This is a genomic window from Nocardioides sp. Root122 (assembly GCF_001425025.1).
In the GTDB taxonomy this organism is placed as follows: Bacteria; Actinomycetota; Actinomycetes; order Propionibacteriales; family Nocardioidaceae; genus Nocardioides.
The window spans coordinates 303,176-417,386 of the sequence record NZ_LMDE01000010.1 but is presented as its reverse complement, the minus strand read 5'-3'; the positions used below and the strand labels follow the sequence as shown (position 1 = coordinate 417,386).

Annotated in this window: 102 protein-coding genes, 3 tRNA genes, 3 pseudogenes and 1 riboswitch (2 of these 109 cut by a window edge); of the genes and pseudogenes, 49 read left to right on the top strand and 59 right to left on the bottom strand. The window is 71.6% G+C overall.

Features of this window, described 5'->3' with window-relative positions; translation table 11 throughout:
- The 10 genes from gltB to ASC64_RS11040 form a co-directional block, all read right to left on the bottom strand.
- Window positions 1–4,233, bottom strand: partial view of a glutamate synthase large subunit gene (gene gltB / locus ASC64_RS11085; protein WP_056907588.1) — the 5' portion only. Its footprint begins 330 nt before the window's first position; the window shows 4,233 of its 4,563 coding nt (coding positions 1–4,233); the start codon lies at window positions 4,231–4,233; its stop codon lies beyond the left edge, outside the window.
- A gap of 149 nt (window positions 4,234–4,382) precedes the next feature.
- Entirely contained in the window at window positions 4,383–5,348 is a 966-nt protein-coding gene (gene lgt / locus ASC64_RS11080) for a prolipoprotein diacylglyceryl transferase (RefSeq protein WP_056907892.1), read from the bottom strand.
- Between the two features lie 8 nt (window positions 5,349–5,356).
- Window positions 5,357–5,956 carry an SCO family protein gene (locus ASC64_RS11075; RefSeq protein WP_082550382.1) on the bottom strand — a complete coding sequence of 200 codons (600 nt, stop codon included), beginning with the start codon at window positions 5,954–5,956 and terminating at the stop codon, window positions 5,357–5,359.
- A complete protein-coding gene (trpA, locus tag ASC64_RS11070) occupies window positions 5,949–6,749 on the bottom strand; it encodes a tryptophan synthase subunit alpha (RefSeq protein WP_056907586.1) in 801 nt (266 codons plus the stop codon). Before trpA ends, ASC64_RS11075 begins: the two co-directional genes overlap by 8 nt.
- Entirely contained in the window at window positions 6,746–8,005 is a 1,260-nt protein-coding gene (trpB, locus tag ASC64_RS11065) for a tryptophan synthase subunit beta (protein WP_200937714.1), read from the bottom strand. The genes trpA and trpB overlap by 4 nt, the downstream gene beginning before the upstream one ends.
- Before the next feature lie 47 nt (window positions 8,006–8,052).
- Window positions 8,053–8,844, bottom strand: coding sequence for an indole-3-glycerol phosphate synthase TrpC (gene trpC / locus ASC64_RS11060; RefSeq protein WP_056907584.1), 792 nt, complete (start codon window positions 8,842–8,844; stop codon window positions 8,053–8,055).
- A gap of 126 nt (window positions 8,845–8,970) precedes the next feature.
- Complete coding sequence (locus tag ASC64_RS11055; RefSeq protein WP_056907583.1) at window positions 8,971–9,171, bottom strand: HGxxPAAW family protein; 201 nt, start codon at window positions 9,169–9,171, stop codon at window positions 8,971–8,973.
- Window positions 9,172–9,213: 42 nt separating this feature from the next.
- On the bottom strand, window positions 9,214–9,879 hold the full coding sequence (locus tag ASC64_RS11050; RefSeq protein ID WP_082550381.1) for a Trp biosynthesis-associated membrane protein: 666 nt from the start codon (window positions 9,877–9,879) through the stop codon (window positions 9,214–9,216).
- The gene (gene hisI, locus ASC64_RS11045; RefSeq protein WP_056907581.1) at window positions 9,872–10,225 is read right to left on the bottom strand and encodes a phosphoribosyl-AMP cyclohydrolase; all 354 of its coding nucleotides are present in this window, start codon (window positions 10,223–10,225) and stop codon (window positions 9,872–9,874) included. Before hisI ends, ASC64_RS11050 begins: the two co-directional genes overlap by 8 nt.
- Window positions 10,222–11,052: an aminotransferase class IV gene (locus ASC64_RS11040; RefSeq protein ID WP_056907580.1), complete on the bottom strand. Its 831-nt coding sequence runs from the start codon at window positions 11,050–11,052 to the stop codon at window positions 10,222–10,224. Before ASC64_RS11040 ends, hisI begins: the two co-directional genes overlap by 4 nt.
- 126 nt (window positions 11,053–11,178) lie before the next feature.
- On the opposite strand from ASC64_RS11040, the gene ASC64_RS11035 reads away from it, so the two are divergent.
- The 4 genes from ASC64_RS11035 (at window position 11,179) to ASC64_RS11020 (ending at window position 12,147) form a co-directional block, all read left to right on the top strand.
- Window positions 11,179–11,251, top strand: a tRNA-Gly gene (locus tag ASC64_RS11035).
- Window positions 11,252–11,284: 33 nt separating this feature from the next.
- Window positions 11,285–11,355 (top strand) — tRNA-Cys (locus tag ASC64_RS11030).
- 22 nt (window positions 11,356–11,377) lie between these two features.
- A tRNA-Val gene (locus ASC64_RS11025) sits at window positions 11,378–11,452 on the top strand.
- Between the two features lie 293 nt (window positions 11,453–11,745).
- Complete coding sequence (locus tag ASC64_RS11020) at window positions 11,746–12,147, top strand: hypothetical protein (RefSeq protein WP_056907579.1); 402 nt, start codon at window positions 11,746–11,748, stop codon at window positions 12,145–12,147.
- Window positions 12,148–12,308: 161 nt separating this feature from the next.
- Here the strand turns inward: ASC64_RS11020 and ASC64_RS11015 are convergent, their stop codons facing one another.
- From ASC64_RS11015 to ASC64_RS11000, 4 genes are all read right to left on the bottom strand, one after another.
- Window positions 12,309–14,000 carry a CHAP domain-containing protein gene (locus ASC64_RS11015; protein ID WP_156385135.1) on the bottom strand — a complete coding sequence of 564 codons (1,692 nt, stop codon included), beginning with the start codon at window positions 13,998–14,000 and terminating at the stop codon, window positions 12,309–12,311.
- 91 nt (window positions 14,001–14,091) lie between these two features.
- On the bottom strand, window positions 14,092–14,715 hold the full coding sequence (locus tag ASC64_RS11010) for a hypothetical protein (protein WP_056907577.1): 624 nt from the start codon (window positions 14,713–14,715) through the stop codon (window positions 14,092–14,094).
- A 14-nt stretch (window positions 14,716–14,729) separates the two neighbouring features.
- Window positions 14,730–15,818, bottom strand: coding sequence for a potassium channel family protein (locus ASC64_RS11005; protein ID WP_235563672.1), 1,089 nt, complete (start codon window positions 15,816–15,818; stop codon window positions 14,730–14,732).
- A gap of 2 nt (window positions 15,819–15,820) precedes the next feature.
- Window positions 15,821–16,786: a YihY/virulence factor BrkB family protein gene (locus ASC64_RS11000; protein ID WP_056907576.1), complete on the bottom strand. Its 966-nt coding sequence runs from the start codon at window positions 16,784–16,786 to the stop codon at window positions 15,821–15,823.
- Window positions 16,787–16,871: 85 nt separating this feature from the next.
- On the opposite strand from ASC64_RS11000, the gene ASC64_RS10995 reads away from it, so the two are divergent.
- The 3 genes from ASC64_RS10995 (at window position 16,872) to ASC64_RS10985 (ending at window position 20,071) form a co-directional block, all read left to right on the top strand.
- Window positions 16,872–17,936: a matrixin family metalloprotease gene (locus ASC64_RS10995; protein WP_056907575.1), complete on the top strand. Its 1,065-nt coding sequence runs from the start codon at window positions 16,872–16,874 to the stop codon at window positions 17,934–17,936.
- A gap of 49 nt (window positions 17,937–17,985) precedes the next feature.
- A complete protein-coding gene (locus tag ASC64_RS10990; RefSeq protein ID WP_056907574.1) occupies window positions 17,986–19,632 on the top strand; it encodes an acyl-CoA dehydrogenase family protein in 1,647 nt (548 codons plus the stop codon).
- 124 nt (window positions 19,633–19,756) lie between these two features.
- Complete coding sequence (locus ASC64_RS10985; RefSeq protein ID WP_056907573.1) at window positions 19,757–20,071, top strand: hypothetical protein; 315 nt, start codon at window positions 19,757–19,759, stop codon at window positions 20,069–20,071.
- A 14-nt stretch (window positions 20,072–20,085) separates the two neighbouring features.
- On the opposite strand, the gene pgm is transcribed toward ASC64_RS10985, so the two are convergent.
- Window positions 20,086–21,729, bottom strand: coding sequence for a phosphoglucomutase (alpha-D-glucose-1,6-bisphosphate-dependent) (pgm, locus tag ASC64_RS10980; protein WP_056907572.1), 1,644 nt, complete (start codon window positions 21,727–21,729; stop codon window positions 20,086–20,088).
- 134 nt (window positions 21,730–21,863) lie between these two features.
- On the opposite strand from pgm, the gene ASC64_RS10975 reads away from it, so the two are divergent.
- Genes ASC64_RS10975 through ASC64_RS10960 form a run of 4 tightly spaced genes read left to right on the top strand, consistent with a single transcriptional unit; the run spans window position 21,864 to window position 24,182 of the window.
- Entirely contained in the window at window positions 21,864–22,214 is a 351-nt protein-coding gene (locus ASC64_RS10975; protein WP_056907571.1) for a YciI family protein, read from the top strand.
- Window positions 22,215–22,228: 14 nt separating this feature from the next.
- Window positions 22,229–22,591: a YciI family protein gene (locus ASC64_RS10970; protein ID WP_056907570.1), complete on the top strand. Its 363-nt coding sequence runs from the start codon at window positions 22,229–22,231 to the stop codon at window positions 22,589–22,591.
- On the top strand, window positions 22,588–22,947 hold the full coding sequence (locus ASC64_RS10965; protein ID WP_056907569.1) for a YciI family protein: 360 nt from the start codon (window positions 22,588–22,590) through the stop codon (window positions 22,945–22,947). The genes ASC64_RS10970 and ASC64_RS10965 overlap by 4 nt, the downstream gene beginning before the upstream one ends.
- Window positions 22,948–22,955: 8 nt before the next feature.
- Entirely contained in the window at window positions 22,956–24,182 is a 1,227-nt protein-coding gene (locus ASC64_RS10960; RefSeq protein WP_056907568.1) for an RNA polymerase sigma factor, read from the top strand.
- On the opposite strand, the gene glgC is transcribed toward ASC64_RS10960, so the two are convergent.
- Window positions 24,179–25,426, bottom strand: a complete 1,248-nt coding sequence (gene glgC / locus ASC64_RS10955; protein ID WP_439956812.1) for a glucose-1-phosphate adenylyltransferase — start codon at window positions 25,424–25,426, stop codon at window positions 24,179–24,181. The two genes, ASC64_RS10960 and glgC, sit on opposite strands and share 4 nt — an antisense overlap.
- A 78-nt stretch (window positions 25,427–25,504) precedes the next feature.
- Between glgC and glgA the strand changes: the two genes are divergently transcribed.
- Entirely contained in the window at window positions 25,505–26,692 is a 1,188-nt protein-coding gene (glgA, locus tag ASC64_RS10950; protein ID WP_056907566.1) for a glycogen synthase, read from the top strand.
- A gap of 138 nt (window positions 26,693–26,830) precedes the next feature.
- On the opposite strand, the gene ASC64_RS10945 is transcribed toward glgA, so the two are convergent.
- Window positions 26,831–28,201 (bottom strand): cation:dicarboxylate symporter family transporter, encoded by a 1,371-nt coding sequence (locus ASC64_RS10945; protein ID WP_056907565.1) that lies wholly within the window; start codon window positions 28,199–28,201, stop codon window positions 26,831–26,833.
- A gap of 136 nt (window positions 28,202–28,337) precedes the next feature.
- On the opposite strand from ASC64_RS10945, the gene ASC64_RS10940 reads away from it, so the two are divergent.
- Entirely contained in the window at window positions 28,338–29,936 is a 1,599-nt protein-coding gene (locus ASC64_RS10940) for a sensor histidine kinase (protein WP_056907890.1), read from the top strand.
- On the top strand, window positions 29,933–30,625 hold the full coding sequence (locus tag ASC64_RS10935; protein WP_056907564.1) for a response regulator: 693 nt from the start codon (window positions 29,933–29,935) through the stop codon (window positions 30,623–30,625). Before ASC64_RS10940 ends, ASC64_RS10935 begins: the two co-directional genes overlap by 4 nt.
- A gap of 9 nt (window positions 30,626–30,634) precedes the next feature.
- On the opposite strand, the gene ASC64_RS10930 is transcribed toward ASC64_RS10935, so the two are convergent.
- A complete protein-coding gene (locus ASC64_RS10930) occupies window positions 30,635–32,071 on the bottom strand; it encodes a glycine hydroxymethyltransferase (protein WP_056907563.1) in 1,437 nt (478 codons plus the stop codon).
- Window positions 32,072–32,155: 84 nt separating this feature from the next.
- Here ASC64_RS10930 and ASC64_RS10925 point away from each other — a divergent pair, with 84 nt between their 5' ends.
- From ASC64_RS10925 to ASC64_RS10910, 5 genes are all read left to right on the top strand, one after another.
- Entirely contained in the window at window positions 32,156–34,309 is a 2,154-nt protein-coding gene (locus ASC64_RS10925) for an arylsulfotransferase family protein (protein WP_156385134.1), read from the top strand.
- 287 nt (window positions 34,310–34,596) lie between these two features.
- On the top strand, window positions 34,597–36,315 hold the full coding sequence (locus tag ASC64_RS10920) for a nitrite/sulfite reductase (RefSeq protein ID WP_056907561.1): 1,719 nt from the start codon (window positions 34,597–34,599) through the stop codon (window positions 36,313–36,315).
- Window positions 36,316–36,471 (top strand): Insertion element protein, encoded by a 156-nt coding sequence (locus tag ASC64_RS21685; protein ID WP_082550379.1) that lies wholly within the window; start codon window positions 36,316–36,318, stop codon window positions 36,469–36,471.
- Window positions 36,468–37,211, top strand: coding sequence for a phosphoadenylyl-sulfate reductase (locus tag ASC64_RS10915; RefSeq protein ID WP_056907560.1), 744 nt, complete (start codon window positions 36,468–36,470; stop codon window positions 37,209–37,211). Before ASC64_RS21685 ends, ASC64_RS10915 begins: the two co-directional genes overlap by 4 nt.
- 96 nt (window positions 37,212–37,307) lie before the next feature.
- Window positions 37,308–38,051, top strand: coding sequence for a sirohydrochlorin chelatase (locus ASC64_RS10910; protein ID WP_056907559.1), 744 nt, complete (start codon window positions 37,308–37,310; stop codon window positions 38,049–38,051).
- Between the two features lie 110 nt (window positions 38,052–38,161).
- Here the strand turns inward: ASC64_RS10910 and ASC64_RS10905 are convergent, their stop codons facing one another.
- Entirely contained in the window at window positions 38,162–39,268 is a 1,107-nt protein-coding gene (locus tag ASC64_RS10905; RefSeq protein ID WP_200937681.1) for a class I SAM-dependent methyltransferase, read from the bottom strand.
- A gap of 134 nt (window positions 39,269–39,402) precedes the next feature.
- Here ASC64_RS10905 and ASC64_RS10900 point away from each other — a divergent pair, with 134 nt between their 5' ends.
- Window positions 39,403–41,517 (top strand): alpha/beta hydrolase, encoded by a 2,115-nt coding sequence (locus tag ASC64_RS10900; RefSeq protein ID WP_056907888.1) that lies wholly within the window; start codon window positions 39,403–39,405, stop codon window positions 41,515–41,517.
- Here the strand turns inward: ASC64_RS10900 and ASC64_RS23000 are convergent.
- The 12 genes from ASC64_RS23000 to ASC64_RS10840 all read right to left on the bottom strand — a co-directional run bounded on the left by ASC64_RS23000 (window position 41,454) and on the right by ASC64_RS10840 (window position 52,772).
- Window positions 41,454–44,654, bottom strand: coding sequence for an ATP-binding protein (locus tag ASC64_RS23000; protein ID WP_056907558.1), 3,201 nt, complete (start codon window positions 44,652–44,654; stop codon window positions 41,454–41,456). The two genes, ASC64_RS10900 and ASC64_RS23000, sit on opposite strands and share 64 nt — an antisense overlap.
- Before the next feature lie 39 nt (window positions 44,655–44,693).
- On the bottom strand, window positions 44,694–45,131 hold the full coding sequence (locus ASC64_RS10890; RefSeq protein ID WP_235563669.1) for a DUF3037 domain-containing protein: 438 nt from the start codon (window positions 45,129–45,131) through the stop codon (window positions 44,694–44,696).
- Window positions 45,128–45,916 (bottom strand): HipA family kinase, encoded by a 789-nt coding sequence (locus ASC64_RS10885; protein WP_056907556.1) that lies wholly within the window; start codon window positions 45,914–45,916, stop codon window positions 45,128–45,130. The genes ASC64_RS10890 and ASC64_RS10885 overlap by 4 nt, the downstream gene beginning before the upstream one ends.
- A complete protein-coding gene (locus ASC64_RS10880; RefSeq protein ID WP_056907555.1) occupies window positions 45,916–46,767 on the bottom strand; it encodes a PPK2 family polyphosphate kinase in 852 nt (283 codons plus the stop codon). Before ASC64_RS10880 ends, ASC64_RS10885 begins: the two co-directional genes overlap by 1 nt.
- 7 nt (window positions 46,768–46,774) lie before the next feature.
- The gene (locus ASC64_RS10875; RefSeq protein ID WP_056907554.1) at window positions 46,775–47,524 is read right to left on the bottom strand and encodes a GNAT family N-acetyltransferase; all 750 of its coding nucleotides are present in this window, start codon (window positions 47,522–47,524) and stop codon (window positions 46,775–46,777) included.
- Between the two features lies 1 nt (window position 47,525).
- A complete protein-coding gene (locus ASC64_RS10870; RefSeq protein ID WP_056907553.1) occupies window positions 47,526–48,017 on the bottom strand; it encodes a phosphoribosyltransferase in 492 nt (163 codons plus the stop codon).
- Window positions 48,018–48,172: 155 nt separating this feature from the next.
- Window positions 48,173–48,913, bottom strand: a complete 741-nt coding sequence (locus ASC64_RS10865) for a regulatory protein RecX (RefSeq protein WP_056907552.1) — start codon at window positions 48,911–48,913, stop codon at window positions 48,173–48,175.
- A complete protein-coding gene (gene recA, locus ASC64_RS10860; RefSeq protein ID WP_056907551.1) occupies window positions 48,903–49,955 on the bottom strand; it encodes a recombinase RecA in 1,053 nt (350 codons plus the stop codon). Before recA ends, ASC64_RS10865 begins: the two co-directional genes overlap by 11 nt.
- A 207-nt stretch (window positions 49,956–50,162) precedes the next feature.
- Window positions 50,163–51,428 carry an MFS transporter gene (locus tag ASC64_RS10855; protein ID WP_056907550.1) on the bottom strand — a complete coding sequence of 422 codons (1,266 nt, stop codon included), beginning with the start codon at window positions 51,426–51,428 and terminating at the stop codon, window positions 50,163–50,165.
- The gene (locus ASC64_RS10850) at window positions 51,425–51,619 is read right to left on the bottom strand and encodes a DUF3046 domain-containing protein (protein WP_056907549.1); all 195 of its coding nucleotides are present in this window, start codon (window positions 51,617–51,619) and stop codon (window positions 51,425–51,427) included. The genes ASC64_RS10855 and ASC64_RS10850 overlap by 4 nt, the downstream gene beginning before the upstream one ends.
- A complete protein-coding gene (locus ASC64_RS10845) occupies window positions 51,616–52,233 on the bottom strand; it encodes a class I SAM-dependent methyltransferase (RefSeq protein WP_056907548.1) in 618 nt (205 codons plus the stop codon). The genes ASC64_RS10850 and ASC64_RS10845 overlap by 4 nt, the downstream gene beginning before the upstream one ends.
- The gene (locus ASC64_RS10840; protein WP_056907887.1) at window positions 52,230–52,772 is read right to left on the bottom strand and encodes a DinB family protein; all 543 of its coding nucleotides are present in this window, start codon (window positions 52,770–52,772) and stop codon (window positions 52,230–52,232) included. Before ASC64_RS10840 ends, ASC64_RS10845 begins: the two co-directional genes overlap by 4 nt.
- A 114-nt stretch (window positions 52,773–52,886) precedes the next feature.
- Between ASC64_RS10840 and ASC64_RS10835 the strand changes: the two genes are divergently transcribed.
- From ASC64_RS10835 to ASC64_RS10805, 7 genes are read left to right on the top strand one after another with little or no spacing between them, the layout of a single operon-like run.
- A complete protein-coding gene (locus ASC64_RS10835) occupies window positions 52,887–53,453 on the top strand; it encodes an RNA polymerase sigma factor (protein WP_056907547.1) in 567 nt (188 codons plus the stop codon).
- Entirely contained in the window at window positions 53,450–54,247 is a 798-nt protein-coding gene (locus ASC64_RS10830; RefSeq protein WP_056907546.1) for a hypothetical protein, read from the top strand. Before ASC64_RS10835 ends, ASC64_RS10830 begins: the two co-directional genes overlap by 4 nt.
- Window positions 54,244–55,131 (top strand): ABC transporter ATP-binding protein, encoded by an 888-nt coding sequence (locus ASC64_RS10825; RefSeq protein WP_056907545.1) that lies wholly within the window; start codon window positions 54,244–54,246, stop codon window positions 55,129–55,131. The genes ASC64_RS10830 and ASC64_RS10825 overlap by 4 nt, the downstream gene beginning before the upstream one ends.
- Complete coding sequence (locus ASC64_RS10820) at window positions 55,128–55,694, top strand: hypothetical protein (protein WP_056907544.1); 567 nt, start codon at window positions 55,128–55,130, stop codon at window positions 55,692–55,694. Before ASC64_RS10825 ends, ASC64_RS10820 begins: the two co-directional genes overlap by 4 nt.
- Window positions 55,691–56,596, top strand: coding sequence for a hypothetical protein (locus ASC64_RS10815; RefSeq protein WP_156385133.1), 906 nt, complete (start codon window positions 55,691–55,693; stop codon window positions 56,594–56,596). The genes ASC64_RS10820 and ASC64_RS10815 overlap by 4 nt, the downstream gene beginning before the upstream one ends.
- A complete protein-coding gene (locus tag ASC64_RS10810; RefSeq protein WP_056907542.1) occupies window positions 56,593–57,570 on the top strand; it encodes a nucleoside hydrolase in 978 nt (325 codons plus the stop codon). The genes ASC64_RS10815 and ASC64_RS10810 overlap by 4 nt, the downstream gene beginning before the upstream one ends.
- A gap of 20 nt (window positions 57,571–57,590) precedes the next feature.
- Entirely contained in the window at window positions 57,591–58,073 is a 483-nt protein-coding gene (locus tag ASC64_RS10805; protein ID WP_056907541.1) for a GNAT family N-acetyltransferase, read from the top strand.
- Here ASC64_RS10805 and ASC64_RS10800 read toward each other — a convergent pair.
- The 4 genes from ASC64_RS10800 to ASC64_RS10785 are packed head-to-tail and all read right to left on the bottom strand — an operon-like array spanning window position 58,070 to window position 62,246.
- Complete coding sequence (locus ASC64_RS10800) at window positions 58,070–59,686, bottom strand: AMP-binding protein (RefSeq protein ID WP_056907540.1); 1,617 nt, start codon at window positions 59,684–59,686, stop codon at window positions 58,070–58,072. The genes ASC64_RS10805 and ASC64_RS10800 overlap by 4 nt on opposite strands.
- A 27-nt stretch (window positions 59,687–59,713) precedes the next feature.
- Window positions 59,714–60,493 carry an ABC transporter permease gene (locus ASC64_RS10795; protein WP_056907539.1) on the bottom strand — a complete coding sequence of 260 codons (780 nt, stop codon included), beginning with the start codon at window positions 60,491–60,493 and terminating at the stop codon, window positions 59,714–59,716.
- The gene (locus ASC64_RS10790) at window positions 60,493–61,311 is read right to left on the bottom strand and encodes an ABC transporter permease (protein ID WP_056907538.1); all 819 of its coding nucleotides are present in this window, start codon (window positions 61,309–61,311) and stop codon (window positions 60,493–60,495) included. The genes ASC64_RS10795 and ASC64_RS10790 overlap by 1 nt, the downstream gene beginning before the upstream one ends.
- A complete protein-coding gene (locus ASC64_RS10785; RefSeq protein ID WP_439956820.1) occupies window positions 61,311–62,246 on the bottom strand; it encodes an ABC transporter ATP-binding protein in 936 nt (311 codons plus the stop codon). Before ASC64_RS10785 ends, ASC64_RS10790 begins: the two co-directional genes overlap by 1 nt.
- A gap of 117 nt (window positions 62,247–62,363) precedes the next feature.
- On the opposite strand from ASC64_RS10785, the gene ASC64_RS10780 reads away from it, so the two are divergent.
- The 7 genes from ASC64_RS10780 (at window position 62,364) to ASC64_RS10750 (ending at window position 69,842) form a co-directional block, all read left to right on the top strand.
- Window positions 62,364–63,038: a hypothetical protein gene (locus ASC64_RS10780; RefSeq protein WP_056907536.1), complete on the top strand. Its 675-nt coding sequence runs from the start codon at window positions 62,364–62,366 to the stop codon at window positions 63,036–63,038.
- A gap of 119 nt (window positions 63,039–63,157) precedes the next feature.
- Window positions 63,158–63,520 (top strand): YciI family protein, encoded by a 363-nt coding sequence (locus tag ASC64_RS10775; protein ID WP_235563666.1) that lies wholly within the window; start codon window positions 63,158–63,160, stop codon window positions 63,518–63,520.
- A 35-nt stretch (window positions 63,521–63,555) separates the two neighbouring features.
- On the top strand, window positions 63,556–64,845 hold the full coding sequence (locus ASC64_RS10770) for an RNA polymerase sigma factor (RefSeq protein ID WP_056907534.1): 1,290 nt from the start codon (window positions 63,556–63,558) through the stop codon (window positions 64,843–64,845).
- Window positions 64,842–67,889: an FtsX-like permease family protein gene (locus ASC64_RS10765; RefSeq protein ID WP_156385132.1), complete on the top strand. Its 3,048-nt coding sequence runs from the start codon at window positions 64,842–64,844 to the stop codon at window positions 67,887–67,889. Before ASC64_RS10770 ends, ASC64_RS10765 begins: the two co-directional genes overlap by 4 nt.
- The gene (locus ASC64_RS10760; protein ID WP_056907532.1) at window positions 67,889–68,719 is read left to right on the top strand and encodes an ABC transporter ATP-binding protein; all 831 of its coding nucleotides are present in this window, start codon (window positions 67,889–67,891) and stop codon (window positions 68,717–68,719) included. The genes ASC64_RS10765 and ASC64_RS10760 overlap by 1 nt, the downstream gene beginning before the upstream one ends.
- Window positions 68,716–69,381, top strand: a complete 666-nt coding sequence (locus ASC64_RS10755; RefSeq protein ID WP_056907531.1) for an ABC transporter ATP-binding protein — start codon at window positions 68,716–68,718, stop codon at window positions 69,379–69,381. The genes ASC64_RS10760 and ASC64_RS10755 overlap by 4 nt, the downstream gene beginning before the upstream one ends.
- Window positions 69,382–69,638: 257 nt before the next feature.
- Window positions 69,639–69,842 (top strand): cold-shock protein, encoded by a 204-nt coding sequence (locus ASC64_RS10750; RefSeq protein ID WP_056907530.1) that lies wholly within the window; start codon window positions 69,639–69,641, stop codon window positions 69,840–69,842.
- A 61-nt stretch (window positions 69,843–69,903) separates the two neighbouring features.
- Here ASC64_RS10750 and ASC64_RS10745 read toward each other — a convergent pair whose 3' ends face one another.
- A complete protein-coding gene (locus ASC64_RS10745; RefSeq protein WP_200937677.1) occupies window positions 69,904–70,782 on the bottom strand; it encodes a LysR family transcriptional regulator in 879 nt (292 codons plus the stop codon).
- Window positions 70,783–70,852: 70 nt separating this feature from the next.
- Between ASC64_RS10745 and ASC64_RS10740 the strand changes: the two genes are divergently transcribed.
- The 3 genes from ASC64_RS10740 to arr are packed head-to-tail and all read left to right on the top strand — an operon-like array spanning window position 70,853 to window position 72,991.
- On the top strand, window positions 70,853–71,581 hold the full coding sequence (locus tag ASC64_RS10740; RefSeq protein ID WP_056907529.1) for an SDR family oxidoreductase: 729 nt from the start codon (window positions 70,853–70,855) through the stop codon (window positions 71,579–71,581).
- Window positions 71,582–71,634: 53 nt separating this feature from the next.
- Window positions 71,635–72,531, top strand: coding sequence for an NAD-dependent epimerase/dehydratase family protein (locus ASC64_RS10735; RefSeq protein WP_056907528.1), 897 nt, complete (start codon window positions 71,635–71,637; stop codon window positions 72,529–72,531).
- 10 nt (window positions 72,532–72,541) lie between these two features.
- Window positions 72,542–72,991 carry an NAD(+)--rifampin ADP-ribosyltransferase gene (gene arr, locus ASC64_RS10730; RefSeq protein ID WP_056907885.1) on the top strand — a complete coding sequence of 150 codons (450 nt, stop codon included), beginning with the start codon at window positions 72,542–72,544 and terminating at the stop codon, window positions 72,989–72,991.
- 53 nt (window positions 72,992–73,044) lie between these two features.
- On the opposite strand, the gene ASC64_RS22505 is transcribed toward arr, so the two are convergent.
- The gene (locus ASC64_RS22505) at window positions 73,045–73,599 is read right to left on the bottom strand and encodes a CGNR zinc finger domain-containing protein (protein WP_056907527.1); all 555 of its coding nucleotides are present in this window, start codon (window positions 73,597–73,599) and stop codon (window positions 73,045–73,047) included.
- A 79-nt stretch (window positions 73,600–73,678) separates the two neighbouring features.
- Between ASC64_RS22505 and ASC64_RS10720 the strand changes: the two genes are divergently transcribed.
- Both ASC64_RS10720 and ASC64_RS10715 read left to right on the top strand, forming a co-directional pair.
- On the top strand, window positions 73,679–74,707 hold the full coding sequence (locus ASC64_RS10720; RefSeq protein WP_056907526.1) for an AfsR/SARP family transcriptional regulator: 1,029 nt from the start codon (window positions 73,679–73,681) through the stop codon (window positions 74,705–74,707).
- A gap of 54 nt (window positions 74,708–74,761) precedes the next feature.
- Window positions 74,762–76,534, top strand: coding sequence for an ABC transporter substrate-binding protein (locus ASC64_RS10715; protein WP_056907525.1), 1,773 nt, complete (start codon window positions 74,762–74,764; stop codon window positions 76,532–76,534).
- 52 nt (window positions 76,535–76,586) lie between these two features.
- Here the strand turns inward: ASC64_RS10715 and ASC64_RS10710 are convergent, their stop codons facing one another.
- Window positions 76,587–77,348 carry an aspartate/glutamate racemase family protein gene (locus tag ASC64_RS10710; RefSeq protein WP_056907524.1) on the bottom strand — a complete coding sequence of 254 codons (762 nt, stop codon included), beginning with the start codon at window positions 77,346–77,348 and terminating at the stop codon, window positions 76,587–76,589.
- 92 nt (window positions 77,349–77,440) lie between these two features.
- On the opposite strand from ASC64_RS10710, the gene ASC64_RS10705 reads away from it, so the two are divergent.
- On the top strand, window positions 77,441–78,334 hold the full coding sequence (locus tag ASC64_RS10705) for an SCO6745 family protein (RefSeq protein ID WP_200937675.1): 894 nt from the start codon (window positions 77,441–77,443) through the stop codon (window positions 78,332–78,334).
- Window positions 78,331–79,467: a CDP-glycerol glycerophosphotransferase family protein gene (locus ASC64_RS10700; protein ID WP_056907523.1), complete on the top strand. Its 1,137-nt coding sequence runs from the start codon at window positions 78,331–78,333 to the stop codon at window positions 79,465–79,467. The genes ASC64_RS10705 and ASC64_RS10700 overlap by 4 nt, the downstream gene beginning before the upstream one ends.
- A 15-nt stretch (window positions 79,468–79,482) precedes the next feature.
- Here ASC64_RS10700 and thiC read toward each other — a convergent pair whose 3' ends face one another.
- The 7 genes from thiC to ASC64_RS10665 all read right to left on the bottom strand — a co-directional run bounded on the left by thiC (window position 79,483) and on the right by ASC64_RS10665 (window position 85,176).
- Window positions 79,483–81,156 (bottom strand): phosphomethylpyrimidine synthase ThiC, encoded by a 1,674-nt coding sequence (gene thiC, locus ASC64_RS10695; protein ID WP_056907522.1) that lies wholly within the window; start codon window positions 81,154–81,156, stop codon window positions 79,483–79,485.
- Complete coding sequence (gene thiD, locus ASC64_RS10690; protein WP_056907521.1) at window positions 81,153–81,977, bottom strand: bifunctional hydroxymethylpyrimidine kinase/phosphomethylpyrimidine kinase; 825 nt, start codon at window positions 81,975–81,977, stop codon at window positions 81,153–81,155. Before thiD ends, thiC begins: the two co-directional genes overlap by 4 nt.
- Window positions 81,974–82,534 (bottom strand): thiamine phosphate synthase, encoded by a 561-nt coding sequence (locus tag ASC64_RS10685; protein WP_056907520.1) that lies wholly within the window; start codon window positions 82,532–82,534, stop codon window positions 81,974–81,976. The genes thiD and ASC64_RS10685 overlap by 4 nt, the downstream gene beginning before the upstream one ends.
- On the bottom strand, window positions 82,531–83,307 hold the full coding sequence (locus ASC64_RS10680; RefSeq protein WP_056907519.1) for a thiazole synthase: 777 nt from the start codon (window positions 83,305–83,307) through the stop codon (window positions 82,531–82,533). Before ASC64_RS10680 ends, ASC64_RS10685 begins: the two co-directional genes overlap by 4 nt.
- A 62-nt stretch (window positions 83,308–83,369) precedes the next feature.
- The gene (gene thiS / locus ASC64_RS10675) at window positions 83,370–83,558 is read right to left on the bottom strand and encodes a sulfur carrier protein ThiS (RefSeq protein ID WP_056907518.1); all 189 of its coding nucleotides are present in this window, start codon (window positions 83,556–83,558) and stop codon (window positions 83,370–83,372) included.
- Window positions 83,549–84,583, bottom strand: a complete 1,035-nt coding sequence (locus tag ASC64_RS10670) for an FAD-dependent oxidoreductase (protein ID WP_056907517.1) — start codon at window positions 84,581–84,583, stop codon at window positions 83,549–83,551. Before ASC64_RS10670 ends, thiS begins: the two co-directional genes overlap by 10 nt.
- Entirely contained in the window at window positions 84,583–85,176 is a 594-nt protein-coding gene (locus ASC64_RS10665) for a thiamine phosphate synthase (RefSeq protein ID WP_200937674.1), read from the bottom strand. The genes ASC64_RS10670 and ASC64_RS10665 overlap by 1 nt, the downstream gene beginning before the upstream one ends.
- Window positions 85,170–85,279, bottom strand: a riboswitch (TPP riboswitch). Its footprint overlaps the gene before it by 7 nt.
- A gap of 86 nt (window positions 85,280–85,365) precedes the next feature.
- Here ASC64_RS10665 and ASC64_RS10660 point away from each other — a divergent pair.
- Window positions 85,366–86,625, top strand: a complete 1,260-nt coding sequence (locus ASC64_RS10660; RefSeq protein WP_056907516.1) for a sulfatase family protein — start codon at window positions 85,366–85,368, stop codon at window positions 86,623–86,625.
- 147 nt (window positions 86,626–86,772) lie between these two features.
- On the opposite strand, the pseudogene ASC64_RS23165 reads toward ASC64_RS10660, so the two are convergent.
- Window positions 86,773–87,175: pseudogene (locus ASC64_RS23165) on the bottom strand (DUF222 domain-containing protein); the annotation flags it as partial.
- A gap of 267 nt (window positions 87,176–87,442) precedes the next feature.
- Window positions 87,443–87,988 (bottom strand): annotated as a pseudogene (locus ASC64_RS22765) (DUF222 domain-containing protein); the annotation flags it as partial.
- Window positions 87,989–88,629: 641 nt separating this feature from the next.
- Between ASC64_RS22765 and ASC64_RS10650 the strand changes: the two are divergent.
- From ASC64_RS10650 to ASC64_RS10640, 3 genes are all read left to right on the top strand, one after another.
- Complete coding sequence (locus tag ASC64_RS10650; RefSeq protein ID WP_056907514.1) at window positions 88,630–89,205, top strand: GIY-YIG nuclease family protein; 576 nt, start codon at window positions 88,630–88,632, stop codon at window positions 89,203–89,205.
- Window positions 89,206–89,319: 114 nt separating this feature from the next.
- On the top strand, window positions 89,320–89,808 hold the full coding sequence (locus ASC64_RS22030) for a hypothetical protein (RefSeq protein ID WP_156385131.1): 489 nt from the start codon (window positions 89,320–89,322) through the stop codon (window positions 89,806–89,808).
- A 78-nt stretch (window positions 89,809–89,886) separates the two neighbouring features.
- Complete coding sequence (locus tag ASC64_RS10640; RefSeq protein WP_056907512.1) at window positions 89,887–90,570, top strand: hypothetical protein; 684 nt, start codon at window positions 89,887–89,889, stop codon at window positions 90,568–90,570.
- 247 nt (window positions 90,571–90,817) lie between these two features.
- Here the strand turns inward: ASC64_RS10640 and ASC64_RS22025 are convergent, their stop codons facing one another.
- The 4 genes and pseudogenes from ASC64_RS22025 to ASC64_RS23160 form a co-directional block, all read right to left on the bottom strand.
- A complete protein-coding gene (locus ASC64_RS22025) occupies window positions 90,818–91,345 on the bottom strand; it encodes a hypothetical protein (RefSeq protein WP_156385130.1) in 528 nt (175 codons plus the stop codon).
- Window positions 91,346–91,617: 272 nt separating this feature from the next.
- The gene (locus ASC64_RS21680; RefSeq protein WP_082550376.1) at window positions 91,618–93,597 is read right to left on the bottom strand and encodes an AAA family ATPase; all 1,980 of its coding nucleotides are present in this window, start codon (window positions 93,595–93,597) and stop codon (window positions 91,618–91,620) included.
- Window positions 93,598–93,773: 176 nt separating this feature from the next.
- The gene (locus ASC64_RS10635; RefSeq protein ID WP_056907511.1) at window positions 93,774–94,679 is read right to left on the bottom strand and encodes a tyrosine-type recombinase/integrase; all 906 of its coding nucleotides are present in this window, start codon (window positions 94,677–94,679) and stop codon (window positions 93,774–93,776) included.
- Between the two features lie 165 nt (window positions 94,680–94,844).
- Window positions 94,845–95,018, bottom strand: a pseudogene (locus ASC64_RS23160) (HNH endonuclease); the annotation flags it as partial.
- 624 nt (window positions 95,019–95,642) lie between these two features.
- On the opposite strand from ASC64_RS23160, the gene ASC64_RS10630 reads away from it, so the two are divergent.
- Window positions 95,643–96,158, top strand: coding sequence for a hypothetical protein (locus ASC64_RS10630; protein ID WP_056907883.1), 516 nt, complete (start codon window positions 95,643–95,645; stop codon window positions 96,156–96,158).
- A gap of 182 nt (window positions 96,159–96,340) precedes the next feature.
- Here ASC64_RS10630 and ASC64_RS22020 read toward each other — a convergent pair whose 3' ends face one another.
- Window positions 96,341–98,662 carry a hypothetical protein gene (locus ASC64_RS22020; RefSeq protein ID WP_156385129.1) on the bottom strand — a complete coding sequence of 774 codons (2,322 nt, stop codon included), beginning with the start codon at window positions 98,660–98,662 and terminating at the stop codon, window positions 96,341–96,343.
- Between the two features lie 431 nt (window positions 98,663–99,093).
- On the bottom strand, window positions 99,094–100,368 hold the full coding sequence (locus tag ASC64_RS10620; RefSeq protein WP_162245793.1) for a calcium-binding protein: 1,275 nt from the start codon (window positions 100,366–100,368) through the stop codon (window positions 99,094–99,096).
- A 149-nt stretch (window positions 100,369–100,517) separates the two neighbouring features.
- Between ASC64_RS10620 and ASC64_RS10615 the strand changes: the two genes are divergently transcribed.
- Both ASC64_RS10615 and ASC64_RS10610 read left to right on the top strand, forming a co-directional pair.
- Entirely contained in the window at window positions 100,518–105,056 is a 4,539-nt protein-coding gene (locus tag ASC64_RS10615; RefSeq protein WP_056907508.1) for an ATP-dependent helicase, read from the top strand.
- Window positions 105,049–105,843 carry a DNA-formamidopyrimidine glycosylase family protein gene (locus ASC64_RS10610; RefSeq protein ID WP_056907507.1) on the top strand — a complete coding sequence of 265 codons (795 nt, stop codon included), beginning with the start codon at window positions 105,049–105,051 and terminating at the stop codon, window positions 105,841–105,843. The genes ASC64_RS10615 and ASC64_RS10610 overlap by 8 nt, the downstream gene beginning before the upstream one ends.
- 167 nt (window positions 105,844–106,010) lie before the next feature.
- On the opposite strand, the gene ASC64_RS10605 is transcribed toward ASC64_RS10610, so the two are convergent.
- The gene (locus ASC64_RS10605) at window positions 106,011–106,319 is read right to left on the bottom strand and encodes a helix-turn-helix domain-containing protein (protein WP_056907506.1); all 309 of its coding nucleotides are present in this window, start codon (window positions 106,317–106,319) and stop codon (window positions 106,011–106,013) included.
- A gap of 44 nt (window positions 106,320–106,363) precedes the next feature.
- Window positions 106,364–106,894, bottom strand: coding sequence for a CinA family protein (locus ASC64_RS10600; RefSeq protein WP_056907505.1), 531 nt, complete (start codon window positions 106,892–106,894; stop codon window positions 106,364–106,366).
- A gap of 18 nt (window positions 106,895–106,912) precedes the next feature.
- On the opposite strand from ASC64_RS10600, the gene ASC64_RS10595 reads away from it, so the two are divergent.
- The gene (locus tag ASC64_RS10595; protein ID WP_056907504.1) at window positions 106,913–108,688 is read left to right on the top strand and encodes a glycoside hydrolase family 15 protein; all 1,776 of its coding nucleotides are present in this window, start codon (window positions 106,913–106,915) and stop codon (window positions 108,686–108,688) included.
- Between the two features lie 93 nt (window positions 108,689–108,781).
- Here the strand turns inward: ASC64_RS10595 and ASC64_RS10590 are convergent, their stop codons facing one another.
- The 4 genes from ASC64_RS10590 to ASC64_RS10575 form a co-directional block, all read right to left on the bottom strand.
- Window positions 108,782–111,073, bottom strand: coding sequence for a bifunctional metallophosphatase/5'-nucleotidase (locus ASC64_RS10590; protein ID WP_200937672.1), 2,292 nt, complete (start codon window positions 111,071–111,073; stop codon window positions 108,782–108,784).
- Window positions 111,074–111,244: 171 nt separating this feature from the next.
- The gene (gene pgsA, locus ASC64_RS10585) at window positions 111,245–111,880 is read right to left on the bottom strand and encodes a CDP-diacylglycerol--glycerol-3-phosphate 3-phosphatidyltransferase (protein WP_056907502.1); all 636 of its coding nucleotides are present in this window, start codon (window positions 111,878–111,880) and stop codon (window positions 111,245–111,247) included.
- On the bottom strand, window positions 111,877–113,343 hold the full coding sequence (gene rimO / locus ASC64_RS10580) for a 30S ribosomal protein S12 methylthiotransferase RimO (protein ID WP_200937713.1): 1,467 nt from the start codon (window positions 113,341–113,343) through the stop codon (window positions 111,877–111,879). The genes pgsA and rimO overlap by 4 nt, the downstream gene beginning before the upstream one ends.
- A gap of 114 nt (window positions 113,344–113,457) precedes the next feature.
- Window positions 113,458–114,211, bottom strand: partial view of a helix-turn-helix domain-containing protein gene (locus tag ASC64_RS10575; RefSeq protein ID WP_056907500.1) — the 3' portion only. The gene runs 941 nt beyond the window's last position; 754 of the gene's 1,695 nt are visible here — the last part of the coding sequence; its start codon lies beyond the right edge, outside the window; the stop codon is at window positions 113,458–113,460.

Below are 114,211 nucleotides of genomic sequence, written 5' to 3'. Positions count from 1 at the left end.
GGTCGGGCCGAGCACGACGACGATGCCGCCGGTCATGTACTCGCAGCCGTGGTCGCCCACACCCTCGACGACGGCGCTCGCGCCGGAGTTGCGGACGCAGAACCGCTCCCCCACACGACCGCTGAGGAAGATCTGCCCCGAGGTGGCGCCGTAGCCGATGGTGTTGCCGGCGATGATCTGCTCGCCCGCCTCGAAAGCGGCGGCCCGGTCGGGGCGCACCACCAGGCGGCCGCCGGACAGGCCCTTGCCGACGTAGTCGTTGGCGTCACCTTCCAGCCGCAGGGTGATCCCGCGCGGCACGAAGGCTCCGAACGACTGGCCCGCAGACCCGGTCAGGGTGATGTCGATCGTGCCGTCGGGCAGGCCGTCACCGCGGTAGCGCTTGGTGACCTCGTGGCCCAGCATCGTGCCGACCGTACGGTTCACGTTGCGGACCGCGACCTGGGCACGGACCGGCTCGCCGGACTCCAGCGCCGGGGCGGCGATGGCGATCAGCTCGTTGTCGAGCGCCTTGTCGAGGCCGTGGTCCTGCGTCCTGGTGTTGCGCAGGTCCTGGTCCGCGAACTGGCCGAACTCACCGTGGGCCGACGCCTGGTGCAGGATCGGCCGCAGGTCGAGCCCGGAGGCCTTCCAGTGGTCGACCGCCTGCGCGACGTCGAGCGTGCCGACCTGGCCGATGGCCTCGTCGAGGCTGCGGAAGCCGAGCTCGGCGAGCAGCTCGCGCACCTCCTGGGCGATGAACTCGAAGAAGTTCACGACATAGTCGGCCTTGCCGCTGAAGCGCTCGCGCAGCACCGGGTTCTGGGTCGCGACGCCCACCGGGCAGGTGTCGAGGTGGCAGACCCGCATCATGATGCAGCCGCTGACGACCAGCGGCGCGGTCGCGAAGCCGAACTCCTCGGCGCCCAGGAGCGCCGCGATGACCACGTCGCGCCCGGTCTTGAGCTGGCCGTCGGCCTGCACCACGATCCGGTCGCGCAGCCCGTTGAGCAGCAGGGTCTGCTGGGTCTCGGCGAGGCCGAGCTCCCACGGGCCGCCCGCGTGCTTGAGCGAGGTGAGGGGCGAGGCGCCGGTGCCGCCGTCGTGGCCGGAGACCAGCACGACGTCGGCGTGCGCCTTCGACACCCCGGCTGCGACCGTCCCGATGCCGACCTCCGAGACGAGCTTCACGTGGATGCGCGCCGCCGGGTTGGCGTTCTTGAGGTCGTGGATCAGCTGCGCCAGGTCCTCGATCGAGTAGATGTCGTGGTGCGGCGGGGGGCTGATCAGGCCGACGCCGGGCGTGGAGTGCCGGGTCTTGGCCACCCACGGGTAGACCTTGTGACCGGGCAGCTGGCCGCCCTCGCCGGGCTTGGCGCCCTGCGCCATCTTGATCTGGATGTCGTCGGCGTTGGTGAGGTACTCGGACGTGACGCCGAACCGTCCCGAGGCGACCTGCTTGATCGACGAGCGTCGCTCGGGGTCGTAGAGCCGGTCGGGGTCCTCACCGCCCTCACCGGTGTTGGACTTGCCACCGAGCCGGTTCATGGCGATCGCCAGCGTCTCGTGGGCCTCCTTGCTGATCGACCCGTAGGACATCGCCCCGGTGGAGAAGCGCTTGACGATCGCCGAGACCGGCTCGACCTCGTCGATGTCGATCGGCTCCCGGCCCGACCCGCTGGCGTCCTTGAAGGTGAACAGCCCGCGCAGCGTCATGAGTCGCTGCGACTGCTCGTTCACCCGGTCGGTGTACTGCTTGAAGATGTCGTAGCTGCCGGTGCGGGTGGAGTGCTGCAGCCGGAACACCGTCTCGGGGTCGAACAGGTGCGGCTCGCCCTCACGACGCCACTGGTACTCGCCGCCGATGGCGAGCTCGCGGTGCGCCGGCGCGATGCCTCCCCGCGGGTACGCCGTCGCGTGCCGGCGCGCGACCTCCTCGGCGATCGTGTCGAGCTCGATGCCGCCGAGCTTGGACGTCGTACCGGTGAAGTAGCGGTCGACGACCGACTGGGACAGGCCGACGGACTCGAAGATCTTGGCGCCGGTGTAGGAGGCGACGGTGGAGACGCCCATCTTGGACATCACCTTGAGCACGCCCTTGCCGAGCGCCTTGATCAGGTTGGCGACGGCCTTCTCGGGGTCGACCTTCACGTAGTAGGCCTCGCGGGCGAGGTCCTCCACGGACTCCATGGCGAGGTAGGGGTTGACCGCCGCCGCGCCGTAGCCGACGAGCAGGGCCACGTGGTGGACCTCGCGCACGTCACCGGCCTCGACGAGCAGGCCCACCTGGGTGCGGGTCTTCTCGCGGACGAGGTGGTGGTGGATCGCGCCGGTGAGCAGCAGCGACGGGATCGGCGCCAGGTCGGCGGTGGCGTGACGGTCGGAGAGCACGATGATCCGGGCACCGTCGGCGATCGCGGCGGACACCTCGGCGCTCAGCTCGTCGAGCCGCGCGGCCAGGGCCTCCCCTCCCCCGGCGACCTCGTAGAGGCCGCGGACGATGTGGACCTGGAAGCCCGGCATGTCGCCGTTGCGGTTGATGTGGCGGATCTTGGCCAGGTCGTCGTTGGAGAAGACCGGGAACGGCAGCACGACCTGCCGGCACGACGCCGGCGTCGGGTGCAGCAGGTTGGCCTCGGGACCGATGGAGCCGCTCAGCGAGGTGACGAGCTCCTCGCGGATGGCGTCGAGCGGCGGGTTGGTGACCTGCGCGAACAGCTGGGAGAAGTAGTCGAACAGCAGTCGCGGCTTGTCGCTCAGTGCTGCGATCGGGGTGTCGGTGCCCATCGAGCCGAGCGCCTCACCGCCGGTGTTGGCCATCGGGCTCAGCAGGACGCGCAGCTCCTCCTCGGTGTAGCCGAAGATCTGCTGGCGCCGCGTCACCGAGGCGTGCGTGTGGACGATGTGCTCGAGGTCGTCGAGGTCGTCGAGGTGGATCAGCCCGGCGTGCAGCCACTCGTCGTAGGGGTGCTCGGCCGCGAGCTGGCTCTTGACCTCCTCGTCCTCGATGATCCGGTGCTCCTCGGTGTCCACGAGGAACATCCGGCCCGGCTGCAGGCGGCCCTTGCGCACGACCGTGGCGGGGTCGAGGTCGAGCACGCCGACCTCGGAGGCGAGGACCACGAGGCCGTCGTCGGTCACCCAGTAGCGCGAGGGGCGCAGTCCGTTGCGGTCCAGCACGGCGCCGACCTGGGTGCCGTCGGTGAAGACCACGCAGGCGGGCCCGTCCCAGGGCTCCATCAGCGTGGAGTGGAACTCGTAGAACGCGCGACGCTTGGGGTCGAGGTCGCGGTGGTTCTCCCACGCCTCCGGGATCATCATCAGCACCGCGTGCGGCAGGGACCGCCCGCCGAGGTGCAGCAGCTCGAGCACCTCGTCGAAGGACGCCGAGTCCGACGCACCCGGCGTGCAGATCGGGAACAGCCGCTCCAGGTCGCCGGGGATCAGGTCGCTCTCGAGGAGCGCCTCGCGGGCGCGCATCCAGTTGCGGTTGCCCATCACGGTGTTGATCTCGCCGTTGTGCGCGATGAACCGGAACGGGTGGGCCAGCGGCCAGCTCGGGAACGTGTTGGTCGAGAAGCGCGAGTGCACGACCGCCATCGCCGAGGCGACCCGCTCGTCGGTCAGGTCGGGGAAGACCCGGTCGAGCTGGTCGGTGGTGAGCATGCCCTTGTAGGCCAGCGTGCGCGAGGACAGCGACGGGAAGTAGACGTCCGTCTCGGACTCGGCGCGCTTGCGCAGGCAGAACGCCAGGCGCTCGAGGCCCATGCCGGTGACCCGCGCGCCCCGGCCGGCCACGAACAGCTGGGCGAAGGACGGCATCACGCTGCGGGCGGTCGCGCCGAGGGTGGAGTCGTCGACCGGAACCTCGCGCCAGCCGAGGACCGCGAGGCCCTCCTCATCGGCGATCTCCTCGATGCGCTGGCGCGTCTTGGCCACCGTGTCGGCGTCGCCGGGCAGGAACGCGGTGCCGACGGCGTACGCGCGGGCCGGCGGCAGGTCGAAGTCGACGACCTCGCGCAGGAAGGCGTCGGGGACCTGGAGCAGGATCCCGGCGCCGTCGCCGGAGTTCACCTCGGCGCCCGCGGCGCCCCGGTGGTCGAGGTTGCGCAGGGCGGTGAGCGCCTTGGCCACGATGTCGTGGCTGGCCTCACCCGTCAGGGTCGCCACCATGGCGACGCCACAGGCGTCCTTCTCGTGGCGCGGGTCGTAGAGACCCTGCGCAGGAGGGAAGCTCGGCGGGAATGCGTGCATGGAGGCATTCTCCCGTCGTCGTCTCGGGTGCCGGCGGATCCGGTGGTGCGATCCCAGGCGTGCCGAGGGGTGGGCGTTACCGCTGGGGACGACGTTGGCCCGAGCGAGACGGAATGTATCACCGCTGTCAGGCCGCGGCGGTCGCCGTTTCAGGCCGTGGGACCGGCGGTCTCCCGCTCCCCGGTCCCGTCGGTCCCGTCGGCGTCGTCGGGGTGGTCGCCGTCGGCCCCGTCCGGCTCGCGGGTCACGGGCTCGCGGGCGCGCACCACGTCCTCGCGCCCGGGGTGGCGACGGGCCGACCAGAGGAAGAACGCGGTGGCGAGGACGAACAGGACGATCGAAGTCCACACGTTGAGGCGCAGGCCGAAGACGTCGTCCATCTGCACGTCGTCGATGCGCAGGTTCTCGATCCAGCCGCGACCGGCGGTGTAGAGCATCACGTAGAGCGCGACCACGCGACCGTGGCCGAGCCGGAAGCGCCGGTCCAGCCAGATCAGCAGCGCGAAGGCGGCCAGGTTCCACAGGCACTCGTAGAGGAAGGTCGGGTGGTACGTCGCCACGTCGAGGTACTGCGCGGGGCGGTGGGCGGCGTCGATCTCCAGGCCCCACGGCAGGTCGGTCGGTCGGCCGTAGAGCTCCTGGTTGAACCAGTTGCCCCAGCGACCCATCGCCTGCGCCACCAGCACGCCCGGGGCGAGCGCGTCGAGCAACGGCAGCAGCTTGATGCCGCGCAGCCGCGCGCCGATCCACACGCCGAGCGCCCCGAGGGCGATGGCACCCCAGATGCCGAGGCCGCCGCGCCAGACGTAGAGCGCCGTGACGGGGTTCTTGTCCTCGCCGAAGTAGAGCTCCCAGTCGGTGATGACGTGGTAGAGCCGGCCGCCGACGAGACCGAACGGCACCGCCCAGATGGCGAGGTCGCTGACCTCGCCCGGCTCGCCGCCACGCGCGATCCAGCGCCGCTCGCCCAGCCAGATGGCGAAGACGATGCCGGCGATGATGCACAGCGCATAGGCACGGATCGGCACGGGGCCGAGGTGCCACACGCCCTCGGACGGGCTGGGGATGGAGAGCAGGGTCACCAGGGGGGACGCGAACGGCAGGGCGAACGGCATGGGGAGCATCATCCTCGGTCGAGCAACAACGTGACGTCGTGGGCCAGCTGCGCCTGGGAGACGTCGTAGTCCCAGAACACCGGGGTCTCGTCGTCGGCGTCGATGGCCATCACCTGCGTGCCGTGCGTGACGTCGTAGCCGCCGCTGGGCAGCTTGTCGCCCTGCTCGATGCCGATCTTGAGGCTGAGGCCGATCTCGATGATGTCGTCGAGGTCGCCGGTGAGACCGATGATGCTGGGGTCGAAGGCGTCGACGTAGTCCTCGACGACCTGCTCGGTGTCGCGCTTGGGGTCGGTGGTCACGAAGACCACGTCGAGCCGGTCCTTCTGCGCCTCGTCGAGGCGGGTGAGCGTGCCCGCCAGGGTGGCCATCACCTGTCCGCAGATGTCGGGGCAGTTGGTGTAGCCGAAGAACACCAGCGTGAGGTCCTTGTCGGTGTCCTCCGTGAGGCTGTAGGCCTCCCCCTCGGTGTCGACCAGCGGGGTCGAGGAGACCTCGAAGGGAGGGTCCAGCTCGGTGCCGGTGAGCTCGGCCGGCTCCTGGGTGCCACCGCAGGCGGCGACCACGCCCAGCAGCGACACCGCCAGCAGGGTGCGGGCTCTACCCACGGCGTACGCCCTCGGCGAGGTCGGCGGTGAGTGCGCGCAGCGCCTCGAGCCCGGCAGCCTCGTCGCCGGGGTGGTCGAGCAGGGCACGGACGAAGGCCGAGCCGACGATCACGCCGTCGGCGAAGCGGGCGACCTCGGCGGCCTGGTCACCGTTGCTCACGCCGATGCCGACCGCGACGGGGATGTCGCCGGCGGCGCGCACCCGGCGCACCAGCGGTCCGGCCAGGTCGGAGGTCGCCTCGCGGGCACCGGTGACGCCCATGACGGCGGCGGCGTAGACGAAGCCCCGGCTCTCGGCCACGGTCATCGCGACGCGTTCGTCGGTCGAGCTCGGCGCGACGAGGAACACCTTGTCGAGGTCGTGCTCATCCGCCGCGGCGATCCACGCCGAGCCGTGGTCGGGGGTGATGTCGGGCGTGATCAGCCCGGCTCCCCCGGCCTCAGCCAGGTCGCTCGCCCAGCGCTCGACGCCGTAGCGCTCGACGGGGTTCCAGTAGGTCATCACGAGCGTGGGCACACCGGTCTCGGCAACCGCGCGCACCACCTCGATCACGTCGCGGGTGCGGACGCCGGCGTCGAGGGCCTGCTGGGCGGCGTCCTGGATGGTGGGGCCGTCCATGACCGGGTCGCTGTAGGGCAGGCCGACCTCGATCGCGTCGCAGCCGGCCTCGACCATCGTGCGCATCGCCCTGATCGAGCCCTCGACGCTGGGGAACCCGGCCGGGAGGTAGCCGATGAGGGCCGCGCGGTCCTCCGCGCGTGCCTTCTCGAACGCGGTGCTCGTCGAGGTCACTGTGCCGCCTCGTCCGCGACCTGCTCCAGGTCGGCGTCGGGGCCCAGGTCGGCGTCACCGAGGCCGAACCACTCGATGGCCGTGCCCATGTCCTTGTCGCCGCGCCCGCTCAGGTTCACGATGATCGTCGCGTCAGGGCCCTTCTCCTGCCCCAGCCGCTTGGCGACCTCGAGGGCGCCGGCGATCGCGTGGGCGGACTCGATGGCGGGGATGATCCCCTCGGTGCGGCTCAGCAGCGCCATCGCCTCCATCGCCTCCGCGTCGGTCACCGGCGTGTACGACGCCCTCCCGGACGCGGCCAGCCACGAGTGCTGCGGTCCGACCCCGGGGTAGTCGAGGCCCGCCGAGATCGAGTGCGACTCGACGGTCTGGCCGTCCTCGTCCTGCAGGACGTAGGTGCGGGCGCCGTGGAGCACGCCCGCCTCGCCGGCGTGGATGGTGGCCGCGTGGCGGCCGGTCTCGACACCGTCTCCCCCGGGCTCGAAGCCGTGGATCTCCACGCCGTCGTCCTCGAGGAACGCCGTGAACAGGCCGATGGCGTTGGACCCGCCGCCGACGCAGGCCGCGACGGCGTCCGGGAGGACGCCGTACTGGTCGAGGCACTGGGCGCGGGCCTCGTCGCCGATGCCGCGGCAGAAGTCGCGCACCATGCTCGGGAACGGGTGGGGCCCGGCGGCGGTGCCGAAGAGGTAGGCGGTGTGGTCGACGCTGGCGACCCAGTCGCGCAGCGCCTCGTTGATGGCGTCCTTGAGCGTCGCGCTGCCCGACTCGACCGGGACGACCTTGGCGCCGAGCAGCTGCATGCGGGCGACGTTGAGCGCCTGGCGCCGGGTGTCGACGGCGCCCATGTAGACGGTGCAGTCGAGGTCGAACCATGCCGCCGCGGTGGCGCTGGCCACGCCATGCTGGCCGGCACCGGTCTCGGCGATCACGCGGGACTTGCCCATCCGCTTGGTGAGCAGGGCCTGCCCCATCACGTTGCGGATCTTGTGGGCGCCGGTGTGGTTGAGGTCCTCGCGCTTGAGCAGCACGCGGGCGCCGACCTTCTCCGAGAGCCGCTCGGCGTGGTAGAGCCGGCTCGGGACACCGGCGTAGTCGCGCAGGACCCGCTCGAAGTCGGCGACGAAGGACGCGTCGGCCATCGCGTCCTGCCACGCCACGGTCAGCTCGTCGAGCGCCGCGACGAGGGCCTCGGGCATGAACCGGCCGCCCCAGGTCCCGCCGAAGTAGCCGCGCTCGTCCGCCTCGTAGCGCATCGGACCGCCGGGCAGTGCCTGGCTCTGGGTCTGGCTCTGGGTCTGGCTCATCGGGCCGTCACTCCTGTCATCGCACGTACGGCGGCCTCCGGGTCGCCGTCCTTGACCAGCGCCTCGCCGACCAGCACCGCTCCCGCGCCCTCGGAGACGAAGCGCTGGACGTCGGCCACGCTGGTGATGCCGCTCTCCGCCACCCGGACCACGTCACTGTGGATCTGGGGAGCGAGGCGGCCGAACACGTCGGGATCGACCTCGAGGGTCTTGAGGTTGCGGCTGTTGACTCCGATCAGCTCCGCGTCCAGGGCGAGGGCTCGCTCGACCTCGGCCTCGTCGTGGACCTCGACCAGGACGGTGAGGCCGAGCTCGCCTGCCTCCTCGTGGAGGCGGCGCAGGGTGTCGTCGTCCAGGGCCGCGACGATCAGCAGGGCCAGGTCGGCACCCGCGGCCCGCGCCTCCACGAGCTGGTAGGTGTCGACGATGAAGTCCTTGCGCAGGATCGGCGTCTCCACCGCCGCCCGCACCGCACGCAGGTCGGCGAGGCTGCCGCCGAAGCGACGCTCCTCGGTCAGCACCGAGATCGCGGCCGCACCACCGCGGGCATACGCCTGCGCGAGCTCGGCCGGGTCGGGGATGTCCGCGAGCGCACCCTTGCTGGGGCTGCGGCGCTTGACCTCCGCGATGACGCTCGACCCGCGGGCACGGAAGTGCGGCATCGGGTCGCGCGGCGCAGGTGCGTCGCCGAGGTGGGCGAGGAGGTCGGACAGCGGGAGGGCGGACTCGCGGCGCGCGAGGTCCTCCCGCACCCCGGCGACGATGTCGTCGAGAACGGTCGCTGGCATGGGCTCAGCCTCTCACCCGGGCCCAGCCCGGGCGGGGCCGGTGCCCAGAGGTCGGACGGTGCCGGACCGAGGACGTCCGCAGCCGGTCAGCGGCCGCGGATCAGCGGTCCGGGCTCGGTGATCGGCTCAGTGGTCGGAGGCGTCGAAGCCGAGCCGGGCGAGCACGAGGAACAGCGGGAACGCCACGACCGCGACGATGATGCCGATCCAGAGCAGCGTCATGTTGGCCGGCGTCTGGAGCAGGGCGACGCTGCCGACGACGAAGCCGAGCATCGCGACCGCCACCGCGGTCCAAGCAGCGGGGGTGTTGCCGTGGCCTGACGCCATCGTGGGTGCTCCTTCGTCGTACCGGATCGTTGCGCGCCGAGTCTAGGCGGTCGGGTCCCGGCCCTCGTCGAGGGCCTTCCAGATGTCGATGTTCTCGACCGGTGCCTCGTCGGCTCCGGCGACGCCCACGGTGCCGACGGTGGTCCCGCCGGCCGCCGCACCCGACGTGTCCCGCCCGGCCGCCGGCGCGTCGTACTTCGTGCCCATCTCCGGCCACGACGGCACCAGGCGGACCGCGGCCAGCGTCGTCACGACGCACAACGCCGCCGCGACGAGCGCGGCGTAGTACCAGGCGGTGAAGCTCGTGCTGACCGTGTCGGCGCCGGAGAGCTGCTGCAGCGCGTCGCCGAGCTTGGTGGGCAGGCTCCACCACGCCTCCACCGTGGCGGCGACCAGGCCGAGCGCGGCGACGAGCGCGAGCACGGCGACGGCACGGCGGAACCGGCCGCGCGTGACCAGCAGCACGCCCCAGCAGGCGAGGACCACGAGGGCGAGCGCCAGTGCGAGGGGTGACTCCCCCGCCCCGTTGGCCGAGAGCGTCGAGACCATGGCCTGGTTGTCGTCGGCGCTCGTGTCGAAGGCGCCGGAGCGACCCGCGACCCAGGGCTTGCCGCCGGCGATCGCCCCGAGGGTCGCGACGACGAGCCCGACCAGCACGACGGGCCCGAAGGAGCTCCGGCGGCGATCGCTCCGGGCCGGCTCAGTCATCGAAGCGGTGCACGAGGTCGGCGTCGAAGCAGGTGCGGTCACCGGTGTGGCAGGCCCCGCCCACCTGCTCCACGACGAACAGCAGGGTGTCGCCGTCGCAGTCGAGGCGGATCTCCTTGACCCACTGCACGTGCCCGGAGGTGTCGCCCTTGACCCAGTACTCGCGACGCGAGCGCGACCAGTACGTCGCCCGGCCGGTGTCGATCGTGCGGGCGAGTGCCTCGTGGTCGACCCAGGCGAGCATCAGCACCTCGCCCGAGCCCTGCTGCTGCACCACGACGGGGACCAGGCCCTCGGCAGTGGGGTGGAGTCGGGCGACGAGGTCGGGGTCGAGTGTGAAGTTCACGGCTCCATCGTCTCAGCCTCGCGGGCGGCCCACGTCTCCGCACACGTGCGCGTGACCGGTCCCGGCGTCGGCAGGTCGCGGTCGTCCCACCGCGAGACGGCCTGGACGTCGCGGGTAGTCGAGACCAGGAAGACCTCGCTGGCCGTCGTGACGACCTCAGTGAGCGGCTCGTCGACCTCGCGGGCCCCGCACCAGGCGATGACCAGGTCGCGGGTGACCCCGGCCAGGCAGCCCGAGTCGAGGGTGGGGGTGCGGAGCTCGCCGTCGACGACGTAGAAGACGTTGGAGCCGGTGCCCTCGCACAGGTTGCCGGCGGTGTTCGCGAAGACCGCCTCGGTGCCGCCACGCTCGGCGGCGTACGCCAGCGCGATCACGTTCTCGGCGTACGACGTCGTCTTGAGCCCCGCCGTCGCGCCGTGCTCGTTGCGGGTCCACGGCACGGTGACGACGGTCGTCGCCGGGGCAGGGTGAGAGATGGCGCTGTAGGCCACGGCGAGCGTCGGGGGGCCACCGCCGCGGCCCGAGCCCATCGGGTGCGGCCCAGCCGTCCAGGTGATCCGCAGCCGGCCCATCCGGTCGTCCGCAGCCCCGTCGGCCAGCACCGCGTCCACCCCACGTCGTACGACGTCGAGGTCGGGGGCGGGCAGCCCGAGGCCGGCGGCGGAGCGCTCGAGGCGGTCGAGGTGGCGGCCCAGCGCGAACGGCACCCCGTCGACGGTCTTCACCGCCTCGAACACCCCGTCGCCCACCGTGAAGCCGTGGTCGGTGACCGCGATCGCTCCCTGGGTCGGGTCGGTCAGCAGGTCACCGTTGAGCCACGCACGCATGGCGTCACCCTATGCGGCGCGAAGTGCCGGGCGGACACGCTAACCCGGGACCCGATTTTGGACCCGCGCAACCCATGTACTACTGTTCCACTCGCGCTCAGGACGGGAAACCGGCCGGGGTAGCAAGCGGACATAGCTCAGTTGGTAGAGCGCAACTTTGCCAAGGTTGAGGTCGCGAGTTCGAGTCTCGTTGTCCGCTCGGAGAGGTCTCCCCCAGGTCGTGGGCCTCCACGGTGGGTTGGCCGAGAGGCGAGGCAACGGACTGCAAATCCGTCTACACGGGTTCAAATCCCGTACCCACCTCGCATCATTCACAACTCCACACGGGCGATTGGCGCAGCGGTAGCGCGCTTCCTTGACACGGAAGAGGTCACTGGTTCAAACCCAGTATCGCCCACCACCCCGAAGGCCCCGCAGAGATGCGGGGCCTTCTGCTGTCTCAGCGGCTGGCTTCTCCCCCGGGCTTTTCCCTCGCGGGCCACTCCTGGACTCAGGTCGCCCTGGTGCTCGGGGCGACGAGGCACGCGCGGGGCGACAGTTCCCGCTCGCTCAGGACCCGTCAACATCCTGTTGACGCGGCGTCGAACCGAGGATCACGCTGACGAACAGGAGTCGGCCATCGGGGCTGGCGCGCCACCAGAGGAACCTCATGCGCGGTCGCCAGGCACGTCGAAGTGGAGGAAGGGTGTCCACATGCGTGGCCTGAGCGATTGGACCACCCGTGAACGCTGGGTGGTCGCAGTGATCGTCCTCGTGGCGGTGGCGGTTGCGTTGGCACAGGTCAACGGGGATGACTCGATCGGGTCGGCGCTGGTCTACGTCGCCTTCACGCTCGGCATGGTCGGGCTGGTCGTAGGGGCTGCCGCACTGTCCCGGGGGTCGGGTCGACGGCAGGTCGCCTCAGGGCTCAGCACCGCTCAGAGCGTGATGCTCTCGGCAGGCGTCATCGTCGTGATCTGGGCGGTGGTGAGTTCTGCCCGGATGGACGGCGGGTTCGTGCTGGCAGCGTTCGTTGCGGAGGTGGCGATCGGGCTCGCGTACGTGACCGCAGTCGCCTTGGCGGCGATGGCGATCATCCGCGTTCGGAACCGCTGACCGCGCAGTGGGGCCCGAACGCCCCGTCCCGCCGGTGAAGCCTCGATCGCGGCGGTGAGGACGACCTGGCGTCGCGCACGTGTCCGAGATGTCGCCCTCGATCCGCTCGCCGTAGGGTGAGAAGTCGGACACGTGTCCTTTGCTGTCGGCTGGGGCCGTTCCTACTGGCGGCCACGCTCCACCGTCACCGTCGACCGGGAGACCGCCGCCTGGACGAGGTCGGTGCCCGCGTAGCGCACGACCAGCGGCCTGGTGCCCGCGCGGAGGTCGCGCACGACGAGGTGTGCACGGCCGTCCACGACCTGGCCCTCGACGACCTTCTTGCCGACGCTGACGGTGATGGCGCCGGCGGGCTTGCGCGCTCCGACCGCCTTGACGCGCACGTCGATCACGGCCCGGCCTCGCTTGGCCTCGCTGCGGACCCGCAGCTTCGGGACCGTGGTGACCGGGGCCACGGCGATGGTCTGGGTGGTGGCCCGGAAGTTGCGCCGGTCGAGGGTGACCTCGACGGACATGCTGTGCCCGAGGTCCCCGCGCCGGACGGTGTAGACCGGGTGGGTGGCCTTGGCGACGGGTCGACCGTCGCGCAGCCACCGGTAGGTCGCCGTGGCGTCACCGGGGCGAGCGGTGCCTGCCTGTGCGGTCAGGCGGCCGCCCACCTCTGCGCTGCCCTTCACCCGGGCGGGCGTGACCACGGACACCGGCTTGGCCAGGACGGGTCCGGTCTCGGGCGCCGTGGTCCGTGACTTCCGGTAGGCCTTGGCGCTCGCCGTGACGCGGGCGCTGATGCGGGCACCGATCTGGTCGCGGGTGAGCACGAGGGTCGACCCGGTGGCGTCCGCCAGCGGTTCCCCGTCGGCGTACCACTGAGTGGTGACCTTCGCCGGCTGCGGAGACCACGACGGCACAGTGAGGGTCAGGGTCTGGCCGGCCTCCGGCACGCCCTGGATGGACGGTTGTGCCGAGGGCTGGAACGCGCCCGGCGCGACCGGGGACGTGGCCACCGCCGCCTCCCCCGGCGTGTAGCCGTCCAGCTGCGCCGTCACCTCGGCCGTCAGCGTCTTGCCCTTCACGTCCGGGGTCGGCACGTAGCCCGCTCCGGTCGCGCCGGGGATGGCCGCGCCGTCGGCCAGCCACTGCACGGTGACGCTGGACGGCGTCGGCGTCCAGGCACCGACGGCGACCTCGAGGGGCGCGCCGACCTTCGGCTCACCCGTGACCGTCGGAGGAGCCGTGGGCTCGACCACGCGGTCGTTGAAGTGGATGAACCCGCTGGGCCAGCCTCCACCGGTCTTGGTGATCCGGCGCCAGTGGAAGTCGCCTCCCCAGTAGTCCTCCGAGACGATGATCTCGGTGTCGGAGATGACCTGCTCCACGTAGGCCACGTGACCTGCCGACCCGGCGGGGGTCACGTGGGGCGGATACCACGCGACGGCGCCGACGCGAGGCGACTGGTCCGTGATGCCGGCCATCGCCACGCCCCAGTTCGACGCGTTGCCGTTGCCCTCCCACGGCCGCGTGTTCGGCATCCCGGACTGGATGAGCCGGTAGGCCACGTAGTTCGTGCAGTTGTGCCCGGTGAACATGCGCCAGTACGACGTGCCGGCCGCCTGCCGGTAGCCGCCGTCGCCGTACCCGGCGGCCGCGCATCCCTGGTAGCCGGTGCAGAGGTAGCTCGAGGACGCGAGGCTGATCGGAGCGGTGGTGCTCGGCATGCCCACGAGCAGGACCAGCAGCGCCCCGGCCACCAGCGTCGCGGTGTCACGGGCCCGACGTACGGCGTCGCGCAGCCCGCTCGCGAGTCCGGAGGAGGGCGGCTGTGACGTGTGTGGCGCTTGTGACTGTTGGTGCACGAGAGGCGATGCTATGAGTCATATGTCAAGCGCGCCACGCCGATGAGTGAAGAACAATTGTGTAATTCGTTTTCGGACGCGTGGCTGAGCGTCAGAACTCGTAGCCGAACTCGCGGATCGTCCTCCGGAAGCGCTCGGCGACGATGTCGGCGTCGCCGGGTCCGTAGAGCTCGCGGTAGTGCGGCCCGCTCCCCTGCTTGGCGTGCGGGAGGTCGAGGGCGATGCCGAGGCGGCCCGAGATGTCCGCGACCGCGGCCGGGAGGTCCTCGTAGCGGTAGACCCGGTCGACGACCACGCGGCCGCCGAGGCGGTAGAGCCGCTCGTTGAGGGCGAGCCGGTCGAGGCGACGGGGGGTCCGCACGAACTCGGCGAAGGTCTTGGTGAAGGTCGGCTTGCGCACGCTGTAGCGGTAGGAGGAGGCCACCACGTCGTAGGGGTTCCGCTCGACCGCGAAGGTGAAGTAGGCGTCCCACGTCTCGCGACCGATCACCTCGATGACGCGGCGGGCGCCCATGTGGGCGTACGAGCTGGGGTCGGTGTCGTCGTTCTGGGGCCCGACTCCCCCGGCGGCGGCCCGCAGCTCCTCGTCCTCGGGGCTGATCCGGGTGACGATGTCGTCGGGTCCGCAGTGACGCGAGAGGGCGATCTCGAGGCTGGTGCCCGCGGTCTTGCGGGTCTTGACGAAGACGAACCGGTGGGCGTGCGACGCGATCACGACTGGACGTCCACTCAGTCGTCGTCCTCGGCGAGGTCCTCGCCGTGGGTGCCCGGGCGGGGCGCCCACGGGAGCTCCTTGGCCGGGCGTACGACGATGAGCCGGTCGCCGCGTGCGAGCAGCGAGACCACCGGGTCGAAGTAGCGGTAGACCTTCTCGTCGCGGATGACCGCGATGACCTGGTCGGGCAGCCGCTGCGGCTGCTTGCCGACCTCGGCGACGAGCAGGTCGCGCTCGGCGACCTCGAGGCCCTCGCCGTAGGTCATCAGGTCCTCCATGACCGAGCCGAGCATCGGCGACATCGACGACAGGCCGAGCAGGCGGCCGACCGCGTCGGAGGAGGTGATGACGGAGTTCGCTCCCGACTGCCGCATCAGCGGGACGTTCTCCTGCTCACGCACCGACGCCACGATCCACGCGTCGGGGTTGATCTGGCGCACCGTCAAGGTGACGAGAACGTTGGAGTCGTCGCGGTCGGTGGTGATGATGACGTGGGTCGCCTTCTCGACGCCCGCCTGGCGCAGCACCCCGCGTCGGGTCGCGTCGCCCACGATGCCGACGAGCTGGTCGCGGTTGGCCTCCTCCATCGCCACGAGCCCGGGGTCGACCACGACGATCGCCGAGCGGTCGTACCCGTTGCTCAGGAGCGTCTCGATCGCGCTGCGGCCCTTCGTGCCGTAGCCGACGACGACGACGTGCTCGTCCATCTTCTTCCTCCACCGGGCGACCCGGAACATCTCGCGGCCCTGGGAGGCGAGGACCTCCAGGGTGGTGCCGATCAGCAGGACCAGGAACGCGATGCGTGCCGGCGTGATGACCAGCGCGTTGACCAGCCGCGCCTGCTCCGACTCCGGCGCGATGTCGCCGTAGCCGGTCGTGCTGAGCGTGACGGTCGTGTAGTAGAACGCGTCCAGCATCGACAGGTCGCGCCCCGGATGGGCGTTGTCGCGGTAGCCGGCGCGGTCGAAGTAGACCAGCAGGACCGTGCCGACCAGGATCCCCACGGCCATCAGCACCCGGCGTCCGAGCTCCCACCACGGCGACCGCACCCGCTCGGGCAGGGACACCCGACCCACGCTGGGGTGGCTGCTGGCGGGGTGCACGGTCAGGAGTCTCGCACGATGATCCGGTCGCGCAGGCGTTGCACCAGCTCCAGGCGGGCCCGCGTCGTGTACTTCTGTGGAAAGACCGTGTCGAAGGCCGCGTTGACGGCGGCCCCGATCAGCACGGCGAGCGCCAGCAGGTAGAGCCACAGCAGCACCGCGATGGGTGCGGCAAGGGGGCCGTAGATCGACCGCGACTCGGCCGCCGTCACCGTCAGCACCCAGCGCAGGACGTAGGACCCCGCGATCCAGCAGAACAGCGCGAAGGCCGCTCCGGGGAGGTTGAAGCTCCAGTTCGTCCGGACCGGGACGGACACGTGGTAGAGCGTGGCGAGGAAGCAGATGCAGATCGCGAGCACGACCGGCCAGTAGAGGCTGTTGACGAAGTCGAGGCGGTCCGGGAGCACGCGATCGACCAGCGTGGGGCCGGCGACCACCAGCGGCAGGCTCACGGCGCCGGTGACCATCGCGAGGACGTAGAGGACGAACGACAGCGCGCGGGTGCGCACGATGCCCCGGTGCCCACCGAGGCCGTGCATGATCGTGATGGTGTCGACGAAGACGTTGAGCGCACGCGAGCCCGACCACAGGGCGAGGACGAAGCCGATCGAGATCACGTCGTAGCGTCCGCCGCGCAGCACCTCGTTGATCGTCGGCTCGATGATCCGGTCCACCGCGCGGTCGGTCAGCGCCTGGCGCGAGATCTCGAGGACCGCGTTGCTGATGTCCTCGATCTGGGTGGCGGTGAACCGCTCGCTGACGAACCCGATGGCGCCGGCGAGGGCGAAGACCAGGGGCGGCACCGAGAGCACCGCGAAGAACGCCGCCTCCGCCGCCAGTCCGGTCACCCGGTGCCGCAGGCACGACCCGACGGTGGTCACGATGATGCGCCACAGGTGCTCGCGCCACCGGCGCGCGAGGGCCTCGACCCGGCGCCGGGCAGGGTGCTCCTCTCGCGCCTCGACCATGGGCGCCACGCTATCGACTGGTCCGCCGTCCGGGCCGAACCGCCGCGGCGGGTTTCCCACCCACCTCCGTGGGTAGCGTCACTCCATGCGCCGACTCTCCCGCACACCCGTCCTGGCCGCCGTCGCGATGCTCGGCACGGGCGCCCTCACCGTCTCGCTGCTGGCGTCGCCGGCCGAGGCCGGTCCCCGCAGGACGCGCGTCTCCGCCACGCTCAGCGCGACGGCCACCAACCCCGGCGGGGCCGTGACGCTCTCCGGGTGGGTCAAGGACAAGGGCAAGCAGAAGAGGCGGGTCGTGCTGGAGCAGAAGATCGCCTCCGGCTGGCGCACCGTCGGCAAGGACCGGTCGGCCAAGGGCGGCGCCTACGCCTTCACCGTTCCGACCGACTGGTTCTACTCCACCAGGCTGCGTGCCCGCGTGAAGCCGACACGCAAGCACCGCGGCAGCGTCTCGAAGGCGCACCGCCTCAGCGTCGTGCCGGCGTACACCCCCTTGGGCTCCCCCGACTCGTGGGAGACCCTCGGCCGTTCGCGCGACCGCTGGAACCCGTGCCGGACCCTGACCTACGGCATCAACACCTCGCGCGCGACGCCCGACGCCGGCACCGTCTCGACCGGCATCCACAACACGATGGCCCTGGTGTCGCAGGCGACCGGCGTGCGGTTCAGGTTCGCGGGCGAGACCAGCTCGAACCCGCTGGACCGCACCTGGAAGCGCAAGGACCCCGACATCATCTTCGGGTGGACCACCGACGCCGAGACCAAGCTCGACCTCGGCCCCACCACGGCGGCCCGCGGCGGCTACGACCGCACCCGCCGCGCCCGCGACGCTCGCGGCAAGGCGATCTGGGAGGCCCTCGACGGCGGCGTGGTCTACGACCTCACCGACACCGCGACGATGAACGCCACCGAGTTCCAGCAGCTCACGCTCCACGAGGTCGGCCACGTCATGGGACTCGGCCACGTCTCGGCGCCGGACCAGTTCATGACACCCGGCGTGGAGCTCTACTCGCTGCCGCTGGTCTACCAGGCCGGTGACCTCAACGGCTTCAGCAAGCTCGGTCTGCAGGCCGGCTGCACCCGGCCGGTGCGCTTCCACCGCAGGGCGAGCCTCCAGCGGGTCGCGCCGCTGGCCACCAGCCTGGACTGAGGACCCGATCGGCACCTCCGCCGGGCCCCCACCCTCTACGGTGGGCGCCATGAACGACCAGCAGGACCCCCGCACCGCCACCAACCAGGCACCTCCCCTCGTCGGCCACAACGTGGTGACCGCCGACCACGTGCTCACCGAGGCGCTGGTCCGCCACGGGTCGGCCGACCTGGTCGACGACCTGGCCCCGCTCGGCGCCGAGGCGGGCACCGCGGAGGCCCGCGAGCAGGGTCGGCTCGCCAACCGGCACCACCCCGAGCTGACGACGTACGACCGGTGGGGCACCCGGATCGACGAGGTCGAGTTCCACCCCTCCTGGCACTGGTTGATGGAGCGGGCGGTCGGCCACGGCCTGCAGGCCGCGCCGTGGGAGCAGCAGGAGGCCGGCGACCCTCACGCGCACCTGCGGCGTGCTGCCGGGTTCTTCGCGTGGTCGCAGACCGAGCCGGGGCACGGCTGCCCGATCTCGATGACGTACGCCGCCGTGCCCGCGCTGCGGGCCGACGACGCGATCGCCAAGGAGTGGACGCCGCTGCTCGCCGCCCGCTCCTACGACCCGGGCGTGCGCCCGCGGGCCGACAAGACCGGCGCGCTCGCCGGCATGGGCATGACGGAGAAGCAGGGCGGCTCCGACGTGCGGGCCAACCAGACGCGAGCGGTGCCGACGTCCGAGGACGGCTGGTACACCCTGCACGGGCACAAGTGGTTCACCTCGGCGCCGATGAACGACGTCTTCCTGGTGCTCGGGCAGGCCGCCGGCGGCGTGACGTGCTTCGTCGTGCCGCGCGTGCTGGCCGACGGCACCCGCAACCGGATCGACGTGGTCCGGCTCAAGGACAAGCTCGGCAACCGGTCCAACGCGTCCAGCGAGCTGGAGCTCGAGGGCACCCTCGCCCAGCGGCTGGGCGACGAGGGGCGCGGCGTGCGCACGATCATCGAGATGGTCGCCGCCACCCGGCTCGACTGCGTCCTCGGATCGGCCGCCCTCATGCGTCACGCCCTCGCCGAGGCGTCGTGGCACGTCGCGCACCGGTCGGCGTTCGGCGGCCTGCTCGTCGACAAACCGCTGATGCAGAACGTCGTGGCGGACCTCGCGGTCGAGTCGGAGGCTGCGACGGCTCTGGCGATGCGGCTCGCCGCGGCCGTGGACCGGGCCGACGACCCGCACGAGGCCGCGTTGCGGCGCATCGCTCTGCCGCTCGCCAAGTTCTGGGTGTGCAAGCGCACGCCGGCGATGGTGGCCGAGGCACTCGAGTGCCTGGGTGGCAACGGCTACGTCGAGGACTCCGGACTGCCGCTGATGTTCCGCGAGTCCCCGCTCAACTCGATCTGGGAGGGCTCGGGCAACGTCAACGCCCTCGACGTGCTGCGCGCCCTGGGCCGCGAGCCGGAGGTGCTCCAGGCGTGGATCACCGAGGTGGGCGCGGCCCGTGGCGGCGACAGCCGGCTCGACCGGGCCGTCGACGACACGCTGGCGCTGCTCGGCGACACGTCCGGGATGGAAGCCGGTGCGCGCCGGCTGGCCGGCCAGATGGCGGCCTGCCTCCAGGGCTCGCTGCTGGTGCGCTTCGCCCCCGCCGAGGTGGCGGATGCCTTCTGCGGAAGCCGCCTCGGGACGTCGTACGCCGGGACGTTCGGGATGCTCACCAGCGGCGGACTGCGGTCCGTCGTCGAGCGCGCGACCCCGACGACCTGACCGGCCTGAACCGGCATGGCCCATCCGGGCCATCCGGGGAGACCGATCAGTCAGGGAATCCCGAACGGCCGCGGACCGCGCCCGCCGACACGTATGGTCTGGACCAGGTCAACGAGGGGGGCACATGGTCCAGGGAAGCACGCTGTTCACGGTCGGCACCTTGCTGCGCCATGCCCAGGACGCAGCCGCGCCGGTGCGCGTGCTGGTCTCCGGCACGTGGCTCGACGGCGTGATCGTCGGCGCTGACGGGCTCGGCGTGATCCTCGACGACGGCAACGGCCACCAGGTGCTCGTGCGCCTCGACTCGATCGTGGCGGTGAGCTTCTCGCGCTCCGCCATCGACGGCGAGGACGACGCCCCTGCCGATCAGGACAGCGAGGCGCGCGCCCACTGGGGCGCGGCCCGGCAGCCCATCGAGGCCGGCCCCGTCGGGGGCTGACCCGCTCTGACCGGTCAGGCCAGCGCGCTGCTGACGACCTCCCGCGCCTCGGCCTGCACCTCGGCGAGGTGCTCGGGACCGCGGAACGACTCGGCGTAGATCTTGTAGACGTCCTCGGTGCCGCTCGGGCGCGCCGCGAACCAGGCCGACTCGGTGGTGACCTTGAGCCCGCCGATCCTGGCCCCGTTGCCGGGCGCCTCGGTGAGCTTGCCCGTGATCTGCTCGCCCGCCAGCGACGTCGCGCGGACGTCGTCGGGCGAGAGCGCGCCGAGCTTGGCCTTCTCCTCACGGCTGGCCGGGGCGTCGATGCGGGCGTAGGCGGGGTCGCCGTGCTGCGCGACCAGGTCGGCGTAGTGCTCGCTCGGCGTCCGGCCCGTCGCACCGAGGATCTCGCTGGCGAGCAGCGCGAGCAGGAGTCCGTCCTTGTCGGTGGTCCAGGTCGATCCGTCGCGGCGCAGGAAGGAGGCGCCGGCCGACTCCTCGCCGCCGAACCCGAACGAGCCGTCCATCAGGCCGGGCACGAACCACTTGAAGCCGACGGGCACCTCGACCAGCGGCTTGCCGATCGACTCGGCGACGCGGTCGATCATCGAGCTCGACACGAGGGTCTTGCCGATCCGCGCGGTGTCGGGCCAGCCCGGTCGTGCGCCCCCGAAGAGGTAGCCGATGGCGACGGCGAGGAAGTGGTTGGGGTTCATCAGGCCGGCATCGGGCGTGACGATGCCGTGCCGGTCGGCGTCGGCGTCGTTTCCCGTGGCGATGGCGTAGTCGTCCTTGCGGCCGACCAGCGAGGCCATGGCGTAGGGCGAGGAGCAGTCCATGCGGATCTTGCCGTCCCAGTCGAGCGTCATGAAGCGCCACGTCGGGTCGACGAGCGGGTTGACCACGGACAGGTCCAGGCGGTGGCGCTCGGCGATCTCGCCCCAGTAGGCCACGCTCGCGCCGCCGAGGGGGTCGGCGCCGATCCGGACGCCGGCGTCGCGGATCGCGTCGAGGTCGAGGACCTGCGGCAGGTCGTCGACGTAGGTGCCGAGGAAGTCGTAGCTGCCGACGGCGGCGCGCGCCTTGGCGAACGCCACCCGCTGCACGCCCTCGATGTTGCCGCGGATCAGCTCGTTGGCCCGCGCGGCGATGACCGAGGTGGCGTCGGTGTCGGCGGGGCCGCCGTGCGGCGGGTTGTACTTGAAGCCGCCGTCCTGGGGCGGGTTGTGCGACGGGGTGACCACGATGCCGTCGGCGAGGCCCGCACCCGTCGTACGCCCCTGGTTGGCGCGCAGGATCGCGTGGCTGACCGCAGGGGTCGGCGTGAACCCGTCGCGGTCGTCGACCAGCACGGTCACGTCGTTGGCGACCAGCACCTCGAGCGCCGTCGCCCAGGCGGGCTCGGACAGGGCGTGGGTGTCGCGACCGATGAACAGCGGGCCGTCGTAGCCCTGCTCCTTGCGGTAGTCGCAGATCGCCTGCGTGGTCGCGGCGATGTGGACCTCGTTGAAGGACGTGTTCAGCGAGGTGCCGCGGTGACCGCTCGTGCCGAAGGCGACCTGCTGGGTGACGTCGTCGGGGTCGGGCTCGAGGTCGAAGTAGGCCGTGACGAGGTGGGACACGTCCACGAGGTCCTCGGTGCGGGCGGGCTGTCCTGCTCTCTCGTGGTTGGCCATGCCCCCATCTTGGTGGTCGGAGCGGTCCCCGTCGAGAAAGGCACACCCTTGCTGTCGATTCCTCTCGGGTCCGTCCGTCACAGTGGTGAGGCCGCAGACCGGCGGCCCACCACACCCGAGGAGTTCACCGCGCGATGAGCCGCTACCTGATCCTGCTGCCCGCACCCGAGGCCGAGTGGGCAGACCTGCCACCGGAGGAGCACGAGAAGGGGATGCGCTCGCACGCGCAGTTCCAGGAAGACCTGAGGAGCGGGGGCCACGAGCTGCTGGTCGCCGGTCCGCTCGAGCCGTCGGCGGACGCGACCTCGATGCGACCCGACGGGGCCGGCGGCACGCTCGTGACGGACGGCCCGTTCACCGAGTCGGTGGAGCAGGTCGTGGGCTTCTACCTCGTCCGGTCGGACGACGAGGCCGACCTGCGTGCCGCCTGCGAACGGTGGTCCAGCCGCGGTGAGCTCCTCGAGTTCCGTCGCATGGCCGAGTGAGAGGACGAGCAGACATGGCTGAGTACACCGTGCTGATCATCGGGGACGCCGATCGTTGGTGGACGTCGATGACCTTGACGGAGCGCGAGGAGGGCTACGCCCAGTACGCGAGGTTCAACGAGGCGCTCGCCGCCGGCGGGCACACGATCGTCGGCGGCGCCGAGCTGACCCGCACGTCGGAGGCCCGCTCGATCCCTGCGGGCGGCGGGCCCGCGACCGAGGGCCCGTACGCCGAGGCCGTGGAGGCCGTCGGCGGCTACTACCAGATCCGCACCGACGACCTCGACGGGCTGGTGGAGTGCTGCCAGATCATCGCCGCGACCGGAGACGGCATCGAGGTGCGGCCCAACGTCGACGCCGCGGAGCGGCCCTCATGAAGTACCTGGTGCTGCTGATCGGCGATGGCGCGGAGAAGCCCTGGCCCGAGCAGACGGAGGCGGAGCAGACAGCCGCGATGGCCAAGTTCGGGGCGTTCGACGCGGCGTGCCGGGCGCGCGACGGCATCGAGCTGCTCGCCGGTGAGGCACTGTCCGACTCGCGCGACGCCACGGTGATGCGGACGTCGGTCGACGGCCGGGTCGCGCTCACCGACGGTCCCTACACCGAGGTCATCGAGGGCATGGGCGGGTTCTACCTGCTGGAGGCGCCCGACCTCGACGTGGTCGTGGACCTGCTGCGGGTGCTGCCGGCGTACGACATCCAGATCCACCCGACCATCGACGTCTCCGGCTGAGGAGCCGCATGGACCAGCTCGAGGAGGTCGTGCGGGAGGAGTGGGGCCGGCTGGTGGCGCTGCTCCTCTCGCAGTTCCGCCGGCTCGACCTCGTCGAGGACGCGCTCGGCGACGCGGTCGAGGCCGCCAGCCGCACGTGGCCGGTCGACGGCACGCCCGGCAACCCCGCGGCGTGGCTGATGACGGCTGCCCGGCGTCGGGTGCTCGACCGGCTGCGCAGCGAGGACGTGGCCCGGCGCAAGGAGCCCCTGCTGCGCATCGACGCCGAACGCCACGAGGAGGGAGCACGCACCATGGCCGACGCCGGCAGCCTGGTCGAGGACGACGTGCTGCGGCTGGTGCTGATGTGCGCGCACCCCGCGCTCGTACCCGAGGCGGCGAGCGCGCTGTCGCTGCGCCTCGTGCTCGGCGTGCCGACGCCCGACATCGCCCGGCTGTTCCTGGTCCCGGAGCCGACCATGGCCGCCCGCCTCACGAGGGCGAAGAAGCGCATCGTCGGCGCGGGCATCCCGTTCGCCGTGCCCGACGCGAGCGCGTTGCCCGAGCGCCTCGACGTCGTCGCGCAGACGTCCTACCTGGCCTTCACCGCCGGCTACTCCCCCGGCACCGGCCCCGACCTGCTCCGGGCCGCGGCGTCCGGCGAGGCGATCCGGCTGGTTCGGGTCGTGCTGGGGCTGCGGCCCGACGAGCCCAGCCTGGTCGCGCTGCTCGCACTGATGCTGCTGCAGCACTCCCGCCGCGATGCGCGGGTCCGCGACGGACGACTGGTGCTGCTCACCGACCAGGACCGGACCCGCTGGCATCATGACGAGGTCGCCGAGGCGATCCGGCTGCTGGCCCGCCCGTGCCTGGCCGGGCCGCTGTCGCCCCTCGCGGCGTCGTACGTCCTGCAGGCGCGGATCGCCGCGGAGCACGCCACTGCGACCGCAGCGGAGGACACCCGGTGGGACCGCATCGTGCGGTGGTACGACCTGCTGCTGCAGGTGGCACCGTCGCCGTCGGCTCGCCTGGCCCGCGCGGTCGCCGTCGCCGAGGACAGCGGCACGGCCGCCGGCCTGACTGCGCTTGAGGGGATCGAGATCGCCGACAGCCACCGGCCCGCAGCGGTGCGGGCCGAGCTGCTCGCGCGCGCCGGCGACGTGGACGCGGCGCGCGCGGCGTACGACCAGGCGGTGGCGGCGTGCCGCAACGACGTGGAGCGCGAGTTCCTCGTCGGGAAGCGCGACGCGCTCTAGTCCTCCGGGACGTGCTGCTGCTTGGCCAGCACGGTCAGGCCCTCGTCGACGACGAATCCTCGCGCGAGGTCGGCCTCCTGGTCGACGCCGATCTGGACACCGGCCGGGATGACGACGCCCTTGTCGATGATCGCGTTGCGTACGACGGCGCCCTCGCCGACGCGCACACCGTCCATCAGCACGGAGTCGGAGACCTCGGCGCCGTCCTTGACCCAGACCGCCGGCGAGAGCACCGACTTGTTGACCGTGCCGCCGCTGACGACGACGCCCGGGGACAGGATCGAGTTGAAGGTGGCCACCCCGGCACCGCTGGCACCCTCGACCAGCTTGGCCGGCGGGTGCGGGCCGTAGCTGGTGTAGATCGGCCAGGCGGTGTTGTAGAGGTTGAAGACCGGCAGCGGCGAGACGAGGTCCATGTGCGCGTCGTAGTAGGAGCGCATGGTCCCGACGTCGCGCCAGTAGCCCCGGTCGCGGTCCGTGGAGCCCGGGACCTCGTTGTCCTTGTAGTCGTAGACCGCCGACTCCGACTTGTCGACGAACCACGGCACGATGTCACCGCCCATGTCGTGCTTGGACTGCTCGCGCTCGGCGTCGCGGGTGACGGCGTCGCGCAGCGCGTCGGCGTCGAAGACGTAGTTGCCCATGCTGGCGAGCACCTCGTCGGGGGCGTCGGGCAGGCCGACCGGGTCGGTCGGCTTCTCGAGGAACGCCCGGATCCGCTGCGGGTTGCCCGGGTCGACGTCGATCACGCCGAACTGGTCGGCGAGACCGATCGGCTGGCGGATCGCGGCGACCGTGCACCCGGCGCCGGACTCGACGTGGTCGGCGACCATCTGGGCGAAGTCCATCCGGTAGACGTGGTCGGCGCCCACCACGACGACGATGTCGGGCCGCTCGTCGGTCAGCAGGTTGAGTGACTGGAAGATCGCGTCGGCGCTGCCGAGGTACCAGCGCTTGCCGACGCGCTGCTGGGCAGGCACCGGCGTGACGTAGTTGCCGAGGAGGTTGGACATCCGCCACGTCGTGGTGACGTGGCGGTCGAGGCTGTGCGACTTGTACTGCGTGAGCACGACGACCTTGAGGTAGCCGGAGTTCACGACGTTGGACAGCGCGAAGTCGATCAGCCGGTAGATGCCGCCGAACGGCACCGCCGGCTTGGCGCGGTCGGCGGTCAGCGGCATCAGCCGTTTGCCCTCCCCACCGGCGAGGACGACGGCGAGGACCTTCTTGCGCGGGGGCGTGATGGCCATGCGTCGAAACTAGCCGTCCGCGGGGGCGCGGTCGACCTCCCTCGCGTGCTCGTTTCGGTCTAGGTTCGATTCATGCGGATCGACGTCCTCAGCAAGGAGTACCCGCCCGAGGTCTACGGCGGTGCCGGCGTCCACGTGGCCGAGCTGGTGCGGGCGCTGCGGGTGCTGCCCGACGTGGACGCCCGCGTGCGGTGCTTCGGGGCCCCGCGCTCCGAGCCCGGCACGACGGCGTACGCCGAGCCGGAGTCGCTCGCGGGCGCCAACGCGGCCATCCGGACGCTGGGCGTCGACCTCGCGATGGTCGACGACTGCGCCGGCGCCGACCTGGTCCACTCGCACACCTGGTACGCCAACATGGCCGGCCACCTCGCCGGCCTGATGCACGGCATCCCGCACGTCGTCAGCGCCCACTCCCTCGAGCCGATGCGGCCGTGGAAGGCCGAGCAGCTCGGCGGCGGTTATGCCCTCTCCAGCTGGGCCGAGCGGACGGCATACGAAGGGGCGGCGGGGATCGTCGCGGTGAGTGCGGCGATGCGCGACGACGTGCTGCGCAGCTATCCCGCGGTCGACCCGGCGCGGGTGCACGTCGTGCACAACGGGATCGACACCACCTTGTGGTCGCCGGTGCCCAACGCCGACCGGGTCCGCGAGCTCGGCCTCGACCCCGACCGGCCGAGCGTGATCTTCGTCGGCCGGATCACCCGCCAGAAGGGTCTCCCGCTGTTCCTCCGCGCCGCGGCGGCGCTGCCTCCCGAGGTCCAGCTCGTGCTGTGTGCCGGCGCACCGGACACCCCCGAGATCGAGGCGGAGGTGCGCGGGCTGGTCGACGACCTCGCCGCCGCCCGCTCGGGCGTCGTGTGGATCGCCGAGATGCTTCCCCGCGCCGACGTGGTCGCACTGCTCACTGCGGCGACCGTCTTCGCCTGCCCCTCGATCTACGAGCCGCTGGGCATCGTCAACCTCGAGGCTATGGCCTGCGAGACCGCGGTCGTCGCGACCGCGACCGGCGGCATCCCCGAGGTCGTCGTCCACGGCGAGACCGGCTGGCTGGTGCCGATCGAGCAGGCGACCGACGGCACCGGCACCCCGCTCGAGCCGGAGAAGTACGTCGCCGACCTCGCCGCCGCCCTCACCGAGGCGGTCAGCGACCCCGACCGCGCCCGCGCCTACGGAGTCGCCGGTCGTCGCCGGGCCGAGGAGTCCTTCAGCTGGGGCTCGATCGCCACCCGCACCCTCGACCTCTACTCCTCGCTGACCTGACGCCCGACCGAGGGTGGCGGCACTTCGCAGCCAGGACCGCCTCTCGGACGCGATCTGCCGCCACCCCCTGCCCAGCCGGCACCGGCGGATGCCGCGACGCCCCGGACCGAGGACGGTCCGGGGCGTCGCGGTGGTGGGTCAGCGACCGGCGGGGACCACTTCCTCGGCCAGCGAGGCGGGCGCCGGCGAGGTGTCGTGGTCGTCGACCATCGTGGCCTCGTCGAACTCGTCCTCACCGGCGAGCACCCGGTCGAGCTGGGCGCGGTCGAGGGTGCCGGTCCAGTGACCGATGAGAACGGTGGCCACCGAGTTGCCGGCGAAGTTGGTGACCGCGCGGGCCTCGGACATGAAGCGGTCGATGCCGACGATCAGGCCGACGCCGTCGAGCAGCTCCGGACGGTGCGAGGACAGCCCGCCGGCCAGGGTGGCGAGGCCGGCTCCGGTGACACCGGCAGCACCCTTCGACGCGATGACCATGAACAGCAGCAGGGAGACCTGCTCGCCGATCGAGAGCGGCTTGTCGAGCGCGTCGGCGATGAAGATCGACGCCATCGTCAGGTAGATCGCGGTGCCGTCGAGGTTGAAGGAGTAGCCCGTCGGCACGACGACGCCGACCGTCGTCTTCTCGACGCCGGCGTGGTTCATCTTCGCGATCAGGCGGGGCAGGGCCGACTCGGAGGAGGAGGTCGAGACGATCAGGAGGAACTCGCGGCCGAGGTACTTCAGCAGGCTGAAGATGTTGACCCCGGTCGCCATCTTGAGGATCGCTCCGAGCACGCCGAAGACGAAGACGAAGCAGGTGAGGTAGAAGGCGACCATGATCGTCGCGAGGCTCTTGAGGGCGTCGACGCCGGTCTCGCCCACCACCGCCGCGATCGCCGCGAAGGCGCCGACGGGTGCGGCCCACATGATCATCGCGAGCACCCGGAAGACCAGGCGCTGGAGGTGGCCGATGCCGGTGAGGATCGGCTCGCCAGAGCGGCCCATCGCCTGCAGCGCGAAGCCGACGAGCAGTGCGACCAGGAGCGTCTGGAGCACCTCACCGGAGGTCAGCGAGGAGAGCAGCGAGTCGGGCACGATGCCGGTGATGAAGTCGGTCGTCGACCCGTGGGCCTCCGCGGCCTGCTCCTTGCCGATGCCGGCGACGTCGTCGGACAGGTTGAGGCCCTTGCCCGGGTCGAGCAGGTTGCCGACCACCATGCCGATGGCCAGCGCGACCGTCGACATCGTCAGGAAGTACGCCAGTGCGAGCCCGCCGACCTTGCCGACCGCAGCCGCGCTGCGCACCGACCCCACGCCGAGCACCAGGGTGCAGAAGATGACCGGCTGGATCATCATCTTGATCAGGGCGACGAACGTGGTGCCGATCCACTTCAGCCCGACGGCGAAGTCCGGGAGGACGAGGCCGGTCACGGCCCCGAGGATCACCGCGATGATGACCGCGATGTAGAGGTAGTGGGTGCGGTCGCGCCGCCGCTCGGGCGTGGTCACCGGTTGCGTGGTGCTCATCTGGTCCTCCTGGGCTCCGGGTCCCGGCGATCGCCGGCCCGACCGCAAGAGTCGTCGAGCCTGTGAGTCCCGTCACCGTTCTGTTCGTTGTGTTCGCCGTCACAGGTGCCCACGGACGTGCGGCACAATGCGCGACATGACGCGTCGCGCCCAGGGCGAGAGCCCGGTGGCCCGCCAGATCCTGCTGCTGCAGGTCGGTGTCGTCGTCGTCCTCGTGGTCACCGCCGTCGCGCTGGCGGCCCTCGACGCGCGCCGCGACTCCCGCAAGGCGGCCCGCGAGCAGGCCACGGTCGTGGCCCGGTCGGTCGCCGACTCCCCCTTCGTACGCCGGGAGGTGGTGACAGCCGACCCGACCACGGCGCTGCAGCCGTTCGCCGAGGAGGTCCGCCGCGACACGGGCACCGACTTCGTGGTCATCATGAGCACCGACCGGGTCCGCTGGACCCACCCGGACACCAGCCGGATCGGCGGCACCTTCGTCGGGGGCACCGGCGGCGCGCTGGACGGGAAGGTCTTCACCGAGGAGAAGACCGGAACGCTGGGGCCCTCGGTCCGGGCCGTCGTGCCGGTGAGCGACGGCGACCAGGTCGTCGCGATGGTCGCGGTGGGCATCACCGTCGACCGGCTCGACCGGCAGCTGCTCGGCGACCTGCCCGGCATCGCCCTCGCGGCCGGGGTGACGCTGCTCGCCGGCCTCCTCGGCGCGTGGCTGATCGCACGACGCCTCCGCCGCCAGACCCACGGCCTCGGCGAGCGCGAGATCACCCGGATGTACGAGTACTACCGCGCCGTCCTCGGCGCGGTGCGCGAAGGACTGCTCCTGGTCGACTCCGACATGCGCGTGCAGCTGGTCAACGACGAGGCCGTCCGCCTGCTCGCGCTGCCCGACGAGGTCGAGGGGCGTCCGCTCGCCGAGCTCGGGCTGCCGCCCGGACTCGTCGCTGCGGTCGAGCAACGCACGGCGGTCGCCGACCAGACGTACGTCCTGGGCCACCAGGTGCTCGTGCTCAGCACGTCCCCCGCCTACTGGCACCAGGACGAGGTGGGCGCCGTCGTCACGGTCCGTGACCGCACCGAGCTGCAGGCGGTGACCGGCGAGCTCGACCTGGTGCGCGGTCTGACCGAGTCGCTGCGCTCGCAGAACCACGAGTCGGCCAACCGCCTCCACACCATCGTCTCGCTGGTGGAGATGGGCCGGCCGGAGCAGGCGATCGAGTTCGCCACCCAGGAGCTGCAGGTCGCCCAGGGGCTGGCCGACGTCGTCGTGTCGGCGGTCGAGGAGCCCGTGCTGGCCGCACTGCTGCTCGGCAAGACGGCACAGGCGGCCGAGCGCGGCATCGACCTCGACATCGAGGGCGAGCTGCCCTCCGAGCTGCCGGTCGCGCCGCGCGACCTGGTGGCCCTGGTCGGCAACCTGGTCGACAACGCCTTCGACGCGGTGGCCGAGACCCGCGCCGAGCGCGCGCAGCGGGTGCGCGTCGGCCTGGCGGGCGACGCACGCTCGCTCCGGATCGAGGTCGACGACTCCGGTCCCGGCATCCCGCCGGAGGACCGGGCGCAGGTCCTCGACCGCGGCTGGTCCAGCAAGGCCGCCGAGGGGCGCGGCCTGGGTCTCGCGATCGTCTCGCAGGTCGTCTCCCGCCACGGTGGGCGGCTCGAGGTCACCGACTCCTCGCTCGGCGGCGCGCGGTTCGCCCTCACTGTCGAGACGGCCGACGGAGGCGACCTCCGATGAGCGTGCGGGTGCTGGTCGTGGAGGACGAGGTCGTCGCCGCCGAGGCCCACGCGACGTACGTCGGGCGCGTCCCGGGGTTCGAGCTCGCCGGGGTCGCCCGCTCCGCCGGCGAGGCGATGCGCCTGCTGGCCCGCGACGACGCCGTCGACCTGGTGCTCCTCGACATGCACCTCCCCGACGGCCACGGCCTGGGCCTGCTGCAGCGGCTGCGCGCCGAGGGCCGCACCGTCGACGTGATCGCGGTGACCTCGGCCCGCGACACCGAGGTGGTGCGCCGCGCGGTGTCGCAGGGCGTGGTGCTCTACCTGCTCAAGCCCTTCACCTTCGCCGCCTTCCGCAGCAAGCTCGAGCAGTACGCCGAGTTCCGCGCGCGGCTGGAGAGCGCTCCCGGCGACGTGGTGCAGGACGACGTCGACCAGCTCTTCGGGGCGCTGCGCAGCCGACCGACCGGCGACACGCTGCCCAAGGGGATGAGCCTGGACTCGCTGCGCGCGATCGTGCTGGCGCTGCGCCAGCGGCCCGACGGCCTGTCCGCGGCCGAGGCCGGGGCGGAGATCGGCGTCTCCCGGGTGACCGCCAGGCGCTACCTCGAGCACCTCGCGGACGAGGGCCGCGTCACCCGTCAGCCCCGCTACGGAGGCGCCGGCCGTCCCGAGGTCGGCTACGTCTGGACCGGCGCCGACGGGTGAGCCCGGACCTCAGCCCAGGACCAGTCCGGGGTAGAGCGGGTGCTTGTCGAGCATCTCCGCCGACTGGGCGGTGACACGGTCCGCGACGCCGTCGCCCAGGACGTACGACGCCCTGCTGGGCTCGCCCGCCTTGGTCGTCCCGGCCTCGGTGTTGCTCAGCACGTCGACGATCAGCTCGGCGACCTTGTCGAACTCGTCGTGGCCGAACCCACGCGTGGTGAGCGCGGGCGTGCCGAGCCGGACGCCGGAGGTGTACCAGGCGCCGTTGGGGTCGGCAGGCACCGAGTTGCGGTTGGTGACGACACCGGCGTCGAGCAGCGCCGACTCGGCCTGGCGGCCGGTCAGCCCGAAGGACGACACGTCGAGCAGCACGATGTGGTTGTCGGTGCCACCGGTGACCAGCGTGGCGTCGCGGCTCAGGAAGCCCTCGGCGAGCGACTTGGCGTTGTCGGCGACCTTCTGGGCGTAGGACTGGAACTCCGTCGTGCGGGCCTCGGCGAACGCGACGGCCTTGGCGGCCATCACGTGCGACAGGGGGCCGCCGAGCACCATCGGGCAGCCGCGGTCGACGTCCGCGGCGAACTCCTCCTGCGCCAGCACCATGCCGCCGCGCGGCCCGCGCAGCGACTTGTGGGTCGTCGTGGTGGTGATGTGGGCGTAGGGCACCGGGTTCTCCTCCCCGGTGAAGACCTTGCCGGCGACGAGCCCGGCGAAGTGGGCCATGTCGACCATGAGCACGGCGCCGACCTCGTCGGCGATCTCGCGCATCTTGGCGAAGTTCACCCGGCGCGGGTAGGCCGAGTAGCCGGCGACGAGGACGAGCGGCTTGAACTCGCGCGCCTTGGCGGCGACCGCGTCGTAGTCGAGAAGCCCGGTCCCGGGGTCGGTGCCGTACTGCTGCTGGTGGAACATCTTGCCGCTGATGTTGGGGCGGAAGCCGTGGGTGAGGTGGCCGCCGGCGTCGAGAGACATGCCCAGCAGGCGCTGGTTGCCGAACTCGTGGCGCAGCGTCTCCCAGTCGGCCTCGGTGAGCTCGTTGACGTTCTTGGCCTGCATCTTCTGCAGGTAGGGGGTCTCGACGCGGTTGGCGAGGATCGACCAGAACGCGACCAGGTTGGCGTCGATGCCGGAGTGCGGCTGGACGTAGGCATAGGGCGCGCCGAACAGCTCCCGGGCGTGCTCGGCGGCGAGTGACTCGACGGTGTCGACGTTCTGGCAGCCGGCGTAGAAGCGGTGCCCGACGGTGCCCTCGGCGTACTTGTCGCTGAACCAGGTGCCCATGGTCATCAGCACGGCCGGCGAGGCGTAGTTCTCCGAGGCGATCAGCTTGAGCGAGCCGCGCTGGTCGGCGAGCTCCTGGCGGGTCGCCTCGGCGATCCGCGGCTCGACGGAGGCGATGACCTCCAGGGCCTGGGTGTACGCGCTGCTGATGAGGGAGTCCGTCATGGCGGACAGCCTAGGACGATCCCTTCATCGCGCGTACACCGGAACCGACGTCACGTATGGTCGCCGGGACGAAGGAGCTTTACTTTGCCAACCCGCCTCTGGTCGCTGTGCGGAAGCGCGGCGCTGGCCGCCACCGCTCTTGTGATCGCGCCCGGTTCCCCCGCCCCCGCCGAGGGAGCGACCACGCCGTCCGTGACCGTCGCCAGCGGGGCGCGGATGTATCCCGCCTACGACCCCGCGACCACCAGGTACGCAGTGTTCCCGGCGGCGGACGGATCAGTACGGGTCGACGTCACCGACGCCACGGACGTGGCATTCAACGGAGTCCCCGATGCCGATGGCACCAGGACGTTCACCGGCCTGCGCGCCGGCGAGGAGATCTCCGTCTTCATCGGCAGTGGGCAGGAGCGCCGCGCCGTTGCCTTCTACGTGGTGCCGGATGGCTTCCCCACGCTGGCCGCCGAGTCGACGGATGCCCCGGTCGAGCCCGGCAACATCGCGCTCACGCTCGATCGCTACGACAACAGCACGGCCCCGCGCTTCGAGACGATCGTGGACCGCAATGGAGTGCCGGTCTACACCCGCTCGCACGCCGAGCGGGTGCTCGACCTCAAGCTCAACGGCAACGGTCGCTTCACCGTCCATCGACCCACGACCACCGCCGGCCGGACGGGCGGCGCGCTGGTCGAGCTCGACGACCAGTTCCGGGAGGTGGCCCGGCACGAGACCGCAGGCCTCGAGAACACCGACGACCACGACTCCCTCCTCCTGCCCGACGGGTCGGAGTGGCTGATCGCCTACGAGCCCAATGCAGCGACGGGGCTCATCGACTCGGTCATCCAGCACCTCGGTCCGGACGGCAGCGTGCTCTGGCAGTGGACGAGCGCGCCGTACGCGGACGAGACGGTGGTCCCCGGTGACGTGGACTACGCCCACATCAACTCGATCGAGGTGCAGCCCAACGGCGACGTCCTCGCGTCCTTCCGCAACTTCAGCTCCGTCTTCCTGATCCGGCCCACCACCGACCCTGCCGACGACGAGGTGGTCTGGAAGCTGGGCGGCCGCACGAGCGACTTCACCTTCCCGGCCCTGTCCGACGGGAGCGCCGACACCGGTGTCTGCGCGCAGCACTCGGCGAAGATCCTGACCAACGGCCACGTCCTGGTCTTCGACAACGGTTCCGGCGCCTTCTTCGGACGTCCCCTCTGCGTCGACCAGCAGGACCCGGAGCGCGGCTCGGTCTATCGGCCCTCGACCCGCGTCGTCGAGTTCGAGCTCGCCGGCGGAATCGCCACACCTGTGAAGACCTACGGCGAGAGCGACCGGTTCGCGTGGTTCATGGGGTCGGCGACCCAGTTCGACAGCGGCAACATGCTGATCGGCTGGTCCTCCGCGCCGTCCTCGATAGCGGCCGAGACAGATTCGGCGGGAAGGACCATCTGGAGGCTGAGCGACACCCAGCAGCCGGTCGACGGGGTCGTTCCGCGGGCCTACATCAGCTATCGCGCCGCACTGGTGCCGGCACGTGACGGGTTCGACCCCGAGGTCGCCGTCGACGGACCCGCGGACGGCACCAGCGTCACCCAGGGCTCCGTCGTACCGGTCTCGTTCTCGTGCACCGACCGGGGCGGCTCGACGCTGCAGTCGTGCGACGGGCCGGCGGGGCGGCAGCTCGACACCAGCGTCCCCGGAACCCACACCTGGTCCGTCACGGCGCGCGACGGCTCGGGCGGCACGACGACACGCAGCCGGTCCTTCACCGTCGTCGCACCCGTCGTCCCGCCCCCGACACCGACCACGCCGCCGAGCGCGGTCTCGAGACCCGACCTGGCGCTGCGGGTGCCGCCCGGCCGCTGGGTGGGCACCGGCTCGCTCGCCCCGACGGCCCAGGTCCTGCGCACGAAGGTGCGCCCAGGTCGTACCGTCCGGGCGACGTTGCGGGTGCGCAACGCAGGCGGCGCCCGCGGCCGTTTCGTGCTGCGTGCTCCGCGGTCGCTCGCACGGGGCACCCTCAGGGTGTCCTACGTCCACCGTGGGGTCGACCGCTCCCGCAGGCTCAGCCGTCACGGCTGGCGTACGCCCGCGCTCGCGCCCGGCCAGGTCCTCCGCCTGAGGGTCCGCGTCAAGGCCGGCGCGTCCGCCAGCGCAGGACGACCTGCCGTGCGCGTCGTGGCGACGTCCCCTCAGGGGCGGCGCGACGTCGTCCGGCTCCTCGTGCGTGTGACCCGGGACATGTGACCTGGACCGCACCGACGCCCGGCCAGCAGCGTGACCGGACCGCCACCGTCTCACTATCCGGGCACGCATCCCACATGTCGGGATTTCACCTTGTGGAACAGGCGTCCACTCCCTGAGACTTCTTGACATGGTCACCGCTTCCACCCACGCACACCTTGTGGTCCGACGTCACGTCGACCTCATGCGCGTGGGCAGCGCGACCTGTTGGCATCGCTGACGCCGCCAGAAGTCCCTCCGCGCTCAACGTCGCGCGCGGCACTCCTCAGCGAACAGGAAATCTCCTGATCATGCCCGACCTCAGGTTCACGCCCCAGGCCGCCCAGAACACCGAGATCCCGCGCCCCAAGCGCGCCGAGGGTCAGTGGGCGCTCGGCTACACCGAGCCGCTCAACAAGAACGAGCAGTCCAAGAAGGACGACGACCCGCTCAACGTGCGGGACCGCATCCTCCACACCTACTCGCGACGCGGGTTCGACTCGATCGACCCCGCCGACCTGCGCGGGCGCTTCCGGTGGATGGGCCTCTACACGCAGCGCGCCCCGGGCTTCGACGGCGGCAAGACCGCCCAGCTCGGGGAGGAGGAGCTCGACGACCGCTTCTTCATGATGCGCGTGCGCACCGACGGCGCGATCCTCGACGCGGCCGCGCTCCGCACGCTCGGTGAGGTGTCGACCGCCTACGCCCGCAACACCGCGGACATCACCGACCGCAACAACATCCAGTACCACTGGATCGACATCGAGAGCGTCCCCGCCATCTGGGAGCGCCTCGAGGCGGTCGGCCTGTCCACCCTGGAGGCGTGCGGCGACGGCCCGCGCCCCTTCCTCGGCTCCCCCGTCGCCGGCATCGCCAAGGACGAGATCATCGACGGCAGCGAGGCGCTCGCCGAGATCAAGCGCCGCGCGCTCGACAACCCGGCGTTCTCCAACCTGCCGCGCAAGTTCAAGACCGCGCTGACCGGCCACCCGAGCCACGACGTGGCGCCGGAGGTCAACGACGTCTCGTTCGTCGGCACCGTCCACCCCGAGCACGGCCCGGGCTTCGACCTCTGGGTCGGCGGCGGCCTGTCCACCAACCCGATGCTCGCCCACAAGCTCGGCGTCTGGATCCCGCTCGACGAGGTCGCCGACGCCTGGGAGGGCGTCGCCGGGATCTTCCGCGACTACGGCTACCGCCGGCTCCGGTCCAAGGCCCGCCTCAAGTTCCTCCTGGCCGACTGGGGCAAGGAGAAGTTCCGGGAGGTCCTGGAGAACGAGTACCTCCACCGCGCCCTCGTCGACAACCCCTCCCCCGAGGCGCCCGTCGTCCAGGGTGACCACATCGGCATCCACGAGCAGAAGGACGGCCGCTTCTACGTCGGCGCCGCCCCGGTCGTGGGCCGCATCGACGGCACCACGCTGAGCGCGCTCGGCGACCTCGTCGAGCACTACGGCGCGGCCGGCGCGCGGCTGACGGCCTACCAGAAGCTGGTCGTGATCGGCGTCGCCGCCGAGGACACCGCCGCCTTCGCCGACGACCTCGAGAAGATCGGCCTCACCGCCCGTCCCAGCAACTGGCGCCGCTCCACGATGGCCTGCACCGGCATCGAGTTCTGCAAGCTCGCCATCGTCGACACCAAGGAGCGCGCCCGCCGCCTGGTGACCGAGCTGGAGAAGCGCTTCCCCGACCTCGACACCGACATCTCGGTCAACGTCAACGGCTGCCCCAACGCCTGCGCCCGCACCCAGGTCGCCGACATCGGCCTGAAGGGCCAGCTCGTGATGGACGAGGCCGGCCGACAGGTCGAGGGCTTCCAGGTGCACCTCGGCGGGGCACTCGGGCTCCACACCGCGATGGGCCGCAAGCTGCGCGCCCACAAGGTGACCAGCGCCGGACTGGACGACTACGTCACCCGCGTCGTGTCGGCGTACCTCGAGGACCGCACCGACGGGGAGCGCTTCGCCGCCTGGGTGGCCCGCGCCGACGAGAAGCTGCTGCGCGGCGAGCCCGAGCTGGCGGCGGTCTGAATGAGCGAGCGAGCAGTCCCGTTCCACTGCCCCTACTGCGGGGACGAGAACCTGTTCCCCCAGGAAGGCGCGGGGGCCTGGGAGTGCCGCTCGTGCCTGCGCGCCTTCACCGTCCGGATGACCGGCATGATCCGACCGGGTGGAGGAGCGGCATGAGCGCCTCCACCCAGGCGGCCCGCGACTTCAAGGGCACGCACACCGAGGGACGTACGCCGGAGGAGCTGCGCGAGCTGGTCTCCCACGTAGGCGCCGAGCTCGAGCTCGCCCCGGCCGAGGTGATCATCGAGTGGGCCGTCGCCACCTTCGGCGACCGGTTCGCCATCACGTCCTCGATGGGCGACGCCGTGCTGGCGCACCTCGCCTCCACGGTCGCCCCCGGCATCGACGTGGTCTTCCTCGACACCGGCTACCACTTCGTCGAGACCATCGGGACCCGTGACGCGGTCGGCGCCACCCTGCCGGTCAACCTGCGCACCGTCAGCACCCCGCTGACCGTGGCCGAGCAGGACGCGCAGTACGGCAAGGACCTCTACAAGACCGACCCCGACCTCTGCTGCGCGCTGCGCAAGGTCCAGCCCCTCAACGACGCCCTTGCCGAGTACGACGCCTGGGCGACCGGCCTGCGTCGCGCCGAGACCCACAACCGGGTCATCGCGCCGGTCGTCGGCTGGGACGCCCGCAAGGGCAAGGTCAAGGTCTCGCCGCTCGCGCGCTGGAGCGACGAGCAGGTCGAGCGCTACGTCGTCGACAACGGCGTGCTGGTCAACCCGCTCGTCCACGACGGCTACCCCAGCATCGGCTGCTGGCCGTGCACCCGTCGCGTCGCGCCCGGCGACGACCCGCGCAGCGGGCGCTGGGCCGGCACCTCCAAGACCGAGTGCGGCATCCATGCCTAGGCCACCCCACGACCTCCACCACCGGGACGACAGCGCCGTCGCACCCGCACCCACGAAGAAGCACCGCACCACCACACATGATCGGAGGCACCCCTGATGGCTGCTCCTGCTCTGGTCGCCCTGGCCCACGGAAGCCGGGACCCGCGTTCGGCCGCGACGATCAAGGCGCTCGTCGCCGAGGTCAAGGCGATGCGCCCCGACCTCCGGATCGAGACGGCGTTCCTCGACCTCTCCAAGCCGTCGTTCGACACGGTCGTCGACCGGCTCGTGAAGGCCGGTCACGACGAGATCGTCGTCGTCCCGCTGCTCCTCACCGAGGCCTACCACGCCAAGGTCGACGTCCCCGAGGCGATCGCTGCCGCGATGGCCCGCCACGACGGGCTCAAGATCCAGGCCAGCCGGATCCTCGGCATGGAGGCCGCCTTCCTCGAGGTGCTCGACGTCCGCCTCCGCGACGCCCTCCGGGCGGCCCGGGTGCGCGAGCTCGACGCCCTGGTCCTCGCCGCCGCCGGCTCCTCGGACCCGCTCGCCAACCAGGCCGTGGCCCGCATCGCCCGCACGTGGGGCGCGCGGCACCGGCTGCCGGTCACCGCGGCGTTCGCCTCGGCCGCTCCCCCTGCCGCCGGCGAGGCCGTGCGCGCGTTCCGCGGCGAGGGCAAGCGCCACATCGCGGTCGCGTCGTTCTTCCTCGCCCCGGGCCGGTTGCCCGACCGGGCGACCGAGCTCGCGCTCGAGGCCGGCGCGGTGGCCGTGTCCGACCCGCTGGGCGCCCACCCTGCGGTCGCCCGGGCGATCCTGGCCCGCTACGCGGTCGGCGCCGTCGAGCTCGTGCCTGTCTGAGCCGGACGGGCCACGATGATCGTGGAGTGCGCGGGCCACCGGGTGGCTCGCGGACTCCACGATCCGCCGGCGGCTCCCGAACATCCTGGGGACTCAGGCGCCGGACAGCGTCAGGGTCGTGCCTCGTAGACGTGGTTGAACGGGGTCTCGGCGACCTTGCGGAACCGGGTGAACCCGGCGTCGGTCACGACCTGGCGGATCGCGGCCTGACCCGCCTGCGCGCCGAGGGCGTAGCCGCCCGGCTGCGAGACGGCACTGGGCACGCAGAGGAAGGTCGAGAAGCCGTAGAACACCCGGCCGACCGGGTTGAGGTTCTCGGCGACCGTGTCCCCTGCCGCGGGCTCCACGATCATCCAGGTGCCGTCGGGGGCGAGCGCGCGCCGGATGTGCTGCGCGGCGCCCAGGGGGTCACCCATGTCGTGGAGGCAGTCGAAGGTGGTCACCAGGTCGAGGTCGTGCTCCTCCAGGGCCTGGGCACCCGCGACGTCGAAACGCACGCGGTCGCCGATCGCCGCGACCGCGGCACGCTCGCGCGCAGCCTCGATCGAGCCCTGGTGGTAGTCCGACCCGACGAAGGTGCTGGCCGGGAACGCCTCGGCCATCAGCAGCGTGGAGGCGCCGTGGCCGCACCCGAGGTCCGCCACCCGGCCACCTCGCTCGAGCTTCGCCGGGACCCCGTCCAGCGCTGGGATCCACTCGGTGAGCAGGTGCATGAGGTAGCCCGGACGGAAGAACCGCTCGCAGCCGTTGAAGACGTCTTCGTCGTGCTGGTGCCAGCCGTAGCCGGAGCCCGTGCGGAACGCGTGCTCGATCTCCGGCATCGCCTTGAGGGCGCCCAAGGCGAGCTCGAACGCACCGGGCAGGAAGATGGGGCCGGAGGGGTCGGTCAGCGCGAAGGCCTGCTCGGGTGTCATGGAGTACGTCGCGCTGGCGGCGTCGTGCTGCACGTAGCCGCCGGCGGCCTGCCCGCGCAGCCACTCGTCGACGTAGCGCGGGTCGGTGCCGGTCCGGGTGGCCAGTCCGCGCGCGTCGGTGGGTCCGACGGCGAGGCCGCGGTAGAGCCCGAGCCGCTCGCCGAGGAGCACGTTGCCCGCGCCCATCGTGGCGCCCAGGTCGCCGACGAAGCTGCCGACGAACTGCATCAGCGCGTCCATGTCGATCGCGGGTGCCGCCTGTGGCTCGGTGGTCTGGTCGGTCGTCTCGTCGATGGTGGTCATCTGGGTCTCCCTCTCGAGGCAGTTCGGGTGGATGCTGTGGAGAGACCGTGCTCCCGAGCGGTTGCGGGACGGTTGCAACACCACTGCAACCGGGACGTCGGAGACTGCTCGGGTCCACGGAGGAGGTGGTGCACGTGCGGGCACGCGAGCCGGACAGCAAGGGGTACGTCGACGTCGGCGGCGTCCGCCTGGCGTGGGAGTCCTACAACGACACCGCCGCGAGCACCGTGCTGTTCGTACCGATCGACACGTGCGTGCACAGCCGGGCCTGGAAGGGGCAGGTCGCCTACCTGGCCCAGCACCACCGCGTCGTCACCGTCGACCCCCCGGGCAACGGGGAGTCGGACCGGTCCCTCGATCCCGCGGCCTACGCGGACCTGGCCCTGGTCGAGGACACGCTCGCCGTGCTGGACCACCTCGGGGTGGCGCGTGCCGTGCTGGTGGGGATCTGCGGGAGCGCGTGGCAGGCACTGCTGGCCGCGGCCCTGCACCCCGACCGCGTGCAGGGGGTCGTCGCGGTCGCGCCCAGGGTGCGTGACCGGACACCGCCCTTCCCCGTCCGGCTGGAGGCGCTGCAGCACTTCGACGAGGAGCGCGACGACTACTCGGGCTGGAACGGCAACAACCGGCACTACCTGCCCGAGCACTGGCCGGACTACGCCGCGTTCTTCTTCGACCAGATGCTGCCCGAGCCCCACTCCACCAAGCAGCTGGAGGACATCGTCGGCTTCACCCGGCAGACGACCGGCGCGGTGATCCTGGCCGAGACGGCCGGCCCCCGCTTCCCGGACACCGCTGACGAGGCCGAGGCGCTGCTGCGCGGCATCACCTCGCCGGTGCTGGTGGTCCAGGGGACGGCCGACCGCTGCCAGCCTCCCCAGCGCATCCGGAGCGCCGCCGAGTGGACCGGCGCCGAGCACCTCGTGCTGGAGGGCTCGGGGCACCTGCCGATGGCTCGGCACCCGGTCGTGGTCAACCGCGCCATCAAGGCGCTGGTCGACCGGGCCGTCGGCGCGCCGACGCCGCCGAGGCCCCGTCGGACGAGCCGGCGTCGTCCCCGGGTGCTCTACCTCTCCTCCCCCATCGGCCTCGGCCACGTGCGCCGCGACCTCGCCGTCGCCGACGCGATGCGCGAGCTGCGGCCCGACCTCGAGGTCCAGTGGCTCACCCAGTCGCCGGTGGCGGAATTCCTGGAGGAGCGCGGCGAGTCGGTGCACCCGGCGTCGCGGCTGCTGGCGAGCGAGTCCGGCCACTTCGAGGCCGAGGCCGGTGAGCACGACCTGCACGCCTTCGACGCCGTACGCCGCATGGACGAGGTGCTGGTCAACAACTTCATGGTCTTCGACGACCTCGTGGAGCGGGAGTCCTTCGACCTGTGGGTGGGCGACGAGGCGTGGGACCTCGACCACTTCCTCCACGAGCACCCGTCCCTCAAGCGTGCACCGTTCGTCTGGATGACCGACTTCGTGGGCTGGGTGCCGATGCCGGACGGAGGCGAGCGGGAGGCGTTCCTGACCGCTGACTACAACGCCGAGATGGTCGAGCACGTCTCCCGCTACCCCGCCCTCCGCGACCGCTCGGTCTTCGTCGGGGACCCCGAGGACGTCGTCGACCTTCCCTTCGGACCGGACCTCCCGACCGCTCGCGCCTGGACCGAGGAGCACTTCGACTTCGCCGGCTACGTCATGGGCGAGCGGCCCGACCCGGCACAGCGCGACGAGCTGCGCGAACGGCTCGGCTACGGCCCCGACGAGGTGGTCTGCCTGGTCTCCGTGGGAGGGTCGGGGGTCGGCCACCACCTGCTGCGGCGGGTGGCCGCAGCGCACGGCCCCGCCTCGGCGCGCATCCCCGGGCTGCGGATGGTCGTGGTGACGGGTCCGCGCATCGACCGGGAGGCTCTCGCCCTGCCGGACGGCGTCGAGGTGCACGGGTTCCTGCCCGACCTCGACCTCCACCACGCGGCGTGCGACGTCGCCGTGGTGCAGGGCGGGCTCAGCACCACCATGGAGCTGACCGCGGCGCGCCGGCCGTTCGTCTACGTGCCCCTCGAGCACCACTTCGAGCAGCAGGTCCACGTGCGGCACCGACTGGACCGCCACCGTGCCGGGCGCGCCCTGGCCTACGCCGAGACCGACCCGGACCGGATCGCCGAGGAGCTCGTCGCCGCGCTCGCGCGGCCCGTGGACTACCTCCCGGTGCCCTCGGACGGCGCCGCTCGCGCAGCCCGGCTGACGCTCGAGGCGCTCTGACGCGGGGCCTGGCCGACGGCCTCCACCCGTCGGCGCACGGACGGCCACGAGTCGGTCGTCGCCTCGCGCAGCGGGGCGAGCAGCCGGGCGGCTTCCGCGTCGTCGCCCCGCGCCCGCGCCGCGCCGGCCAGCAGGAGGTAGGCGTCCGCGCCGACCAGCCACGCCCGCCCGGGCGGGCAGTCCACCTCAGCGAGCGCCTCGGTCGCACCGCGGGTCAGCTCGCCGGTGACCGCGGCCAGGGCGGACGCGCACAGCAGTCGGCCCGGGCGCGCCGTACCGCTCAGGGCGGCGAGGCCGGCGCGGGCCACGGACTCCGCCTCCGCCGTGTCGCCGGTCTCGACGAGCGTGGCGGCCAGCAGGCCCGCGGCCCACGAGTGCCACCACGGGTGGTCGACGGCCGAGGTGGCCTCGACGGAGCGGCGGCCGAGGCGACTCGCGTCCTCGAGGTCGCCGGCGAGGCGGGCCAGCCAGCCGTCGTACGCGAGGAGGTAGCCGGCGTAGGCCGGGAAGCCGCTGCGCCGGTTGAGGTCGAGCGCGTCGCGCAGCAGCCGCCTCGCCTCGTCCCAGTCGTCGTGGGCAGCCGGCACGAACGCCGACTCGAACACCACCCATTGCAGCAGCCAGGCGTCGGGTCGCTCGCGCAGCAGCGGCTCGAGCTCCTGCACGGCCGCAGCGAGGGCGGGAGCGTCGCCGAGGTGCCACGCCACCGTCTTGAGGCCGTCGAGCGCCAGCACGAGCCCGTCCGGCGAGCCCGACGCGCGGACCCGCTCGATCACCCGGTCGGCACGCGCACTCGCGTCGGCCAGCCGCAGCCGGCTCGCCTCCAGCACCGTGAGACGGGTGCCGAAGTCGGCCTCGGCCCGCCGGTCGCCGAGCTCGGCAGCGAGGCGTACGCCGTCCTCGAGCGGACCCAGCAGCTCGTCGGCCGACAGCTGGGCGCCCACCGCCGCGTCGCCACCACGCGCGCGCAGGGCAGCCAGCTCCAGGCGCCGCTCACCGATGCTGCGGGCCCAGGCGAGGGCGGCGTCGATGTCCTCGATGGCGGCACCCCAGCTCATCTCCGCCTCGTGCACGCGGCCGCGCACCAGCAACGCCCGGGCGCGCGTCTCGGCCGCCAGCCCCGGGACGGCCAGGCAGCGCTCCACCAGCGTCCGGGCGTCCTCCACCGCCGCCCGGCGCAGCGCCTCCTCCCCGGCCAGCAACCAGCCCTGCGCGGCGCGGGCGTCGTCACCGACGGCGTGCGCGTGGGCAGCCATCACCTCGGGCCGGTCGCTGGTCAGGTCGGCGGCGCGCCGGTGGTAGGCGGCAGCCACCGCCGCCGGAAGGGCGGCGTACACGCATTCCTGGAACACGTCGTTGGTGAACTCGTAGACCGCGCCGCTGCGCACGAAGAGCCCGGCGCGGGTGAGCTCCTCGCCGTGGCGCGTCGCAGCGACCTCCGACACCTCGGCCAGCCCGGCCAGCAGGCGCGCGTCGAGGCGCCGACGCAGCACGGCACCCGCCTCCACCACGGAACGGCACTCGGGTGAGAGCCCATCGACACGGGCGAGGACGCCCTGCGAGAGCGAGGCCGGCACGCCTGTGTCGCCGCTGCCCAGTGCGCGCAGGCACTCGACCACGCTGAGGGTGTGGCCGGCGGTGCGTGCCATCACCTGTCGTCCGCGTGCCCCGAGGCCGGCCGCGGCCGCGAGGGCGACCACCGCCTCGGGGCCGAGCGGACCGAGCTGGACCCGCCTGGCCCGGTCGCCGAGGCGTTCGGCGACCGTCTGGTCCTCGCTGCGGACCGCGCCGACGAGCAGCACCCGCGACGAGGCGAGCTGGCGAGCGAGGTAGCCGAGCAGGTCGACGGTGGCCGCACCGGCGTCCTGCAGGTCGTCGAGCACCAGGACGAGCGGGCGGGTGGCCGAGAGCCGCCGCAGCGCCGCGGCCGCCGCGTCGTAGGTCGCCCGGCGCTGGAGGTCGGGGTCGGCCGGCGGAGGGGGCGCGTCCGGGACCACCGCCGCGAGGTCGGCGACCAGGGACACCCACGCAGCCTCGTGGCCGCGCAGTGTCGCCGCGAGCTGGTCGTGCTGCAGCCCCGCGAGCGCCGGGCGCAGCGCGTCGACGAACGGCTGGAGGAACAACGACCTCTCCGCCGGGTGGCACCTGCCCCGCAGCACCTGCCCGCCCGACGCGGTGCCGAGGTCTGCCACCGCGTCGAGGAGCCGGGTCTTGCCGATGCCACCCTCACCGACGACGAGCACGAGGTCGGCCTCGCTCGCGGACACCACGCCCTCCCAGGCGGCCCGGAACAGCGCCATCTCCTCCTCCCGCCCCACCAGCAGCACCTCCGGCGCCTCGCCTCGCGGCCGGGGCACGGACGACGCGGCGTCGCCGCCGACGTCCGTGTCCCGCAGCAGCGCGAGGTGCAGGTCCGAGGTGGCGCGGGCCGGGTCGGTGCCGAGGTCCTCGCTCAGGGTCCGCGCGAGCCCGTCGTACGCCGACAGCGCGGCGGCGACCCGGCCGTCCGCGGTCAGCGCGCGCATCAGGTCGCGGACGGCGAGCTCGTCATAGCCGTCGGCGCGCGTCCCGTCGGTCGCGACCCGCACCGCCGCCGCCGGGTCGAGCGTCAGGAGGGCGGCGACGCGGTGGTGGCGCGCGTCGCGTCGGAGCTCGTCGACGTCGCGGCGCAGCTCCAGCACCCAGTCGTCGTCAGCCTCGTCGAGCAGCGCGGTCTCGGCTCCGAGCAGCTCGAGGGCCGCGGCGGCCGCGGACTCGGCGAGGGCGTGCTCGCGGGCCGCCAGACGCGCCGCGGCCTCGGCCAGCCACTGCTCCGCCTCGACCAGGTCGAGGGACCACGCGCCTCCGAGCGCGTAGGCGCCGGGGCGGCCCACGACGAGCCCGGCACCGAGGGTGCGCCGCACGCGGCTCACGAGCGTCGCGACGTTGGCGGCCGGGTCGGCCGGCGGTGCGTCCCGCCAGAGGGCCGCGACGATGCGGTCCGTGGCGACCGGTCGCCCACGTGCCGCGGCCAGCAGCGCGAGGAGCGTGCGCGCCTTGCGGCTGCCGAGCTCGCGGCCCGAGCGCGCGCCGTCCCCCGTGTCCACCGCGAGCGTGGACGACAGTCGGAGCCGGACGATGCCTCCGGGCGGGGTCACGCGACGAGTATCCGCCTCCGCGTGCCGCCGCGGAACGCCTCAGCCGACCAGGCGCTCGCGCAGGTGCTCGAGCTGGCGGGCCGGGTCCTCGGTCACGCCGCCGTGCACCGGCCCGGGCTGCAGCACCGTGCTGCGCGGAGCCTTGAGGAAGCCGAAGCGCTGGCCGAGCGACTGCCGGGCCGCCTCGCCGGCGCGCTCGTCCCCGCGGCACACCAGGTCCACGAAGGTCAGGGAGTCACACACCTGGTCGACGTCGACGCGCGCATCCAGGGCGCGCAACCGGTCGGCGTCGACGTTCCACACCACGTCGAGGAAGTCCGCGGACTGGCAGTGCAGCACCACGCCCACGTTGAGGAACTCCTCGCGGTCCGGCCGGGGCACGCACCGCAGCACGACGTACTGGTAGGCCATTCTCGTCGGCATGCTCGTCGGCATGCTCGTCGGCGTGCCCGTGGGCGTGCCCGTCGGCGCGCTCACCGGGCCACCTCCGGCAGCCACTGGCGCGTGCCGAGGCGGGCGTCGAGGAAGTCGACGTAGGCCGCACGGAGGTCGTCCGGCCCCAGCTGTCCGGACCCGTCGGCGCCCGGGACGGGCTCGAGCCAAACGTCCGGGACGGTGGCGAGGACCTCGGTGAAGACGTCGCGGTCGAGGACCGCCGAGATCTCCGCGTCGAGCTCGCGCGCCCGGCCGGTGCAGGTCTCGAAGACGTGGCCGCTGACGTCCCACGGCTGGGCGGCGAACTTCGCCGGGTCGGTCGTCCCCGAGCGCCAGCCGTGGTGGAAGTAGAGCGAGGCCCCGTGGTCGATGACCCAGAGGTCGCCGTGCCAGACCAGGAGGTTGGGGTTGCGCCACGAGCGGTCCACGTTGGCGGTGAAGGCGTCGAGCCACAGCACGCGCGCACCCTCGTCGTCGGCCGCGCTGACCTGGCCGTCGACGCCGAACGACCCGGGAAGGAAGTCGATGCCGAGGTTGGGCCCGACGCTGGCGTTGAGGAGGTCCTGCACCTCCTCGTCGGCCTCGTAGCGGGCCAGCTCGGGGTCCAGGTCGAGCACCACGAGGCGCGGGGTGCGCAACCCGAGCCGGGTGGCCAGCTCGCTCACGATGACCTCGGCGACGAGCACCTTGGCGCCCTGGCCGGCACCGCGGAACTTGCAGACGTAGGTGCCGAGGTCGTCGCCCTCGACGAGCCCGGGCAGGCTGCCGCCCTCGCGCAACGGCGTGACATAACGGGTGACGGTCACCAGCGGGAGTGCCGTGGACATCACCGGACCGGGGACTCCGCGTCGAGCCGGGCCTGCTGCTCGGCCACGTCGAAGTCGGCGGCCGGCCACTGCAGGTCGAGCCCGCGCAGGGTGTCCAGCAGCAGCTGGCCGATGGCCAGGTTGCGGTACCACTTCTTGTCCGACGGGATCACGTGCCAGGGCGCCGCGTCGGTGTTCGTGCGCTCCAGCGCGATCTCGTAGGCGTCGCGGTAGGCCGGCCACAGCGCTCGTTCGTCGAGGTCGCCCGGGTTGAACTTCCAGTGCTTCTCCGGGTTCGCCAACCGCTCGGCCAGCCGCTCCTTCTGCTCCTCGGCGCTGATGTGCAGCATGCACTTGATGATCGAGAAGCCCCGGTCGGCGAGACCGGCCTCGAAGTCGTTGATCGCGCCGTAGCGGCGCTCGATCTCCTCGGCCTCGGCGAACCCGCGGACCCGGGCGATCAGGACGTCCTCGTAGTGGGACCGGTCGAAGACGCCGATGTAGCCGGCGTCCGGGAGGCCCTTCTCGATGCGCCACAGGAAGTCGTGGCTGCGCTCCTCATCCGTGGGCGCCTTGAAGCTCGTGATCCGCACGCCCTGCGGATCGACGAGGCCGATGGTGTGCCGCAGCACGCCGCCCTTGCCGCTGGTGTCCATGCCCTGCAGCACCAGGAGGACGCGGCGCTCCGACCCGACGGTGCGCTGGGCCCACAGCCGCTCCTGGAGGTCCGAGAGCTCGTCGCCCATCGCGAAGAGCGTCGCCTTCCCCTTGGCCTTCTTCCCCTTGAAGCCCGGGGCGGCATCGGTCTCGAGCGCGGTGAGGTCGACCGGTCCTGCGGGGAGGCGCACGTGGCCGGCGATGTCGTCCGTCATGGGCACATCATGGCGCACGGGGTGGCGCGGGCAGCCCGAGGACGCGACGCACGTCGAGGGTGCAGCCGACCACCGTGGACGTCGTACCGTCGCGCTGCGGCTCGTCGAACCAGGTGCCCCGGGTGAAGCCGGCCTTGTCCAGGATCCGCAGCGACGCCGCGTTGGCGTGGTCGGGGGCAGCGAAGTACGCGGTCGCGTCGGGGTAGCGCCGGCGCGCGCCCTGCATCCAGGCCCACAGCACCCGGGCACCGAGACCGCGTCCGGCCCACCCGGGCTCGCCGATCGCGTAGTCGAGGCCGACGGCGTCGGGGTCGGGCGTGAGCAGCGCGAAGCCGGGATGGTCGCGCACCCGGTAGTCCTGGACGAAGCCGACGGACCGGCCGTTGACCTCGATCACCCACATGCGCGTCGGGGTCCTGCCGTCGACCCGCGGCCCGTACGACGCCGTGACCCGCTCGATGGTCGCCTCCCCGTCGTGGCCCCACCAGCGGCGGACGTGGTCGGCCCGCAGCCACCGGACGAGCGCGGGGAGGTCGCCGTGCGTCATCGCCCGCAGGTCGATGCGCTGGTCGGGGTCGACGGCGAAGCGCAGGGTCTCGCCGGACAGGTCGTCTGCGACCGGCTCGGCCAGGGTGGTCGCAGCGATCCGGGCCGCGGCCGCCGCCCACGACTCGGCGGGTCGAACGGCGCCGCTCAGCTCCCGCTCCCCGTGGCGTACGACGACGGGGACGGCCCGGGTGCCGTCGGTGACGGCCACGTCAGTGGGCGAGGGCGTCCGGGTCGACGACGGGCGGCAGGACCGACCACGGGAAGTCGATCCACCGCTCCGTCAGCCGCCAGGAGTAGTCGGGCTTGATGACCGACTGCGGCTTCTCGTAGATCACCACGGTCCGCGCCTCGGCGACGCTGCCCTCGCAGAACTGGTGGACCAGCTCGAGGGTGCGACCCGTGTCGGCCACGTCGTCGGCGATGAGCACCTTGAGGCCGGAGAGGTCGACGGCCGCCGGGGTGGGCGGCAGCATGATCGGCACGTCGAGGCGCTGGTCGACGCCGGTGTAGAACTCGACGTTGATCACCGACAGGTTCTTCACCGCCAGGGCGTAGCCGAGTCCCATGCCTAGCCCGAGGCCGCCCCGCGCGATCGACAGGATCATGTCGGGACGGAACCCGGAGTCCGCGACCTCCTGCGCGAGCTCGCGCGTGGCCGTGCCGAACAGCTCGTAGGTGAGGACCTCGCGCTCGTTGCTCACGCCACCATCACATCATTCGCGGCGCCCTGCCGTCGACGCCGCCCGAGGCCCGCCGGACCGCCGCCGGATCCGTCATCCGAACCCGGCCGCATGACGTCGCTCTCGTATGACGGATCAAGGCCCCGCGGGAGTACGACGACCGGCGAAGGACTCGGTCAGAAGTCCGGGTGGTCGCCGAGGTCGTGGTCGCCCTCGGCCAACGCCTCACGGACCACCGAGAAGGCCAGGCCGGCGGCGTAGCCCTTGCGGGCCAGGAGCCCTGCCAGCCGGCGGGTCGCCACCTGCGGCTCGAGCCCGCGCATCGAGCGGAGCTTCTTGTCGACGAGTGCGCGGGCCGCGTCACGCTGGTCGGCCTCGTCGATCTGCTCGAGCGCCTCGGCAGCGTCGTCGTCGCCCACGCCCTTGCGGCGCAGCTCCTGCTTGAGCGCACGGGGCGCCAGGCCCCGGCTGCGGTGCCGGCTCTCCACCCACTGGCGGGCGAAGGCGGCGTCGTCGATCAGCCCGACCTCGGTGAACCGGTCGAGCAGCGTGGCGGCCAGGTCGTCGGGGACCCCACGCTTGGCGAGCTTGTCGGCAAGCTCCTGCCGGGTCCGGGCCTGCCCGGTCAGGGTGTCGAGGAGGATCTTGCGGGCGACGGCCTCGGGGTCGGCCTCGACCTCGGCGGCGGCGGCCTCCTCGCGCGCGAGACGCGCCGCCTCACGCTCCTCCCACGTGCGGGTGCGCCGGCGACCGCCCTTGCTGCCCTTCGACCGTCCTGTGGCGCCACCCCTCGTGGAGCGGGAGCCGGCTGGCGGCTCGGCCGGCGTGGGTGGGGCCTCCCCCACCCACGCCTGGACGCCGAGCCCCACGTCACCGGCCCACGCGGGCGCCGGACGGGTCTCCCGCTCAGAAGTCATTGACCCCGATGGGCTCGTCGCTCAGGTCGTCGGCGGGCTTGTCGACGGCCGGGATCACGCCCAGCTTCTCCAGGATCAGCTTCTCGATCTCGTTGGCGAGGTCGGGGTTGTCCTTGAGGAAGTTGCGCGAGTTCTCCTTGCCCTGACCGAGCTGGTCGCCTTCGTAGGTGTACCAGGCGCCGGCCTTGCGGATGATGCCCGCCTCGACGCCGACGTCGATCAGGCCACCCTCGCGGCTGATGCCCTTGCCGTACATGATGTCGAACTCGGCCTGCTTGAACGGCGGCGCGACCTTGTTCTTGACGACCTTGACGCGGGTGCGGTTGCCGACCATGTCGGTGCCGTCCTTGAGCGTCTCGATGCGACGCACGTCGAGGCGCACCGAGGAGTAGAACTTCAGCGCGCGACCACCGGTCGTGGTCTCGGGCGAGCCGAACATCACGCCGATCTTCTCGCGCAGCTGGTTGATGAAGATCGCGGTCGTGCCGGAGTTGTTGAGGGCACCGGTCATCTTGCGCAGCGCCTGGCTCATCAGCCGGGCCTGGAGGCCGACGTGGCTGTCGCCCATCTCGCCCTCGATCTCGGCCCGGGGCACGAGCGCGGCGACGGAGTCGATGACGATCAGGGACAGGGCGCCGGAGCGGATCAGCATGTCGGCGATCTCGAGCGCCTGCTCACCGGAGTCGGGCTGGGAGACCAGCAGGGCGTCGGTGTCGACGCCGAGGTTCTTGGCGTAGTCGGGGTCGAGCGCGTGCTCGGCGTCGATGAAGGCGACGATGCCGCCGGCCGCCTGGGCGCTGGCCACCGCGTGGAGGGCGACCGTCGTCTTTCCGGAGGACTCCGGACCATAGATCTCGACCACGCGACCGCGCGGCAGACCTCCGAGGCCGAGGGCCACGTCGAGGGCGATCGACCCGGTCGGGATCACCTCGAGCGGTGCGCGCGTCTCGTCGCCCAGTCGCATGACCGAGCCCTTGCCGAACTGCTTCTCCACCTGTGCGAGCGCGGCGTCGAGGGCCTTCTCGCGGTCTGCACCAGCCATTGCTGTGTCCCGTCCTGTCGTCGTTGTCTGCGGTACTTCTGCGACGTTAGGGCGAGCCACCGACAGTCCCTGATCAGGACCGTCGCACGCTGTGGACAACCTCGCCCGTCGTCGTACCTGTGGAGGAACAGTAGCCCGAACAGGTGTTCGATGCAGCGTTAGGACGCGGCGTGTCGCACGCCGGTGCGATCCGGCGGTCCGGCCCCGTCAGGCAGGCGTGCGGGTCAGCCGCCCGGCGACCACGACGGTGCCGGCCAGGAGCGCCGCGAAGGCGGCGAGCGCGGGGTAGCCGAGCCCGCCGACGATCACCCCGGCCAGCGCGCCGCCGCCGGCCGCCGTCAGTGCCATGGCCATGTCGGAGGTGCCCTGGACGTCGGTGCGCGCCGAGATCGGGGTGCGGTCGGCGATGACGGTCGAGGCGGCCACGGTGGCGCACGACCAGCCCAGTCCCAGCAGGAACAGGCCGGCGAAGATCTGCCACGAGCTGCCCTCCGGCGAGCGCCCGCACAGTGCGAGCGAGACCAGCAGCACCACTCCCCCGGCGACGAGCACCGGGCTGCGGCCGAAGCGGTCGGCGGCCCACCCGACGACGGGCGAGAACGCGAACATGCCGAGCACGTGGATGGAGATCACGAAGCCGATCACCTCGAGGTGGGCGCCACCGTGCTCCATGTGCAGCGGGGTCATGATCATCACGGTCACCATGGCCGCGTGGGCGCACGCCATCGCGACGACGGCCGCGCCGACTGCCGGCACGTCGCGGACGACCTCGACGAACCGCCCCCACGAGCGACCGGGCGGCTCGACGACGCCGCCTGCCGCGACCCCGGCCGCGTGCTGGGCCACGAGGAGCGGGTCGGGCCGCAACCGCAGCCAGACCCAGCCGGCGGCGAGCACGAGGACCACCGAGCCGATGGCGAACCCGCCGGTGAGCTCCGGGATCCCGCTCGCGCGCGCCACCGCACCGCCGACCCCGACGAGGTTGGGGCCGGCCACCGCCCCGATGGTGGTCGCCCAGACCACGACCGAGAGGGCGCGCGCCCGGTGCTCCTCGGTCGCCAGGTCGGTGGCGGCGTAGCGCGAGGCACTGTTGACCGCAGTCGTGGCGCCCAGCAGGACTGCCCCGAGCAGCAGGACCAGCATGGAGTCGACGACGCCGGCGACCACCGCCAGGACCGCGCCCGTGGCGCCGAGGAGGTAGCCGGTGACCAGGCCGACGCGGCGCCCCCGCCGGCGCATCACCCGCGCGAGCGCGTACGCCGCGGCCGCGGTGCCGAGCACCTGGAAGGTCTGTGCGAGGCCGGCCATCGTCTCGCTGCCGGAGATGTCACGCGCGAGGAGCGAGGCGGTCGCGACCCCGATCGTGACCCCGACGGCACCGACGGCCTGGGAGACGACCAGCGTGCGGACGGTGTGGCGCTGGACGTGGGCGACGTCGTGGACGTCGGCACCGGCCTCGGCCCGGGCGCTCACCGCTCGCGGTCCGGCAGCTCGAGCTGGCGCCAGACCGCCGCCCAGACCTGCTTCGGCGGCACGCCCGCGTCGATGGCCTCCCGGGTCGTGCGTCCGTCGAGGTCGCGCACGACCGTGAGCTCGGCCCACGTGCGGGAGTAGTCACGACCGAGCGCGTGGTCGAGCCGTGCCCAGAACTCGGTGTGCCTCATCGGAGCATCGAACCACGGACCGCCGACACCTCGAGCCAGGTCTCCCCCCGCGTGCCCGGGACCCCGGACCTCACCTCGACCTCCGACCAGCCGGCGCCGGCCAGCACGTCGGTGACCGCGGCGGCGCGCCAGTAGGTGAAGTGGCGGGGGTGGCGTATCGACCCGTGGGTCGACCAGCCCTCGCCGTCGCCCTCCTTGAGCGAGGCCCGCAGCAGGCCACCGTCGCGCGTCGCCCCCGCCAGCCGCGACAGCACGGTCGGCAGGTCGGCCCGCGCCACGTGCAGGAGGGAGGCGTTGGCCCACACGGCGTCAAAGGGCCCGTCCGGCGAGGTGAGGTCGTCGACGAGCGGGTCGAGGACGTCGGCCGCGTGGCCCTGCTCGCGCAGCAGCGCGACGAAGGCGGGCGTCACGTCCGTGCGCCGGACGCGGAGGCCGAGGTCCTCCATCACCCGCGCGTCCCGGCCGCCGCCCGAGCCGATCTCCAGGACGAAGGCACCCGGGCCGAGACGGACGGCCAGGGCCTCGAGGTCGGCGCGCACCGAGTCGGGCATGGCCGGCGAGGCCTCGACGTAGGCGACGGCGTCGAGCTCGTAGGCGCGGACCGTGTCCTTCACGACCGGCCGGCCCCCACGTCGTGCAGGTGGTGGACGACGTCGTGGAGGTGGTAGGTGCCGAGCGACTCGACGGTGAACTCGTCGCCGTTGGACCGGGTGCCGCGGCGCGAGCGCGTCGCGTCGGTCACCGTGGCGTAGACGCCGGCAACCGTGCCGGCCGTCTCGATCAGCGCGACGGCGACCTCGGCCGGGTCCTGGGCGGCGTAGTCGCCCTCGATCGCCGTGGCGTCCTGGTCCCAGTTGGCGAAGGTGGGCTCGTCCTCGTCGAGCATCAGCCGCAGCCGCTGCGCGAAGAGCTCGTGGACGTCGCGCACGTGGCAGGCGTACTCCAGCGGCGACCACACGCCGGCGGCCGGACGCTCGCGTACGTCGGCCCGGACCAGGACGTCCGACCAGGCCATCGCGGTGTCGTGGACGAGGCGCGGCAGGTCGGCCAGGTCCTGGGCGCGCGGGTCGAAGCCGCAGTCCGGGCACGGTCTGTCCAGGACCCACGTCCAGTCCTTGGTGTCCGGCGTGATTCCGTCGGAGGCGGTGCTCATGGCCGCCATCCAACCAGTCGCGCGCCGCGCCGGGACGACCACTGGTCTGGACCGCGTCCCCCGGATCACGGCGCAGAGAACCGATCATGGGGGTCGGCGCCACTAGGAGACGTGATGGGAGAGCAGCACACCGGCTGGGAGGCGCACGGGGGCGTCGACCACCGGTCCGACGCCGAGCTCGTCGCCGCGGTCGGGGAATCGGACCGCGGCGCGCTCCACGAGCTCTTCGCGCGGCACGAGCCGTGGCTCGCGGTGCGGCTCTCCCGTCGGTGTGCCGACCCGGCGATCGTCGACACCGCTGTCCAGGACACGTTCCTCGCGGTGTGGCGCAGGCCGTCGGCCTGGCGGGGCGAGGGCGAGGTGGCGGCGTGGCTGTGGGGCATCGCGGTCCGGTCCCTGCTCCAGCAGCTGCGGCCGCGCGCCAACGTCATCGAGCGGCTGCGCGGTCTGCGCAGCGCACCCACTGCGTCGGCGGAGGAGGAGGTGCTCGCGCGGGTCGAGCACACCGACGTGGGGCTGGCCTTCTCCCGCCTCTCCCCCGAGCTCCAGGCCGTCGTCCAGGCCACCGTGCTCGACGGGCTCACCACCCACGAGGCCGCCGCGCTGCTCGGCATCCCGAGCGGCACCGTCAAGAGCCGGATGAACCGTGCTCGCACCCAGCTGAGGGAGGGACTGCTGTGACGCAGACCTGGCACGCTGACGAGGAGACGCTGCGGTCCTGGGCGTCCGGCACCGCGGCGCCCGTGCTCGCCGCCTCCGTCGAGGCGCACCTGCTGCGCTGCGCGGAGTGCCGCCGGCGCACCAGCACGCTCGCCACACCCGACGACGCCGTACGCCGTTGGGACGCGCTGTCGGACGTGATCGACCGCCCCCGCGCGAACCCGCTGCTCCGGCTGGGCGTCGCGACCCCGGGCCTGCGCACCGCGTGGCTGGCGTCGGTCCTGCTGCTGCTCGCCCTCCCGGCGGCAGTGGCGACGCTCGGGACCAGGCTCCCCCTCGTCGTCGCGCTCGCGCCGGTGGCACCGCTGGCCGCGGTGGCGCTGGCCTACGGCCGGGACGCCGAGCCGGCGGGCGAGCTGGCCCTCGCCGCACCGGCCGCGGGCATCCGGGTCGTCGCGCTCCGCGCGCTGCTGGTCGCGTCGAGCGCCGTGCCGTTCGGTGTCGCCGGCGCCCTGCTGGTGGGGCTCCCCGCCCAGGTGGCCTTCGGCTGGCTCCTGCCCGGCGCAGCGCTCGCCGCTCTGGTGGTCCTGTCCGGCACGACCCGGCTCGACCCGGCGACGGTGGCCGCGACCCTCGGCTCGCTCTGGGCCGTGGCCGTCTCGTGGCCGGCGGCCTCGCGCCAGGTGCCCGCCCACGTCGTCAGCCACCTGGTGGCCTCGGCCCCCGTCCAGCTCACCGCCCTCGCCGTCGCGCTCGTCGCGCTCGGCCTCACGCTCGCTCGACGCGACACCGTCGCCTACCGGAGGACCGCATGACCACCACCGCCCACTCCACTCCATCCCCCAGCACTGACTCGGGCACGATGCTGGCCGCCGACGGGATCACGAAGGCCTTCGGGTCCCTGGTCGCCGTCGACGACGTCGACCTCACCCTCGGTCGCGGCATCGTCGGGCTGCTCGGCCCCAACGGTGCGGGCAAGACGACCCTGCTCCGGATCCTCGCCACGGTCCTGGCCCCCGACCGCGGGACGCTGTCCCTGCTCGGGATGGACCCGGCCTCACCGGCCGCGCGCACCGAGGTCCGGCGCCGACTGGGCTACCTGCCCCAGTCGCCGCGGCTCTACGGCGGCTTCACGCCGCTGGAGATGGTGGACTACGTCGCCATCCTCAAGGAGCACACCGACCGCGCGTGGCGCCGGCGTGAGGCGGTCGCGGTCCTCGAGGCCGTCGGCCTCGGCGACCGGATGCACAAGCGCATCCGGACCCTCTCGGGTGGCATGCAGCAGCGGGTCGCCCTCGCCGCCGCGCTCATCGGGTCGCCGGACCTCCTCGTCCTCGACGAGCCCGCCACCGGCCTCGACCCGGAGCAGCGCATCGCCCTGCGCTCGGTGCTCGCCGAGACCGCGCACCGCGGCTGCGTCGTCCTCTCGACCCACAACACCGCCGAGGTCGCGGCCCTGTGCCAGCACGTCCTCGTGATGGACGCCGGTCGCATCTGCTGGTCCGGCACGCCTGCCGAGCTGGCCGGCGTCGCCGAAGGCCGGGTCTGGGAGTCCGACGTCGAGGAGCCCACCGCCCTGCGCTCGTGGCTGACCGGGCCCGGGACGCGCCGCCACGTCGGCACGCTGCCCTCGGGCACGACGCCCGCCGTGCCCACGGTGGACGACGGCTACCTGCTCGTGACGAGGCTGTCGCGATGACCGCCGCCATGACCGCTGCGACAGCCCAGGCGGTCGTGCCGACCGCGCGTGCCCTCCGCTGGGCGCCGCCCGCCGGGGTGGCCGTCCTCCTGCTGCTCGTCGTCGGTCTCGCCGGGAGCTCCGGTCGTCCGGCCGACACGGTGCTCGCCATCGCCGCCGCCGGAACCGCAGCGACGGTCGTCGGCGGGCTGCACGACCCCGCGGCCGCCCTGCTCGCCCCCGTGCCCGTCTCCGCGATGCGGCGCCGGTTGCTGCGCCTCGGCCTGCTCGGCGTACCGGCGCTGGTGCTCTGGTGGGTGCTGGTGTCGATGGCACCGATGACCGTCCACGCGGGTCCCGGACCGCTGCTCGCCCTCGCCGCGTGCGGCGTCGCGGTCGCGGTGTGGGCGCCGGAGCGGGTCGCCGTGCTCCTCGGAGCCGCGACACCCGTGGCGGTCCTCGCCGTGGACCGGGTCGCACCCGCTGGCTCGACCGTCGCCGAGGTGCTGGGCTGGTGGCTCACCGACCCGTGGTGGGTGCTCGGCGCCGCCACGCTCGTGTGCGCCGCCGGGAGGCACCGATGAGCACCACCGTCCCCGGGCTCACGAGCCCGGCCGGCCGTACGATCCGGCGCCGCGTGCTCCCCGCACTGGTCCGGACCGAGTCGCTGCGGCTGCTGCGCAACCCCGTCCCGTGGCTCGGCCTGGCGCTGTCCGTCTGGGCCCTGTGGACGACCGTGCCCGAGCCGGGCGAGTGGCCCGGGTCCTCCTACGAGGGCGTGACGCCGACGGTGGCGCCCCTGCTGTTCGGCATCTCGGTCGCCGTGGCGACCACCTTCCACCGCGGCCGCACGGAGGTGGCGCCGGCCGCCCCGGTGCAGGAGGCACGGCGTGCGCTCGCCCGGCTGCTGGCAGCGCTCCCGTTCCTCGTGGTGACCGCTGGGTTCGCCGCACTGATCGGCTGGCGCGAGCACGACCTCGGCGGGCTGTGGCTCGGCATGGAGCCGGGGCGGACGACCGAGGCCTTCCACACGGTCGCCGAGCTGTCGCAGCACGTCGCCCTCGGCCTGGTCGCCGTGGCGCTCGGCGCTGCTCTCGGCAGGCGGGTCTCGAGGCTCGCGGCCGTGCTGCCCGCGCTCTTCGTGCTGTGGTTCGTCGCGATGACCTACTGGCTCTTCGGTGCCCGGTCCGTCACGCCCTTCTCGGTCATCCAGGTGCAGCCGGTCCCCGTCCCGGTGGGCCCGCCGTCGACCGATCCGCTCTCACTCCCGGCCGACTGGCTGCTGGTCGGCCCACCGCACACCAGCGGGTGGGACCGGCAGCTGGTCTCGGAGTCGCTGGCGTGGTGGCACGACGTGTGGCTGCTCGGCCTGGCGCTGCTCCTGCTCGCGGTCGCCTGGCCCTCCGAGGGTCGGCGCCGACTGGCCGCGGCAGGTCTCGTCCTGGCCGTCCTCGGTGTCGTCGGGCAGCAGGTGGTGATCCCATGAGGCGGCTCCTGCTGGTCCCGGTGCTCGCCGTCGCGCTGTCCGCCTGCAGCGCCGCGGCCTCGGACACCGACGGCGAGGTCTTCGTCGCCGGACCCATGTCGCCGATGGCCGCCAAGGATCCCGATGCCGTCCCGGTCGTCGTCGACACCGACCTCGCGCCCGACGACCTCGCCGCCCTGGCGCTTCTCGTGCGCGCTCCCGGCGTCCGCGTCGTCGGTGTGACGGTCCCGCGGACCGGGGAGCTCGACTGCCGCGGCACCGGTCTGCTGAGCGACTTCTTCGACGCGCTCGAGGTCGACGCCCCACCGGTCGCGTGCGGCACGACCGCGCGCGGTGACGACGGCGTCGCCTTCCCACCCGACTGGGGTGCCGGTGCCATGACCATGAGCGGGCTGCCCCGCGACGTCGCGCCCGGGCACCTCGAGCCGGTGCGCACGCCCGCGGCCGAGCTGATCGCCCGGCTCGCGCGCCGTCACGACGACCTCCGGATCGTGGCGCTGGCGCCGCTCACCGAGGTGGCCGCGGTCCTGCGCGACCACCCGGCGGCGTACGCCCGGCTGGACGGCGTCATCACCATGGCGGGCAGCGTCGACAGCGCCTCCCACGCCGACGGGGTCGCGGAGTGGAACGCCGGCGCCGACCCGGTGCCGTTCGCGCAGGTCCTCGCCGGTCCGGTGCCGGTGACCGTGGTGCCCGACGATCCCGTGCCGCCCGGCGCGCCCGAGGGGCTGGCGGGTCCGGTGGTGGGCGGACTGGGCCGCGTCTCGGGCTTCGAGTCCCCCCGGTACTGGGACCTCGCGACGGCGGGGACCTTCGTCGACGGCTCGGTGGCGACCGTGGAGCCGGGGACCTGGGAGGTGGACACCACGACGGACCGCGGGCGGCTGCGGCGTACGGGTGACGGTCAGGTGCGCGTGGTCACCGCGCTCGACGCCGCGCGGCTCGACGAGGTCTACCGCAGCATCTTCGGCTGAGCCTCGGCCAGACTGGAGGCATGGAGATCCGCGACGCCGTCGAGGCCGACCTGCCCGCCGTCGCCGAGATCTACGGTCGCGAGGCCCGTGAGGGGCACGCCACCTTCGACCTCGAGCCGCGGACGATGGAGGCGTGGCAGGAGAGACTGGCCGCCGAGGCGGACCACTTCCTCGTGGCCGAGCACGACGGCGGGGTCATCGGCTACGCGACGTCCTCCCCGTTCCGTCCCAAGCCTGCCTACCGCCACACCCGCGAGACCACCGTCTACGTCGCGCCCGGCCACCAGGGCCTGGGCACCGGCCGCGCGTTGTACGACGACCTGCTGGCGCGGCTGGCCGGCGACGGCGTCCACCTCGTGGTGGCGGCGGTCGCCCTGCCCAACCCGGCGAGCCTGGCGCTGCACCGCGCCTGCGGCTTCACGGAGGTGGGCACGATGCGGCAGGTCGGACGCAAGCACGAGCGGTGGATCGACGTGACGTGGCTGCAGAAGGTCCTTGCCTAGGACAGACCGAGCTCCTTCGCGGACACCGCACGCATCTCCACCTTGCGCACCTTGCCGGTGACCGTCATCGGGAACTCCTCGACCACCATCACGTAGCGCGGGACCTTGTAGTGCGCGAGCTTGCCGGTGGCGAAGGCGCGGACCGCGTCGGCGTCGAGCGGCTCGGCACCCGGACGCATCCGGACCCAGGCGCAGAGCTCCTCGCCGTACTTGGGGTCGGGGACCCCGATCACCTGCACGTCCTCGATGTCGGGGTGGGTGTAGAGGAACTCCTCGATCTCGCGCGGGTAGATGTTCTCGCCGCCGCGGATCACCATGTCCTTGATCCGGCCGGTGATCCGGACGTAGCCGTCGTCGTCCATGACGCCGAGGTCGCCGGTGTGCATCCAGCCGTCGGCGTCGACGGCCTCGCGGGTCTTCTCCTCGTCGTCCCAGTAGCCGAGCATCACCGAGTAGCCGCGGGTGCAGAACTCCCCCGCCTCGCCCCGCGGGACCGTCTCGCCGGTGACCGGGTCGACGATCCTGACCTCCAGGTGGGGGCAGACCCGGCCGACCGTGCCGACCTTGCGCTCCAGCGAGTCGTTGCGGCGGGTCTGCGTGGACACCGGCGACGTCTCGGTCATGCCGTAGCAGATCGTCATCTCGTCGATGCCGGCCGCGATGAGCTTCTTCATCATCTCCTCGGGGCACGGCGACCCGGCCATGATCCCGGTGCGCACGGAGGAGAGGTCGTAGGACTCGAAGTCGGGCAGCGCCCACTCCGCGATGAACATCGTCGGGACGCCGTAGAGCGACGTGCAGCGCTCCTCCGAGACCGCCTTCAGCGTCAGCGCCGGGTCGAAGCCGGGTGCCGGGATCACCATCGTGGCGCCGTGGGTGGTGCACGCCAGGTTGCCCATGACCATGCCGAAGCAGTGGTAGAAGGGCACCGGGATGCAGACCCGGTCCTCCTCGGTGTAGCCGCAGACCTCGCCGACGAGGTAGCCGTTGTTGAGGATGTTGCGGTGGCTGAGGGTGGCGCCCTTGGGGAAGCCGGTGGTGCCCGACGTGTACTGGATGTTGATCGGGTCGTCCGGCGCCAGCGAGGCCGCCCGGACGGCGAGGTCGTCGGCGCCGACACCCTCGCCGTCGGCGAGCAGGCCGGACCAGCTCTCCTCGTCGTCGAGGTAGACCACCCGCTCCAGGGCGTGGTTGCCGGCAGCCGTCTCCTCGACCATGCCGCGGTAGTCGCTGGTCTTGAACGACGTGGCGCTCACCAGCAGCCGCATCCCGGACTGGTTGACGACGTAGGCGAGCTCGTGGGTGCGGTAGGCGGGGTTGACGTTGACCAGGACCGCGCCGACGCGAGCGGTGGCCAGCTGCACCAGCGTCCACGCGGCACTGTTCGGGCCCCAGATGCCGACCCGGTCGCCCTTCTGCACCCCCGCGCCGACCAGGCCGCGCGCCACGGCCTCGACGTCGGCGTCGAGCTCGGCCCAGGTCCACCGGCGACCGCTCGAGCACTCGACCAGCGCCTCGCGGTCGGCGTGTGCCGCCACCGTGCGCGCCAGGTTGGCGCCGATCGTCTCCTCCAGCAGCGCCGGGACCGACTCACCCTTCGCGTATGACTCCATGGCCCGAACCTAGCCCGGGAGCCGCTCTCAGGTCAGCAGCAGCCTGTCGAGCCGGCGGCGTACGACGACCAGGCCGGCGAGGCCCATCGCGACGAGGTAGACCACCGAGACCGCCGACTCCCACGTCAGGACGCTGGTGGTCAGCTCGCGGCACAGCACGACGCCGCGGTAGAGCGGGGTGGCCTCGACGACCCAGCGCAGCACGCCGTCTCCGAACGCCTCGATCGGGAAGAAGGTCGCGGAGAAGAGGAAGAGCGGCAGCTGGACGAGCGTGATCTTGTCGAAGTCCTGGAAGCTCTTCATGTAGGTCGTCCACGCCATGAAGACAGCACTGAACGCGAAGCCGATGAGCAGCGTCGCCGGCAGCGCGAGCAGCGCCCACCAGCTGTTGACCATGCCCATGACCGTCATCACGAGCAGGAACATCGCGGAGTAGGACGCACCGCGGATCTGCCCCCACAGGATCTCGCCGCGGGCCACGTCGCCGGTCGTCAGCGGTGTCGCCAGCATCTGGTCGTAGAGCTTGTCGTACTTGAGCTTGAAGAACACGTTGTAGGTGCTGTCCAGCAGCGCGCCGTTGAAGGCCGACGCGGCCAGCATCGCCGGCGCCACGAAGTCGGCGTAGGGGATGGCTTGGCCGTGGAACTCGAACGTGTCTATCAGCTGGCCGACGCCCACGCCGATCGAGAAGAGGTAGAACACCGGCTCGAGGAACCCGGTGAGGAAGAGCTTCCAGTAGCGCTTGTACGTCGTGTAGTTGCGGAACGTGATGGCACCGACCGCCTGCATCGGGGTCAACGTCGACATCAGGACCTCATCCTCCCGTCGAGGCCGCGGATGGCCCACAGCCAGCCGAAGCCGGCGAGGGCGGCCAGGACCGCGAGGTGCACGAGCGCGAGCGGCAGGTCAACGGTGTCGAGGCAGAGCATCCGGGTCAGGTCGACTCCGTGCCACAGCGGCGTGAACCAGGCCACCACCTCCAGCACCGGGCCGAGGTTGGCGATGGGGAAGAACGAGCCGGAGAAGAGCGTCAGCGGGATGACGCCGAGGCGGAAGATCAGGCCGAAACCCTCCTCCGAGCGCATCCGGGCGCTGATGCCGAAGACGACGGTGGCGAAGGCCATGCCGAGCACGAGGAGCACGAACCACGCCAGGACCGGGCCCCACCAGGAGGCGAACACGCCGAACGGGGCCAGCACGAGAAGGAACACCGCGCAGGCCGAGGCGACCCGGAACGCCACGAAGGCGAGGTGGGCGTTGACGACGTCGCGCACACCGAGGGGGGTCGCGAGCTGGGCGTGGTAGCTCCGGTGCCACTTGATCCCACCCATGACGGGGTACGTCGTCTCCCCCACCGCGATCTGCATGGCGTGGGCGGCCACGAGCCCTGGCACCACGAAGTCGAGGTAGGAGGTCGCGCCCTCGAGCCGGGACGGGTCGCCGGCGACGAAGCCGCCGAGCAGGACGCCCATGCCCACGACGTAGAAGAGCGGCGCAACGAAGCTGGAGACGACACCGCCGCGCCACGTGCGCTTGACGACCGCCCACCAGTAGTCGAGCTGGCGCAGCGTGCCCTCGGCGATGCTGAGTCCGCGGGGCGGATCGACCCGGTCGATGGCGGCCATCAGTCGACCAGCGTCCGGCCGGTGAGCTTGAGGAAGACGTCCTCGAGCGTGGAGCGGCGCACGAGCACGGCGATCGGCTCGAGGCCGCGCTCGTGCACCTTGGCGATGACCTCCTCGCCGTCGGCGCTGTAGACGAGGATGCGGTCCGGCAGGATCTCCAACCGGCCGAGGTCCTCGACCTTGCCGGCGATCTGCTCGTGGACGTTGCCCTCCTCGACGATCCCGAACCGCAGCTCGGCGACCTCGCGGGTGGAGTGCTCCTCGATGAGCTCGCGCGGCGATCCCTCGGCCGCGATGACGCCCTTGTCCATCACGACGAGCCGGTCGCACAGCTGTTCGGCCTCGTCCATGTAGTGCGTCGTGATGACCAGGGTGACTCCAGCCTGCTTCAGACGGAACAGCTGGTCCCACAGGACGTGGCGGGCCTGCGGGTCGAGGCCGGTGGTCGGCTCGTCGAGCAGCAGCAGGTCGGGCCGGTTGACCAGCGAGCGGGCGATGGTGAGCCGACGCTTCATGCCCCCGGAGAGGTCGTCGACCTTGGCCTTGCGCTTGTCGGTGAGCTGGACGAACTCCAGCAGCTCGTCGGCCCGCTCGCGCACGGTGGCCTTGTCGATGCCGAAGTAGCGGCCGTAGACGTAGAGGTTGTCGAAGACGTTGAGCTCGTTGTCGAGGGTGTCCTCCTGCGGGCAGACCCCGAGCCGGCTGCGGATCGCGGGACCCTCGGTGGCCGGGTCCATGCCCAGGATCCGGAGCTCGCCGGACGTCACCGGGCTCACCGAGGCGATCATCCGCATCGTGCTGGACTTGCCGGCGCCGTTGGGGCCGAGGAACCCGAAGGCCTCGCCCTTGCGGACGTCGACGTCGATGCCCTTCACTGCCTCGAAGTCGCCGAAGGACTTGCGCAGTCCCCGGGCCGAGATCATGGATTGCGTCACGTGGGCCGACCCTAGTTGAGTCCGGGGACGATTCCCGCCCCATCGTCGCGTGGCGGTACCCGATCCGGGGCTGGCGCGAGTGCTCACGTGGCTCCACACTCGGCACGGGAGGATGCGATGGGTCTGCTGCTGGTGCGGGTCTGGACGGGCGCAGCGCTGGTCGCGTCGGGGACGCTGATGTACGCCGCCTCGTGGCAGCGGTGGGCGGGCGCCTGCCTGTGGGGCCAGGACCAGGACACGTTCGCGTGCAACCGGCGCCAGGACCATCTTTACGACTTCCTGCTGCCCACCGAGCCCTGGCAGCCCGTCGGCAGTGCCGCCGAGCTGGCCGGTGTCTCACTGATCGTCCTCGCACTCGCCCTGCCGTTCCTGGCGACTGCTGTGGGTGGACACCGGCCCGGTGCAGCCGCCGCGACGGCGTTGCTGCTCTCGACCCTGGCGGTCGCCGACGTGGGGGTCGCCACGCTGCGCTCCGGCCTGGCGGGCGAGGTGGTGGGCCCGGTGAGCGCCGACCTCGCGCTGTGGCTGTGGCTGTTCGTCCCGCTCGGCTTGTTCGTCGTGCTGGCCGTCCGGGGACGGGGCTGGGCGCGTGCCGGCGCGATCCTGCTCGTCCTGGGCTCGCCCCTCGTCGCCGCCTTCTCCTACGCGCTCGGCTCCTTCGACACCGCGCCGTGGTGGGAGGCCGTGTCCGGCGTCCTCACGGGCGCCGGCGGGTTGTGCGTGCTGACCGCGGCCGTACGGCGTCCCGGCCGCCGTCGCGAGCACGCACCGGAGCCACTGGTCGCGCGGTAGGCCACGGTCGTCGGAAGATTTCTCCGGGTGCCATGTCGAGGACCGGCCCGCCCGTTCGACGTACGTCCGACAAGCACGACCACAACCAACCAGCAGGAGCGATCACAATGCCCCGTTTCATGGGTTTCGTCAGGATGGAAGAGAACATCGGCACGCCGCCGCAGTCGCTGTTCGACGCGATGGACGTGCACATCGGTGAGCGCGCCGCCAAGGGGATCTTCCTCGACGGCGGTGGCCTCTACGGCACCGAGGACGCCGTGAACTTCGTCGTGCGCGACGGCCAGGTCACCCGGGTCGACGGTCCCTACGCCGAGGGCAAGGAGGTCGTCGGGGGCTGGGCGATCATGGAGTACGCCGACCTCGACGAGGCGGTGGCCGACCAGCGCGAGTTCGCCGACCTGCACGCCAAGCACTGGCCCGAGGTGACCGTCGTCGCGACCCTGCGCCAGATCTCCGACGGGCCGGAAGCTCCGGGAGACTGACCGCCGAACGGCCCGGGAGTCCCTACGCTGACCCCGTGCCGGCGAGCGACAGGACGGGTGACGACCCCACGGAGGCCGTCCACGCCGCGTGGCGGGCCGACTCGGCCCGCCTCGTCGGCGCCCTCACCCGGATGACCCGCGACGTCGAGCTGGCAGCCGACCTCGCGCAGGACGCCCTGGTCGCGGCGCTCGAGCAGTGGCCGGTGACCGGCGTGCCCGACAACCCGACCGCGTGGCTGATGACCACGGCCCGGCGTCGCGGCATCGACCACTTCCGGCGGGCCGACAACCTCCGGCACAAGCTCACCGAGCTGGAGCGCGCGCAGGGGCGGGAGGAGGCGGACGTGCCGGACCTCGAGAGCCAGGTCGACCACATCGACGACGACGTGCTGCGCCTGGTGTTCCTGTCGTGCCACCCCAGCCTGACGCCGGAGTCGCGCGCGGCGCTGACCCTGCGACTGGTCGGCGGGCTCACCACTGCGGAGATCGCACGCGGGTTCTGGACGTCGGAGTCCACGATGGGACAGCGCATCTCCCGCGCGAAGCGCACGCTGGCCACCGAGGGGGTCGACCTCGAGCTGCCGGCCGGCGAGGAACGGACGCGTCGCCTCGACGACGTCATGGCCGTGATCTACCTGATCTTCAACGAGGGCTACACCGCGACCGCCGGCCAGGACTGGATGCGCCCCGACCTCGCGGCCGAGGCCACCCGGCTCGCCCGGATGCTGGCGGCGCTGGTCCCCGACGAGCCCGAGGTGCTCGGGCTCCAGGCGTTGCTGGAGCTCCAGGGGTCGCGGACCGCGGCGCGCACCGACGAGCAGGGCGCGCCCGTCCTGCTCGAGCAGCAGGACCGCACGCAGTGGGACGAGCTGATGATCCGCCGCGGCCTCGCAGCGCTGCGCCGGGCCGAGACGGTCGCGGCGCGCGGGGTCCCGGTCGGGACCTACTTCCTGCAGGCCTCCATCGCCGAGCAGCACGCCCTGGCCGCACGGGCCGAGGACACCGACTGGCGGCGCATCGCCGCGCTCTACGACGTGCTGGCCGCCGCCGCACCCGGTCCCGTCGTCGAGGTGAACCGGGCGGTCGCACACGGCCGGGCCCACGGCGCGGACGCCGGCCTTGCGGTGCTCGATCGCGTCGACGCCGCAGCGCTCGGCGGATCACCCCTCGTCGCGAGCGTGCGCGGCGACCTGCTCGAGCGCGCCGGCCGGCACGCCGAGGCCGCGGCGGCGTTCACCGACGCGGCCACCCGGACGCGCAACGAGGGCGAGCGCACCGTGCTGGAGCGACGCGCCGCCGACAACCGCGCCCGGGCGGAGCAGTGAGCGGCTGGTCGCCACTGCGGTTCGCGTGGCGCTCGGCAGTGGGGCACCGGCGCGGACAGACCGTCGCGCTGCTCACCCTGTCCGCGCTGATCACCGCCTGCATCGCCTTCGCGCCGGTCTACGACCGGGCCATGCAGCAGGCCCTCGTCGACACCTTGCTGGCCGGCGCGGGCACGACGGGCCGGACCGTCACGGTCGAGTCCGAGGGCGTGGTCGACGCCGGCGGCGCGTCGGAGGCCCGCGACCCGCGCGACCTGCATGCGATGGTCCCGTCCACCATGTCCGCCGTCCTCGGACCAGCCGTCCTGGGCCGCACCGCGGTCGTCACCCCGGTCGCGGGCGACGTCCCTCCGACCGGGCAGCTCGTCTGGCGCGACGGCGCCTGCGACCACGTACGCCTCGTGTCCGGCACCTGTCCCGCAGCGGCCGGCGAGGTGCTCGTCAGCGAGGCGGACGCCGACACCTTCGGGCTCACCGTCGGCGCGGCACCGCGCGTGGGCGTGGAGGGCGAGGGTCCGCGCGTGCGGCTCGAGGTCGTCGGGACGTACGCCCCCAGCGATGCGTCGTGGTGGCAGGGCCTGACCCTCGTCGGCGTCTCCCGCGTGACGCCGTCACCCGACCCGTCGGCGTCGCACGACGCCTGGCTGACCACGGAGGAGACCTTCGTCGAGAGCCCGGTGCTGCCTGCCGAGACGTCGCAGGTGCGGGCCGTCGTCCCCACTCCGGAGACGGGGGTCGACGAGGTGCTCGCCCTCGGCGACCAGGCTCGCGCGCTCTCCCGCACCCTGCGCGCGCAGGGCGAGGACCTGCACGTGCGCACCGACCTGGGCGAGGTCACGGAGGCGATCCGCGCCCAGTCGGACCAGGCCGGCCGCACGGTGCCGTTGCTGATGGCGCCGATGGCCGTGCTGAGCCTGTTCGTGCTCTGGCTGGTGCTCACTGCCGCGACCCGGCAGCGGCGTGGCGAGGTCGCCGTCGCGCGGCTCCGGGGCCGCGGTCCGGCCGGTGCGGCAGGGCTGCTGCTCGTCGAGCTGCTGCCCGTGCTGGTCGCCGGCGTGCTGCCGGGCGTGGTCGCCGCGCTCGCCGGGGGCGCGGTGGCCCGCTCGCTCCTGCCCGGCAGTGCGCCGTTCGAGGCGGGCCCGGGCTTCGTCACCGCGGTCCTGCTCGCGGTGCTCGCCCTCGTGCTGATCGCGCTGGCCGTCACCGTGCGTGTGGCCCGCGAACCGCTCGACGACCTGGTGCGCAGCGGGCCCTCCCCCTCGCGCCGCTGGACCCTCGGTCCGCTCGACGCCGTCCTCGTCGCCGTCGCCGGAACCGGGGCGCTCGCCTTCGTCGCGGGCGGGCTCAGCGGGTCGTTCGCCCTCACCGGCCCCGCCCTCCTCGCCCTGTTCATCGGGCTCGTCGTCGGTCACCTCGCGGCGCCGCTCGCGAGCACGCTCGGGCGTCGGCTGCTGGCGAGGGGCCGGCTCGTCGCCGGTCTGACGCTGCTCGAGACGGGTCGGCGCCGGGAGACGCGCGCGCTGATCGCCGTGGTCACCGTGGCCGTGGCGTTGGCGGTCTTCTCCCTCGACGCCCTCGCGATCGGCGCCCACAACCGCGACAACGCCGCCGAGCACGAGGCCGGCGCACCAGTGGTGCTCACGCTGGCCGGCCGGGACCTCGACGGCCTGCGCGCCGCACTGGCCGACGCCGACCCGACAGGTCGCCGGGCGACGCCGGTCGTGGTCGCCGACCACTCCACGCTGGCCGTGGAGCCGGACGGGTTCCGGGAGGTCGCCTACTTCCCGCGCGGGGCGCCGAGCGCGTCCGACTGGCAGGCGATCGCGCCGCCGGCGGCCGAGCCGGTGCGCCTGCAGGGAGCACGCGTCTCCCTCGGCGTGCGTCCGGCGCCCGACCTGACCTCCCAGGACGTGCTCGGCAGCGACTCCGAGCTCCGCATCGGCCTCGTCGTCACGACCGCGACGGGCGTGCGCCGCACCATCTCCTTCGGACCCCTGCCGGCGCCCGGCGAGCGCGCGACGCTGGTGGCGCAGGACGCGCCGTGCGCGGCCGGGTGCCTGCTGGCCGCGATCGAGCTCTCGGCCGCGCAGGGAGTCCAGGTCAGCGGCGACCTCGACGTCGGCGACCTGCGCGTCGACGGGCGGCCGGTCCCGTTCGGCACCGGCGACCGGGACTGGAACACCGCGGACGAGCAGCAGGTCTTCATGCAGGCCGCCAGCACGGCCTCCGGTGACCTCCGCATCCTGCTGAGCCTCCGCGGGCGCTTCCCCGCCCGGCTCACCCCCGCCTGGGTGCCCAGCACGGCGCCTGCGCTGCTGCCCGCCGACCGCCGTGACCCCCTGGGCCTCCTGGTGACGGGTCTCGACGGCAGCGACCGACCCGCCGAGCCCGCCGGCCGCGTCACGCTGCTCCCGGCGATGCCACGGCGGTCCGCGCTCGTCGACCTCGACGCGATCTCCCGCGGCTCCGACGTCACCGTCGACGCCGTCCCACAGGTCTGGATGGTGGACGACGCGCGGCTCCTCGAGTCGGTCGAGGGAGCGCTGAGCGCGCGCGGCATCGCCGTGACCGACGTACGTCGCGCCACGACGGTCCGGCAGGGCTACGCCGACACCGTGCCGGCGTGGAGCCTCGCGCTGGGCGCGGTCGTGGGGCCCGCGGTCATCCTGGTCTCGCTCCTGGTGCTGCTGGTGCTCGCCGCCACGCGCTGGCGCGAGACCGCACGCAACCTCGCGATCCTGCGCCTCGAGGGAGCGCGACGTCGTACGACGCGGTGGCTCGCCGTGCTCGCGCCGCTGCCGGCCCTGGTGCTCGCGGTCGCTGCCGGCGTCGCCGCCGGCGTGATCGGTGCTGCTCTCGCGATGCCGGACGTGCCGTTCCTGCCCGCGCCGCCGGACATCCCGGTCCTGGACACGGCGACCGCCTGGCCGGCCGTCGCCCGGGCCGCCCTCGCGTGCGCGGTCCTGCTGCCGGCGGTGGCGGCGCTGGCCGGCCGCGCGGTCGCGGGCCGGGCCCACCTCGAACGCGTGAAGGAGACGGCCTGATGTCCGGGCTCGCGATCCGCACCCGGGGCCTGGTGCACATCTACCACGCCGAGGGCCACGACGTGGCGGCCCTCTCGGGCGTCGACCTCGACGTCGCCGCCGGGGAGGTGGTCGGCCTGCTGGGGCCGTCGGGATCCGGCAAGTCGACCCTGATGAGCCTGCTCGCGGGGGTCCTGCGGCCGAGCGCGGGCAAGGTCTTCGTCGGCGACACCGAGGTTTCCGCGGCGGCCCCGCGCGAGCTCGACCGGCTGCGCGCGACCGAGGTCGGCCTCGTCCTGCAGGGCGCCGCGCGCAACCTGCTCCCCCACACCACGCCGGCCGACAACGTCCGGTTCGCCCAGCACCCGGCCCGGCGGGCCGGTCGCTCCCTGCCCGACCCGGCCGAGGTGCTCGCCGACGTCGGGATGGCCGGCGCCGCCGACCTGCGGCTGGCCGACCTGACGCCCGGGGCGCTCCAGCTGGCCGCGGTCGCGGTGGCGATCTCGACCCGCCCCGGGCTGCTGCTGTGCGACGAGCCGACAAGCCAGCTCGACCACGCCGCACGCGACCACGTCCTGGATGCGCTCGCCCGGGTGAACAGCGCCTACGGCACCACCGTCGTCCTGGTCACCCACGACCCCGAGGCCGCCCGGGTGCTCCCGCGCACCGTCACCATCCGCGACGGCCGGATCGGTGGCGAGGGTCGCAGCGGCGAGGAGTACGCCGTCGTCACCGCCGACGGCTTCCTGCCCCTCCCCGGCCATGCCCGCGACCGGCTGCCGCCCGGCACGCTGGTCCGGCTCCACGAGGTCGACGACCACTTCGAGCTCAGGGCGGAGGAACAACCATGAGCGACCTCGAGGCGGTCGGCGTCGGCGTGGCGTACGGCGACACCGTGGCCGTGCAGCCGCTCGACCTGCGGGTCCCCGGCGGCCGGATGCTGGCGGTCACCGGGCCGTCCGGAGCCGGCAAGTCCTCGTTGCTGTGGGCGCTGGCCCGGGCGATCCGGCCCGCGGTCGCGACGCTGCACGGGACGGTCACCGTCGACGACGTGGTGCTCGCGGACCGGGAGTCGGCCGCGCGTGCCGGTGTCGTCCTCGTGCCGCAGGGCAACGGCCTCAACCCGGCCCTCTCGGCGGTGGAGAGCATCCTCGTGCCGCTCCTGGCCCTCGGCGTGCCGCCGCGCGAGGCGTCGGGCCGGGTCTCCGAGTCGTTGTCCCGGGTCGGGCTCGCCGACTTCGGACGCCACCACGTCGACCAGCTCTCGGGTGGCCAGCAGCAGCGCGTCGCGCTGGCGCGGGCCTTCGCACTGCGACCCGCCGTCCTCCTCGCCGACGAGTCGACCAGCGACCTCGACGCTGCCAACCGCGAGCTCATGCTCGCCGCGCTGCGGGACGAGGCGGCCCGTGGTGCCTCGGTCGTCCTCGCCACGCACGACCCCGACGCCGCTGCGCAGACCGACGCCGCCCTCGCCCTCGACGAGGGCGTGGCGACCTGGGTCCGGCGCCCCTGATGCCGACCGGGCACGCCAAGCCACGCCCGCCGCTGACCAGGCACTTCCTCCCGCTGGGGCCGGCGAAGTGGGGCGCCGTCCCGGCATGCGGTACGCTCGTGGTGTTGAAGGGACGACCCCGGTCGTCCTGGCTGCGCACAGTGTGCGGCTCGTATCTCGTACTTCTGGTCTTCGGTTCGCTGGACATCAGCTCAGTTGGATGTCTTCAGCGCAGCTGGGTGGCACGTCGTCCCCAGCACCGAACAAAGGAAACAATCATGGCTCAGGGCACCGTCAAGTGGTTCAACGCTGACAAGGGCTTCGGCTTCATCGCGCAGGACGGCGGCGGCGAGGACGTGTTCGTCCACTTCTCCGCGATCCAGACGCAGGGCTACAAGTCCCTCGACGAGAACCAGAAGGTCGAGTTCGACGTCACCGCCGGCCCCAAGGGCCCGCAGGCCGAGAACGTTCGCGCCATCTGACACCCCTCGACCGGCCCCGATCGCACTGCGATCGGGGCCGTTCGTGCATTTCGGCTGCCCCTCAGAGGCGCGACGCCGCGCGCACGAGGCCGGCGACGCCGACCGAGGTGCTGTGCGGCGGCCACGCGATGACGGTGGTGACACGGGGTGCGTCGAGGACCGGCACGACGGCGAGCCCGTCGCGCAGGTTGGCGCGTGCGGACTCGGGCAGCACGAGCGCCGTACGACCGAGCCGGACGAGCTGCAGCACCTGGGTCAGGTCGCGCAGCTCGGGGCCGGGACCGTCCGGGTAGGTGCCGTCGAGGTGGGGCCATCGCGGCAGCGGCAGGTCGGGGAGGGTCCTGGCCTCGTCGAAGGTGATCGACTCGCGGGTGCTGGCCGGGTGTCCGGCCGGCAGGATCAGCACCTGGTCCTCCACGACGAGCTCGTCGACGTCGAAGCCGCTCGTGTCGTCGAAGGGCCGGTGCAGGATCGCCACGTCGGCACGACCGTCGCGCAGCATCAGCGCCTGGTGGCCGGGCGGGCTGAGCACGACCTCGACGTCGACGGCGTCCGGCTCCGCGGCGTAGGCGTCGAGCAGCTTGGCCATGATCTCGCTGGACGCGCCGGCCTTGGCCGTCAGGACGACCGACGCCCGCGTCGCCGAGGCGGCCGTACGACGGGTGCGGCGCTCCGCCGCCTCGATCGCGGCCAGCGCCACGCGTCCCTCGCGCAGGAGCGTCTCGCCCGGACCGGTGAGCACCATGCCCTGCGGGGTGCGCGTGAACAGCGCGGCACCGAGCCGCCGCTCGAGGGCGGCGATCGCGCGGGACAGCGGCGGCTGCGCCATCCCGAGCCGCTCGGCCGCCCGGCCAACGTGCGACTCCTCGGCGACGGCGACGAAGTAGCGCAGCTCGCGGGTCTCCACGACGACGAGCGTACGCCGCTGACCTGCACCCATACCTGCGCGGTATCGGCCTCCACCCGATCGGTGTTGGAACGCGCCGACGGCACGACGGCACGATCGAGGCATGTCAACGAACACCACCACCACAGCACTGGTCACCGGCGCCAACAAGGGCATCGGCTACGAGATCGCCGCCGGCCTGGCCCGGCGCGGCTTCCGCGTGGGCGTCGGCGCCCGCGACACCGCCCGCCGCGAGGAGGCCGTGGACAAGCTCCGGGCCGAGGGTCTGGACGTCTTCGGCGTCGCCCTCGACGTCACCGACGACGCCAGCGTGGCAGCGGCCGCGGCCCGGCTCGAGGAGCTCGGCGGGCTCGACGTCCTGGTCAACAACGCCGGCATCACCGGCGGCATGCCGCAGGAGCCCTCGCAGGTCACTGCCGAGCAGGTCCTCGGCGTCGTCGACGTCAACGTCCTCGGCGTCATCCGGGTCACCAACGCCATGCTCCCCCTGCTCCGGCGCGCGGCAGCCCCGCGCATCGTCAACGTGTCCAGCACGGTCGGCTCGCTCGGCCTCCAGACCGCGCAGGCGGAGCCCGTCGGCCCGCTCTCCGGCGCCTACTCCCCCACCAAGACCTACGTCAACGCCCTCACCGTCCAGTACGCCAAGGAGCTGGCGCCCGCCGGCATCCTGGTCAACGCCGGCTGCCCGGGCTACGTCGCGACCGACCTCAACGGCCACCGCGGCACGCGCACGCCGGAGCAGGGCGCCGCGGTCTTCCTCGAGCTCGCGACCCTGCCCGACGGCGGGCCCACCGGGACCTTCTCGGACGAGACCGGGGTGCTGCCCTGGTGAGGTGACCGGGCGGGTGTGCCGCGACCTTGCCCTGCCACGGTAGGAAGGAGCCCATGCGCATCTTCTTCACCGGCGGCAGCGGCAAGGCCGGCCGGCACGTGGCCCCCTACCTCGCGGCCCAGGGCCACCAGGTCACCAACGCCGACCTCGTCCCGCTCGGCCACCCCGACGTCCACGACCTCCAGGTCGACCTGACCGATGCCGGCGAGGTCTACTCCGCACTCGCCGGTCTCGCCACCTTCGACGAGCTCGACCTCGACGAGCTGCCGTCGTACGACGCGGTGGTGCACTTCGCGGCGGTGCCAGCGATCCTGCGGGTGCCGGACGCGGCGACGTACGCGACCAACGTGCTCAGCACCTACCACGTGCTCGAGGCCGCGACCCGGCTCGGCATCCGCAAGGTGGTCTTCGCGTCGTCGGAGACGACCTACGGCGTCTGCTTCGCGCAGGGTGAGCGCAAGCCGCTCTACGTGCCGGTCGACGAGGAGCACCCGACCGTCCCCGAGGACTCCTACGCGACGTCCAAGGTCGCCAACGAGGTCACCGCGCGGTCGTTCCAGGCGCGGACCGGGGCCGACATCTACGGGCTGCGGATCAACAACGTGATCGAGCCCCACGAGTACGACGAGATGTTCCCCGCGTTCCTCGAGGACCCGGCGCTGCGGCGGCGCAACATCTTCGCCTACATCGACGTGCGCGACCTCGGCCAGATGGTGCAGCGCTGCCTGGCCACGGACGGGCTCGGCTACGAGGTCTTCAACGTCGCCAACGCCGACATGTCCGTGGCGGCCACGACCGCGGAGGTCATCGAGCGGTTCTACGAAGGCGTGGAGGTCCGTCGCGAGATGGGCGCCCACGAGACCTTCTACGCCATCGACAAGGCCAGGTCGCTCGTGGGCTTCGAGCCCGAGCACTCGTGGCGCGACGTGCTCGGCGCCCCGCGCTCCTGAGATGCCCGACATGGCAGACCGCGCCCCGGTGACGTACGAGCACCACGACCACGTGTCCGGGCCGTTCCTCCACGGGACCAGGGCCACGCTGCAGCCGGGCGACGAGCTCGTCGCGGGCTTCTCCTCCAACTTCCAGGAGGAGCGGACGATGAACCACGTCTCCTTCACCACCCTCGAGAGCACGGCGGCCTGGGGGGCACAGCTGGCGGCGGCGCTCGGCGGGCTGGACTCCGCCGGGCGTGTCTACGTGGTCGAGCCGCTCGGCCCCTTCGAGGACGACCCCAACGTCACCGACAAGCGGTTCCCGGGCAACCCCACGGAGTCCTACCGGACGCGCCACCCGCTGCGCGTGCTGCACGAGCTCGACGACTGGACGCCGCACCCGCCGGAGGCACTCCGCGCGATGCTGGAGAGCCTGGCCTCCCTGCGGGAGCAGGGCCTGGACGTCATCGAGGACTGACGTCGATCGGCGGTGGATCGACGTCGCCGAGAACCTGCCCGAGGACCCGACGATCAGGCTGATGCGCCGTCCGCGGCCCGACGGGCGCGGTAGGCGCGCACCTTCATCACGTTGCCGCACGGGTCGGTGCTGCACCACCGCATCACCTGGGTCGGCGACGGGTCGTAGTAGATCCACCTGCAGTCGCCGCGCTCGCACTCCCGCAACCGCTGCCACTCACCGGTGACCATCGCGTCGTGCACGCTGGCGATGGACTCGCCGACGACGCGGTCGACCGCCGACCGTCCGGAGGAGGGCGCGCGGCGCAGCTGGGCGGCGTCCTCGCGCACCTCGACCGTCATCGGGTGGCGGGCAGCGATGCGGTTGAAGGCCTCGCGCGTGGCGGTCGACGGGTGCAGCGCCAGCTCCCGGGTCACGTCACGGAAGGTCCGGTAGGGCTCGAGGTCCGCCGAACGCGGCAGCGGGCCGTACGCCGACCCGGCCAGGGCCAGGAAGCGGTTGAGTCGCCCGACGTCCGCGGCGTGGTCGACGCCGTGGAAGCGGTCGTCGGAGTTGAGCACGATGCGCACCTCCTCCAGGGGACCGGGTGCGGGGCGGTCGGTGACCATCGGACCTCGTCTCAGGCGAATCAGCGGATCGTCGGTTACGATCATATCGTCATTGGTCGTAACACGGTGAGGGGGTCCGGTGACGTCCGTCCAGATCGACCTCGACGTGCTGGGCCCGAGTGCCGCCCGCGTCCACGACACCCCGGTCCCCCTGGGAGCACCCAAGCTGCGCAGCCTGCTCGGCCTGCTCGTGCTCTCGCGCGACCGGCCGGTGCCTGCCTCGCGGCTCATCGACCTCCTCTGGCACGGGGCCCCGCCCCCGGGTGCCGGCAACACCCTGCAGGGGTACGTCGCCGACCTGCGCCGCCGTCTCGAGCCCGGGCGTCGTGCGCGCAGCGCGTCGACGGTGCTGCTCCACGAGAGCGGCGGCTACCGCCTCGCAGCCGACGCGGCCGACGTCGACGCCGACCGGTTCGAGTCCGCGGTGCGCGCGGGACGCGACCACCTCGAGCGCCTGCGCGACCGGATGCGGCCGCCGCTCCTGACCGACTCCGCGGCCCTGGCCCGGGCCGAGCAGCAGCGCGAGGACCTGGCCGCCGCGGTGCGGCTCTGGCGCGGCGACGCCTACGCCGACCTGGCCGACCTGCCCGCCGCCACCGCCGAGCGCAGGCGGCTCGACGAGCTGCGCGTCGACGCCCGGGTCGCCGCCGTCGTGCTCGACCTGTCGCTCGGGCGGTCGACCCGCGCGGTGGAGGTCCTCGAGGACCTCGTCGAGCACCACCCGCTGCGCGAGGAGCTGTGGGGGCTCTGGGCGGTCGCGCTCGTGCGTACCGGTCGACAGGCCCACGCGCTGGAGGTGCTGGACCGGCTCCGCCGCACCCTGGCGCACGAGCTCGGCATCGACCCCGGTCCGGCCGTCGCAACGCTGCACACCGACGTGCTGCGGCAGGACCCGACGGTCCTCGGCGTCGCGGACGGCGTACGCGACACGGAGCGCTGCACCCACGGCGCGTGCTGCCACCCGGCGCCGGTCGTGCTGCTCGTGCTGCCCGGTGGGCGGGCGCTGGACGCGCGCGCCGCCCTCCGTGACCTGCTCGTGACCAACTCCGGCGAAGGGTCACCGCTTCGTGACGTTCGCGACCTCCTCGGGAGGTCGTCGGCTACCTAGCGTCCTTGGCACACGCCCGGGGACGTCCCGGGTGGTGCGGACGAAAGGCATCGCATGAAGCGCAACAAGCCGCTTGCACTCGTCGCCGGCGCCGCCCTCCTGACGCTGGCCGCCTGTGGCGGCGGGTCGTCGGACGAGGGTGGTGGCGGCTCGGGCACCGATCGGGAGTTCGGCGGGCAGGAGGGGGGCACCAAGGACGCGGAGCGTCAGGGCCCTGCCGCCGACGTCGAGGGCGCGACCACCGGTGGCACGGTGACGGTCTACCTCCCCGGCGACCCCGGCCCCGACACCCTCGACCCCACCAGCGGATGGTCGGTGACGGGCAACTCCATCCAGCAGGCGCTCACGAGCCGCTCGCTGACCCAGTACGTGCGCGACGAGAGCGGTCAGCCCGTGCTGGTGCCGGACCTCGCGACCGACCTGGGCACGCCCAACGACGACTTCACGGAGTGGACCTTCACCATCCGTGACGACGCGACCTGGGAGGACGGCAAGCCCGTGACGGCCGACGAGGTGGCGTTCGGCATCTGCCGCTCGCTGGACGCGGAGGCGTTCCCGTCGGGACCCGGCACGGAGTACTCGGCGTCGTACTTCCAGGGCGCCGACACCTACAAGGGTCCCTACACCGGGAAGGACCCGGGCTGCGAGAAGTGGGACGGGATCTCGGTGGAGGGCCAGGACGTCACCATCACGATGGCCAAGCCGTTCCCCGACATGGACTACTGGGGCGCGTTCATGGCGATGGGGCCCGCGCCCCTGGGCAACGCCTCGAAGCCGCCGAACTACGGCAACAAGCCGCTGTCCAACGGCCCCTACAAGGTGGAGAGCTTCAAGCCCAACGAGGAGCTCGTGCTGGTCAAGAACGACCAGTGGTCTGCCGAGTCCGACCCGGGTCGCCACCAGTACGCCGACGAGTTCGTCTTCAAGTTCAACCAGGACCAGGCCAAGGTCGACGAGATCATGCTGTCGGGCAACTCCGACAGCCAGACGGCGGTGTCCACGGCCCTCGGCTCGGACAAGTACAACGACGCCAACGGCAAGCTCGGGGAGCGCCTGGTGCAGCAGACGTCGCAGTGCGTCTCGATGCTCACGCCCGACTACACCAAGATCACCGACATCAACGTCCGCAAGGCGCTCGCCTACGCGTATCCCTACGAGGACGTCTGGATCGCCGGCGGCGAGGTGCCCGGTGTCACGCGGGTGCCGGCGAACTCGCTGATGCCGCCGGGCATGGCGGGCAAGAAGGAGTTCCAGGTCGACGGTGAGCAGATCACCTACGACCCCGAGAAGTCCAAGGAGCTCCTCGCCGAGGCCGGCTACGGCGACAAGCCCTACCCGATCACGATGGTCTACTACGAGGTCGACCCGCTCGCGGTCGCTGCCCAGGACCAGATCACCAAGGGCTTCGAGGCCGGCGGCTTCAAGGTCAAGGCCATCCCGGTGCAGGAGTCGCTCTACAACATCTGGCTCGACCCCGACAACAAGGTCAACAAGCAGCTGAACTTCCGCGGCGTGAACTGGTGCTCGGACTGGCCGGCCGGGTCGACCATCCTGCCGTCGCTCGCGCGCACCGGCGCGGTCTACAACACGGCGTACTTCTCGGAGAAGTCGATCGACGAGGAGATGGACCAGATCAGCACGCTGCCGCTCGACGAGCAGGCCGACGCGTGGGGGGCGGTGGACGAGAAGATCATGACGGAGTACTTCCCGATCATCCCGACCGCGTTCCGCAACGACCTCTTCGTCTTCGGCGAGAAGATCGGCAACCCGACGGGCGACGGCTCGATCGGTGCGCCGAACTACAAGGACCTGTACGTCATGCAGTGATCCCGGCGTGACGCAGTGGGGGCTCCCGGTCCGGGAGCCCCCACTGTGCGTGTCAGCCCGCCGACCGGACCTCGGGGTCGGCGAGCGACCGGGCCGGGGGCCCGCCGTGCCAGCTGGGGAGTGGCGCCTCCCCGACCGCGACGGCGACGGCTGCGTCGGCCAGCAGCTGCGTGGCGTCCAGCAGCGGCAGGGGCGAGCTCGCCGGCGTCACGAGGGCGCCCAGCTCGGGACAACCGACGACGACCGCCTGGCAGCCCGCGCGCCGCAGGTCCTCGATGAGCGACAGCACGGTGTCGCGCGACGTCAGGGACGCCCTTCCCCGGGCGAGCTCGTCGAAGATGATCGAGTGCAGCGTGGTCTGGTCCCACAGGGGCAGCGGCACGGCCGTCAGGCCCATCGGCTCGAGCTCGTCGGCGTAGCGTTGCCAGCCCAGCGTCCACCGCGTGCCGAGCACCCCGACCCGCGCGAAGCCCTGGCGTTGCGCTGCAGCGGCGACGACGTCCGCGACGTGCAGCCCCGGCAGCGCCAGGTCGGCGTCGCCCGCGTCGAGCGGTGCGTACGCCGTGTCGTCGGGGCACACGAAGAAGTGCGCCCCCGCCTGGCGCAGCCGTACGCACGCGAGCGCGAGCTGGGTGCGGACGGTCTCGGGGTCGTTGCGCTGCCAGGCGTCCCAGCGGCCGTCCAGCGGCTGCCACACGAGGCTGAGCTCGGGCTGCTCCTGGCCGGGACCGAGCGCGGCCCCCGCCTCGTCCACCCGGCGCAGCAGCTCCGCGGCGCCCGGAAGGCGCGGCGCGACGACTCCGATGTGGAACACGGCACCATGGTGACCCGGGACGCTGTGGTCCGACTGGAGTCACCGCTCCCGCTCCCCCGTCCTGCCGACAGACGCCCGATCACTGGAGGGACATGAACGCACCGCACGACATCGCCCGCAGGATGTTCGACCTCATCGAGCCCGTCGCGCTCGTCGCCTTCTTCTCCGAGGAGCCGAACGACGAGATGGCGGCACTGGGCTTCACCACCTACTGGGACGGCTACTTCGCGGGTCGTGCCGCGCCGCTGGGCCGCGCACCTGCCGAGGTCGTCGACGCGGCGTTCTACAGCTTTGGTCCCGGCGAGGTGGCCCGCCACGTCCCGAAGGTCTGGGACACCACGACTCCGGAGGAGGCGCACGCCGCCCGCCAGCGCGGCTGCGTCGCCGCGCTCCGACGCATCCTCGGCGACCTGGCCGACTCCCCCGGCCTGGCCCGCGCCGCCGACCTCCTCGCCCGGGCCGCGACCGGCGCTCCCCTCGAGGGACGGGTGATGTACGCCGCCCTCCGCTCGCTGCCGCTCCCCACCGAGCCGGTGGCGAGGCTGTGGTTCGCCGCGAACATGCTCCGCGAGCACCGCGCGGACGGGCACGTCGTCGCGCTGATGGCCGAGCAGGTCGACCGCACCGAGTCGCACGTCCTCCTGGCCATCGACGCCGGCGTCGACCCGCCGGAGTCGTTCGGTCGGATCCACCACCTGCCGCAGGCCTACCTGGACCGGGTGATGGCGGGCCTGCGGTCCCGTGGGCTCCTGGATCCCGAGGGGCGGTTCACCGCGGCCGGCCGCGCGACGAAAGACCGCGTCGAGGCGCTGACGGACGCGCTCGCGGCGGCGCCCTACGTCGCGCTACCGCCGGCTGATCTCGACGAGCTGGTGACGTCGATGGAGCCGATCGCTGCCCGGCTGGTGGAGACCGGGTCGCGGCCATCGCTCCGCATGGTCAGAAGGCCTTCATCCTTCAGCCAGGCGACTAGAATCCATACGTGAACGACGTGCGCGTGATCGCCTACTTCGCGGGCGACCCGACCAGGACCTACCAGCTGGCCCAGTGGCTGGAGGTCCTCGAGATCCTGCACGACGTCCACCCCGTCGCCCTGGTGCTGCGGGACCCGGCATCCGCGGCCGTGATCGAGCCCCGGACCCACCTGCGTGTCCTCACCGCTGCCACGTTCCCCGAGCTGACCGAGCTCTACGCCGACCTGGACGCCAAGGTCGTCCTCTACTGCAACAACTCGGTGCTCAACTTCGAGTCGCTCGTCGACAGCCGCCGGCTGCACGTCCACATCAACCACGGCGAGAGCGACAAGCAGTCGATGGCGAGCAACAACGCCAAGGCCTACGACCGGGTCTTCGTCGCCGGCGGCGCCGCCGTCGAGCGCTACCTGACCGGGCTGCTGGACTTCGACGCCCACCGGCTCGTGCGCATCGGCCGTCCCCAGCTCGACCTGCCGCGGACGCCCCTGCTCGGCCCGAGCTCGCGCCGTACGGTCCTGTACGCACCGACGTGGGAGGGCGACGCGGAGTACAACGACTACACGTCGGTCGACACGCTCGGGCCCACCATCGTGCGGGCGATCCTCGAGGTCCCCGACGTCCGCCTGGTCTACAAGCCGCACCCGAAGGTCACGACCAGCCTGACCCCCGCGATCGCCGATGCGCACCGCGAGATCGTCGGGATCGTCGACGCCGCGGCTCGGCTCGACCCGGACGCCGGGCACACGGTGGTCCTCTCCGGCGACATCCTGGCGGTGATGCCCGGCTGCGACGCCATGGTCACCGACGTGTCCTCGGTGGGCCTGGACTGGCTCTACCTCCACACGGACAAGCCGATCCTCCTCACCGATCGCCATGGCGACGCTGACGCCCTCCTGCAGGAGGTCCCGATCAGCCGCTGCGCCGACGTCATCGACGAGACGAACGTCGCCACCCTGACCTCGCTCGTCGCCGACCGCCTCGACCACGACGAGCACCACCTGGCCCGCGTCGCGATGCGGCACCACTACTTCGACGACCTCCACGTCGGTGACAGCACGACCCGCTTCCTCTCCGCGGTGACGGAGGTCGTGGACCTGCGGGACCGGCTGGTTGCCGGCGGGGTGGCCGACTCCGAGATCGCCTGAGGGACGACGCGACGGTCACGTCGCGTCGTCCCCGACGTGGACCGTGCCGCCCAGGAACAGGAGCTCCGCCGAGGTCTCGGCGAAGCGCTCGCGCACGTCCCGGCTGATCCGCATCGAGCAGAACTTCGGCCCGCACATCGAGCAGAAGTGCGCGGTCTTGGCGCCCTCCGCGGGCAGCGTCTCGTCGTGGAATGCCTCGGCGGTGTGCGGGTCGAGGGACAGAGCGAACTGGTCGTGCCAGCGGAACTCGAAGCGCGCCCGGCTCAGCGCGTCGTCCCAGTCGCGTGCACCGGGGTGGCCCTTGGCGACGTCCGCGGCGTGGGCGGCGAGCTTGTAGGTGATCACCCCCGTCTTCACGTCGTCGCGGTTCGGGAGGCCGAGGTGCTCCTTGGGGGTGACATAGCAGAGCATCGCCGTGCCGTGCATCGCGATCGCGGCAGCGCCGATGGCGCTAGTGATGTGGTCGTAGCCGGGAGCGACGTCGGTGGCCAGCGGGCCGAGCGTGTAGAACGGCGCGCCGTGGCACCACTCCTGCTGGAGGCGGACGTTCTCCTCGACGAGGTCGAGCGGGACGTGGCCGGGGCCCTCGACCATGACCTGCACGTCGTGCTCCCACGCCCGCTGGGTCAGGTCCGCGAGGGTGCGGAGCTCGGCGAGCTGGGCGGCGTCGTTGGCGTCGGCGACCGATCCGGGGCGCAGCCCGTCGCCGAGGGAGAAGGAGACGTCGTAGGCCGCGAAGATCTCGCACAGCTCGTCGAAGTGCGTGAAGAGGAAGTTCTCCTCGTGGTGGGCCAGGCACCAGCCCGCCATGATCGAGCCGCCGCGGGAGACGATGCCGGTGACCCGGTTCGCCGTCAGCGGGACGTGGCGCAGCAGCACGCCGGCGTGGACCGTCATGTAGTCGACACCCTGCTCGCACTGCTCGACCACGGTGTCGCGGTAGACCTCCCAGGACAGCCGCTCGGCGTCCCCGTCGACCTTCTCCAGCGCCTGGTAGAGCGGGACGGTGCCGATCGGCACGGGCGAGCTGCGCAGGATCCACTCGCGGGTGGTGTGGATGTCCTCGCCGGTCGAGAGGTCCATGACGGTGTCGGCGCCCCACGTGACGGCCCAGGTCAGCTTGTCGACCTCCTCGGCGATGCTGCTGGTGACCGCCGAGCTGCCGATGTTGGCGTTGACCTTCACCAGGAACCGTCGCCCGATGATCATCGGCTCGGACTCGGGGTGGTTGACGTTGGCGGGGATGATCGCCCGGCCGGCGGCGACCTCGCTGCGCACCAGCTCGACGTCGCAGCCCTCCCGTGCGGCGACGTACTCCATCTCCTGCGTCACGGTGCCCTGCCGGGCGTAGCGGAGCTGGGTCACCGTACGACCGGTGCGCGCGCGCCGCGGTGGTCGCAGCTCGCCCTGCCACTCCTCGCGCGCGGCGCCGCGGCGCTCGGCCGACCGACCGTTGTCGGCGAGCCGCGTCTCGCGTCCGGCGTACTCCTCGGTGTCGCCGCGCTCCGCGATCCAGTCCACCCGCACCGGGGGGAGGCCCGCGGTGGGATCGGATCCAGGCCCCGAGGTGCAGTAGCGGTCGAACGTCTCGCCGTTGGTCAGGCTCACCCGCGTGACCGGCACGTCGAGGGGGCCGGTGAGGACGCGCTCGTGGGCGGGGTGGATGGGATGGATGGTGTGGTCGGTCATGCGGTTTCCTCCTGGTGGATGCGGTGGCAGGTCGAGGGCGCGAGGTGGGCGACGGGACCGCGACCGCGGCCGAGGTCCCAGGTGCTGCTGGTGGCGAGCCGCGAGGCGACGTACGCCGCCGCGTCCGCTGCGGCGGCGGCAAGGGGTGCGCCGTGGGCGAGGCGGGCCGCGAGCGCACTGGCGTAGGTGCACCCGGTGCCGTGGTCGGCGGTGGTGGGGACGGCGGGGTGCCGCAGCGGGACGGGGGTGCCGCCGGGCTCGCACAGCCAGTCGGTGCAGGTGGCGACGGCCCGGCCCGGTCGCCACTCGGGTCCTCCGGTGAGGACGACGGCGCAGCCGAGGTCCGCGAGGCGGGAAATGAGGTCGCTGGCGTCGGTGTCGCTGGCGGCGAGGGCCCTGGCCTCCGCGAGGTTGGGCGTCGCCACCGTCGCGAACGGCAGCAGGTCCTCGCGGTACGCCCGGCGCACGGCGTCATCGCCGAGGACCGCCCCGCTGGTGGCGACCAGCACCGGGTCGACGACCAGGAGCAGGTGGCGCGTGCTCTCCGCGACGAGCCGGACGGCCTCGGGTGACCCGAGCATGCCGGTCTTCACCGCGCTGACGGGGAGGTCGCCGAGGACGGCGTCGAGCTGCGCGGCGAGCACGGCTGGCGGGACCTGGTGCACCGCGTGCACGCCGGTCGTGTCCTGCGCGGTGACGGCGGTGACCGCGCACGCGGCGTGGCAGCCGAGGTGGCCGATGGTCGCCAGGTCGGCCGCCAGCCCGGCGGCACCGCCACTGTCGGTGCCGCCGACGGCGAGGACCACGGGTGGCGCGCTCACTGCAGCTGCTCCAGCAGCCTCGACACCACGGATGCGGGGTCGGCGGCACGCATCACCGCGCCCATCACGGCGACCCCGTGCGCGCCCGCGACTCGCGCAGCGGCTGCATTGCGGAGGTCGATCCCGGCCAGGGCGAGGACCGGGACGGGGTGGCCCGCGAAGGCGCCGGGCGGCAGCGCGGGACCGTGGCCCGGCTTGCTCGCGCTGACGGCGTACGGCGACAGGGTGACCCACGACGCCCCCTCTCCCGCCGCCCGCTCGACCTCGGCCGGTGAGTGGCACGACCGGCCCCACGGACCGCTGGAGGGCACCGGCTGGTGCGCCGCGCAGTGCAGGCCTTGGGCGCTCGGGTCCGGGACGCGCGAGGAGATGACGGTCAGCCCGGGGATGGACACCAGCTGCTCGACGAGGGCCGACCGGGCCGACATTGGGAGGTCGTGCTCCCGCACCACGACGGCCGACAGCCCTGCGTCCGCGCACTCGCGGACGGTGCGCACCAGCGCGCGGCCCAGCCGCAGCTGCGCACGGTCGGTCAGCACGACGAGCCGTGGGATCACGCGATCCTCCCCTCCAGCGGACTGGCCGAGCGCGCGACTGCCCGGCGCGGGATCCGGCCCGCCCGGCGCGCAGCCGCTCCGGCGTCGACCGCTGCCCGCAAGGCGCCGGCCATCGCGACCGGGTCCGCCGCCCGGGTGACCGCGCTCGCCGCGAGGATCGCGTCGCACCCGAGCTCCATCGCCAGCGCCGCGTCGGAGGCCGTTCCGATGCCGGCGTCGAGCACGACGGGGACGTCGACGGCGGCCACGACCGACTCGATGAGGTGGGGGTTGAGGATCCCGAGGCCGGAGCCGATCGGCGAACCGAGCGGCATCACCGCTGCGCACCCGACGTCGGCGAGGCGGCGGGCGAGCACGGGGTCGTCGGTGGTGTACGGCAGCACGGTGAACCCACGCGTGACGAGGTCCGCGGCTGCCGCGATCAGCTCGACGGCGTCGGGCAGCAGGCTCACCTCGTCGCCGATCACCTCGAGCTTCACCCAGTCCGTGGCCAGCGCCTCCCGCGCCATCTCGGCGGTGAGCACGGCCTCCCGGGCCGACAGGCAGCCGGCCGTGTTCGGCAGCACCGGAACGCCCCGGTCCCGCAGGTTCGCGAGGACGCCGCCGGGAGCGGTGCTCGACGTACGCCGCACGCTGACGGTCACCAGTCCGGGCCGGGCCGCGTCGAGGACCGGGTCGACGAGGTCCGGACGCGGCAGGCCCCCGGTGCCGAGGAACAACCGAGACGCGAGCGTGCATCCGGCGATCACGAGGTCGGGCACCAGGTTGCTCATCCCGGGGTCCCCGCGGCGTTGTTCGGGGGAGCGCAGCGGAGGAGAAGAACGCCGTGGGGTGGTCATCCGCCGGCTACCGCCGTCACGACCTCGACGACGTCACCGTCGGCGAGCAGCATGCTGGCGTGCTCAGCGCGGGGCACGACCTCGTGGTTGACGGCCGCCGCGTGCCCGTCCGGGAGCGGGCCGACCAGGTCGTGCAGGGTCCGGGCGTCGGCGTCCAGCCGGACGCCGTTGAGGGTCAGGTGCATGACATGCCTCCGGTGGTGGTGTGGTGGGTGGTCGTCAGGAGTCGTCGGGGGTCGACGGCCGGCTCGGAGGGCGCTCCTTCGAGGGCGTCGGCGAGCAGCCGGGCGGTCAACGGGGCGAGCAGCACGCCGTGGCGGAAGTGGCCCGCCGCGAGCCACGTGCGCGGGTCGTCGGTCGGTCCGACGAGGGGCCGGTGGTCGCGCGTCGCCGGACGGTCGCGTGCCTCGCACCCGAGCACCTCGGCCCGGTCGAGCGCGGGCAGCAGCACGCGAGCCGCGCGCAGCAGCCGGACCACGCCGCCCGCGGTGACCACGGGCGGCTCGTCGTGCTCCTCGACCGTCGCCCCGACCACCACCTCCCCGGCAGCCCGCGGCACGAGGTAGACCGGTTCCCCCGCCGCCCAGCCCCGGACCACGTGGCGCGGGGGCTCCGTCGTCCGGAGCCGGACGACCTCCCCGCGCACACCGCGGACCAGCCGGGTCCAGGGTTCGGGCAAGCGGGCCCCGGTGGCGACGACGACGACGTCCGTGTTCGCAGCCGGCTCGCGCTCCTCGATCCGTCCGTGCAGCCGGGCCAGCAGGGCCGCGACCACGGCCCTGGGATCGACGGCGCGGTCCTCGAGCCGGATCCCACGAGCCGTGTGTCCCAGGCCCGGCTCGAGGTCACCGACCTCCGCCGGACCCAGGAGGTCGACCCGGATGCCGTGCCCGGCCAGCACCTCGGCGTGCCGCTCCACCTCCTGGCCGTCGCCGCTGTCGTGTCCGACCACGAGCGTGCCTCGCTCGTGGAGGGCCACGCCCAGCCCGGCGGCGTACGCCGGCCAGAGGCGCGCGCTGGCCAGCCCGAGCCGGAGGACGTCGGGCTCGCCGTACGAGGCCTCCCCCGCCGGCGAGAGCATCCCGGCGGCGACGGCCGAGGCGCCGCTCCCCGGCGTCGGGTCGACGACGGTGACGTCGTGGCCGCGGGCGAGCAGCTCGTCGGCACAGGCGAGGCCGACGATGCCGGCGCCGAGGACGTGGACGCGCATCAGCCGAGCTCCTGCACCAGCTCCTTCGCGGCGGCGACGGGATCGGGCTTGCTCCAGATGGCGCCGAGCACCGCGACGCCGTGGGCGCCCGCGTCGACCACCGGACGCACCCGGCCGGCGTCGATGCCGCCGATGGCCACCAGCGGCAGGACGCCGCTCGCCGCGGCGACGGCGGGCACCCCGAGCGCCGGCGGCAGTCCCGCCTTGCTGGTCGTGGCGTGGACCGGGCCGAACCCGGCGTACGACGCCCCCGCGGCGGCGGCCCGCTCGACGTCGTCGCGATCACGGCAGGTCGCCCCCACGAGCAGGTGCGGCGCGCTCGCGACGGCGAGCCCGACCGGCAGGTCGTCGGCCCCCAGGTGGACCCCGTCGGCCCCCGTCGCCAGGGCGACGTCCAGCCGGTCGTCGACGACGACGGTGGCGCCGAACGGGCGGACCGCGCCGATCACGACCCGGGTGAGCTCGACGAGCTCGCGGGTGGTGACCACCTTGTCGCGGACCTGGAACCCGTCGACCCCCACCTCGGCGAGGTCGCCGAGCAGGGACAGGTCGTCGGTCGAGGAGACCAGGCAGAAGATGCGCGTCGACAACACGTGGAATCACTTCCTTCGCCGGCATGACCCGGATCAGGTACGACGGTCGGAGCGGCTCCAGCTCCCTCTCAGCCCGCTGCCGCGGACTCCCGTGTGGACGGCGAGGACGCTAGCAGAGGTCGCCGGGCAGCGTCGCGCAGGTGGGTCTGAGGCAGGCGGTCGGGCGTGCCAGGTGCGTAGGGTGGGCACGTGGCCGACAACGTCCTCTGGATCGTCACGGACGATCAGATGCGCTCGACCCTGCGGACCATGGACCGCACCTGGAAGCGGCTGGTGCGCAAGGGGGTGCACTTCCGCCGCGGCTACAGCGCGATGCCGTTGTGCGGCCCGGCGCGCGCCTCGATCCTCACCAGTCGCTACCCCCACAACCACGGCTGCGACAGCAACATGACCCACCAGCCCTTCGTGGCCCAGGGCCACGACCGGGACACCGCGGCGACCAGGCTGAAGGCGGCCGGCTACAGCACCGGCTACTTCGGCAAGTACATGAACGGCCTCGCCCAGGACCCGACGTACGTCGCCCCCGGCTGGGACCGCTGGGTCGCGTTGCTCGACGGCATGATCGACGCCCCCCGGGTCAACGTCGACGGCACGGTCCGACAGGTCGAGTCGCAGCGGGAGTTCGACAGGTTCGCAGCCAAGCGGTTGCGCCGCTTCATCCGTCGCCACGAGGACTCCGGCCCGTGGTTCGCGGTGTTCTCGCCGACGGCGCCCCACGGCCCCTACACGCCGAGCCCCGAGCACGCCGACGACTTCGACGACGTCGAGTGGGACCCGCCGGCGTTCAACGAGTCCGACATGACCGACAAGCCCACGTGGCTGCGCGACCTGCCGCCGCAGGAGCGTCGTCGGATGCGGAAGATCCACGAGGGCAAGCTCGAGGAGCTCCAGGACGTCGACGACCAGATCGACAAGGTGCTGGACGTGCTGCGACGGACCGGCCAGCTCCGGAGGACGTGGATCTTCTTCGTCTCCGACAACGGCTACCTCCTGGGCGAGCACCGGTTGTTCCACAAGTCGCAGCCCTACGAGGGGGCGGCCGGCGTGCCGTTCGTCGCGCGCGGGCCCGGTGTCGAGCCGCGCACCGTCGACGCGCTGGTCTCGCAGGTCGACCTGATGCCCACCACCCTCGACATCGCCGGACTCGACCCGGACGACGGGCGCGAGCTCGACGGCCGCTCCATGCTCGGGCCCCTCCAGTCCGGGGACTGGTCCGCCTGGCGGCGCCGCCTGATCATCGAGAACACGAACCTCGACTGGGCGCTGCTCCGCGAGAAGTCCCTCGCCTACATCGAACACCGCGGTAAGGGTGAGTGGGAGCTGTATGACCTCGAGCGCGATCCGCACCAGCTCGCGAGCCTTCGTGATGCCGATGTCACTGAGCTGGCGCGGAAGACCGCCGAGCTCACCGGGACTCAGGGGCGGGCGTTGCGGAGGTTCGAGCAGTAGCAGCGCGATAGGTACGGCGTTGCTCCTACTGTGCTTGTCCCGGCCGCGCTGGTGGAACCGATCGATTCTGGCAACGTCCTGCCCGCCTTCGAGGTTGCTGACGGGCTGACGCGAGACCTAGCGGCGGTCTAATCGGGGGATCCGGGTCTACGTCCGCCGGGCGAAGGTGACCTTGTTGTCGGCGTGGACGGTCATCGCATAGCGGGAGTCGTGGGCCAGCCGGTGGTGCCGTGGGCACAGGAGACGCCCGTTGGCGAGGTCGGTGAGGCCGCCGCGGGACCACGGGTCGTCGTGGTGGGCGTGGCAGCCCGACGCGGTGGTCTCGCAGCCTCGGGCGGTGCAGCCGCCATCACGCAGGCCGAGGGCGATGCGCTGTGCCTTGGTGAACAGCCGCCGGCTGCGGCCGAGGTCGAGCACCCGGCCCTCACCGTCGAGGACGGCGGGGATGATCCCGGCCTCACACGCGAGTCGACGGGCCTGGGCGGCGGACATGCGGGTGCCGTCGTCGAGCAGCGCGGTGGCGTGCTCGCCGAGGAGCTGCTCGAGGGTCNCGGGGATGATCCCGGCCTCACACGCGAGTCGACGGGCCTGGGCGGCGGACATGCGGGTGCCGTCGTCGAGCAGCGCGGTGGCGTGCTCGCCGAGGAGCTGCTCGAGCGTCATCGTGATGACGATGGTGGCGTTGACTCCGGAGGTCTGCGGGGTGGCGTCGACGGGGTAGCGCTCGACGTACTCGATGAACGCCTCGCCCATGCGGCGGCACAGCGGTTTCCAACCGCCTCGCTCGTCGCGCAGCTCGGCCTCGGTGTGCCGGGCNGTAGCGCTCGACGTACTCGATGAACGCCTCGCCCATGCGGCGGCACAGCGGTTTCCAACCGCCTCGCTCGTCGCGCAGCTCGGCCTCGGTGTGCCGGGCCGGGTTGGCCAGCGCGAGGAGGTGTCGCTTGAGCATCGCGCCAATGTAGGAGGGCAGGGAGAACCGTCCGTGGCAGCGGCCGTTGCCGTCGTCGTCCATCACGAAGTCGGCGGTCGCGCCGGCGCGGGACTCCTCCCCTGCCAGGGTGGCGGCTTCTTGTGCCTCGCCGAGCTCCGGTGCGACCACGTCGAGGATCCGCTTGCCGAGCCTGCGCAGCGCCTTGGCGTCGTGCTCGGCCGCGGCGGCGAGCAGGTGGTCGCGTGCCTGTGCCCGGACCCCGGGATCGATGATCCGGGTCACGCCCTCGGCGGTGCGGACGCTTGCGGGGATCGCGTCGACCGCACCCACGATCACCCGCGCCTGCTCCACCCGCAGCTCGCCCGCGGCCAGCGCCTGGCCGGTGGGGGCGTGCAGGGGCTCCTCGAACGCACGCGCCAGCCTGCTCAACCTGGCCGYCACGGGCGCCGGTCGCGTCCCCCAACCGGCGGCGGTCGGCCTCGGCCACCACCCGGCACAGCTCGCGGGTCAGGCGACTCGTCACACCGGTCAGCTCATCAACCAGCCGCTCCACGTCCGCATCGGAGAGACCCCCGAGCGACACCTCGCCCACCTCGGCGAGCGACGCGTGCACACGCGACAGCACGTGGTCCACCAGCGGCGACGCCTCCGGCTGCGTGCCGGGGGCGCGCCACACGCCCACCCACGCTCCCGGGTGGGGCTGATCGGCTGGCACTGCACTCACTGGCTGGACCTTCCGCACCCCTCGTCGGGCGCATGGACAACTACGGTCGTGGGCCGGGTATCAGTGAGGTGTGTACAGCCAGAGTTGTGGCTTCAGGTAGGGCCCGAGCTCGCTCGCTCGAATCTGTCTTTGACGGTAGCCGTCGCCACCGACAGCGGCGATGATCCTGTCCCCAGGCCTCCGGGGGCGGCACCCGCCTCGGCATCCGCCCGGATCGGGGCGACGACATTGGGCCGACAACCGGTGGCCCAGGGCAATCGCGGCGCAATGACGTGGGTCTCGGGGCGGATTAGTCGACGTCTCGCTGACCGAGACCTGGCACCTCTGCGTTGCGCAATGATGAGACATGACCGCCGATGACCTGATTGTGTCCGCCCTCGACGCGCTTGCTGGCACCAGGCACCGACGCTCCGATGCGGTTGACCAAGTTGCCAAATCGGCCGGTCTCTACGCCTTCTACGGCGACGACCAGTCGTGGTCGGACCTCTCCCAAACGCCTGCGTTCGAGGATCAGCCGCTCTATGTCGGGAAGGCGGAGCGAAGCCTGAACGGTCGTGACGTTGGGACCCACTTCGCGACGGGGAAGACCGGCTCCTCCACTGTCCGTCGCAGCCTCGCCGCGTTGCTAGTAGAGGTACTTGATCTGACGCCAGTGCCGCGCAACCTGGCAAAGCCAGACGGCAGTGCCAACTTCGCGCTCGAGACTGGCGAGGCACGCCTGAGTGCTTGGATGAACGAGCGCCTGTCTCTGGCGACCTGGGTAAGCCCTGCGGGGGCGGTCCTTGACGAGGTTGAGACCGCAGTGGTGCGTCACCTTCGGCCACCTTTGAACCTCGACAAGGTTGGCGAGCCTCGAACCGAGCTGCGTGAGGCGAGGAGGCGAATGGCGACGACCGCAAGGAGCTGGACTCCGCGAACCTAGGGATCCGTCGGCCGTAGCCTGCAGTGCGCGGGCAAGCGGCGGTATCACGTACGCCAAGAGGGCGGTTCCGCTGAACGGAACCGTTCGGCTCTTGCTGACGGCACACTCGTCAACATGACCCGGACAAACCGCGACGAGCGAGACGCACAACTCGCATCGGTACTGGCCGACGCTGTGCGCGCGGGGCGGCTACAAGCCGCGGACGCGCTCCGTGTGATCCGGCACGAAATGCGCCGACGGAATACAAACAAGAAGGCAACGCTTCCCTATCGGTCCGTTCGTGCCCAAGCAGTCATCGATGCCTACGCCGAGCGCGGCGAGTCGCCCCCAAAGAACGGGTCGGATGACGCACTGCACGCGGACCATGTGTACGAGTTCGGAGCGGACCAACTCCTCGAGACGGTCACGGTCGATGAGTGGCACGAAGTCCTAACCGCGGCCCGAACCGTTGTAGTGGTCACCGCTCGAGAGAACTACACCTTGGAGAAGCTCGAGAACACGGGACTACGAGGTCCCGGCAAGTATGCGGCCGCAGGAGTGACCTGGGCCGCGGAGGTGCCTGGGTTCATTGAGCGAGATGCGCAGCCCAATACGGCGAAGTGACCCACGCAGCGCGACTCGCCGATAGCAGCCCGCCGATGACGATCGGATCCGCACGTCGCCCTTGGAGGTGGACCTGACGTGAGTGTCACCGACTACTTGTCCGAGAACGGGAGCGGGATGTACCGGCAGTGCTACGTCCCGGACCTCGTGCCATCCAGCCGCGCCGTGCAACTCGTTTTCGTCTTCGAGTCACCCCATGTCGACGAGCTGAAGGCGCGAGTGCCCGTCGCTGGAGCAGCTGGCAAGAGTGCCTTTCGTTTCCTACTGCCGGGGCAACCCAAGCAGATGAGTCTCGGACGCTTCGTCCAACAGAGTCACGCGGCGGGGGACGATCGCATCGCGATCTTGAACGTCAGCAACGTCCCCATGCAGCAAGCCGCATTCGTCGACGCCGAGACTCCCGACCTCGGAGATGGGGAGTGGACTTTGATCGAAAAGATTCGTCGATCGAGGGCGCGCTCCCCTTCGTCGATGCGAGGAGCTGAGGCACGGGCGATGTCGGAGCTTCTCCTCGCCGGGTTCCGCCACAGGCTCTCTGATGTCGCTGATGTCGCTGATGGCTTCGATGGCCGAGTGGTGGCTGCAGGCGCCTTCGCGCAACGCATGGTGGCAGCGGCCATTCCCGACCTGTTGCCCAAGCCGCTCCGCGTTCCCCACCCGTCGTTCAGCCAGTGGCATCGGACGGCGAATCAGAACTCGCCGGATCTCCTCGCCATGAGAGATCGCTTCAGGGACCGGACCATCGGTTGCCCGACGCCCTGAGTTGTTACCGCACGCGCTCGGTCCGACCCCCTGATCGCGGCGGTAAGACTCACTCAGCGCCACGGATCTCGGAAGCAGTTCGGACGTCCGGTAGCCGCGTCAGTCGTCGTGGAAGGGGTGCTGCCTCGATCCTCGACCGGGGACATCGGGCTCCGGACGGCCTACACCGCCACCTGCCATCTTGGATTCTTCGGCGGCTGTCTATGGAACCGCACGGAGTGTGTCAGTTGGTTCGTAGGACGGACGCTCAGAACGTCATCTTCTCGACATCTACGTCTTGCGGCCGCATACGCATACCTAATGCGAGCGCTTGGGCCGCAGAGTCAGCGGCGGAAGAGACACTCCACTTCGGGTCGGGGGGTTCCCAGAATGTCCCTGGCGGACCCGGCAGGTCTGTCCTCGGGTTCCAGCCCAACGTCCCGAGGTTGGAGAACTTGTGGTCGGGATCGTGGACCTGCAGCGAGAAGCCGTTGCTGTCAGTGCCGGCAATCTGAACCCACGGATTGGGATGCTTACGCACCGTAATCACGATGCTGCGCCACAGACTCTCAGGCACCGACCCAAGTTGATCCTCTAAGGCGTCTTGCCATCCCTTCCACTCTGGGCGAGGCCAAAGCCAAGGGTTGTCCTCAGGAGAGAACGGCCGCGTCGCGGGCATGCGTACAAGCTCCCTGGCGATCGCCTCGATCTCGGCTTCCGAGTCCGGGTATCGCTGCGACAACTCGTCGAGTCGATCTGCAACATCGCGCAATGAGACGAGCGTGTCGCCGTTCACACGACGCAGCCTGTCTGTCTGGTAAGCCACTAAGTCCCCTGTTCCCTCTTGACCCCCGATGCTACGGCCCACAGATGTTGGCGACAGCGAAACTCAAGATGCCCCTGCACCGTGATTCGCGGCGGAATGCAGCAATGGCGAGAGCGGCATAGCGGCGTCCGTCGCGGAAACGTCCCGCGAACGGCCGTGCATGTTGTGCGCGACGATGTTTTAGATGATCGCGGTGGTTCGTGAAGGTTGGCAGGTGCCCCAAAGGTCGGCATGCAACTGCATCAGGACGGTGTGCCGATCTGTGCTGCAAGTGCCACGAGTTCCGAGCGCGCAGTCTCATCGAGCGTGCGGGCGAATGCGAATAGGTCCGCCCGAAGCGCCTCCCTTCCTTCGGGCTGAGGCGCCCCAGACGTCCAGGCGTTTAGGTGGGTTCTGCACTGCGTTTCGAGTTCGGCGCGGCGCAGTGGCTCACCACGATCGGCGAGTGCCTCTACGAGACCTCCCGGGAAGAACAGCCGGATCTGGTCCAGCGCCGCTCCTGCTAGAGCTGTGGCCCGAGCGGTTGCTGCCGGCGAAGCCGCGATACTCAGCGCAAAAGCCGGTTTGCCAAGCCCAGCATTTGCGACGCCCAAAGCCCCATACACGGCGTGGAGGATGTTCTTTCCGTGGAATCGAGCGAGGGCCTCGCCACGTTCGACTATTTCTATGACCTCAGAGCGGGCTTGCTCACGAATCGCTGGGACATCCAGAGCCTCGATCTTAGAGAGCCACCGCGCAGTCTCTGACTCCGCGATGTCGTCGGCATTATCGATTTCGGCAGGACGCAGTGATAGGTGACCTATAGGCAGTTGCCGTTGCACCCGCAGACGAACCTCGTCGTCCACTCTCGAATCAGCCGCTGCTCGAAGCTCGGACAGTACCGTGGCCACTGACGTTGCTCGCGTTTGATCACCAAACGGAGCTAGGACTTGGTAGATGGCGTCTGCATCTAGCAGGAAGTTCTCAACCATTGCTACTGGCCAAGCGACAACGTAAGGAGAATCCGTTGTGCTGTCGGAGTCTGCGTCAACGAGCCCGAAGACTGGCGTTCCGGGCAAGTGAAGACCTTCCTGCCGTAGGCGGACTACCGCAGAACTGACTTCCTTCTTGGACTTCCCGGGCACTAGCGCCCAGGAGCGAGTCGCAGGTAGAAGGTTGCTTATGACTCGTGAGTCTGCACTTAGTCCAGATCGCTCGCCTTCTCCCTCGACGAACACGATGGGCTTGGCGCGCGTCAGATAATGAGTTGCACCAGTTAAGTCGCGCGCGACTTCGAGTCGCTCCTGTTGTGTCGTCAATCGGCTCAACTGGTTCTCGGGGGAGATCTCGGCTGGAGATACGAGATATAACTCCTCGTCAGTTAAAGAGTCCAGCATGGTGGGCGAATGCGTAGTCAAAATGAATTGCGCTGATCCCTCGGAGGCGAGTTCGCGCATATACTGGAGAACCTGTAACTGCAAAAGAGGGTGGAGGTGCAACTCAGGCTCGTCCAGCAGCATTGTGAGTGGAACGATTCCGTGCGCGACGGCGGGCGGCGTAACGAGCTGTTCCGCTTGTCGCTCGACCAGTGGCAGCATTAGCGATATCGCGGCCTTCTCACCCGACGATAGTTGATCGATGTCAAATTCTGGGCCGTTCGTCCCAGCCGCCCTAAAACGCACTTGAATGTTGTCCGGATTGCTGTCGTCGACGCCAACCCAATGCAAGTGCGGAAGGAGAGTTGCAATGAGTCTTTCGAATGGCTCGAAAAGGTTAGCGACAGCCCCTTGCGGCACGTGGCCCTCGTTTGCTTCCCAAACCGATGTCACCAAGGACTGCTGACGATCCTTCAATCGTCCGAGACTCGTTTTGACGAAAGCTGGGGCATCGTCGGCGCTTGCGCTGTCACGATGAGTCCCCTGTAGGCCTTGCATCCCGGCCGGGACCGCGTACTGGAAGTGAGGAAGGTTGTCGCTCTCAAGCAGCGCCCCGTATGAGGCCATCGGGTAACCGAATAGCGAGACCTTGTTCAATGAGGACGAGCGCCAGGTTCGGTGCGGTCCAACGAACATCACGGTGGTTCCAGGCTCCGCTAGCGCGTGACGCTGTTGTCGTAGCAGGTCGAGAAGACTCGACTTGCCCGCGCCGTTAGGTCCGGCCAGCACGATGAGGTTCCCGAGCTCAGCGGCTTGCGCGCGAACTAGACCACGCAGTGAGCCAACGTCGAATGCGCGAATTGCCATGCAAGGATCCTGTCGCACCGAGATGCCCGATCCTCTCCGAACACGCGGTCTCCGGGCAGCATAGGTACGGCGCGGCCCTGAGTAATCGGAGGTCGTGGATGTGGGAGCCAACTAGCAGGGGCACGGCCAATCCTGTGCGTTCGCATGCGCTTCTGCGCCGCCGGTGCCCGCTCTCGTTAGACTCCGGCGACATAGGCGGTGAGGAAGTGGACGCCGTGGCGGTCGAGGTTGCCGCGGGCGCGGTCGTAGAGCTCGGTGGTGCGTGGGTCTGAGTGTCTGGCGAGGATCTGTGCGTCGCGTAAGGGGACGCCGGCGTCAAGGGCGTTGGTGATGGCGGCGTGGCGGAGCGAGTGCGGGCTGATGTGGCGCGGGATGGCGGCCGCTTTCGCGATGCGGGCAACCATCCGGTACGCGTCTCGCCTCTCGATGGGGTTGCCAGACACGGGGCGCAGGATGAGTCGTCCCTCGGTCCGGTCACCGCGGCATGCCTCAAGGACCCGCAGCACGGGAACGGTGACCGGCATGGTGGCTGGCTTGTCGCCCTTCCCGACAAGGTGCAGGACTCGATGTCCGCACAGGGTTTCGGAGTAGTCCTCGATCCGGACCGCGGCTGCCTCGGACGCTCGTAGGGCGTTGATGCCGAGCAGGAACGCCAGGGCGCCGTGATGCACGGCGAGCGTCTGGGCAATCTGGAGGAACCGGATGAGTTCGAGGCGGTCCAGTCCTTGGGTGCAGGACTCGTCGCGGTGCACCCGTGGCAGGCGTGCGTAGACGGCGGGGTCAGAGACAATAAGTCCGTCGATGTGGGCGTAGCGGAAGTAGCCGCGAACGGCGTGCATCGAAGTGACGACGGACGAGGGCATCAGCCCGGCTTGTCCGAGGTGACGGATGTACAGCTCGATGTGGGCGCGCTGGATCCCAACGAGCGGGTCGAGTGCGTTGGTCTCGCACCAGGCGAACCAGCGCCGCAGCTGGGCGGTGTACAGAGTGTGGGTGTGCCCGGAGTAGCGGGCGAGATACGACACTGCCGCGAGCTCGGCGGGCGTCATGGCGTCGGGCTGGATTGGAAGGAGAGTGGTCATCGGTGTCACCTGGCGGGGTCGGTCAAGCCCCGACCTGGTTCGCCAAGCGAGGACGAGGCACTCGCCTGACGCTAGGCCCGAGCCGCTACCCCTAGATACGCCAAGGGGCATCGCGGCGGAATGTGTCACGTGGAGCCGGCAGTCTGGATGTTCAGCCACCCGGCTTCAGGGCAGCCATCCCATGCGGGCCGGCGAGAATGAAGGACGACGCCACTCGACTACGAGCTTGTCCTTCTTTGCGTAGTTGCATGGCGGACAGGCTGGGATGATGTTGCCAATGCCGTGATTGCCACCCCTAACCAGCGGGATCACGTGCTCGCGCTGAAGTTGCCGTGTGTCATCGCCGCAGTAGGCTCATGAGCGCCGGTAGCGGTCGAGAAGACGTCTCCAGTCTCGTTCGGAGAACGCAAAACTCGCGGCGCGGATCCGGGCCCTCCGCTTGAGACGGATAGCTCGCATGCGCTCCGGATTGTCCTGCAGATACTGCCTGGCGTACGCGCGCCGGGTTTCAGACTCGCTCGCGTAGCGGGCTCGGTCTCGATCACGAGCCGCACCAGACTCCCGGCGTCGCACGTCGGACGCTGCCGTCTTGCACTTGCGTGAGCAGTACTTCGCATGTGGACGCTTACCGACCATCGCCAGGCCGCAGTTCTCACATGGACGTTCGGCGTCGACACCGTCCCACTTCGCCGCCACCCGGCGGGCGTTGAGACGTGCGTTGTTGCAGGCGACGGAGCAGGCGAGAGCGCTCGACTTCTTGCCTTCCATACTTCCGCCGCACCAAGCGCACGCCCGAGCAGCATCCTCACCCTCGAGTTCAGTCGCCACCATCAAATCGTGGCATGGCCAAGTCCACCTGCGGACCGAAATCGCCAGTCGAGCCACCCTAGCTGCGCGACCCGACAGCGCTCGCGGCGGATTGACGCGACTCCCGGCGGCTGCCGTTTGATGCAGACTGCTGTGATGGATTGGACGCTCGAAGGTCTTGCCTCCACTGGTTTCGAAGGGTTCGTCACGTTCGCCGATCTGCGAGGCACGTCAGTACAGAGCGCGGCGGGTGTGTACGTCGTGCTGCGCAAGCACGAGGGAGCGCCCGAGTTCCTAGACGCGAGTCCTGCTGGCCGGTTCAAGGGGAAAGACCCGTCCGTTGACCGATCGTCCCTGCAGGATGCGTGGGTTGAAGGATCGCGAGTGCTCTACATCGGAAAGGCCTCAGGCGGCGCAACGGGCCGCCGTGGGCTCGCCAAGCGGCTGGACGAGTTCCGGCGCCACGGCGCGGGTGAGCCAGTCGGGCATTGGGGCGGCCGCTATCTCTGGCAGCTGAAGGACAGCGACGAGTTGCTGGTCGCCTGGCGCGAAATTCCAGACGAAGATCCCGAGGACGTCGAGTCAGAGCTCATCGCCCAGTTCGTGAGCGACTGGAGGGCGAGACCGTTCGCCAATCGCAAGGCCGGCCGCCGTGTGACGCCAAAGGGGTAGACGCGGCGGAATGACTGTGCTTTGCGGGGTGCAGGCCGTGCCCGCACCCAAGATGCACAACGGCCAGGGCCCTTTCGTCACGCGGCTTGTGCCTTGACGCCAGTCTAAGCAACGCGTCTCGGACGCTTACGAGCTGCGCCGAGTCCCAGGTCAACATGCGCTCTGCGCGCAGCAGAGGTCAGTTAGCCGACCGGACGACCCGCCGAAGGTTGCTCCTCACTGCCGTGAGAGTCGACCGCATCGAGACCCTGATAGTCCCGCCACTCCTTAGCAAACTCGGTGTCTTCCAAGACCTTGAATCGCAGGGGCTGAAGAGTGTCTCGAACCAGTACACCCGGAACGATGACCAATTGCGGTGTTGACCAAGGCATCCCCGCCATCAGAAGCTCGGATGGGCCGAACATCGTGATCTCGGCTCCGCTGCCGTCCCGCATCACGCGCGCCTGCCTTCTCGATGCATCCACCGTGGAGGAATGCAGTCGATAGATAGTAGGGATCAGTCCAAGTTGCGCGAGTTGGTTAACAGAGCGCAGTGCGCCGTCGAGCGCAAGGTTCAGCTCGGAAGAGGAGGGGAATGTGGCTGGCGGATGACCTAGGCGATTGCGTGTACCGGCAACGTCTGCGCGGGAAAACTCGCTTCGCAGCCCCCGGAGCGCGCCGAATATCGCTTCAGCGGAGCCTGTTGATATGTCGCAAATAGGGCGGGTGTGGCGGAATGGGAAATTTAGTACAGAAGAGTGACTCGCCCACTGAGGTTCACCGGTTCGCCTGAACTCAGCCTCGCGCGATTGAATATCCTCAAGTAGGTCGGCAAGTACTGGTCCTGCTTGGATGAGAGTGCCCATCGGATTGCCGCCCTCGCGGAACTCAAAACCTTCAACTTCTGCGCTTGACAAGAGCCGAGCCGTCCATGCCTTAGATCTGTCGCGACTGTACAAAAAGCCATCGCGGCCTTGATTGTAATGATCACACGTTAGCATCCAGCCGGCGAAATCGATAGCGAGAGCCACGATGGCCTCGACCTCGACAAAAAAGTCCATTCCGGCACTTCTCACCGCCGTGACCCATTCCTCCGTGGCTACTTCAGGGCGGATCGCCACAACACCGCGGAATATGTCACCAAATTGCGTTAGGCGGCCCTGGGGAGTTGTGGGGGCGTCAAGGGTTCCAATCAACTTCCATAGGAGTCGCTGCTCCAGCGCTCGAGCCTGCTCTTCGTTGCCAGGAACAGCAAAATGCCCATAACGCAGTTCGTCAAACGCTCGGAGAAGCGTTGCTCTGGACGAGAGAACCAAACGGCGCAACACTTCCTGTTCGTTCGCCGCGCGGAGAAATAGGTCGAGCCGGTCGAACGCGGCGCCCGGAAAGTCAAGCAGCAGAAAAGCGAGCTCATCTTCCTTATCGGCGTATAACGCCCTCAGTAACGAGCGCAACAGTGGCACACGTGCCTCGGGGGCAAATCGTACTCCCGCTGGACTCAGTTCTAGAGAGGTTTTGAACCCTCCGCCGTCGACATGGCGCTGCAGCACCGGAACCCTGACTTCGCTCGGTGAGAGATGGATGTGGCCATCATCCACCAAGCATTCGAGATGCATGACTAAGGACTTAGTGCCAAAAGTCAAAAGCATCTGCAGCACTTCAGCGTCTGTTAAAGAGTCTGCGACTCTCAGACCGTTCTTGCTGAAGCCTTCAAGTACTTCAAGTCCCTTCAATCGATCGGCGCTGACGGTGTCATCGAGCCGAAGAAGGCGAACGAGAAGCGCGCGTTGTTCGGTTGGCGTCAGCGCGTTTCCGAGAAGCCATGGTATGCCGCCATCGTTCAGCCAGTCCCAGTGCTTTTCGTCGGGCCTTAGGATGTCTGACCTACGGAACGCCATACGCTCACTAGGGGGATGGAGGCGGCCAAGAGCTTCGTAAAACACACCCGCAGGTGTGTGTCCAGTTGTCAGGCGGAGATGATGTGCGCTGTTGCAACCCAGCATTGAGCATTGGTAGTTCGGGCCACATGTCGTAGGCGGGCAACTGCGGATGTCGTGCGACAGCAGAATGCCAAGGGGGCCGACAACGACGTCTCGAATCTGCGCCACTCCCTGCGAGACGCCGTCTAGTAGCGCGAACGACTGACCGGGCGGAAGAGCCCGTAGATTTGTAGAGTTCGAGTAGACAGCGGCATAGTGCTTATCTAGTTCACGACCGAAGACCCAGGGATAGCGGATTCTCCGGTGACTGATTTCCTCGCCCAGGAGTTTGTAGACTTCAGCCTCGTCGGTGTTCTCATAATCGACCAGCAACGAATCGCCACCGGCGCAGACGCCGAGAGCCGCAGCCAGGGCGTCTGCCTCACCAACCGACGGCTCGTGTGTGGAAACTGCATTAACGATCTCTTTACCTGCCGGGGTCAATTTGACAGCATCGGCAAGTCCGTGTGGAAAGGTATATCCCTCTGCCAATAGACAATGCTCGATAAACGCACCAATTACCGTTAAGCGCTCGAGAGAAGTCAAGGGTACCCCCAGTTTTCGTACGCGACCCGACGACCATATCCTGTCCGAACGCGGACCGTGGCCACAACGCAGCGCGCGTGGTTTGACCTCGTCATCGGCGACCATCGCTCGAAGCCATCACGGCGGTGCTTTTGCGGCAAGCGCGTTTGCCCGACCTGGCACGAACTGACTTCACGGGGAAGCCGCGGTACTGCTTCCAGGGCGTGCGGAACGGCCGGCTGCGTCTGGCAATCGGAGAGCCCAAGAACAGCGCCAGCTTGGACTTTGTGGCGACAGGGGTCAGGAAGTGAGCACCTGGACGAAGTGCCGAGGCTCGCCCAGGTAGCCCATTCTGGGCGGATTGGGTAACCGAGCGGCCCATCAGAGCGCTCCGGTCGCCCCTCGAAGAGGCGCGCCGGCAACGTCGAGCCACTCCCCCCGCCCATCCAGCGTCAGCGGCGCACCTCGCACTGCCGTCGCTGCTCGCCGCTGATGCACCGGTCCCGACCGGGGCCACCGACGAGCTGGTCGCGGCCGGGACCACCGTCGAGGAGGTCGTTGCGCGAGCCGCCCACGAGGATGTCGGCCCCGCGTCGGCCGTACGCCTTCACCTGCATCCCACCGGTCACGGACAGGCGGTCGCGCTTGGAGCCACCCAGGTAGGTCAGGCGGCCGGGACGCCCGGAGAACCGGAGGTCCTCGACGCCTTCGTAGCGCGCACGCGTGGCGCCCCCGACCATCACGCGCTTGCGCGGCACGTCGATGACGTACCTCGAGCCCCGCGGGAACTCCGACTTCGGCGCCCGCAGCCGCACGATGTCGCGCCGCCCGCCGCCGGCGTCCACCTCGATCCGGGTCCTGCGGATGAGGTCCGCCTCGATCTGGTCGTTGCCCCGTCCGCCGTGGACCGTGGCGCCGAGGCGGGCGAAGAGGAAGTCGTCGCCGTCACCGCCGCCGATGGCGCTCCCCCGTCCGTAGCCCTCCACGCCGTCGTCGCCGCCGTCGCCGTAGAGCCGGTCACGTCCCTTGTCCGGCGACATGATGAAGTCGTCACCGTCACCGCCGCGCACGACGTCGTCGCCCCGGCCGGGCTCCAGCTCGTCGTTGCCGCCGAGCGCACGGATGCGGTCGTCGCCGCGGCCGCCGTCGATGCGGTCCGGGCCGTCCGTCCCCGTCAGCACATCGTCGTGAGCCGAACCCACGATCCCACCGGAGAAGGCCGGTACCGCGATCGTGTCCGTGCCCTCGCCGGACGCCCTTCCGGCCGAGAGGTCCACGGTGACCGGGCCCGGCGCGTCCTCGAAGACCACCTTGTCGTAGCGGGCCGGCCGGTCCACGTCGTCGACCGTCGCCGACGCCGGGTCGTCCCCCAGGTCGATGAAGTCGTTGCCCGGACCCGGCACGAGGATGTCGCCGGAGTAGCCGTCGTCGGGGACGTAAAAGTCGTCGAGGCCACCGAACAGGCGGTCGTCACCTGGGCCGCCGACCAGCGTGTCGGCGTTGCCCAGCCCGCAGATCGTGTCGTTACCCGAACCGCCGTCGATCCGGTCCTGGGCGAACGAGCCAAGGATGACGTCGTCACCCGGCGTGCCCGCGGTCGCCTCGCCGGGCACGACGACGATCGTGGGCACCTTGCCGTCACAGGTCGTCTCGGCCGCCGCGGGACCCGCGGCCAGGCCCACGACGCCGATCGGCGCCAGGACGATCAACGAGACAGTGATGGGCATGCGTCGCATGGCTCTCCTCCGAGTGGGTCGGCGTCCCTCTACGGGCTGTCCCAGTGTGACGCGTCGACCGGACCGGGAGTTGTCGCTCGCCCCGTCGCCCGTCCGCACGGGCGCGGCCGGTGTCGTACCCCGGTGACAGACTGCAGGGCATGACCGCCCTCGACCGCTTCAGCGCGCCCACGCGTGCGTGGTTCGAGGCATCCTTCGCCAGCCCGACACCCGCGCAGGACGGTGCGTGGGAAGCCATCGCGGCGGGCAAGCACGCGCTCGTCGTCGCCCCGACGGGAAGCGGCAAGACGCTCAGCGCCTTCCTCCACGCCATCGACCGACTGCTCAGCAGCGAGCGACCCGAGGACAAGTCGCGGCGCACCCGCGTCCTCTACATCTCCCCGCTGAAGGCGCTCGGCGTCGACGTCGAGCGCAACCTCCGCGCCCCGCTCACCGGCATCCGCAACACCGCCGAGCGGCTCGAGACCACGGTCCCCGACGTCACCGTCGGGCTGCGGTCCGGAGACACCAGCCCGGCCGAGCGACGCAAGCTCGGCACCACGCCGCCCGACATCCTCATCACCACGCCCGAGTCGCTCTTCCTGATGCTGACCAGCCAGGCACGCGAGACGCTGCGCGGCGTCGACACGGTGATCATCGACGAGGTGCACGCCGTCGCCGGCACCAAGCGCGGCGCGCACCTCGGCATCAGCCTCGAGCGGCTCGACGCCCTCCTCGAGACGCCGGCGCAGCGCATCGGTCTCAGCGCGACCGTCCGCCCGCTCGACGAGGTCGCCCGCTTCCTCGGCGGCACGCAGCCGGTCGAGATCGTCGCCCCGCCCAGCACGAAGGCGTGGGACCTCCGCGTCGTCGTGCCGGTCGAGGACATGACGATGCCCGAGGAGTACGACGAGGAGTCGGGCGACCCCGGCCGGTCGACGAGCATCTGGCCGCACGTCGAGGAGCACGTGGTCGACCTGATCGAGCAGCACCGCTCGACGATCGTCTTCGCCAACTCCCGCCGGCTGGCCGAGCGGCTCACCGCGCGCCTCAACGAGATCGCCGCCGACCGCGCCGAGCGGGCCGCCGAGGAGCCGGCGCCTGCGCATCCGGGGGACGGCAAGCCGCCCGCCCAGGTGATGGCGCAGTCCGGGCAGAGCAGCGGCGCCGAGACGGTCATCGCGAAGGCGCACCACGGCTCGGTCTCCAAGGAGCAGCGGGCCATCATCGAGGACGACCTCAAGCGCGGCCGGCTCCCCTGCGTCGTCGCCACCAGCAGCCTCGAGCTCGGCATCGACATGGGCTCCGTCGACCTCGTCATCCAGATCGAGTCGCCGCCGAGCGTCGCCAGCGCCCTCCAGCGCGTCGGTCGCGCCGGCCACCAGGTGGGCGAGACCAGCCGCGGCGTGCTGTTCCCCAAGCACCGCGGTGACCTCGCCCAGACCGCGGTGGCGGTCGAGCGCATGCGCACCGGCGCCATCGAGAAGATGTCGATCCCGACCAACCCGCTCGACGTCCTCGCCCAGCAGGTCGTCGCGGCGCTGGCGATGGAGGAGTGGCAGGTCGACGAGCTGTTCGCGCTCGTGCAGCGCGCGGCGTCCTACTCCGGGCTCCCCCGCGCCGCCTACGACGCCACCCTCGACCTGCTCAGCGGCCGCTATCCCAGCGACGAGTTCGCCGAGCTGCGCCCGCGCATCGTCTGGGACCGCGTCAACGGCACCCTCAGCGGCCGCCCCGGCGCCCAGCGCCTCGCGGTGACCAGCGGCGGCACCATCCCGGACCGCGGCCTGTTCGGCGTCTTCCTCGTCGGCGAGAAGGCCAGCCGGGTGGGCGAGCTCGACGAGGAGATGGTCTACGAGTCGCGCGTGGGCGACGTCTTCGCCCTCGGTGCCACCAGCTGGCGGATCGAGGACATCACCCACGACCGCGTGCTCGTCACCCCGGCTCCGGGCATCCCCGGCCGCCTGCCGTTCTGGAAGGGCGACGCCCTCGGCCGGCCCGCCGAGCTCGGTGCGGCGGTCGGTGCGTTCAGCCGCGAGCTCGCGAGCCTGCCGCCGCAGAAGGCGGTCGCCAGGGTCAAGGAGCGCGGGCTCGACGACTACGCCGCCACCAACCTCGTCACCTACCTCGGCGAGCAGCGCGAGGCGACCCAGGTCGTGCCGAGCGACACCCAGGTCGTCGTCGAGCGCTTCCGCGACGAGCTCGGCGACTGGCGCCTGGTCGTCCACTCCCCCTACGGCACGCCGGTGCACGCGCCGTGGGCGCTGGCGATCAACGCCCGGCTCCGTGAGCGCTTCGACGTCGACGGGCAGGCCGTCGCCTCCGACGACGGCATCGTGATCCGCATCCCCGACACCGACGCCGAGCCGCCGACCGGCGAGGTGATCGTCTTCGAGCCCGAGGAGATCGAGCAGCTCGTCACGCAGGAGGTCGGCGGGTCCGCCCTGTTCGCCAGCCGGTTCCGCGAGTGCGCGGCCCGCGCCCTGCTGCTCCCCCGCCGCGACCCCGGCCGCCGCAGCCCCCTGTGGCAGCAGCGCCAGCGCAGCGCCCAGCTGCTCGAGGTCGCCTCCAAGTACCCCGCCTTCCCCATCGTGCTCGAGGCCGTGCGCGAGTGCCTCCAGGACGTCTACGACCTCCCCGCCCTCGTCGCCCTGCTCGGCCGCGTCCAGCGGCGCGAGGTCACCGTGGTCGACGTCGCCACGACCACGCCGAGCCCGTTCGCCCGCAGCCTGCTCTTCGGCTACGTCGCCCAGTTCGTCTACGAGGGCGACTCCCCGATCGCCGAGCGCCGGGCTGCCGCGCTCTCGCTCGACCAGGGCCTGCTCGCCGAGCTGCTCGGTCGCGCGGAGCTGCGCGAGCTGCTCGACCCCGAGGTGCTCGCCGAGGTCGAGGCCGAGCTCCAGTGGCTCGCCCCCGACCGGCGGGCGCGCGACGCCGAGGCGGTCGCCGACCTGCTGCGGCTGGTCGGCCCGCTCTCCACCGACGAGATCCGCGCCCGGGCCGTCGAGGGCGCCGACGTCGAGGACTGGGTGTCCTCGCTGTCCGACGTACGCCGCGTCGTCCAGGTGCGCATGGCCGGCGAGGACCGCTGGACCGCCATCGAGGACATCGGGCGGCTGCGCGACGGGCTCGGCGTCCCGGTCCCCGTCGGCACGCCCGACGCCTTCCTCGAGCTCCCCGAGGACCCGCTCGCCGACCTCGTCTCGCGCTACGCCCGCAGCCACGGCCCGTTCACCACCGCCGAGGTCGCCACCCGCCTCGGCCTCGGCGAGGCGGTCGCCCGCCAGACGTTGCAGCGCCTCGCCCACCGCGGCCGGGTGCTCGACGGCGAGTTCCGGCCCTCCGGGTCCGGAAGCGAGTGGTGCGACGCCGAGGTGCTGCGCAAGCTGCGCCGGCGATCCCTCGCGCGCCTGCGCCAGGAGATCGAGCCCGTCGACCAGGCCGCGGTCGCGCGTTTCCTGCCCGCGTGGCAACGCGTCGGCGGCAACCTCCGCGGCCTCGACGGCGTGATCGCGGCCATCGACCAGCTCGCCGGCTGCCCGGTGCCCGCCAGCGCCCTCGAGCCCCTGGTGCTCGCGGCCAGGGTCCGCGACTACGAACCCTCCATGCTCGACGAGCTCACCGTGTCGGGCGAGGTCATCTGGACCGGACACGCGCCGCTTCCCGGCAGCGACGGCTGGGTCAGCCTGCACCTCGCCGACCAGGCGCACCTCACCCTGCCCGAGGTCGAGGGCGACGAGCCGACCGGGGTTCAGCGGGCCGTCCTCGACCTGCTGGACGGCGGGGGCGCCTGGTTCTTCCGCCAGCTCGCCGACCGCGTCGGCTCGACCAGCGACGCCGAGCTCTCCACCGCGCTGTGGGAGCTCGTCTGGCAGGGCCGGGTCACCAACGACACGCTCGCCCCGATGCGCGCCCTCGTTCGCAGCGGCACCCCCTCGCACCGCACCCGTCGTACGCCGCCCCGGCTCGGCCGCACCACTCGTGGCCGGATGCCGGTGCGCACCGGTCCGCCCGAGACCGCCGGCCGCTGGGCGATCCTCCCCGAGCGCGACGGCGACCCCACGCGGCGGGCCCACGCCCGTGCCGAGCACCTGCTCGAGCGCCACGGCGTCGTCACCCGTGGTGCGGTCGTCAGCGAGCGGGTCTCCGGCGGCTTCGCCGGCGTCTACAAGGTGCTGAGCGCCTTCGAGGACACCGGCCGCTGCCGGCGCGGCTACTTCATCGAGGGCCTCGGCGCCGCGCAGTTCGGAAGCGCGGGTGCGATCGACCGGCTGCGCACCTTCGCCGAGCCCGACAGCACCAAGGCCGGCGCCAAGCCGGCCGTGGTGGCGCTCGCCGCCACCGACCCGGCCAACCCGTTCGGCGCCGCCCTGCCGTGGCCCGAGGCCATCGGTGAGGCGTCCGGTCACCGTCCCGGCCGCAAGGCCGGCGCGCTCGTCGTGCTGGTCGACGGCGAGCTCACCGTCTACGTCGAGCGCGGCGGCCGCACTCTGCTCACCTGGACCGAGGAGCCGGACTCGCTCACCCCGGCGATGGAGGCACTGGCCGACGCCGCCCGCCGTGGTGCCCTGGGCCGGCTGACGGTCGAGAAGGCCGACGGCCAGGCGCTGATCGGCGGGGGTGGCGACACCCCGATCCGGCAGGCCCTCGCCGCCGCCGGCTTCGTGGCGACACCCAAGGGGCTGAGACTGCGTGCCTGAGGGTGACACCGTCTACCGCGCCGCGGCGAAGCTCGACCGGGCCCTCCGCGGCCGTGAGCTGCTGGTCAGCGACTTCCGGGTGCCGGCCTACGCCACCCTCGACCTCCGTGGCGCCACCGTCGGGCACAGCTTCTCCCGCGGCAAGCACCTGATCACCCGGATCGAGCACCAGCGCGACTGGACGTTGCACACCCACCTGAAGATGGAGGGTTCCTGGCACGTCTACCCGTCGGGCGAGAAGTGGCGCCGGCCCGCCGAGCAGGCCCGCGTGGTGCTCGGCGTCCCGGGCCGCTCCGCCGTCGGCTTCTCCCTCGGCATCGTCGAGGTGGTCCCGCGCCACGAGGAGCACGCGCTCACCGCCCACCTCGGGCCCGACCTGCTGGGCCCCGACTGGGACGAGGACGAGGCGCTCACCAGGCTGCGCAGCCAACCCGCGCGCCCGATCGGCGAGGCCCTGCTCGACCAGCGCAACCTCGCGGGGGTCGGCAACATGTACATGGCCGAGCTCTGCTTCACCAGCGGCGTCCACCCCACGACGCCGGTCTCCGAGGTCGGCGCCCAGCTCACCCGCCTGGTCCGTCGCGCGCACCAGATGCTCGACGTCAACAAGGAGCGCGCGATCCAGTCCACCACCGGCAACCTGCGCGAGCGCGAGCGGATGTGGGTCTACCGCCGCGACAAGTCCCCCTGCCGCCGGTGCCGCACGCCCATCGCCGTCGCGATGGTGGGCGAGCCGGGTCGCGAGCGGGCGGCGTACTGGTGCCCGAGCTGCCAGCCGGAGCGCTGACTCCCAGTCAGGTACGCCGAGCGGGCACTCCCTCCCCGTCACGAACGCCGAGCAGGCACTTCGTCCCCATCGGAGCGATGGCGTGCCACAGGACCAACCGCCCGGTCAACGAGCCGGACGGGGACCAACTGCCCGGTCAGCGGCCCGGACGGGCGAGAACCGCCGGGTCAGGCGGCCGAGGCGACGACGTCGCCGGCCGGGCGCGCGCCGGTGATCGACGTGCCGACCATGCCGATCGCGACCTCTTCGAGGGCGACCGCGTCGGCCACCTCGCGGAGCACGTCGGACAACGGCAGGTCCATCGCCTGGCACAGCGAGGCCAGCAGCTCCGAGGACGCCTCCTTCTGGCCGCGCTCGATCTCGGAGATGTAGCCGAGGCTGACGCGAGCCTCCGCGGAGAGCTCCCGCAGGGTCATCCCGCGCTGCATCCGGGCGCCTCGCAGCACCTCGCCGAGCAGTCGTCGGAAGAGCACCATGCGCGAAGTCCTTGCTCTGGTCGAGTGGAGTCGTAGGCCCAACGCTACCCGAGGTCCGGTTCTTCCCGGGCGGGGATGGCCGGTTCCGTGTCGAGCGCCTCCGTCAGGAGCGCCAGGACCTCACGGCACGACTGCTCCCGGATGGCCCGCCGGTCACCGCTGAGGGCCAGCCGGCGCACCTCGACACCGGACGGGCCGGCGACGGCGACCCACACCTCGCCGACCGGCTTGCCTTCCTGCGAGTCGGGCCCGGCGACACCGGTCGTGGCCAGCCCCCACGTCGTACGCAGCCGGGCGCGGACGCCGAGCGCCATCGCGGTGGCGCACTCCCCCGACACCACGCCGTGTGTGGCGACCACCTCGGCCGGCACGTCGAGCAGGGACTCCTTGATCCGGGTGGCGTAGGAGACCACGGCCCCCGTGAAGCTGCGGGACGCGCCGGGCACGTCGGTGAGGGTCGCGGACAGCAGGCCGCCGGTGAGCGACTCGGCTGCGGCGAGCGACTCGCCGCGCTCGGCGAGGTCCTCGAGCGCGCGGCGCGCCAACGCCGCACCCGACCCCGGCTCGTTGGTCACGTCCGCGAGACTAGCCGCATGGCTCTCCCCATCGAGGACTACGCCCTCATCGGTGACCGCGGCACCGCGGCACTCGTCGGCCGGGACGGATCGATCGACTGGCTCTGCCTGCCGCGCTTCGACTCGCCGGCGTGCTTCGCCGCGCTGTTGGGCACGCCCGACAACGGCCGCTGGCTCCTGGCCCCGTCCGACGACGTCGTCAGCACGCGCCGACGCTACGTCGACGGGACCGCCATGCTGGAGACGACCTTCACCACTTCCAGTGGCGAGGTGGTGCTGCTCGACCTGATGCCCACCGGCGACGGCCGCGCCGACGTCGTACGCCGCCTCACCTGCACGCGCGGCACCGTGCGGATCCGCCACGACTGGGTCGTGCGCACGGACTACGGCCACGTCCGGCCGTGGGTCAACCGGGAGCAGGCGCACGGCGAGGACGTGGTGGTCGCGGTGGCCGGGCCCGACAAGCTCGTCCTGCGTGGGCCGCGACTCCCGCACGGCCGCGAGGGCCACCACAGCGACCAGTTCGAGATGTCCCAGGGCGACGCCCTCACCTTCTCGATGACATGGGTCCAGTCGTGGCGCGACGTGCCGAAGCCGCTCGGCTTCGACGAGCGGATCCGGACCACCACGGACGCGCAGCGCGACTGGTCCGAGCGCGCGCCCGACGACGTGCCGCACGCCGACCTCGTGCAACGCAGCCTGCTCACCCTGTTGCTGATGACGCACGCGGAGACCGGCGGCATCGTGGCCGCGCCGACCACGTCGCTGCCCGAGGACTTCGGCGGCGAGCGCAACTGGGACTACCGCTTCTGCTGGCTGCGCGACGCCGCGCTCACCCTGGAGTCGCTGCTCGGCGCCGGCTACGCGGAGGAGGCACTCGACTGGCGACGCTGGCTGCTGCGCGCGGTCGCCGGTGATCCGGCCGACCTGCAGATCATGTACACCGTCGACGGCGGTCGCCAGCTGCCCGAGCGTGAGGTGCCGCACCTGCCGGGCTACGCCGACAGCCGTCCGGTGCGGATCGGCAACGGCGCCGTCTGCCAGCGGCAGAACGACGTCCTCGGCGAGGTGATGATCGCGCTCGACCTGGCCCGGGAGGCCGGTCTCGGGGAGACCTACAACTCGTGGTCGCTGCAGCGCGCGCTCGTCGACGAGCTGGCCGAGCACTGGGACGCCCCCGACAACGGCCTGTGGGAGATCCGCGGACCGCAGCGGCACTTCACCCACTCGCGCGTGATGGTGTGGGTCGCCTTCGACCGGGCGGTCCGCGCGGTCGAGCAGCACGGCCTCGACGGCCCGGTCAAGCACTGGCGCGACCTGCGGGACCGGGTGCGCGAGGAGGTGCTGGAGAAGGGCTACGACACCGAGCGCGGCACGTTCACGCAGCACTACGACACGACCGAGGTCGACGCATCGCTGCTCACCATCCCGCTCGTCGGCTTCCTGCCGGCCGACGACCCACGCGTGCTGGGCACGATCAGGGCTGTCACCGAGGACCTGATGTCCGACGGCCTGCTCCTGCGCTACCGCACGCAGAGCGGCGTCGACGGCGTGCCGGGCGACGAGCACCCGTTCCTCGCCTGCTCGTTCTGGCTGGTCTCCGCGCTCGCCGCGGCCGGACGCCGTAGGGACGCCGAGGAGCTGATGGACCGCCTGTGCGGGCTGGCCAACGACGTCGGCCTGCTCTCGGAGGAGTACGACGTCGCGCACGGGCGGATGGCGGGCAACTTCCCCCAGGCCTTCAGCCACCTCGCGCTGGTGCAGGCCGCACTCGCGCTGCGCGACAACGCCTGACTCCGCGCGCCGGAGGCCCGGTCGTCATGGACGACCGGGCCTCCGGGTGGTGCTCAGCTGGGTGGTGCTCAGCTGGGTGCTGTCAGGTGCGCGTCAGCCGCGACGCACCTTGATCTTGACCACGGCCGTCTTGTTGCGGACCTTGCGGTTGCCGGCGTACTTCACCTTGACCCGCTTCGTGCCGGTCTTGTCGAACGCGGCGAGCTTGACGACCGCCTTGCCCTTCTTCAGCTTGACCGTGTACTTCTTGCCGCCGACCTTGACCACGACCTTGCCGGTCACGGTCTTGATGCCGAACGCCTCGGCCTTGATCTTCAGCCGGGTGCGGGTCTTGCCCGCGACGATCCGCTTGGGCTTGACGCGGACGTTGACCTCCGGCTTGGCCTTCCGCACGTCGATCGGGAGCGAGAAGGTCGTGCCGGTGGTGGGACCGGTGAAGGTCAGCAGCTGCTTGCCGGTCTTGGTCTTGCCCTTGAGCTTGACCGACACCGCGCTCTTGCCGTTCTCGTCGAACGGCGTGGTGCCGATCGTGTTGTCGACGGGGGCCGGCTTGAGGGCCTTGTCGCCCACCTTGATGGTGAGGACGGTGTCCTTGGCGTCGGCGGCCGTGCTCATCGCGAGCGACGAGAGGTTGAGCTTCACGTCCTGCCCGATGCGGTAGAAGCGCGGCGCGTCCGCGGGCCAGGAGACGCCCACCTGGCGCTGCTCCTTGTTGACCGCGAGGGGCGTGGTCGCGGCCTTGGCGGCCATGTAGTCGACCATCGCCTGGAGGTCCACCTTGCCGGTGTCGCGCTTGGCGGTGCCCTTGGCGAACTCGCGGAAGTTGTCACCACCGCTGGCGAGGAACGAGTTGACGGTCACGGAGTACGCCGTGGCCGGCTCGATCGCCTTGCCGTTGAGCCACATGCCCGTGACGCGGTTGCCCTCGGCCTTGGCCGGGTCATAGGTCGCGAAGAAGCCCGCCGAGGTGCCGAGCCGGAGGAACGGACGGGTCGGGACGGCTCCCTTGTCGTCGCGCTGCCACTGCTGCTCGAGCACGGTCTTGATCTGCGCACCGGTCAGCTTCATATTGACCAGGGTGTTGGCGAAGGGCTGGACGACGGCGGCCTGCTTGTAGGTCAGGTTGGCGGGGTAGCCGCCGGCCGCGCCCGTCATGTCCGCACGGAGGCCGCCCGGGTTCATGAACGCGATCTGGGCCGAGCCCGTCGTCGGGCTCTCGGTGGCCCAGCGCTGCACCTCCGCCACCAGGTTGCCGAGCGTGGACTCGCCACCGCGGTTCTCGGTCGTGCCGTCGGCGAGCTTGGCTCGGTTGAACGGACCGGCGACCTTGCCGAGCACCTTCGCGCCGAGCACGTCGGACTTGGCGACCGCTGCGTCCACGATGGCCTTCACGTCGTCGAAGGCCGAGGTCGCCTCAGGAGCGCTCAGGACGACGTCCTTGGCCTTCACGATCTTCTGCTCCACCACTGACACCGCGTCGGTGTCCGGGTCGACGCTGAGGAGCAGCTGGTTCAGGTTGGTGCCGTACTGACCGGCCGAGACCACGGGACGGCCCAGCGTGTCGGCGTTGGGGTCGGTGTGGTTGTAGGCGAGGTGGGTGTGGCCGGAGATGATCGCACTGACGTCAGGGCTGACGCCGGCCACGATCTGGGCGAAGGCCGATCCGTCGCTCAGCGACGCGACGTTGGTCGTGGCCGCGCCCTCGTGCACCAGCATGATGACGACGTCCGCGCCGGCCGTCTTGAGCTCCGCCGCGCCCTCGTTCACCTCACGCACGATGGGCTGCACGCTGAGGTCGGCGATGCCGCTCGGGCTCACCAGGGCCGGGAGGTCCTCGGTCACGGCTCCCACGAACCCGACCTTGACGCCACCCGCGGTGGTCGTCATCCACGTCGCCCCGTTGGAGACGTCAGAGGCGTCGGGGGTGGTGGCGGTGACGTCCGGGAGCGCGGGGCTGTCGTCGGACTTCTTGCGGACGTTGGCGGCGATGTACTGCCACGCCGCGCCGCCCTCGGGGTTCGAGGTCGCGTCGTAGGGCTTCATCACCCGGTTGACGAGGTCGTTGTAGCCGGCGTCGAACTCGTGGTTGCCTGCTGCCGAGACGTCCAGCCCGGCCCGGTTGAGGGCATCGAGGGTGGGCTTGTCCCGCTGGATGAACGACTCGAAGGTCGACGCGCCGATGAGGTCACCGGCCGCCGCGAACACGGTGTTCGGGTTGGTGGACTCCAGCTGTGCGACGGCTCCGGCGAACTGGGCCGCGCCGGCCTCGTCGCCGTTGGCCAGCAGTCGGCCGTGGAAGTCGTTGGTCCCGAGGATCTGGATGGTGAGAGGAGCTGCGTGAGCCGGAGCCGTCGTGCCGACCACGGCGAGCGGCGCTGCGAGCAACCCCGTGATCGTCGTGGCGAGGGCGAAGCGGCGACCTGGTCGTGATGCTGACACGAGTTCTGGGGCCTTTCGTCGGGTGAGTGGAACGTCACCCTAACCGCACGCAGGCGTGCCCTGACCACACCAAAGTAGTGTTTCCCGACCTTTCGGTCAGTGTTCGCCGATGGTCAGTCAGGCGGCGCGGACGCGCTGGCGGCGCACCTCGCGGACGAACTCCCAGCCCGACCACAGGGTCATCGCGACGGCGCCGGCGAGCAGCACCTGGCTGGCGTAGAACAGCACCTCGCCCAGCGGACCGGGCCAGAAGTCGAACGCCCCGCCGTGGGCGTCGCCGTGCGGCAGGGGCCAGAGCAGCCCGGAGAGGGCGAGGGCCTGCAGCACCGTCTTGACCTTGCCGCTCTGGGCCGCGGGGATGACGACCTGCTTGAGGACCGAGAGGCGCAGCAGGGTCACGCTCCACTCGCGGAGCAGCACGACGATCGTCACCCACCACCAGACGTCGCCGACGATCGAGAGACCGATCAGGGCCATCCCGGTGATCGCCTTGTCGGCGATGGGGTCGGCGATCTTGCCGAAGTCGGTGATCAGGTCGTGCTTGCGGGCCAGGTCGCCGTCGACCTTGTCGGTGATCATCGCGACGGCGAAGAGCGCGAACGCGACCCAGCGCCACATCGGGTCGTTGCCGCCGTCGTGGAGCAGCGCCCACCCGAAGAACGGCACCATCGCGATGCGGAGCGTGGTGAGCACGTTGGCGATGTTGAGGTTCGACACCTGGCGCTGCTCGGCGCTGGTCGGGTCGGTCGTCATCGGGTGGCTCCCTTCACTCGGGCGACGAGGTCGACACCGTCGGTGCCCGCCACGGTGGCCGTCACCAGGTCGCCGATCCGGGCTCCCTCCGCGCCGATGAGAATCGTCGTACCGTCCACCTCGGGACCCTGGTGGGCTGCTCGCCCCTCGACGACGGCCCCATCTGGTTCCTCGTCGACCGACTCGACCAGCACCACGACCTCCTCGCCGATGCGCTCCTCGGCCCGCTGGGCGTTGAGCTCCTCGACGAGGGCGGTGACGTGCTCGGTGCGGCTGCGGATCTCGTCCTCGTCCAGCTTGAGGTCCTCGGCGAACCCGGCCGCCTCGGTGCCGTCCTCGTCGGAGTAGCCGAAGACGCCCGTGACGTCCATGCGGGCGGCAACGAGGAAGTCGCACAGGGTGGCCAGCTCCTCCTCGGTCTCACCGGGGAAGCCGACGATGACGTTGGACCTCACCCCCGCCAGCGGGGCGAGCGCCCGGATCTGCTCGAGCAGGCCGAGGAAGCTCTCGGGGTCGCCGAAGCGGCGCATCCGGCGCAGGACCGTCGCGCTCGCGTGCTGGAAGGAGAGGTCGAAGTAGGGCACGACACCGGGCGTGGAGGCGATGGCCTCGATCAGGCCGGGCCGGGTCTCGGCGGGCTGGAGGTACGACACGCGCACCCGCTCGATGCCGTCGATGCCGGACAGCTCGGGGAGCATCGTCTCGAGCAGCCGGAGGTCGCCGAGGTCCTTGCCGTAGGAGGTGGAGTTCTCGCTGACGAGGAACAGCTCCTTGACCCCCTGGGTCGCCAGCCACCTCGCCTCGCCGACCACGTCGCTCGGGCGGCGGCTGACGAACGAGCCGCGGAAGCTCGGGATCGCGCAGAACGTGCAGCGCCGGTCGCAGCCGCTCGCCAGCTTGAGCGGCGCCATGGGGCCCGCGTCGAGGCGCCGGCGTACGGCGCGGGGACCGGTCGCCGGAGCACCCGCACCGATGTCGGTGACGTCGGCGGCGACCGCCTCGTGGCCGGGCACCGAGATGCCCGATGCGTCGCGCTCGACCGGGGAGATCGGCAGCAGCAGCCGACGGTCGGACGGCGTGTGGGGGTGGTGGGTCTCGCCACCGACGATCGCGCGCAGCTTCGAGGCGATGTCGGGGTAGTCGTCGAATCCCAGCACGGCGTCGGCCTCGGGCAGCGACTCGGCGAGGTCCTTGCCGTAGCGCTCGGCCAGGCAGCCGACGGCGACGACGGCCTGCGCCTTGCCCCCGTGGCCCGCGGACTCCTTGAGGTCGGCAGCCTCGAGCAGCGTGTCGACCGAGTCCTTCTTGGCCGCCTCGACGAAGCCGCAGGTGTTGACCACCACGGTGTCGGCGTCCTCCGGGTCCTCGACCAGCACGAACCCGCCGGCCTCGAGTCGTCCGGCCAGCTCCTCGGAGTCGACCTCGTTGCGGGCGCACCCCAGGGTCACCACAGCGACGTTCAGCGGGGTCGGGGGCAGCTCGGTGTCAGTCGTCATCGCACCCGTGAGTATGCCGGTTCCCCTCTCGTGAGCCTGCACCCGCGACACGGTGAGACCTCTCACCCACGCCCAGTGGAGTCAGTCGGCGACGAACGTGCCCTGGCCGGCGACGCCGGGCTCCCCCACGGCCCGCGCGTCGCCGCCGGCGAGCGAGACCGTGACAGCACCGTCGGACGACATCACGCGCACCGGCGGGGACGCCTTCAGCTCGCGCGTCTGGCCGACGGCCAGGTTGCCCTTGAAGACCTCCTCGCCCGAGGCGTCGCGCACGACGACCTGGGCACCGCCCGACGGCGCGCTCACCACGACGGCGACGGGGTCGGCGACCGGGGCGTTGCCGGTGCCCTGCGGACCGCCGGAGCCGTTCAGGACCGGCTGGGCGCCGCGCAGCTCGGGCGGGGTGTCCATGACCAGGCGGGCGATCGACCAGCACAGCACAAGGGCCATCACCACGGCCACGAGGACCGACCAGTTCGGGCCACCGCGGGTGCTGCGGATCGAGCCGTGGGCGCCGGTCGCGAGCTCCGCCTCGAACACCCGGCGGGGGTTGATCGGGGCGTGAGCGTAGCGCTCGTCGTACGACGCCAGCAGCGGCGCCACGTCGACGCCGAGCACGCGGGCGAGGGTGCGCAGGTGACCGCGGGCGTAGAAGTCGCCGCCACACGGCTCGAAGTCGTCGACCTCGACGGCCTCGATCACGTGCGGACGGATGCGGGTGCGCTCGGCCAGCTGGTCGACCGTCAGGCCGAGGCGGGTGCGCGCGGCGGCCAGCTCGGGCCCGATGACCGGGTCCTCGGCGGGCTCGACCTCGAAGTCGTCGAGCACCAGCGGC

Coding starts and splice junctions, on each gene's coding strand:
- ASC64_RS10745 (WP_200937677.1), bottom strand. CDS start 70,782: ATGGGTGCAGGTCAGCGGCGTACGCTCGTCGTCGTGGAGACCCGCGAG.
- ASC64_RS10750 (WP_056907530.1), top strand. CDS start 69,639: ATGGCTCAGGGCACCGTCAAGTGGTTCAACGCTGACAAGGGCTTCGGC.
- ASC64_RS10755 (WP_056907531.1), top strand. CDS start 68,716: ATGAGCGACCTCGAGGCGGTCGGCGTCGGCGTGGCGTACGGCGACACC.
- ASC64_RS10905 (WP_200937681.1), bottom strand. CDS start 39,268: ATGACCACCATCGACGAGACGACCGACCAGACCACCGAGCCACAGGCG.
- ASC64_RS10975 (WP_056907571.1), top strand. CDS start 21,864: ATGAGCCGCTACCTGATCCTGCTGCCCGCACCCGAGGCCGAGTGGGCA.
- ASC64_RS10835 (WP_056907547.1), top strand. CDS start 52,887: ATGGGAGAGCAGCACACCGGCTGGGAGGCGCACGGGGGCGTCGACCAC.
- thiC (WP_056907522.1), bottom strand. CDS start 81,156: ATGACCGACCACACCATCCATCCCATCCACCCCGCCCACGAGCGCGTC.
- ASC64_RS22505 (WP_056907527.1), bottom strand. CDS start 73,599: ATGGTCACCGACCGCCCCGCACCCGGTCCCCTGGAGGAGGTGCGCATC.
- ASC64_RS10615 (WP_056907508.1), top strand. CDS start 100,518: ATGACCGCCCTCGACCGCTTCAGCGCGCCCACGCGTGCGTGGTTCGAG.
- ASC64_RS10850 (WP_056907549.1), bottom strand. CDS start 51,619: ATGAGGCACACCGAGTTCTGGGCACGGCTCGACCACGCGCTCGGTCGT.
- ASC64_RS10810 (WP_056907542.1), top strand. CDS start 56,593: ATGAGGCGGCTCCTGCTGGTCCCGGTGCTCGCCGTCGCGCTGTCCGCC.
- ASC64_RS10715 (WP_056907525.1), top strand. CDS start 74,762: ATGAAGCGCAACAAGCCGCTTGCACTCGTCGCCGGCGCCGCCCTCCTG.
- ASC64_RS10630 (WP_056907883.1), top strand. CDS start 95,643: ATGGATTGGACGCTCGAAGGTCTTGCCTCCACTGGTTTCGAAGGGTTC.
- ASC64_RS10965 (WP_056907569.1), top strand. CDS start 22,588: ATGAAGTACCTGGTGCTGCTGATCGGCGATGGCGCGGAGAAGCCCTGG.
- ASC64_RS10635 (WP_056907511.1), bottom strand. CDS start 94,679: ATGACCACTCTCCTTCCAATCCAGCCCGACGCCATGACGCCCGCCGAG.
- ASC64_RS10985 (WP_056907573.1), top strand. CDS start 19,757: ATGGTCCAGGGAAGCACGCTGTTCACGGTCGGCACCTTGCTGCGCCAT.
- trpB (WP_200937714.1), bottom strand. CDS start 8,005: ATGCGCTACGAGGCGGACGAGCGCGGCTACTTCGGCGGGACCTGGGGC.
- glgA (WP_056907566.1), top strand. CDS start 25,505: ATGCGGATCGACGTCCTCAGCAAGGAGTACCCGCCCGAGGTCTACGGC.
- ASC64_RS10885 (WP_056907556.1), bottom strand. CDS start 45,916: ATGTCCACGGCACTCCCGCTGGTGACCGTCACCCGTTATGTCACGCCG.
- ASC64_RS10920 (WP_056907561.1), top strand. CDS start 34,597: ATGCCCGACCTCAGGTTCACGCCCCAGGCCGCCCAGAACACCGAGATC.
- ASC64_RS10865 (WP_056907552.1), bottom strand. CDS start 48,913: ATGACTTCTGAGCGGGAGACCCGTCCGGCGCCCGCGTGGGCCGGTGAC.
- ASC64_RS10840 (WP_056907887.1), bottom strand. CDS start 52,772: ATGAGCACCGCCTCCGACGGAATCACGCCGGACACCAAGGACTGGACG.
- ASC64_RS10620 (WP_162245793.1), bottom strand. CDS start 100,368: ATGCCCATCACTGTCTCGTTGATCGTCCTGGCGCCGATCGGCGTCGTG.
- ASC64_RS10995 (WP_056907575.1), top strand. CDS start 16,872: ATGCGCCGACTCTCCCGCACACCCGTCCTGGCCGCCGTCGCGATGCTC.
- ASC64_RS11050 (WP_082550381.1), bottom strand. CDS start 9,879: ATGACTGAGCCGGCCCGGAGCGATCGCCGCCGGAGCTCCTTCGGGCCC.
- ASC64_RS10945 (WP_056907565.1), bottom strand. CDS start 28,201: ATGAGCACCACGCAACCGGTGACCACGCCCGAGCGGCGGCGCGACCGC.
- lgt (WP_056907892.1), bottom strand. CDS start 5,348: ATGCCGTTCGCCCTGCCGTTCGCGTCCCCCCTGGTGACCCTGCTCTCC.
- ASC64_RS10790 (WP_056907538.1), bottom strand. CDS start 61,311: ATGGCCGCCATCGACCGGGTCGATCCGCCCCGCGGACTCAGCATCGCC.
- ASC64_RS10935 (WP_056907564.1), top strand. CDS start 29,933: ATGAGCGTGCGGGTGCTGGTCGTGGAGGACGAGGTCGTCGCCGCCGAG.
- ASC64_RS10800 (WP_056907540.1), bottom strand. CDS start 59,686: ATGGAGTCATACGCGAAGGGTGAGTCGGTCCCGGCGCTGCTGGAGGAG.
- ASC64_RS10595 (WP_056907504.1), top strand. CDS start 106,913: ATGGCTCTCCCCATCGAGGACTACGCCCTCATCGGTGACCGCGGCACC.
- ASC64_RS10780 (WP_056907536.1), top strand. CDS start 62,364: ATGGGTCTGCTGCTGGTGCGGGTCTGGACGGGCGCAGCGCTGGTCGCG.
- ASC64_RS10775 (WP_235563666.1), top strand. CDS start 63,158: ATGGGTTTCGTCAGGATGGAAGAGAACATCGGCACGCCGCCGCAGTCG.
- ASC64_RS10805 (WP_056907541.1), top strand. CDS start 57,591: ATGGAGATCCGCGACGCCGTCGAGGCCGACCTGCCCGCCGTCGCCGAG.
- ASC64_RS10960 (WP_056907568.1), top strand. CDS start 22,956: ATGGACCAGCTCGAGGAGGTCGTGCGGGAGGAGTGGGGCCGGCTGGTG.
- ASC64_RS21680 (WP_082550376.1), bottom strand. CDS start 93,597: ATGGCAATTCGCGCATTCGACGTTGGCTCACTGCGTGGTCTAGTTCGC.
- ASC64_RS10670 (WP_056907517.1), bottom strand. CDS start 84,583: ATGCGCGTCCACGTCCTCGGCGCCGGCATCGTCGGCCTCGCCTGTGCC.
- ASC64_RS10825 (WP_056907545.1), top strand. CDS start 54,244: ATGACCACCACCGCCCACTCCACTCCATCCCCCAGCACTGACTCGGGC.
- ASC64_RS10970 (WP_056907570.1), top strand. CDS start 22,229: ATGGCTGAGTACACCGTGCTGATCATCGGGGACGCCGATCGTTGGTGG.
- ASC64_RS10820 (WP_056907544.1), top strand. CDS start 55,128: ATGACCGCCGCCATGACCGCTGCGACAGCCCAGGCGGTCGTGCCGACC.
- ASC64_RS10735 (WP_056907528.1), top strand. CDS start 71,635: ATGCGCATCTTCTTCACCGGCGGCAGCGGCAAGGCCGGCCGGCACGTG.
- ASC64_RS10605 (WP_056907506.1), bottom strand. CDS start 106,319: ATGGTGCTCTTCCGACGACTGCTCGGCGAGGTGCTGCGAGGCGCCCGG.
- ASC64_RS10705 (WP_200937675.1), top strand. CDS start 77,441: ATGAACGCACCGCACGACATCGCCCGCAGGATGTTCGACCTCATCGAG.
- ASC64_RS11000 (WP_056907576.1), bottom strand. CDS start 16,786: ATGGTCGAGGCGCGAGAGGAGCACCCTGCCCGGCGCCGGGTCGAGGCC.
- ASC64_RS11020 (WP_056907579.1), top strand. CDS start 11,746: ATGCGTGGCCTGAGCGATTGGACCACCCGTGAACGCTGGGTGGTCGCA.
- pgsA (WP_056907502.1), bottom strand. CDS start 111,880: ATGACGACCGACCCGACCAGCGCCGAGCAGCGCCAGGTGTCGAACCTC.
- ASC64_RS10880 (WP_056907555.1), bottom strand. CDS start 46,767: ATGACGGACGACATCGCCGGCCACGTGCGCCTCCCCGCAGGACCGGTC.
- trpC (WP_056907584.1), bottom strand. CDS start 8,844: ATGCCAGCGACCGTTCTCGACGACATCGTCGCCGGGGTGCGGGAGGAC.
- ASC64_RS21685 (WP_082550379.1), top strand. CDS start 36,316: ATGAGCGAGCGAGCAGTCCCGTTCCACTGCCCCTACTGCGGGGACGAG.
- ASC64_RS10940 (WP_056907890.1), top strand. CDS start 28,338: ATGACGCGTCGCGCCCAGGGCGAGAGCCCGGTGGCCCGCCAGATCCTG.
- ASC64_RS10990 (WP_056907574.1), top strand. CDS start 17,986: ATGAACGACCAGCAGGACCCCCGCACCGCCACCAACCAGGCACCTCCC.
- ASC64_RS11055 (WP_056907583.1), bottom strand. CDS start 9,171: ATGGCGTCAGGCCACGGCAACACCCCCGCTGCTTGGACCGCGGTGGCG.
- recA (WP_056907551.1), bottom strand. CDS start 49,955: ATGGCTGGTGCAGACCGCGAGAAGGCCCTCGACGCCGCGCTCGCACAG.
- ASC64_RS10795 (WP_056907539.1), bottom strand. CDS start 60,493: ATGTCGACGTTGACCCCGATGCAGGCGGTCGGTGCCATCACGTTCCGC.
- ASC64_RS10930 (WP_056907563.1), bottom strand. CDS start 32,071: ATGACGGACTCCCTCATCAGCAGCGCGTACACCCAGGCCCTGGAGGTC.
- thiS (WP_056907518.1), bottom strand. CDS start 83,558: ATGCACCTGACCCTCAACGGCGTCCGGCTGGACGCCGACGCCCGGACC.
- ASC64_RS10915 (WP_056907560.1), top strand. CDS start 36,468: ATGAGCGCCTCCACCCAGGCGGCCCGCGACTTCAAGGGCACGCACACC.
- ASC64_RS10680 (WP_056907519.1), bottom strand. CDS start 83,307: ATGAGCAACCTGGTGCCCGACCTCGTGATCGCCGGATGCACGCTCGCG.
- ASC64_RS11040 (WP_056907580.1), bottom strand. CDS start 11,052: ATGCGTGCGTGGCTCAACGGTGACCTGCTGACCGACCCGACCCAGGGA.
- ASC64_RS10815 (WP_156385133.1), top strand. CDS start 55,691: ATGAGCACCACCGTCCCCGGGCTCACGAGCCCGGCCGGCCGTACGATC.
- ASC64_RS10910 (WP_056907559.1), top strand. CDS start 37,308: ATGGCTGCTCCTGCTCTGGTCGCCCTGGCCCACGGAAGCCGGGACCCG.
- arr (WP_056907885.1), top strand. CDS start 72,542: ATGGCAGACCGCGCCCCGGTGACGTACGAGCACCACGACCACGTGTCC.
- ASC64_RS10740 (WP_056907529.1), top strand. CDS start 70,853: ATGTCAACGAACACCACCACCACAGCACTGGTCACCGGCGCCAACAAG.
- ASC64_RS10760 (WP_056907532.1), top strand. CDS start 67,889: ATGTCCGGGCTCGCGATCCGCACCCGGGGCCTGGTGCACATCTACCAC.
- ASC64_RS10650 (WP_056907514.1), top strand. CDS start 88,630: ATGACCGCCGATGACCTGATTGTGTCCGCCCTCGACGCGCTTGCTGGC.
- ASC64_RS22030 (WP_156385131.1), top strand. CDS start 89,320: ATGACCCGGACAAACCGCGACGAGCGAGACGCACAACTCGCATCGGTA.
- pgm (WP_056907572.1), bottom strand. CDS start 21,729: ATGGCCAACCACGAGAGAGCAGGACAGCCCGCCCGCACCGAGGACCTC.